This window comes from Mesorhizobium japonicum MAFF 303099 (assembly GCF_000009625.1).
In the GTDB taxonomy this organism is placed as follows: Bacteria; Pseudomonadota; Alphaproteobacteria; order Rhizobiales; family Rhizobiaceae; genus Mesorhizobium; species Mesorhizobium japonicum.
In genome coordinates, this window is sequence record NC_002678.2 from 6499957 (window position 1) to 6607190 (window position 107234).

132 protein-coding genes, 2 tRNA genes and 2 pseudogenes (2 of these 136 only partly in view) are annotated in these 107234 nt (G+C 61.9%); 89 read left to right on the forward strand and 47 right to left on the reverse strand.

Features of this window, described 5'->3' with window-relative positions; genetic code table 11:
• From mltG to gmk, 3 genes are all read left to right on the forward strand, one after another.
• Nucleotides 1-944 carry the 3' portion of an endolytic transglycosylase MltG gene (gene mltG / locus MAFF_RS31965; protein WP_032929569.1) on the forward strand. Its footprint begins 337 nt before the window's first position, so only the last 944 of its 1281 coding nucleotides appear in the window; its start codon lies beyond the left edge, outside the window; its stop codon occupies nucleotides 942-944.
• 155 nt (nucleotides 945-1099) lie between these two features.
• The gene (locus MAFF_RS31970) at nucleotides 1100-1990 is read left to right on the forward strand and encodes a YicC/YloC family endoribonuclease (protein ID WP_010915175.1); all 891 of its coding nucleotides are present in this window, start codon (nucleotides 1100-1102) and stop codon (nucleotides 1988-1990) included.
• Nucleotides 1991-2011: 21 nt separating this feature from the next.
• Entirely contained in the window at nucleotides 2012-2668 is a 657-nt protein-coding gene (gene gmk / locus MAFF_RS31975; RefSeq protein WP_027053294.1) for a guanylate kinase, read from the forward strand.
• Between the two features lie 131 nt (nucleotides 2669-2799).
• Here the strand turns inward: gmk and MAFF_RS31980 are convergent, their stop codons facing one another.
• The 7 genes from MAFF_RS31980 to lptF all read right to left on the reverse strand — a co-directional run bounded on the left by MAFF_RS31980 (nucleotide 2800) and on the right by lptF (nucleotide 10757).
• The gene (locus MAFF_RS31980; protein WP_010915177.1) at nucleotides 2800-3093 is read right to left on the reverse strand and encodes a DUF1330 domain-containing protein; all 294 of its coding nucleotides are present in this window, start codon (nucleotides 3091-3093) and stop codon (nucleotides 2800-2802) included.
• 64 nt (nucleotides 3094-3157) lie between these two features.
• Nucleotides 3158-3997: a 16S rRNA (adenine(1518)-N(6)/adenine(1519)-N(6))-dimethyltransferase RsmA gene (rsmA, locus tag MAFF_RS31985; protein WP_010915178.1), complete on the reverse strand. Its 840-nt coding sequence runs from the start codon at nucleotides 3995-3997 to the stop codon at nucleotides 3158-3160.
• Nucleotides 3994-5010 (reverse strand): 4-hydroxythreonine-4-phosphate dehydrogenase PdxA, encoded by a 1017-nt coding sequence (pdxA, locus tag MAFF_RS31990; protein ID WP_193364000.1) that lies wholly within the window; start codon nucleotides 5008-5010, stop codon nucleotides 3994-3996. The genes rsmA and pdxA overlap by 4 nt, the downstream gene beginning before the upstream one ends.
• A gap of 13 nt (nucleotides 5011-5023) precedes the next feature.
• Complete coding sequence (locus MAFF_RS31995) at nucleotides 5024-5956, reverse strand: peptidylprolyl isomerase (protein ID WP_010915180.1); 933 nt, start codon at nucleotides 5954-5956, stop codon at nucleotides 5024-5026.
• 90 nt (nucleotides 5957-6046) lie between these two features.
• On the reverse strand, nucleotides 6047-8473 hold the full coding sequence (locus tag MAFF_RS32000; protein WP_010915181.1) for an LPS-assembly protein LptD: 2427 nt from the start codon (nucleotides 8471-8473) through the stop codon (nucleotides 6047-6049).
• The gene (lptG, locus tag MAFF_RS32005; RefSeq protein ID WP_169627226.1) at nucleotides 8473-9558 is read right to left on the reverse strand and encodes an LPS export ABC transporter permease LptG; all 1086 of its coding nucleotides are present in this window, start codon (nucleotides 9556-9558) and stop codon (nucleotides 8473-8475) included. Before lptG ends, MAFF_RS32000 begins: the two co-directional genes overlap by 1 nt.
• Nucleotides 9555-10757, reverse strand: coding sequence for an LPS export ABC transporter permease LptF (gene lptF, locus MAFF_RS32010; RefSeq protein WP_010915183.1), 1203 nt, complete (start codon nucleotides 10755-10757; stop codon nucleotides 9555-9557). Before lptF ends, lptG begins: the two co-directional genes overlap by 4 nt.
• 353 nt (nucleotides 10758-11110) lie before the next feature.
• Here lptF and MAFF_RS32015 point away from each other — a divergent pair, with 353 nt between their 5' ends.
• Both MAFF_RS32015 and MAFF_RS32020 read left to right on the forward strand, forming a co-directional pair.
• Entirely contained in the window at nucleotides 11111-12622 is a 1512-nt protein-coding gene (locus MAFF_RS32015; RefSeq protein ID WP_010915184.1) for a leucyl aminopeptidase, read from the forward strand.
• Nucleotides 12623-12631: 9 nt separating this feature from the next.
• Complete coding sequence (locus tag MAFF_RS32020; RefSeq protein ID WP_010915185.1) at nucleotides 12632-13081, forward strand: DNA polymerase III subunit chi; 450 nt, start codon at nucleotides 12632-12634, stop codon at nucleotides 13079-13081.
• Between the two features lie 89 nt (nucleotides 13082-13170).
• Here MAFF_RS32020 and MAFF_RS32025 read toward each other — a convergent pair whose 3' ends face one another.
• Together MAFF_RS32025 and MAFF_RS32030 are read right to left on the reverse strand one after the other, a co-directional pair.
• Complete coding sequence (locus MAFF_RS32025; RefSeq protein WP_044549884.1) at nucleotides 13171-13689, reverse strand: DUF995 domain-containing protein; 519 nt, start codon at nucleotides 13687-13689, stop codon at nucleotides 13171-13173.
• A 67-nt stretch (nucleotides 13690-13756) separates the two neighbouring features.
• Nucleotides 13757-14680, reverse strand: coding sequence for a glycoside hydrolase family 26 protein (locus MAFF_RS32030; RefSeq protein WP_044549886.1), 924 nt, complete (start codon nucleotides 14678-14680; stop codon nucleotides 13757-13759).
• A gap of 619 nt (nucleotides 14681-15299) precedes the next feature.
• Here MAFF_RS32030 and MAFF_RS32035 point away from each other — a divergent pair.
• The 4 genes from MAFF_RS32035 (at nucleotide 15300) to MAFF_RS32050 (ending at nucleotide 19706) form a co-directional block, all read left to right on the forward strand.
• A complete protein-coding gene (locus MAFF_RS32035) occupies nucleotides 15300-17174 on the forward strand; it encodes a glycosyltransferase family 2 protein (RefSeq protein ID WP_010915188.1) in 1875 nt (624 codons plus the stop codon).
• A gap of 300 nt (nucleotides 17175-17474) precedes the next feature.
• Nucleotides 17475-17885, forward strand: coding sequence for a hypothetical protein (locus MAFF_RS32040; RefSeq protein ID WP_244420660.1), 411 nt, complete (start codon nucleotides 17475-17477; stop codon nucleotides 17883-17885).
• A gap of 515 nt (nucleotides 17886-18400) precedes the next feature.
• The gene (locus MAFF_RS32045) at nucleotides 18401-18874 is read left to right on the forward strand and encodes a DUF995 domain-containing protein (RefSeq protein ID WP_244420661.1); all 474 of its coding nucleotides are present in this window, start codon (nucleotides 18401-18403) and stop codon (nucleotides 18872-18874) included.
• 418 nt (nucleotides 18875-19292) lie between these two features.
• On the forward strand, nucleotides 19293-19706 hold the full coding sequence (locus MAFF_RS32050) for a hypothetical protein (RefSeq protein WP_044549888.1): 414 nt from the start codon (nucleotides 19293-19295) through the stop codon (nucleotides 19704-19706).
• A 1-nt stretch (nucleotide 19707) separates the two neighbouring features.
• Here MAFF_RS32050 and galE read toward each other — a convergent pair whose 3' ends face one another.
• From galE to MAFF_RS32065, 4 genes are all read right to left on the reverse strand, one after another.
• Entirely contained in the window at nucleotides 19708-20739 is a 1032-nt protein-coding gene (galE, locus tag MAFF_RS32055; RefSeq protein WP_010915192.1) for a UDP-glucose 4-epimerase GalE, read from the reverse strand.
• Nucleotides 20736-21776 (reverse strand): UDP-glucuronic acid decarboxylase family protein, encoded by a 1041-nt coding sequence (locus MAFF_RS32060; protein ID WP_010915193.1) that lies wholly within the window; start codon nucleotides 21774-21776, stop codon nucleotides 20736-20738. The genes galE and MAFF_RS32060 overlap by 4 nt, the downstream gene beginning before the upstream one ends.
• A gap of 794 nt (nucleotides 21777-22570) precedes the next feature.
• Entirely contained in the window at nucleotides 22571-22744 is a 174-nt protein-coding gene (locus MAFF_RS39515; RefSeq protein ID WP_157866109.1) for a hypothetical protein, read from the reverse strand.
• A gap of 96 nt (nucleotides 22745-22840) precedes the next feature.
• Nucleotides 22841-23311: a carboxymuconolactone decarboxylase family protein gene (locus MAFF_RS32065; RefSeq protein ID WP_032929584.1), complete on the reverse strand. Its 471-nt coding sequence runs from the start codon at nucleotides 23309-23311 to the stop codon at nucleotides 22841-22843.
• A 124-nt stretch (nucleotides 23312-23435) separates the two neighbouring features.
• On the opposite strand from MAFF_RS32065, the gene MAFF_RS32070 reads away from it, so the two are divergent.
• The 3 genes from MAFF_RS32070 (at nucleotide 23436) to MAFF_RS32080 (ending at nucleotide 25610) form a co-directional block, all read left to right on the forward strand.
• On the forward strand, nucleotides 23436-24074 hold the full coding sequence (locus tag MAFF_RS32070; RefSeq protein WP_244420662.1) for a TetR/AcrR family transcriptional regulator: 639 nt from the start codon (nucleotides 23436-23438) through the stop codon (nucleotides 24072-24074).
• Between the two features lie 19 nt (nucleotides 24075-24093).
• A complete protein-coding gene (locus MAFF_RS32075; protein WP_010915197.1) occupies nucleotides 24094-24699 on the forward strand; it encodes a hypothetical protein in 606 nt (201 codons plus the stop codon).
• Nucleotides 24700-24761: 62 nt separating this feature from the next.
• Nucleotides 24762-25610, forward strand: a complete 849-nt coding sequence (locus MAFF_RS32080) for a 23S rRNA (adenine(2030)-N(6))-methyltransferase RlmJ (protein WP_010915198.1) — start codon at nucleotides 24762-24764, stop codon at nucleotides 25608-25610.
• A 36-nt stretch (nucleotides 25611-25646) separates the two neighbouring features.
• Here MAFF_RS32080 and MAFF_RS32085 read toward each other — a convergent pair whose 3' ends face one another.
• Nucleotides 25647-26417, reverse strand: a complete 771-nt coding sequence (locus MAFF_RS32085) for an AraC family transcriptional regulator (RefSeq protein ID WP_010915199.1) — start codon at nucleotides 26415-26417, stop codon at nucleotides 25647-25649.
• Nucleotides 26418-26621: 204 nt separating this feature from the next.
• Here MAFF_RS32085 and MAFF_RS32090 point away from each other — a divergent pair, with 204 nt between their 5' ends.
• From MAFF_RS32090 to MAFF_RS32120, 6 genes are all read left to right on the forward strand, one after another.
• Nucleotides 26622-27044, forward strand: a complete 423-nt coding sequence (locus tag MAFF_RS32090) for a VOC family protein (protein ID WP_010915200.1) — start codon at nucleotides 26622-26624, stop codon at nucleotides 27042-27044.
• A gap of 30 nt (nucleotides 27045-27074) precedes the next feature.
• Nucleotides 27075-27437, forward strand: a complete 363-nt coding sequence (locus MAFF_RS32095; RefSeq protein ID WP_010915201.1) for a DoxX family protein — start codon at nucleotides 27075-27077, stop codon at nucleotides 27435-27437.
• A gap of 89 nt (nucleotides 27438-27526) precedes the next feature.
• Nucleotides 27527-27979: a hypothetical protein gene (locus MAFF_RS32100; protein ID WP_010915202.1), complete on the forward strand. Its 453-nt coding sequence runs from the start codon at nucleotides 27527-27529 to the stop codon at nucleotides 27977-27979.
• Between the two features lie 137 nt (nucleotides 27980-28116).
• Nucleotides 28117-28698, forward strand: coding sequence for a TetR/AcrR family transcriptional regulator (locus MAFF_RS32105; protein ID WP_010915203.1), 582 nt, complete (start codon nucleotides 28117-28119; stop codon nucleotides 28696-28698).
• Nucleotides 28695-29531: a DMT family transporter gene (locus MAFF_RS32110; protein WP_010915204.1), complete on the forward strand. Its 837-nt coding sequence runs from the start codon at nucleotides 28695-28697 to the stop codon at nucleotides 29529-29531. The genes MAFF_RS32105 and MAFF_RS32110 overlap by 4 nt, the downstream gene beginning before the upstream one ends.
• 296 nt (nucleotides 29532-29827) lie before the next feature.
• Entirely contained in the window at nucleotides 29828-30442 is a 615-nt protein-coding gene (locus MAFF_RS32120) for a LysE family translocator (RefSeq protein WP_010915205.1), read from the forward strand.
• Between the two features lie 106 nt (nucleotides 30443-30548).
• Here MAFF_RS32120 and MAFF_RS32125 read toward each other — a convergent pair whose 3' ends face one another.
• On the reverse strand, nucleotides 30549-30860 hold the full coding sequence (locus tag MAFF_RS32125; protein WP_010915206.1) for a transcriptional regulator: 312 nt from the start codon (nucleotides 30858-30860) through the stop codon (nucleotides 30549-30551).
• A gap of 642 nt (nucleotides 30861-31502) precedes the next feature.
• Here MAFF_RS32125 and MAFF_RS38470 point away from each other — a divergent pair.
• The 3 genes from MAFF_RS38470 to MAFF_RS32145 all read left to right on the forward strand — a co-directional run bounded on the left by MAFF_RS38470 (nucleotide 31503) and on the right by MAFF_RS32145 (nucleotide 33404).
• Complete coding sequence (locus tag MAFF_RS38470; RefSeq protein WP_176478091.1) at nucleotides 31503-31889, forward strand: hypothetical protein; 387 nt, start codon at nucleotides 31503-31505, stop codon at nucleotides 31887-31889.
• Between the two features lie 411 nt (nucleotides 31890-32300).
• Nucleotides 32301-32897: a glutathione S-transferase gene (locus MAFF_RS32140; protein ID WP_032933252.1), complete on the forward strand. Its 597-nt coding sequence runs from the start codon at nucleotides 32301-32303 to the stop codon at nucleotides 32895-32897.
• A gap of 114 nt (nucleotides 32898-33011) precedes the next feature.
• Nucleotides 33012-33404 (forward strand): TfoX/Sxy family protein, encoded by a 393-nt coding sequence (locus MAFF_RS32145; RefSeq protein ID WP_010915209.1) that lies wholly within the window; start codon nucleotides 33012-33014, stop codon nucleotides 33402-33404.
• Between the two features lie 312 nt (nucleotides 33405-33716).
• Here the strand turns inward: MAFF_RS32145 and MAFF_RS32150 are convergent, their stop codons facing one another.
• Complete coding sequence (locus tag MAFF_RS32150) at nucleotides 33717-34373, reverse strand: outer membrane protein (RefSeq protein ID WP_010915210.1); 657 nt, start codon at nucleotides 34371-34373, stop codon at nucleotides 33717-33719.
• Nucleotides 34374-34785: 412 nt separating this feature from the next.
• On the opposite strand from MAFF_RS32150, the gene MAFF_RS32155 reads away from it, so the two are divergent.
• From MAFF_RS32155 to MAFF_RS32180, 6 genes are all read left to right on the forward strand, one after another.
• Nucleotides 34786-35550 (forward strand): SDR family oxidoreductase, encoded by a 765-nt coding sequence (locus tag MAFF_RS32155; RefSeq protein ID WP_010915211.1) that lies wholly within the window; start codon nucleotides 34786-34788, stop codon nucleotides 35548-35550.
• Complete coding sequence (gene uvrC, locus MAFF_RS32160) at nucleotides 35547-37613, forward strand: excinuclease ABC subunit UvrC (RefSeq protein WP_010915212.1); 2067 nt, start codon at nucleotides 35547-35549, stop codon at nucleotides 37611-37613. Before MAFF_RS32155 ends, uvrC begins: the two co-directional genes overlap by 4 nt.
• Before the next feature lie 96 nt (nucleotides 37614-37709).
• Nucleotides 37710-38306, forward strand: coding sequence for a CDP-diacylglycerol--glycerol-3-phosphate 3-phosphatidyltransferase (gene pgsA, locus MAFF_RS32165; RefSeq protein ID WP_010915213.1), 597 nt, complete (start codon nucleotides 37710-37712; stop codon nucleotides 38304-38306).
• A 1-nt stretch (nucleotide 38307) separates the two neighbouring features.
• Complete coding sequence (gene moaD, locus MAFF_RS32170) at nucleotides 38308-38565, forward strand: molybdopterin converting factor subunit 1 (protein ID WP_010915214.1); 258 nt, start codon at nucleotides 38308-38310, stop codon at nucleotides 38563-38565.
• A gap of 5 nt (nucleotides 38566-38570) precedes the next feature.
• The gene (locus tag MAFF_RS32175) at nucleotides 38571-39050 is read left to right on the forward strand and encodes a molybdenum cofactor biosynthesis protein MoaE (protein WP_010915215.1); all 480 of its coding nucleotides are present in this window, start codon (nucleotides 38571-38573) and stop codon (nucleotides 39048-39050) included.
• Between the two features lie 126 nt (nucleotides 39051-39176).
• On the forward strand, nucleotides 39177-39941 hold the full coding sequence (locus MAFF_RS32180; protein ID WP_044549911.1) for a YbaY family lipoprotein: 765 nt from the start codon (nucleotides 39177-39179) through the stop codon (nucleotides 39939-39941).
• A gap of 62 nt (nucleotides 39942-40003) precedes the next feature.
• On the opposite strand, the gene ndk is transcribed toward MAFF_RS32180, so the two are convergent.
• On the reverse strand, nucleotides 40004-40426 hold the full coding sequence (gene ndk, locus MAFF_RS32185) for a nucleoside-diphosphate kinase (protein WP_010915217.1): 423 nt from the start codon (nucleotides 40424-40426) through the stop codon (nucleotides 40004-40006).
• 204 nt (nucleotides 40427-40630) lie between these two features.
• Here ndk and MAFF_RS32190 point away from each other — a divergent pair, with 204 nt between their 5' ends.
• Entirely contained in the window at nucleotides 40631-40900 is a 270-nt protein-coding gene (locus tag MAFF_RS32190; RefSeq protein WP_080511985.1) for a DUF2934 domain-containing protein, read from the forward strand.
• 86 nt (nucleotides 40901-40986) lie between these two features.
• Here MAFF_RS32190 and MAFF_RS32195 read toward each other — a convergent pair whose 3' ends face one another.
• Complete coding sequence (locus tag MAFF_RS32195) at nucleotides 40987-41679, reverse strand: glutathione S-transferase family protein (RefSeq protein ID WP_010915218.1); 693 nt, start codon at nucleotides 41677-41679, stop codon at nucleotides 40987-40989.
• Between the two features lie 67 nt (nucleotides 41680-41746).
• Here MAFF_RS32195 and MAFF_RS32200 point away from each other — a divergent pair, with 67 nt between their 5' ends.
• Complete coding sequence (locus MAFF_RS32200; protein ID WP_010915219.1) at nucleotides 41747-42259, forward strand: DinB family protein; 513 nt, start codon at nucleotides 41747-41749, stop codon at nucleotides 42257-42259.
• Between the two features lie 78 nt (nucleotides 42260-42337).
• On the opposite strand, the gene MAFF_RS32205 is transcribed toward MAFF_RS32200, so the two are convergent.
• Entirely contained in the window at nucleotides 42338-43297 is a 960-nt protein-coding gene (locus tag MAFF_RS32205) for a LysR substrate-binding domain-containing protein (protein WP_010915220.1), read from the reverse strand.
• Nucleotides 43298-43409: 112 nt separating this feature from the next.
• Between MAFF_RS32205 and MAFF_RS39835 the strand changes: the two genes are divergently transcribed.
• The 4 genes from MAFF_RS39835 to MAFF_RS32225 all read left to right on the forward strand — a co-directional run bounded on the left by MAFF_RS39835 (nucleotide 43410) and on the right by MAFF_RS32225 (nucleotide 46019).
• Nucleotides 43410-44246: a hypothetical protein gene (locus MAFF_RS39835; RefSeq protein ID WP_010915221.1), complete on the forward strand. Its 837-nt coding sequence runs from the start codon at nucleotides 43410-43412 to the stop codon at nucleotides 44244-44246.
• A gap of 45 nt (nucleotides 44247-44291) precedes the next feature.
• Nucleotides 44292-45218, forward strand: coding sequence for a DMT family transporter (locus tag MAFF_RS32215; RefSeq protein WP_010915222.1), 927 nt, complete (start codon nucleotides 44292-44294; stop codon nucleotides 45216-45218).
• Nucleotides 45211-45414: a hypothetical protein gene (locus MAFF_RS32220; RefSeq protein WP_010915223.1), complete on the forward strand. Its 204-nt coding sequence runs from the start codon at nucleotides 45211-45213 to the stop codon at nucleotides 45412-45414. The genes MAFF_RS32215 and MAFF_RS32220 overlap by 8 nt, the downstream gene beginning before the upstream one ends.
• A gap of 152 nt (nucleotides 45415-45566) precedes the next feature.
• Nucleotides 45567-46019: a MucR family transcriptional regulator gene (locus MAFF_RS32225; RefSeq protein WP_010915224.1), complete on the forward strand. Its 453-nt coding sequence runs from the start codon at nucleotides 45567-45569 to the stop codon at nucleotides 46017-46019.
• A 716-nt stretch (nucleotides 46020-46735) separates the two neighbouring features.
• Here the strand turns inward: MAFF_RS32225 and MAFF_RS32230 are convergent.
• On the reverse strand, nucleotides 46736-46972 hold the full coding sequence (locus tag MAFF_RS32230; RefSeq protein WP_157866110.1) for a hypothetical protein: 237 nt from the start codon (nucleotides 46970-46972) through the stop codon (nucleotides 46736-46738).
• Between MAFF_RS32230 and MAFF_RS32235 the strand changes: the two genes are divergently transcribed.
• Both MAFF_RS32235 and MAFF_RS32240 read left to right on the forward strand, forming a co-directional pair.
• A complete protein-coding gene (locus MAFF_RS32235; RefSeq protein WP_010915227.1) occupies nucleotides 46959-48836 on the forward strand; it encodes an ABC-F family ATP-binding cassette domain-containing protein in 1878 nt (625 codons plus the stop codon). The genes MAFF_RS32230 and MAFF_RS32235 overlap by 14 nt on opposite strands.
• Before the next feature lie 90 nt (nucleotides 48837-48926).
• Entirely contained in the window at nucleotides 48927-50438 is a 1512-nt protein-coding gene (locus MAFF_RS32240) for a molybdopterin-containing oxidoreductase family protein (protein ID WP_010915228.1), read from the forward strand.
• 24 nt (nucleotides 50439-50462) lie between these two features.
• Here MAFF_RS32240 and MAFF_RS32245 read toward each other — a convergent pair whose 3' ends face one another.
• Both MAFF_RS32245 and MAFF_RS32250 read right to left on the reverse strand, forming a co-directional pair.
• Nucleotides 50463-51650, reverse strand: a complete 1188-nt coding sequence (locus tag MAFF_RS32245; protein ID WP_010915229.1) for a flavin-containing monooxygenase — start codon at nucleotides 51648-51650, stop codon at nucleotides 50463-50465.
• A gap of 35 nt (nucleotides 51651-51685) precedes the next feature.
• On the reverse strand, nucleotides 51686-52165 hold the full coding sequence (locus MAFF_RS32250; RefSeq protein WP_010915230.1) for an Lrp/AsnC family transcriptional regulator: 480 nt from the start codon (nucleotides 52163-52165) through the stop codon (nucleotides 51686-51688).
• 104 nt (nucleotides 52166-52269) lie between these two features.
• On the opposite strand from MAFF_RS32250, the gene MAFF_RS32255 reads away from it, so the two are divergent.
• From MAFF_RS32255 to MAFF_RS38485, 4 genes are all read left to right on the forward strand, one after another.
• Nucleotides 52270-53478, forward strand: a complete 1209-nt coding sequence (locus MAFF_RS32255; protein WP_044549921.1) for a diaminopropionate ammonia-lyase — start codon at nucleotides 52270-52272, stop codon at nucleotides 53476-53478.
• Nucleotides 53475-54707: a Zn-dependent hydrolase gene (locus MAFF_RS32260; protein WP_010915232.1), complete on the forward strand. Its 1233-nt coding sequence runs from the start codon at nucleotides 53475-53477 to the stop codon at nucleotides 54705-54707. Before MAFF_RS32255 ends, MAFF_RS32260 begins: the two co-directional genes overlap by 4 nt.
• Nucleotides 54708-54711: 4 nt before the next feature.
• Nucleotides 54712-55872 carry a M20 aminoacylase family protein gene (locus tag MAFF_RS32265; protein WP_044551608.1) on the forward strand — a complete coding sequence of 387 codons (1161 nt, stop codon included), beginning with the start codon at nucleotides 54712-54714 and terminating at the stop codon, nucleotides 55870-55872.
• A gap of 293 nt (nucleotides 55873-56165) precedes the next feature.
• Nucleotides 56166-56333, forward strand: coding sequence for a hypothetical protein (locus MAFF_RS38485; RefSeq protein ID WP_244420664.1), 168 nt, complete (start codon nucleotides 56166-56168; stop codon nucleotides 56331-56333).
• Nucleotides 56334-56375: 42 nt separating this feature from the next.
• Here the strand turns inward: MAFF_RS38485 and MAFF_RS40165 are convergent, their stop codons facing one another.
• Entirely contained in the window at nucleotides 56376-56522 is a 147-nt protein-coding gene (locus tag MAFF_RS40165; RefSeq protein WP_164987067.1) for a hypothetical protein, read from the reverse strand.
• Nucleotides 56523-56652: 130 nt separating this feature from the next.
• On the opposite strand from MAFF_RS40165, the gene MAFF_RS40170 reads away from it, so the two are divergent.
• From MAFF_RS40170 to MAFF_RS32290, 6 genes are all read left to right on the forward strand, one after another.
• Nucleotides 56653-56826: a hypothetical protein gene (locus MAFF_RS40170; protein ID WP_080511986.1), complete on the forward strand. Its 174-nt coding sequence runs from the start codon at nucleotides 56653-56655 to the stop codon at nucleotides 56824-56826.
• A gap of 138 nt (nucleotides 56827-56964) precedes the next feature.
• Complete coding sequence (locus MAFF_RS32270; protein WP_010915237.1) at nucleotides 56965-59058, forward strand: ATP-dependent helicase; 2094 nt, start codon at nucleotides 56965-56967, stop codon at nucleotides 59056-59058.
• An 8-nt stretch (nucleotides 59059-59066) separates the two neighbouring features.
• Nucleotides 59067-59843: a 4-hydroxy-tetrahydrodipicolinate reductase gene (gene dapB, locus MAFF_RS32275; RefSeq protein ID WP_044549925.1), complete on the forward strand. Its 777-nt coding sequence runs from the start codon at nucleotides 59067-59069 to the stop codon at nucleotides 59841-59843.
• A gap of 262 nt (nucleotides 59844-60105) precedes the next feature.
• Nucleotides 60106-61062: an ABC transporter substrate-binding protein gene (locus MAFF_RS32280; protein WP_420651625.1), complete on the forward strand. Its 957-nt coding sequence runs from the start codon at nucleotides 60106-60108 to the stop codon at nucleotides 61060-61062.
• 110 nt (nucleotides 61063-61172) lie between these two features.
• Complete coding sequence (locus MAFF_RS32285) at nucleotides 61173-61982, forward strand: ABC transporter ATP-binding protein (RefSeq protein ID WP_032929611.1); 810 nt, start codon at nucleotides 61173-61175, stop codon at nucleotides 61980-61982.
• Between the two features lie 11 nt (nucleotides 61983-61993).
• A complete protein-coding gene (locus tag MAFF_RS32290; protein WP_010915241.1) occupies nucleotides 61994-62872 on the forward strand; it encodes an ABC transporter permease in 879 nt (292 codons plus the stop codon).
• Nucleotides 62873-62882: 10 nt separating this feature from the next.
• Here MAFF_RS32290 and MAFF_RS32295 read toward each other — a convergent pair whose 3' ends face one another.
• Together MAFF_RS32295 and MAFF_RS32300 are read right to left on the reverse strand one after the other, a co-directional pair.
• Nucleotides 62883-64241: a sensor histidine kinase gene (locus MAFF_RS32295; protein ID WP_010915242.1), complete on the reverse strand. Its 1359-nt coding sequence runs from the start codon at nucleotides 64239-64241 to the stop codon at nucleotides 62883-62885.
• Nucleotides 64228-64899 carry a response regulator gene (locus tag MAFF_RS32300; protein WP_010915243.1) on the reverse strand — a complete coding sequence of 224 codons (672 nt, stop codon included), beginning with the start codon at nucleotides 64897-64899 and terminating at the stop codon, nucleotides 64228-64230. The genes MAFF_RS32295 and MAFF_RS32300 overlap by 14 nt, the downstream gene beginning before the upstream one ends.
• A 477-nt stretch (nucleotides 64900-65376) precedes the next feature.
• Here MAFF_RS32300 and MAFF_RS32305 point away from each other — a divergent pair, with 477 nt between their 5' ends.
• From MAFF_RS32305 to MAFF_RS32320, 4 genes are all read left to right on the forward strand, one after another.
• On the forward strand, nucleotides 65377-65580 hold the full coding sequence (locus MAFF_RS32305; protein ID WP_010915244.1) for a DUF680 domain-containing protein: 204 nt from the start codon (nucleotides 65377-65379) through the stop codon (nucleotides 65578-65580).
• 48 nt (nucleotides 65581-65628) lie between these two features.
• On the forward strand, nucleotides 65629-65856 hold the full coding sequence (locus tag MAFF_RS32310) for a DUF680 domain-containing protein (RefSeq protein ID WP_010915245.1): 228 nt from the start codon (nucleotides 65629-65631) through the stop codon (nucleotides 65854-65856).
• Between the two features lie 386 nt (nucleotides 65857-66242).
• Nucleotides 66243-66485 (forward strand): DUF680 domain-containing protein, encoded by a 243-nt coding sequence (locus tag MAFF_RS32315; RefSeq protein ID WP_010915246.1) that lies wholly within the window; start codon nucleotides 66243-66245, stop codon nucleotides 66483-66485.
• Between the two features lie 226 nt (nucleotides 66486-66711).
• Nucleotides 66712-66951 (forward strand): DUF680 domain-containing protein, encoded by a 240-nt coding sequence (locus MAFF_RS32320; protein WP_044549929.1) that lies wholly within the window; start codon nucleotides 66712-66714, stop codon nucleotides 66949-66951.
• 46 nt (nucleotides 66952-66997) lie between these two features.
• On the opposite strand, the gene MAFF_RS32325 is transcribed toward MAFF_RS32320, so the two are convergent.
• The 3 genes from MAFF_RS32325 to purM are packed head-to-tail and all read right to left on the reverse strand — an operon-like array spanning nucleotide 66998 to nucleotide 69336.
• A complete protein-coding gene (locus tag MAFF_RS32325) occupies nucleotides 66998-67507 on the reverse strand; it encodes a SixA phosphatase family protein (RefSeq protein WP_044549931.1) in 510 nt (169 codons plus the stop codon).
• Between the two features lie 15 nt (nucleotides 67508-67522).
• On the reverse strand, nucleotides 67523-68230 hold the full coding sequence (gene purN, locus MAFF_RS32330) for a phosphoribosylglycinamide formyltransferase (RefSeq protein ID WP_010915249.1): 708 nt from the start codon (nucleotides 68228-68230) through the stop codon (nucleotides 67523-67525).
• Nucleotides 68227-69336 carry a phosphoribosylformylglycinamidine cyclo-ligase gene (gene purM / locus MAFF_RS32335; RefSeq protein WP_010915250.1) on the reverse strand — a complete coding sequence of 370 codons (1110 nt, stop codon included), beginning with the start codon at nucleotides 69334-69336 and terminating at the stop codon, nucleotides 68227-68229. The genes purN and purM overlap by 4 nt, the downstream gene beginning before the upstream one ends.
• 205 nt (nucleotides 69337-69541) lie before the next feature.
• Between purM and MAFF_RS32340 the strand changes: the two genes are divergently transcribed.
• From MAFF_RS32340 to hdaA, 3 genes are read left to right on the forward strand one after another with little or no spacing between them, the layout of a single operon-like run.
• Nucleotides 69542-70099, forward strand: coding sequence for a CDP-alcohol phosphatidyltransferase family protein (locus MAFF_RS32340; protein WP_010915251.1), 558 nt, complete (start codon nucleotides 69542-69544; stop codon nucleotides 70097-70099).
• Complete coding sequence (locus tag MAFF_RS32345) at nucleotides 70071-71279, forward strand: AI-2E family transporter (RefSeq protein ID WP_044549935.1); 1209 nt, start codon at nucleotides 70071-70073, stop codon at nucleotides 71277-71279. The genes MAFF_RS32340 and MAFF_RS32345 overlap by 29 nt, the downstream gene beginning before the upstream one ends.
• Nucleotides 71276-71980 carry a DnaA regulatory inactivator HdaA gene (gene hdaA / locus MAFF_RS32350; protein ID WP_010915253.1) on the forward strand — a complete coding sequence of 235 codons (705 nt, stop codon included), beginning with the start codon at nucleotides 71276-71278 and terminating at the stop codon, nucleotides 71978-71980. The genes MAFF_RS32345 and hdaA overlap by 4 nt, the downstream gene beginning before the upstream one ends.
• 284 nt (nucleotides 71981-72264) lie before the next feature.
• Here hdaA and MAFF_RS32355 read toward each other — a convergent pair whose 3' ends face one another.
• Nucleotides 72265-72546 (reverse strand): hypothetical protein, encoded by a 282-nt coding sequence (locus MAFF_RS32355; protein ID WP_010915254.1) that lies wholly within the window; start codon nucleotides 72544-72546, stop codon nucleotides 72265-72267.
• Between the two features lie 155 nt (nucleotides 72547-72701).
• Entirely contained in the window at nucleotides 72702-73604 is a 903-nt protein-coding gene (locus MAFF_RS32360; protein ID WP_010915255.1) for a LysR family transcriptional regulator, read from the reverse strand.
• Between the two features lie 128 nt (nucleotides 73605-73732).
• Here MAFF_RS32360 and MAFF_RS32365 point away from each other — a divergent pair, with 128 nt between their 5' ends.
• Nucleotides 73733-74599 (forward strand): NAD(P)H-binding protein, encoded by an 867-nt coding sequence (locus tag MAFF_RS32365; protein WP_044551609.1) that lies wholly within the window; start codon nucleotides 73733-73735, stop codon nucleotides 74597-74599.
• 21 nt (nucleotides 74600-74620) lie between these two features.
• On the opposite strand, the gene MAFF_RS32370 is transcribed toward MAFF_RS32365, so the two are convergent.
• A tRNA-Pro gene (locus tag MAFF_RS32370) sits at nucleotides 74621-74697 on the reverse strand.
• A 125-nt stretch (nucleotides 74698-74822) separates the two neighbouring features.
• On the opposite strand from MAFF_RS32370, the gene MAFF_RS32375 reads away from it, so the two are divergent.
• The gene (locus MAFF_RS32375; RefSeq protein ID WP_044549950.1) at nucleotides 74823-75128 is read left to right on the forward strand and encodes an ETC complex I subunit; all 306 of its coding nucleotides are present in this window, start codon (nucleotides 74823-74825) and stop codon (nucleotides 75126-75128) included.
• 46 nt (nucleotides 75129-75174) lie between these two features.
• Nucleotides 75175-75251: transfer RNA gene (locus MAFF_RS32380), tRNA-Arg, on the forward strand.
• An 87-nt stretch (nucleotides 75252-75338) separates the two neighbouring features.
• On the opposite strand, the gene MAFF_RS32385 is transcribed toward MAFF_RS32380, so the two are convergent.
• From MAFF_RS32385 to MAFF_RS32420, 7 genes are all read right to left on the reverse strand, one after another.
• Nucleotides 75339-76364, reverse strand: coding sequence for a tyrosine-type recombinase/integrase (locus MAFF_RS32385; protein WP_244420665.1), 1026 nt, complete (start codon nucleotides 76362-76364; stop codon nucleotides 75339-75341).
• Between the two features lie 216 nt (nucleotides 76365-76580).
• Nucleotides 76581-76967 (reverse strand): HNH endonuclease, encoded by a 387-nt coding sequence (locus MAFF_RS32395; protein ID WP_341872713.1) that lies wholly within the window; start codon nucleotides 76965-76967, stop codon nucleotides 76581-76583.
• A 7-nt stretch (nucleotides 76968-76974) separates the two neighbouring features.
• Entirely contained in the window at nucleotides 76975-77346 is a 372-nt protein-coding gene (locus tag MAFF_RS32400; protein WP_157866111.1) for a hypothetical protein, read from the reverse strand.
• 138 nt (nucleotides 77347-77484) lie between these two features.
• A complete protein-coding gene (gene bet / locus MAFF_RS32405) occupies nucleotides 77485-78504 on the reverse strand; it encodes a phage recombination protein Bet (protein ID WP_044549956.1) in 1020 nt (339 codons plus the stop codon).
• Nucleotides 78504-78974 (reverse strand): siphovirus Gp157 family protein, encoded by a 471-nt coding sequence (locus MAFF_RS32410; protein WP_244420666.1) that lies wholly within the window; start codon nucleotides 78972-78974, stop codon nucleotides 78504-78506. Before MAFF_RS32410 ends, bet begins: the two co-directional genes overlap by 1 nt.
• Nucleotides 78975-79024: 50 nt before the next feature.
• Nucleotides 79025-79231, reverse strand: a complete 207-nt coding sequence (locus MAFF_RS32415) for a hypothetical protein (protein WP_010915262.1) — start codon at nucleotides 79229-79231, stop codon at nucleotides 79025-79027.
• Nucleotides 79231-79449 carry a hypothetical protein gene (locus tag MAFF_RS32420; RefSeq protein ID WP_010915263.1) on the reverse strand — a complete coding sequence of 73 codons (219 nt, stop codon included), beginning with the start codon at nucleotides 79447-79449 and terminating at the stop codon, nucleotides 79231-79233. The genes MAFF_RS32415 and MAFF_RS32420 overlap by 1 nt, the downstream gene beginning before the upstream one ends.
• Nucleotides 79450-79664: 215 nt before the next feature.
• Here MAFF_RS32420 and MAFF_RS32425 point away from each other — a divergent pair, with 215 nt between their 5' ends.
• Nucleotides 79665-80414: a DUF5131 family protein gene (locus tag MAFF_RS32425; RefSeq protein ID WP_044549958.1), complete on the forward strand. Its 750-nt coding sequence runs from the start codon at nucleotides 79665-79667 to the stop codon at nucleotides 80412-80414.
• Here the strand turns inward: MAFF_RS32425 and MAFF_RS32430 are convergent.
• Entirely contained in the window at nucleotides 80411-81220 is an 810-nt protein-coding gene (locus MAFF_RS32430; protein WP_010915265.1) for a three-Cys-motif partner protein TcmP, read from the reverse strand. The two genes, MAFF_RS32425 and MAFF_RS32430, sit on opposite strands and share 4 nt — an antisense overlap.
• Nucleotides 81221-81435: 215 nt before the next feature.
• Here MAFF_RS32430 and MAFF_RS32435 point away from each other — a divergent pair, with 215 nt between their 5' ends.
• Nucleotides 81436-81684, forward strand: a complete 249-nt coding sequence (locus tag MAFF_RS32435) for a hypothetical protein (RefSeq protein ID WP_244420667.1) — start codon at nucleotides 81436-81438, stop codon at nucleotides 81682-81684.
• Nucleotides 81685-81821: 137 nt separating this feature from the next.
• On the opposite strand, the gene MAFF_RS32440 is transcribed toward MAFF_RS32435, so the two are convergent.
• The gene (locus MAFF_RS32440) at nucleotides 81822-82196 is read right to left on the reverse strand and encodes a helix-turn-helix domain-containing protein (protein ID WP_010915266.1); all 375 of its coding nucleotides are present in this window, start codon (nucleotides 82194-82196) and stop codon (nucleotides 81822-81824) included.
• A gap of 71 nt (nucleotides 82197-82267) precedes the next feature.
• On the opposite strand from MAFF_RS32440, the gene MAFF_RS41540 reads away from it, so the two are divergent.
• From MAFF_RS41540 to MAFF_RS40945, 8 genes and pseudogenes are all read left to right on the forward strand, one after another.
• Nucleotides 82268-82453: a helix-turn-helix domain-containing protein gene (locus tag MAFF_RS41540; protein ID WP_038645840.1), complete on the forward strand. Its 186-nt coding sequence runs from the start codon at nucleotides 82268-82270 to the stop codon at nucleotides 82451-82453.
• Nucleotides 82450-82695 (forward strand): annotated as a pseudogene (locus tag MAFF_RS40935) (DUF2312 domain-containing protein); the annotation flags it as partial. The gene MAFF_RS41540 and the pseudogene MAFF_RS40935, both read left to right, overlap by 4 nt.
• A gap of 539 nt (nucleotides 82696-83234) precedes the next feature.
• A complete protein-coding gene (locus MAFF_RS32455) occupies nucleotides 83235-83420 on the forward strand; it encodes a hypothetical protein (RefSeq protein ID WP_010915268.1) in 186 nt (61 codons plus the stop codon).
• 260 nt (nucleotides 83421-83680) lie between these two features.
• Complete coding sequence (locus MAFF_RS32460) at nucleotides 83681-84118, forward strand: hypothetical protein (RefSeq protein ID WP_010915269.1); 438 nt, start codon at nucleotides 83681-83683, stop codon at nucleotides 84116-84118.
• A gap of 63 nt (nucleotides 84119-84181) precedes the next feature.
• On the forward strand, nucleotides 84182-84907 hold the full coding sequence (locus tag MAFF_RS32465) for a hypothetical protein (protein WP_010915270.1): 726 nt from the start codon (nucleotides 84182-84184) through the stop codon (nucleotides 84905-84907).
• Nucleotides 84904-85125 carry a hypothetical protein gene (locus tag MAFF_RS32470; RefSeq protein ID WP_010915271.1) on the forward strand — a complete coding sequence of 74 codons (222 nt, stop codon included), beginning with the start codon at nucleotides 84904-84906 and terminating at the stop codon, nucleotides 85123-85125. Before MAFF_RS32465 ends, MAFF_RS32470 begins: the two co-directional genes overlap by 4 nt.
• A gap of 2 nt (nucleotides 85126-85127) precedes the next feature.
• Nucleotides 85128-85586, forward strand: a pseudogene (locus MAFF_RS41545) (DNA cytosine methyltransferase); the annotation flags it as partial.
• Between the two features lie 13 nt (nucleotides 85587-85599).
• Complete coding sequence (locus tag MAFF_RS40945) at nucleotides 85600-86277, forward strand: hypothetical protein (RefSeq protein ID WP_244420669.1); 678 nt, start codon at nucleotides 85600-85602, stop codon at nucleotides 86275-86277.
• On the opposite strand, the gene MAFF_RS32485 is transcribed toward MAFF_RS40945, so the two are convergent.
• Nucleotides 86266-87258, reverse strand: coding sequence for an HNH endonuclease (locus tag MAFF_RS32485; RefSeq protein WP_157866112.1), 993 nt, complete (start codon nucleotides 87256-87258; stop codon nucleotides 86266-86268). The genes MAFF_RS40945 and MAFF_RS32485 overlap by 12 nt on opposite strands.
• An 80-nt stretch (nucleotides 87259-87338) precedes the next feature.
• Here MAFF_RS32485 and MAFF_RS32490 point away from each other — a divergent pair, with 80 nt between their 5' ends.
• From MAFF_RS32490 to MAFF_RS32510, 5 genes are all read left to right on the forward strand, one after another.
• On the forward strand, nucleotides 87339-87560 hold the full coding sequence (locus tag MAFF_RS32490; RefSeq protein ID WP_044549994.1) for a hypothetical protein: 222 nt from the start codon (nucleotides 87339-87341) through the stop codon (nucleotides 87558-87560).
• 20 nt (nucleotides 87561-87580) lie between these two features.
• Nucleotides 87581-88042, forward strand: a complete 462-nt coding sequence (locus MAFF_RS36730; protein WP_048894819.1) for a YdaU family protein — start codon at nucleotides 87581-87583, stop codon at nucleotides 88040-88042.
• Nucleotides 88043-88181: 139 nt separating this feature from the next.
• The gene (locus MAFF_RS32500; protein ID WP_157866113.1) at nucleotides 88182-88670 is read left to right on the forward strand and encodes a hypothetical protein; all 489 of its coding nucleotides are present in this window, start codon (nucleotides 88182-88184) and stop codon (nucleotides 88668-88670) included.
• Entirely contained in the window at nucleotides 88667-89311 is a 645-nt protein-coding gene (nusG, locus tag MAFF_RS36735; protein WP_048894820.1) for a transcription termination/antitermination protein NusG, read from the forward strand. Before MAFF_RS32500 ends, nusG begins: the two co-directional genes overlap by 4 nt.
• 891 nt (nucleotides 89312-90202) lie before the next feature.
• Nucleotides 90203-90991: a hypothetical protein gene (locus tag MAFF_RS32510; RefSeq protein WP_044549996.1), complete on the forward strand. Its 789-nt coding sequence runs from the start codon at nucleotides 90203-90205 to the stop codon at nucleotides 90989-90991.
• Nucleotides 90992-91225: 234 nt separating this feature from the next.
• Here MAFF_RS32510 and MAFF_RS32515 read toward each other — a convergent pair whose 3' ends face one another.
• The 3 genes from MAFF_RS32515 to MAFF_RS32525 form a co-directional block, all read right to left on the reverse strand.
• Complete coding sequence (locus MAFF_RS32515) at nucleotides 91226-91897, reverse strand: DUF4145 domain-containing protein (RefSeq protein ID WP_010915278.1); 672 nt, start codon at nucleotides 91895-91897, stop codon at nucleotides 91226-91228.
• A 112-nt stretch (nucleotides 91898-92009) separates the two neighbouring features.
• On the reverse strand, nucleotides 92010-92240 hold the full coding sequence (locus tag MAFF_RS39520) for an N-(5'-phosphoribosyl)anthranilate isomerase (RefSeq protein WP_157866114.1): 231 nt from the start codon (nucleotides 92238-92240) through the stop codon (nucleotides 92010-92012).
• Between the two features lie 107 nt (nucleotides 92241-92347).
• A complete protein-coding gene (locus MAFF_RS32525) occupies nucleotides 92348-92542 on the reverse strand; it encodes a hypothetical protein (protein ID WP_044550003.1) in 195 nt (64 codons plus the stop codon).
• A gap of 39 nt (nucleotides 92543-92581) precedes the next feature.
• Between MAFF_RS32525 and MAFF_RS32530 the strand changes: the two genes are divergently transcribed.
• From MAFF_RS32530 to MAFF_RS32540, 3 genes are read left to right on the forward strand one after another with little or no spacing between them, the layout of a single operon-like run.
• Nucleotides 92582-93046 carry a DUF2280 domain-containing protein gene (locus tag MAFF_RS32530; RefSeq protein ID WP_010915279.1) on the forward strand — a complete coding sequence of 155 codons (465 nt, stop codon included), beginning with the start codon at nucleotides 92582-92584 and terminating at the stop codon, nucleotides 93044-93046.
• Entirely contained in the window at nucleotides 93033-94421 is a 1389-nt protein-coding gene (gene terL, locus MAFF_RS32535) for a phage terminase large subunit (protein WP_010915280.1), read from the forward strand. The genes MAFF_RS32530 and terL overlap by 14 nt, the downstream gene beginning before the upstream one ends.
• 8 nt (nucleotides 94422-94429) lie before the next feature.
• The gene (locus MAFF_RS32540) at nucleotides 94430-95800 is read left to right on the forward strand and encodes a DUF1073 domain-containing protein (RefSeq protein ID WP_010915281.1); all 1371 of its coding nucleotides are present in this window, start codon (nucleotides 94430-94432) and stop codon (nucleotides 95798-95800) included.
• Here MAFF_RS32540 and MAFF_RS32545 read toward each other — a convergent pair.
• Nucleotides 95797-96030 (reverse strand): hypothetical protein, encoded by a 234-nt coding sequence (locus MAFF_RS32545; protein WP_157866115.1) that lies wholly within the window; start codon nucleotides 96028-96030, stop codon nucleotides 95797-95799. The genes MAFF_RS32540 and MAFF_RS32545 overlap by 4 nt on opposite strands.
• Before the next feature lie 38 nt (nucleotides 96031-96068).
• Between MAFF_RS32545 and MAFF_RS32550 the strand changes: the two genes are divergently transcribed.
• Genes MAFF_RS32550 through MAFF_RS32575 form a run of 6 tightly spaced genes read left to right on the forward strand, consistent with a single transcriptional unit; the run spans nucleotide 96069 to nucleotide 99824 of the window.
• Nucleotides 96069-97217, forward strand: a complete 1149-nt coding sequence (locus MAFF_RS32550) for a DUF2213 domain-containing protein (protein ID WP_010915283.1) — start codon at nucleotides 96069-96071, stop codon at nucleotides 97215-97217.
• Between the two features lie 3 nt (nucleotides 97218-97220).
• Nucleotides 97221-97658 (forward strand): structural cement protein Gp24, encoded by a 438-nt coding sequence (locus MAFF_RS32555; protein ID WP_010915284.1) that lies wholly within the window; start codon nucleotides 97221-97223, stop codon nucleotides 97656-97658.
• 14 nt (nucleotides 97659-97672) lie between these two features.
• The gene (locus MAFF_RS32560) at nucleotides 97673-98626 is read left to right on the forward strand and encodes a DUF2184 domain-containing protein (RefSeq protein ID WP_032929657.1); all 954 of its coding nucleotides are present in this window, start codon (nucleotides 97673-97675) and stop codon (nucleotides 98624-98626) included.
• Nucleotides 98627-98633: 7 nt separating this feature from the next.
• Entirely contained in the window at nucleotides 98634-98969 is a 336-nt protein-coding gene (locus MAFF_RS32565; protein WP_010915286.1) for a hypothetical protein, read from the forward strand.
• A gap of 5 nt (nucleotides 98970-98974) precedes the next feature.
• Nucleotides 98975-99460, forward strand: coding sequence for a DnaT-like ssDNA-binding protein (locus MAFF_RS32570; RefSeq protein WP_010915287.1), 486 nt, complete (start codon nucleotides 98975-98977; stop codon nucleotides 99458-99460).
• Nucleotide 99461: 1 nt separating this feature from the next.
• On the forward strand, nucleotides 99462-99824 hold the full coding sequence (locus tag MAFF_RS32575; protein ID WP_157866116.1) for a hypothetical protein: 363 nt from the start codon (nucleotides 99462-99464) through the stop codon (nucleotides 99822-99824).
• A 5-nt stretch (nucleotides 99825-99829) separates the two neighbouring features.
• On the opposite strand, the gene MAFF_RS32580 is transcribed toward MAFF_RS32575, so the two are convergent.
• Entirely contained in the window at nucleotides 99830-100309 is a 480-nt protein-coding gene (locus MAFF_RS32580; protein WP_157866117.1) for a hypothetical protein, read from the reverse strand.
• A 75-nt stretch (nucleotides 100310-100384) separates the two neighbouring features.
• Between MAFF_RS32580 and MAFF_RS32585 the strand changes: the two genes are divergently transcribed.
• The 7 genes from MAFF_RS32585 to MAFF_RS32615 are packed head-to-tail and all read left to right on the forward strand — an operon-like array spanning nucleotide 100385 to nucleotide 103856.
• Complete coding sequence (locus tag MAFF_RS32585) at nucleotides 100385-101425, forward strand: hypothetical protein (RefSeq protein WP_010915289.1); 1041 nt, start codon at nucleotides 100385-100387, stop codon at nucleotides 101423-101425.
• The gene (locus MAFF_RS32590) at nucleotides 101425-101874 is read left to right on the forward strand and encodes an HK97 gp10 family phage protein (RefSeq protein WP_244420671.1); all 450 of its coding nucleotides are present in this window, start codon (nucleotides 101425-101427) and stop codon (nucleotides 101872-101874) included. The genes MAFF_RS32585 and MAFF_RS32590 overlap by 1 nt, the downstream gene beginning before the upstream one ends.
• Nucleotide 101875: 1 nt before the next feature.
• Nucleotides 101876-102289: a DUF4128 domain-containing protein gene (locus MAFF_RS32595; RefSeq protein WP_010915291.1), complete on the forward strand. Its 414-nt coding sequence runs from the start codon at nucleotides 101876-101878 to the stop codon at nucleotides 102287-102289.
• Nucleotides 102290-102340: 51 nt separating this feature from the next.
• Entirely contained in the window at nucleotides 102341-103075 is a 735-nt protein-coding gene (locus tag MAFF_RS32600) for a hypothetical protein (RefSeq protein ID WP_010915292.1), read from the forward strand.
• A gap of 12 nt (nucleotides 103076-103087) precedes the next feature.
• Complete coding sequence (locus tag MAFF_RS32605; RefSeq protein WP_010915293.1) at nucleotides 103088-103276, forward strand: hypothetical protein; 189 nt, start codon at nucleotides 103088-103090, stop codon at nucleotides 103274-103276.
• Nucleotides 103273-103620 carry a hypothetical protein gene (locus MAFF_RS32610; protein WP_010915294.1) on the forward strand — a complete coding sequence of 116 codons (348 nt, stop codon included), beginning with the start codon at nucleotides 103273-103275 and terminating at the stop codon, nucleotides 103618-103620. Before MAFF_RS32605 ends, MAFF_RS32610 begins: the two co-directional genes overlap by 4 nt.
• Before the next feature lie 38 nt (nucleotides 103621-103658).
• Nucleotides 103659-103856, forward strand: coding sequence for a hypothetical protein (locus tag MAFF_RS32615; RefSeq protein ID WP_044550014.1), 198 nt, complete (start codon nucleotides 103659-103661; stop codon nucleotides 103854-103856).
• A 47-nt stretch (nucleotides 103857-103903) separates the two neighbouring features.
• On the opposite strand, the gene MAFF_RS39525 is transcribed toward MAFF_RS32615, so the two are convergent.
• Nucleotides 103904-104149 (reverse strand): hypothetical protein, encoded by a 246-nt coding sequence (locus MAFF_RS39525; protein WP_157866118.1) that lies wholly within the window; start codon nucleotides 104147-104149, stop codon nucleotides 103904-103906.
• A 22-nt stretch (nucleotides 104150-104171) separates the two neighbouring features.
• Between MAFF_RS39525 and MAFF_RS32620 the strand changes: the two genes are divergently transcribed.
• The 3 genes in view from MAFF_RS32620 to MAFF_RS32630 are tightly spaced (at most 3 nt apart) and all read left to right on the forward strand, a layout consistent with a single transcriptional unit that may run on beyond the window.
• Nucleotides 104172-105443 (forward strand): phage tail length tape measure family protein, encoded by a 1272-nt coding sequence (locus MAFF_RS32620; protein ID WP_157866119.1) that lies wholly within the window; start codon nucleotides 104172-104174, stop codon nucleotides 105441-105443.
• On the forward strand, nucleotides 105440-106963 hold the full coding sequence (locus tag MAFF_RS32625) for a hypothetical protein (RefSeq protein WP_044550017.1): 1524 nt from the start codon (nucleotides 105440-105442) through the stop codon (nucleotides 106961-106963). The genes MAFF_RS32620 and MAFF_RS32625 overlap by 4 nt, the downstream gene beginning before the upstream one ends.
• Before the next feature lie 3 nt (nucleotides 106964-106966).
• A protein-coding gene (locus MAFF_RS32630; RefSeq protein WP_010915298.1) for a hypothetical protein crosses the window boundary here: on the forward strand, nucleotides 106967-107234 show its beginning. 488 nt of this gene lie beyond the right edge of the window; only the first 268 of its 756 coding nucleotides appear in the window; its start codon is at nucleotides 106967-106969; the stop codon falls past the right edge of the window.

Below are 107234 nucleotides of genomic sequence, written 5' to 3' on the forward strand. Positions count from 1 at the left end.
GCGACGCCCGCGTCTTCCGCCTTGGCGTGCGTGCTTTCGGCAACGATTCCGCGCTCAAGGCCGGCGAATACGAGATCAAGCCCCGGGCATCCATGCGCGACATCATGGAGCTTTTGAAAAGCGGCAAGTCGGTGATGTATTCCCTGACCATTCCGGAAGGGCTGACGGTCGAGCAGGCCCTGCAGCGTATCGCCGATGAACCCGCCTTGAGCGGCGACATGCCGGCGACAACGCCCCCGGAGGGCAGCCTTGCCACCGACACGCTGCGCTTCACGCGCGGTGCGACGCGCCAGCAGATGATCGACAAGCTGGTGGCCGATCAGAAGAAACTGGTCGACGAGGTCTGGCAGCGGCGTGCGCCGGATCTGCCGCTGGCCAATATCGAAGACTTTGTCACCCTGGCCTCGATCGTCGAGAAGGAAACCGGCAAGGGTGACGAGCGTTCGCGCGTCGCCGCCGTCTTCCTCAACCGCTTGGCCAAGGGCATGCGCCTGCAATCCGATCCGACCATCATCTATGGTCTGTTCGGCGGCAAGGGAAAGCCCGCGGACCGCCCGATCTACCAGTCGGACATCCAGAAGCAGACGCCTTACAATACCTATGTGATCAGCGGCCTGCCGCCGACGCCCATCGCCAATCCGGGCCGTGCAGCACTTGAGGCCGTGGCCAATCCATCGAAGACCGACGATCTCTATTTTGTCGCCGACGGTGCAGGCGGTCACGTCTTTGCCGCGACGCTCGACGAGCACAATGAGAACGTCGCCCGTTATCGTGCGCTGCAGAAGAAGCAGGCCGATGACGCGGCCAAGGCCGCCGCTGCCGCTGGTACAAACGGCAATGCCGACAAGCCTGCTACCGACAAACCAGCTGCCGACAAGCCTGCCGACGGCAGCACCGGGGGCGACAATGGCGACGCCGGCGGCGACGCGGGCGATGCCCAGTAGGTGAAGAAAGGCGTTGCCCGGAGGGCGACAGCCTGACATTTGAAGGAACGCCATGCGTCCGATTTCGACGCACCTACGGCGTGGTTATTTTCAAGCAGCACTTGCCCTGTCCGGAAACTGGTTTCGGGGTGATGCGCCAGGAATGTGCGGGCGACATGAATTTACAGAGCATGACCGGATTTGCGCGTGCCGTCGCCGAGCATGACGGCACCTCGATCGCCTGGGAGGTCAAGTCCGTCAACGGCAAGAGCGTCGAGGTGCGGCTGCGGCTGCCGCAAGGTTTCGAGCGTCTGGAGCCGGCGGTCAGGCAAACGCTGCAGAAGCGTTTCGCACGCGGCAATTTCCAGGCGACGCTGACCATCGGCCGCGCCGCCGGCGCGCAGGCGCAACCCGTCGTCAACGAGGCGTTTCTGAAGGACCTTGCGGGTCTCGCCAAGCGGCTGCAGGAACAGTTCGGCGTTGCTCCCGCGACGGCCGATGGGTTGCTGTCGCTGCGTGGCGTGCTCGACATTCCCGAAACCGTGGAAACCGAAGAGGCGCGCGCCGCGCTCGACATCGCCATCATGGCTGCGCTCGACGTATCGCTGAACGGGCTGGAACTGGCACGGCAAAGCGAGGGGGCGGCGCTGGCTTTGCTGCTGTCCGGCCATATCGACGCCATCGAGGCATTGACGCTGCGTGCGGAGGCGGATCCGTCCCGCGAGACGGCGGCGATCCGTGAACGCATCGCTGAGCAGGTCAGGCTGCTGATGGACGCGTCCGCCAACCTGGATGCGAGCCGGCTGCACATGGAAGCGGCATTCCTCGCCACCAAGGCTGATATTCGCGAGGAGATCGATCGGCTGAAGACGCATGTCGCATCTGGCCGGGCTTTGCTTGAGGGCGGCGGCGCCGTCGGTCGGAAGCTCGATTTTCTGGCACAGGAATTTAACCGCGAATCGAATACGCTGTGTTCGAAGTCGAACGCCGCAGCCGTCACCGCGATCGGGCTGGAGCTGAAGGCGGTGGTCGACCAGTTTCGTGAACAGGTCCAGAATCTGGAGTAGCCGATGGTCGCCAAGGAACCGATGGTTCCCAGGGATTTGGGATCCCGCATCCGCCGCCGGGGGCTGATGCTCGTCCTGTCGTCGCCATCCGGTGCCGGCAAGTCGACGATCGCGCGCAACCTCCTGGAAAGCGATTCCAGCCTCGAATTGTCGGTCTCGGTCACGACCAGACCGCGCCGCGGCAGTGAGATCGAGGGGGTTCATTACCATTTCCGTACGATGCGCGAGTTCGAGCGGTTGCGCGATTCCGACGCTCTGCTCGAGTGGGCGGAGGTGCACGGCAATTGCTATGCGACACCGCGCGAACCTGCGGAACTGGCGCTGGCGCAGGGCCGCGACATGCTGTTCGACATCGACTGGCAAGGCGCTCAGCAGTTGAAGGAGAAGATGCGCGCCGACATCGTCTCGATCTTCATCCTGCCGCCGTCGATGAAGGAATTGAAGGCCCGCCTGAAGCGCCGCGCCGAGGACCAGGAAGCGGTGATCGAGACGCGGCTGAAGAACGCCCGCAACGAGATCGAGCACTGGAAGGAATATGATTTCGTCATCGTCAATGACGATCTCGACCGTGCCTTCGCCGAGGTGCGGGGCATCGTCGTCGCCGAGCGGTTGCGCCGCGACCGCCGGCCGGGTCTCTTCGATTTCGTCTCGGGGTTGCTGGACGAGAAAACTGTCTAGAGCAATTCCAGGAAAAGTGTGAGCGGTTTTCCCTGGAAAAGCGCGTAGCGCTTTCCCTTGGGAATTGCGTCAAAACAAAGAGTTAGAGGGTTTCCGCGTTTCCAGGAAACGGTGAAACGCTCTGACAGGCGTCATGGCGCTATGCCGTCGACAAGGATCAGATGGCGGCTGAGCGCGGCGTCGCGCACATCTAGCGCTGCAGCATACTCGGCGGATGCGTACCAGCGCCGTGCCTGCTCAATGTCAGGAAATTCGACAACGATCAGCGGCGTGGGATGCCATTCGCCCTCCAGCGTATCCACCTGGCCGCCGCGTACGAGATAGCGCCCGCCATAATGGGCAATGGAAGCCGCGGCACGCGAGCGGTATGTCTGGAATGCCTCTTGGTCGCAGATGGTGACATCGGAAATGATATAGGCAGGCATTTAGGTTTCTCCGGCATGCTCGCCGAACTATCTATTCCTGCATCGTCGCAATTCCAGGCCGGCGCTAAACAGAATTGGTCAGCCTGACGAATTCCTCGACGCTGAGCGTTTCAGCGCGGCGGGTCGGGTCGATGCCCGCGCGCTCGAGCAGGGCCTCGCCGCCAAGGCTTTTCACACTCTGTCGCAGCATCTTTCGGCGTTGGCCGAAGGCGGCTTCGGTGACGCGGCCGAGTTTCTTTACATCGGCCGGCAGGGGCGTCGCGCGCGGCTCCAGATGCACCACCGAAGAGGTGACCTTTGGCGGCGGCGTGAAGGCCTGGGGAGGCACGTCGAAGGCGATCCTGGCCTTCGTGCGCCAGCCGGCCAGCACCCCAAGCCGGCCATAGGCGTCGCTGCCGGGCTCCGCGACGATGCGCTGGGCAACCTCGCGCTGGAACATCAGCGTCATCGACGCGTAGAAGGGCGGCCAGTCCACGACCGTCAGCCACCGGACGAGCAGTTCCGTGCCGATGTTGTAAGGCAGATTGGCCACGATCCGCACCTGACCGCTGGCTCCGCCGGCCGCGGAGGCGAGGGCGGCGAAGTCGGTTTTCAGCGCATCGCCGGAAACTACCTCCAGCCGGCCGGGATAGTGAGCGGAGACTTCGGCCAATGCCGCCAGACAGCGCTCGTCGCGCTCGATGGCGACAACCCGGCGGGCGCCGTTGGAAAGCAGTGCTCTTGTCAGGCCGCCAGGTCCCGGCCCAACCTCGATCACGGCGGTGTTTGTCAGGTCGCCCGCGCTGCGTGCGATCTTGCCAGTCAAATTGAGGTCGAGCAGGAAATTCTGGCCGAGCGCCTTTTTCGCCTGCAGCCCGTGGCGCTCGATGACATCGCGCAATGGCGGCAGCCCGTCGATGCTCATGCGGCCGCGGCCTTTTTGTCGGTGTCGGCGAGCGTTCTGGCGAGCTTCAAGGCGGCGATCAGGCTGTCCGGCCGTGCAATGCCCTTGCCGGCGATATCGAAGGCGGTGCCATGGTCTGGCGACGTGCGGATGAAGGGCAGGCCGAGCGTGACGTTGACCGCATCGTCGAAGGCCAGCGTCTTGGCCGGGATCAACGCCTGGTCGTGGTACATGCAAAGTGCTGCATCGTAGCCTGCCCGCGCCCGCGCATGGAACAGCGTGTCGGCCGCCAGAGGGCCGAAAGCATCGATGCCCTCGGCGCGCAGGATGTCGACCGCCGGCCGCACGATATGCTCGTCCTCCAGGCCCAGGGACCCACCTTCGCCGGCATGCGGATTGAGGCCGGCAATGGCCAGCCTCGGCCTGGCGATGCCAAAGCGGCCGGCGAGGTCGGCCGCGGTGATGCGCGCGGTCGCGACGATCAGTTCGGTGGTCAGGGCCTTCGGCACCTCGGCCAGGGCGATGTGGATGGTAACGGGAACCGTGCGCAGGTCAGGGCCTGCCAGCATCATGACCGGCATTGCCTCGACACCGCTGTGCCGGGCCGCCAGATGCGCCAGATATTCGGTGTGGCCAGGAAAGCGGAAACCGGCATCATAGAGCGGCTTCTTGGCGATCGGACAGGTGACCATGGCGGCGGCGTCGCCGGCAAGGCAGGCGGCGACGGCGCGGTCGATCGCCTCGACGGTTCCGGCCGCGTTGGCCGGATCCGGCCGGCCGGGGCTGTCGATGAACCGGGCCGCCAGTGGAACGATCGGCAAGGCGCGGGCGAAAACCTGCGCCGCCAGCGCCGGTGTCGTTTCGACGATCGGCACCGACACGCCGAGCCGGCTTGCCCGTGAGGCGATCAGCGCCGGATCGGCCAAAAGATAAAAGGCCGGCAGGCCGACTGCCTCGCGCGCCAGGAAGGCGGCGATGGCGATTTCGGGGCCGATGCCGGACGGATCGCCGACACTTAGTGCCAGCGCGGTCATTGCGCTCTTCACGTCAGCGCTTGACGATGCGGGCTTTCGCCTTCAGCTCGTCGACATATTTCTTGCTGAGATCGTCGGCGGCCTTGTCGTTGGAGCCTTCGCTCTGGAACACCATCTGGGCCGTCTTGTCGTCGGACACTTCGCGCGACGAGCAGATGCCGATGAACTCGACGCCGCGCTCGGTCTCGCGCGTGACGGTAGCGCCGCCGACCTTGGTAGCCTTGATCTGCTCGGCCCAGTCCGGCGGCAGCTGTGGCGCCAGCACCCGGCCCAGATCGCGAACGGTAACGTCGATCAGGCCTTTGGCGAACTCGCGCGTCGTGTTGCAGCCGTTGAAGCGGGCGCGCATGGCATCGGCCTCGCGCTTGCGCTTGGCCAGCGTCGCGCTGCGTTCAGATGCCGGGACGACGAAGATGACCTGCTGCAGCATGTACTCGGTGGCGCTCGGTTTGGCCCCGCCCTTGTCGAGCATGCGCCTGACCGCATCCTGCTCGGTCACGCTGCCGCCTTCACCGGAACGGTAACGCGCACTCAAAGCCTGGTTCCAGGCCATCTGGGCACGGATGAATTCCTTGAAATGGTCCTTGCCGACGCCGGATTTTTCCATCACGCCGTCGAGTTGGCCGAGCTGCATCTTGTTGTTGGTGGCAAAGCGCTGATAGGCCGCCTCGACCTGGGCGTCGCTGATGCGTATGCCAAGCCGCCTGGCTTCGGCAAGGCGCAGCGTCTGGTCGATCATTTCCTGGGCGGCATCGCCCTTCTTGCGCTGCAGCTTCAAGAAGGCGGCGCGATGCGCGATATCGCCCGTCGTGATTGGTATGTCGTTGACGACGTATTTGATCTCGCTGGCGAAAGCCGGCGGCGTCATGACGGTCATCGACACGGATGTCGCCGCCACAAGCAGCGCGAACCCTGCTGAAAAGAGGTATTTCCTCATCATTAGCATCCCAATTCTATCCCGGTTCCGCCCAATTTCGTCCTCTGCCGGGTGCGCGAATCCGTGCCAGCCCTATGCGGCGAAACGATGTCTCGCCGGCTACTGGATGGTGTCGACTGCGCTGGTCGACGAGCCGAAGTCGCCGAGGGTGCGGAACGACAGGTTGAAGCCGATGCTCTGGGTCACTTCCCTGGTGTTCAGGTCACGCGACTGCGAGTACGTCATCAGATAGGTGAAGCAGGAATCGTTGTAGGCAAAGCCGACCCCATCCTTGACCAGCAGGCTTTGCTGCAGATCATAGGTTCCCGTCCCGAACACGCGCCAGTTTTCGGCAAGATGCGTGGACGCACCGAGCGTCACCTCATGCCGATCGGTCGTGAAACCGTAGAGCGGCTGGGCCTGGATGAAAGCGTACTTGGCGCTGAGCGACACCGGCAGGCCTGAGTAGGCTGCCTTCACCTCGGCGCGGCGAACCTCGAAAGTCTGTTCGTCGAAGCGGCCGCTGACGGAAGCCGCAAACCCATTCGGGCTGTTGATGCCAAACAGGCCGACGTAGTCGGACTTGGTTGTCTGAAGGCCGGAATTGGCACCGACATTGACCAGGTCCGGCGCGGCAAACGAGTTCTCGCCGCCAATCTGATAGGACTGGCCGAAAATGGCATTGGTGCCCCAGCCGTTGATGTAGGAGCCGGAATAGCGGAAGCCGACATTGGCGCGCGAACCGCCTTCGATGCGATCATAACCGGAGAATTTGTCACGTTCGAACAGGGTGGTCGCGTCGAACACCATGCTCTGGGCGTCTTCATTCGGAATGGCGAGACCGCCGACATATTGTTCGTTCGGACGCAGGAACAGCTGCGCCATCGGCTCGACGACGTGGCTGGACCCGCTGGCCAGCGAAAACAGCAGCGGCCAACGCATCTCGAGACCGGCGGTTGCCATGTAGCGGGCGAACGACGAGCGCATATCGTCGCTGGCATTTATAAGAGGGTTGGCTGCCATCTGGTTGACGGCGGCGAGCGAACCCGATGACGCGTTGACGTAGTCGACGTCGCCCTGCAGCGCCAGCAGCGGTGTCAGCACCAGCCCGTCATCGGTCACGAAAGTCCGCTTCCATTCGGCCTCGGTGGTGAGGCGCCCAGACTCACCTGCAATGCCGCGCACGCGCTGCACAGGTGTGAGGGAATTGTATGGGGTGTCGAAAGTCTCGTCGAGCTCGTTGCGGTGCAGGACGCGCGTGTTGACGTTGAGCGACAGCTGGCCACCGGCCACCGGCGTATCGGGGATATAGGCGTAGTCAAGCGACGGCAGCACCCAGGGCTGCTGGTTGCTGCGCGCGGCGATATTGCTGTTGAGTGTATTTTCCTGCACGTCGAAGTGCATGGCGCGCACATCGAAGTAGTTGCGGCCATTGAGCCCCGTCAGGTAGACCGTCGACTGATGGACGCTGCCATTGTACTTGTCGATCTTGTAGGTGCTCGAGAAGTTCTTGTCGGTCTGCAGCAGTACGTCCCAGCCGAAATTCCAGCGTTCGTTGATAGCGAACTGCCCTTGCGTGCCCATCATGCCGCGCAATTTGTTGGCATCGCCCGCCGTGCCCGAATCAACGTTGCGCCCGGCACTGTCGATAAAGGCGTCCGGATCGCGCTGCTGAATTCCGGCGATCTTCAAACTGTATTCGCCATTGTTGAAGCGCTGGCGCCACTCGGCCTCGCCGAGGAAACCCTGCTTGGTGTAGCCGCTTCCGGACACCGTCAGGTCGTAAGTTGGCGAAAGGGCGAAATAATAGGGAACCTTGACGCTGTATCCCAGATGGCTGTTGTAGCTGACGCCCGGGATCAGGAAGCCGCTCTTGCGCTTCACCGTCGGGTCGGCGATCTCGAAAGCCGGCAGGTAGGCGAGCGGAAAGCCGAAGAATTCGAAATTCGCATTCTCGAAGCGAACCGTCTTCTTTTCGCCATTCCAGATGATCTTCCTGGCTTTCACGCGCCAGGTGGGCGCCTTGTCAGGCTTGTCCTCGCACGGTTCGCAGGCGGTGTAGACGCCATTGTGGAAGGTGGTCAGCACGCCGCCCATGCGCTCGGCGCTTTCAGCGGCGAAATAGGCCTTGTCGATGGTTTCTACGCGCAGCGCGTTGACGAAACCGTCGGCGAAATCGTCGGTGATATCGATATGCTGCGAATTGATCTTGGTGCCGTCGCTGTTGACGATTTCAACATTGCCGGTGGCGACCATCCGCTTGGTGTTACGGTCGTATATGACCTTCTGGGCGACGAGGCGATTTCCGCCATAGTCGATCTGCACACCACCGACGGCGGTCACCGTCTGATTGTCATTGTTGTAGACCAGCGTGTCAGCGGCCAGCAGCATCTGCGAACCGGACGGAACATTGGTCGCTATCTTGCCGACTTCCTGCGAGAATGCAGGCAACGGCACGGCGCAGGCAAGCAGGCACGCCAAGGCGCTCGCCGCATAAAGGCGCGCCAAATGGGCCTGCCTGTTGCTGGGCAAAAACGCCTCCCTCACTAGCCGTCTTCCTTGTATAGCAGGAAAGTCACCCCGAAGAACATAGCTACCACGACCGGCACCCAGGCGGCTATGGCAGTCGGCACGAACCCCGCCACGCCGAATGCCTTCACCAGCACCGAAACGACATAAAGCAGAAACCCGGCAACGACGCCACCCAGAATCATCGTTGCCGATTGTCCCATCCTTGCAAATCGCATTGAAACTGTTGCCGCAATCAGCGTCATGGCGACGAGGAGGAACGGCAACGCCACCAGCGAATCAAACTGCATGGCAAACGCATTTGCCTTGAGGCCGAAGGAACGGGCAACCTCGATTTTTCCAGGCAGGTCGTAGAACGGAATGGTCTCCGGGCGCGCCAGCCGTTCCTGCACGAATTCCGGCTTCAGATTGGTCGGCACACGGTCGCTTGCAGAGGGCTGAATGGTGCCGTTCCTGAAGGTCTTCACATCCTGCAATTCCCAATAGCCGTCCCGCAGGTAAGCGTGCGCGGCGTCCTTGCGCTCGACGATATTGCCTTGCTGGTCGAGGACGAAAAAGACGGCGTCGGACATCTCCAGGCCCTGGTTGAGGATGGCCCGCGCGCCGATGATGGTGTCGCCGGTGCTGGTCTTCTGGCGAATCCAGGGAGCGGCGTCGGCCGAAACCGTATTTGATTTGCCGGAGCGCAACTGGGTTTCGATCTGTTCGGACAAGGAGAAGGCATGCGCGGCGAGCGGGTTGATGAGCCCGACCGACACAAAGCCGAACAGCAACGCCCCGATGCAGCATGGCAAGAGGAATTGCCAGGCGGAAACGCCGGCCGACCGCGCGATGACCAGTTCGTAGCGGCGGTTGAGCGAAACCAGTGTCGCCATCGCCGAGAACAGGCCGACAAACGGCACGGTCTGCAGCATGATCATCGGCATGCGAAGGCCCGAAATGGCCACCGCCGTCCCATAGGTGAAGCCGGGCAGGCCGGTGGTGCGGCCGGACAGCTCGGTGAAATCGATCAGGAACACCAACGCCAGCAGGCCTAGGAAGAACCAGATCGTGATTGTCACATAGCGGAAGAAGAAATAGCGGCCCAGCGTCCAGCCCATCAGCCGATCCCCTGACCTGAAGTGCCGCGTCTGGACCAGCGCAGTTTGAGGGCGTTCCAGCCGTCACCGACGCGGCTGGCCAGATTTGTCATCCAGTCCGCCCAGGCCACTGGAAGTTCCATGGTCCGGTTGGAGACGATGAACCAGATCGCCACCGCGGAAGCGACGATGGGCACGCCATAGACCATATAGGCATATTGCGGCACTTCATCGGCCTTGCTTGCGGCAAAGAAACCCAGCCAGCGCACGAAGAGGGATATGGTGATGGCCGTGATCAAGGGATTGACGCGTGCCTCGCGATGCGAGCGCGCGTCCCCGGCGACCGCAAGTGCGATCAGCGCGAACACCATGGAATACAGCCATTCCGAAAACCGTTGGTCGATCTCGGCCCGGTATTGCTGAGGGGCCTGCTGATAAAGCTTGTCGTTGACGTTGGGATTGAGCAGGTACTGAGTGGTCTGGTCCTTCGGCAGCAGCGTCACTTCGGAGGCCGCCGCCATGAAGGCCGACATGTCGAAAGCATAGGAGGTGAAACGGATGACACTGAGGTCGCCGGTCAGCGTTTTGCGGTGGATGACGCCGTCATTCATCATCAGCACCTTTTCACCGCCGCGTTCGACGACGCTGCCGGTCTTGGCGTAATAGACGAGATTGACGCCTTCCTCGCGCGAATCGGCGACGAAGATGCCGCCCAGCCGATTGTCTGGAAGCCGCTCGCCAATCTGCAGGAACAGCCCATCCTCGATCTTGCGGAATGTGCCCTCCTGGATGATCAGCGACAACAGATCGGCGCGCGATTGCGCCACCAAAGCGCGGTTCTTCTGCCGGGCATAGGGGTCGATGCCATTGTCGACGGCAAAGGAAAAAACGCTCGCCGCAAGGGCCAGAAGCATGATTGGCCGCACGATCGTCCAGCGCGAAGCGCCGGCGGCGTTGACGACGACGAGTTCGGAATCCGAATTCATGACACTGAGTGTCTGCGCGACCGCCACCACCAGCGCGAAAGGCACGACGATCGGAATGATCGAGGGAAGAATGAGCGCGGCGACCTCGAAGAAGGTCAGCGACGACTGGCCGCTGTCGGTAACCAGATCGATCTTGGCCAGCACCTGTGTGGTCCACACGATGGCCAGCGTCCAGACCAGCGCTGCCAGAAAGACCACGAAAGCGCGGCGCATGATGTAGCGTTCAACGACCTTCATGAAGGCTTTACTCGATTTTCTCGAACGGCATCATGCCACCAGCTAAGGGTAGCTGTCCGGCGACGCCCGCACAACTGGCTCCGATGCCTCGATCAGGCAGGCGATCCGGTTCCCGTCCCACGTCGCTTGCCGCAGTGGATCGGAGTGTCGGAGGGAATGGATAAGAAAGGGCGAACATCGATGGTTAACAACAGGTTGCGGCATGAAGCGGGGCCGTGCCGCGACGAATCGCCATCGATTCCAACTGTCATATGGGTAGCCATTTTGGCAAAGTCTTGCCAAATGCCGGAAAACGACCAAATGTCGCGGATCGCTTCAAACGCTTCGCGCGCCATCCCCGAAAGCAGGACATGATGAACCCGAGACCATCGATCGCCTTTGCAAAATTCGCCGCGCCTCAGACGGCGGCGAACAGGAAGGGCACGGTCTTCGTGCTGTCGGCGGATGACGGCGGCCTGAGCGATGCGGCCAGGGCTTACGATCCCGGCAAGACATTGGAACGAGCCTTTCCGGTGGCCGAATTCACCGGCAAGTTCGCCGGCGTCGTCGAGATACTGGCGCCGGAAGGAACGTCGCTCGACAGGTTGGTCGCGATCGGCGCGGGCAAGGCGGCCGGGCTCGATGAATATGCCTGGCTGAAACTCGGTGGCACCATTGCGGCGTCGCTGCGCAAGGCAACCGATGTCGCCGTGGTCCTCGACCTGGTCGGCGCTTCGATTGACGGCAAGGACGCCGCCAACCTTGCGGCAGGCATTCTCCTGCGCAGCTATTCCTTCGACAAATACAAGACCAGCAAGGACAAGGATGACGCAAAGGCCGATCCGAAGAAGCCGGTCAAGATAACCATCCACACCGCCGACCCGGCAGGCGCCAAGAAGGCCTTCGCCGATGCCGAGGCGGTGATCGACGGCGTGCTTCTGGCGCGCGACCTTGTCAACGAACCGGCAAATATACTGGGACCGGTCGAGTTCGCGGCCCGCGCCAAGGAACTCGAGACGCTCGGCGTCAAGGTCGAGATCCTGACCGAGAAGGAAATGAAGAAGCTCGGCATGGGCTCGCTGCTCGGCGTCGCGCAAGGCTCGCCGCGCGGCGCGCGCATGGCCGTCATGCAGTGGAACGGCGGCAAACCCAAGGACGGGCCGATCGCTTTCGTCGGCAAGGGCGTCACTTTCGACACCGGCGGCAATTCGATGAAGCCGGCTTCGGGCATGGAGGATATGAAGGGCGATATGGGTGGCGCTGCCGCCGTGACCGGCCTCATGCATGCGCTGGCCGCGCGCAAGGCAAAGGCCAATGTCGTCGGCATTATCGGCCTGGTCGAAAACGCCGTCGATGGCCATGCCCAGCGTCCCGGCGACATCGTCACCTCGATGTCGGGCCAGACCATCGAGGTGCTCAACACCGACGCCGAGGGGCGTCTCGTGCTGGCCGATGCGCTGTGGTACTGCAACGACCGCTTCCAGCCGAAATTCATGGTCAATCTGGCGACGCTGACCGGCGCCATCATGGTCGCGCTCGGCCTGCACTATGCCGGCCTGTTCTCCAACAATGACGAATTGGCGGAGAGGCTTGCGGCGGCAGGGCAGGCGACGCAGGAGCGGCTGTGGCGCATGCCGCTCGGCGCCGAATACGACAAGCTGATCGATTCCAAGAACGCCGACATGAAGAACATTGGCGGCCGCTATGGCGGCGCCATCATCGCGGCACAATTCCTGCAGCGTTTCGTCAAGGACACGCCCTGGGCGCATCTCGACATTGCCGGCACGGCCATGGGCTCGCCGTCGAGCGAGATCAACCAGTCCTGGGGCTCAGGCTTCGGCGTGCGGCTGCTCGACCGGCTGGTGCGCGATCACTACGAGAGCTGACCCTGATCCATGGCCGACGTGCTGTTCTACCATCTGACCGAATCGACCCTGGAGGAGGCGCTGCCAGGCCTGCTCGAGCGCAGCGTCGATCGTGGCTGGCGCGCCGTGGTGCAGACCGGCACCGAGGAACGGCGCGACGCGCTCGACCAGCATCTGTGGACCTTCCGCGATGACTCCTTCCTGGCGCACGCGACCGATCGCGAGGCTTATCCCGACGAGCAGCCTATCCTGTTGACCACCAGCGACGGCAATCCCAATGAGGCCAAAATAAGGTTCCTGGTCGACGGCGCGGTACCGTCCGACCTTGCCGGCTACGAGCGTGCCGTGTTCCTGTTCGATGGCCATGACGCCGCCCAGGTCGAGGCGGCGAGGGGGCATTGGAAGACGATGAAGGACGCGGGCCATGCCGTGACCTACTGGCAGCAGACAGCGGACCGCCGCTGGGAGCGCAAGGCTTGATGCCATGCACGGAACAATGGCTGAAGCGCGTCGCATAAACCCATTCGATGCGACGCGCTTCAGCCGGCGATTTGCCGCGGACGATAGGGCTACTCTTGTGCCTTGATCCGTTTCTCTTTCCAGCTGACGTAGTCGCCGTGTTTCAAATTCATGAATTCGTCCCCCAGGTTGCGATGCGAACTTCGGAAGACGTACCAGTCGCCATCCGGTAATTTGCGCTGGTAGAGCACCCGGCCGGCCTGGCGATGCTCGAAGCAGGTGAGGGCGTTGGAGTCACCCCCCGCGCCATGCCATTTTGCCCGGAAGCAAAGCTTGCCGCCGCCGGGAATGAACCAGATCCCGTCACCATAACCCAGCTTGCCGTTGTCCGAAGTCCAGGCGCTGAATTGACGGCGCTGAACGGCAAAATAGCCCGCACCATTTCCACCCCAGAGCCATGAACGGTTCTGGTACATCTGGTAGATGCCCTCGTCAGGCACCGCCTCGGCCTTCATGGCCAGGTCAGCGGTTTGCGACGCCGTCTTGGATGTTGCCGGAAGCTGGAAAGCCAAGACGGCTATGGAACAGGCAAGTGCCGTTCCAATGGAATTCCCCAATACTCGTTTCACGACCCCACCCCTACAATTTACGCTACGCTCAGTTTTTACGCTTGTACTTGAACCTGACAAAGTACGCCTAGGGCAGGACGTGCTGGGTAACCCTCCAATCGGGCAGCCCATAGACGCCCAGCCATGGCCACACCTCCTTCTGGTTGAAGTAGACGACCGAGGTCAGGGCCGGAAACTCCGAATAGGACTTGCGGGAATCGGCCTCCCATTGCGAAACATAGTCCTGCTTCCCGACATAGCCGAGTTCCGCCACCACGACCGGCTTGTTGAAGCCCGCGACGCGGTCATATCCCGGCTTCAGGCTCTCCGCGAAGGTACGGTCACGGCCGGCCTCGTCATTGTCCTTTTTCTGCAGGCCGAATACCGACAGGCCGATGACGTCGACATAGTCGTCGCCGGGGTAATACTTCTCCAGACCCTCTTCGCCTTTGGGCGACCACATATATTTGGCGGCCGGAGCAGCCTTGCGGCAGAGATCGACCTCGCGCTTGTAGGCGGCGATCCAATCCTTGGGGGCCCAGTTGGCCCAGGTGAAGCGGCCGTTCTTGTCCTCCATTTCCTGCGCCCAACGAATGGTGACGGGGCTCTTCATGGCCCCCACCAGGTCGCAGATCGCCTGCATGTTGGCGTCATATTTGCCGCTCAATATACCGTCGCGCAGTTCGTTCGGGGTGATACGCCAATCCTTTGACCAGGTCCAAGGCTCGATGGTGATCAAGAGCGACCGGTTTCGCTGAAGGGCATAGGCATCGGCCAAGGGAAGGGTCGCCAGATCGACGTCTTCCCAAGGTAGGAACAACTCCTCGATGCTGGCGGTCTTGTCGGCGCTGAAGTCGCCGTAAGGGTCATAGGATCCGAACGCCGACGCGGCGCTGCTCGTCTGAACGGGATCCGTCGCGGCTGCCGAGCCGGCGCCAGCCGAAGTCGACAAAGCGGCGCTGCCGCCCAAGGCCAACGCGATCGCAAGCGCACTTACTGCGATATGTTTCATGATAATCTCCCATGGCTTCGATATCCTGCGGAAGTCGAAGCCTCGCCCACGCGTCGACAAGTGGTCGACGCTACCATCCAAAACCCGATCGGCTTTATCGGCGGAATCTGCGGGATTTCGGAGCGACGATTGGCGGGAGTGCTGCGCACGGATTCCCGCCAAAAAAATCATCTCTCAAGACGCCGGCACGAGGAGCTCAAGAGAAAAGGTTCGCCGCGATACTCACAAATTCGCGTCATATTCCGATATATTATCCCGGGCTAATTTAAGAGCCGATCGTCATAGAGAGTCAAGTACAATTAACGGTTGCTTAATCATGATTCGCTGGGCATGGTTAACGGGCCGGCCTTGCCTGAATCCCGCCGGGAGCCTTTGGCCCATCGGCTATTTTCCAACGCTGAAAAATTTCACCGAACGTCTATTCCGGAGCCGGCCATTGGCCCCCGTGCCGAAAGTTTGGGCTCCCGTTCAAGGGGTTAGGTTAACCAACGCTGAAGAAGCACGGTTAAGCAATATTTAATTTAGTTGACACTAACGGAGCGACGGCCGATTCTGCTGCGGGGATTTAAGGGGCCTTGCGGCAATCGTTGGCTGCAGCCCTAAGTGGCGGCGTAAGGGTATGGGTTTAGACGTAGGCATCATCAGCCGTACGATCAGACAGGCAAGGCGGCCCGGGTCAGTTCTGGCCGACTCGGCTGAGAAGGCTCCTTTTCTCGTGCCCGTACTCTCTCCGATCCAGCAATGGATCCTGCGGACAGGCCTGGCTTTCTGGTTCGTCACTCTCGGTTTTTTCTGGGTCTGGTGGCTAAAGCCGGAACATATCGAACACATCGGACCATTCACCTTTGCCACGCTCGTGCTGGCTTGGCTGACCCTGATGCCGATGTACTTCCTGCTCAACGTGCACGCGTCACGGAAACCTTCAAAGCTTTACAGCGTCCCGAAGAGTTCGCGAGTCGCCATGGTGGTGACCAAGGCTCCATCCGAACCCTTCGCCGTGGTCGCGCGCACGTTGGAAGCAATGCTCGCGCAGGATTATCCGCATGACACTTGGCTGGCCGACGAGGATCCTTCCGAGGAGACGGTTCGCTGGTGCGATGCCCGCGGCGTGCTGATATCGACGCGGCGCGGCAGGGAAGACTACCATCGCAAGACATGGCCGCGCCGCACGCGCTGCAAGGAAGGCAACTTGGCCTTCTTCTATGACCACTATGGTTATGAGCGTTACGATTTCGTCGCGCAGATGGACGCCGACCATGTGCCGACGCCGACCTATCTCAGGGAAATCCTTTATCCCTTCGCCGATCCCGCGGTCGGCTATGTCTCGGCGCCGAGCATCTGCGACAACAATGCCGCCGAAAGCTGGTCGGCGCGCGGCCGGCTGTTTCCGGAAGGGATGTTCCACGGCCCCTTGCAATCCGGCCATACCGGCGGCGGGGCGCCGCTCTGCATCGGCTCACACTATGCGGTGCGAACCAAGGCACTGAAGCAGGCGGGCGGTCTCGGCCCGGAACTGGCGGAGGACCATTCCACCTCGATGCTGATCAACGCGGCCGGATGGCGCGGCGTGCATGCGATGGACGCTATTGCCCATGGCGATGGCCCGCAAACCTTTGCCGATCTTGTCACCCAGGAATTCCAGTGGTCGCGCAGCCTGATGACGATCCTGCTCGAATATTCGCCCACATACTTTCCCAAACTGTCGCCGAGACTGCGGTTCCAGTTCCTGTTCTGCCAGCTCTGGTATCCGCTGTTCGCCGTCTTTGCGCTGTTGATGTACGCAATGCCGACGTATGCGCTGTTCACCGGGCGCAACTTTGCCAACGTCATGTATGCCGACTTCCTCTTCTACTACCTGCCCAACGCCGTCGCCCTGGTTGGCCTGGTCATGATGCTGAAGGCATTCGGCCTCTCGCGGCCGATGACGGCCAAGACGATAAGTTGGGAAGGCACGCTGTTCCTCTTCTTCGCCCGCTGGCCGTGGGTGCTGGTCGGCACGGTGTCGTCGGTGCGCGACTATCTGACCAAGTCGTTCGTGGATTTTCGCGTCACGCCAAAAGGCAGTGGCCCAAAGAGCCTGATTCCGTTGCGCGCCTTCGTTCCTTATGTGGTGCTGGCGGTCGGTGCGGCGCTGCCTGTCCTGCTCATCGACCACCCCTTCGACGCCACCGGCTTCTACTGGTTCGCTGCCCTCAACGCCTTCCTCTACGGGCTTCTGGTGTTGGTCATCGTTGTAAGGCATGTCATCGAGAACCGGATCCCGCTGCGTGCCAATGCCGCGAAACTCGCCTTTCAGGCATCGCTCACTATGCTGGCGCTTGCCGTGCCGGCCATGGGTTTTTACGATCGTGGCATGGAGGGCGTCTACGGGCTGCAGCAGGGAGTGGGGGGCTTCCGCATCGTGCGCATCGCCTATGTGGTTTCCGGCGCCGGCCAGGGCAACATCGGCACCCGCAATTTCTACTTCGATCCGGGTTGGGAAGCGCGGCGCTGACGCCCAGCTTCATCCGCGCAAAGAGCTCTCCTGACTGCACTCACCTTGATGGACGGCTTCGATTGCAGGCCGGCGACGTGCCGCGGCTTCAGTCACGAGCAAATAAGATCAAATTTTAATAATATCCGATCGAGCGCTGAAAGGCGGCTCTGACCATGCCGTTTGCGCGAATTTTAATAAGTATCCCCTAATATTCAGACATGATGTGAGTGGCGGTTGGCTGTTCACGCGGCGCGGAAGACACCAAAGAAAAATATCTCCGCGTCCAATCGAATTGCATTTCTCGGCAGGGGATAGGTGATGAACAAGTTGATGAGGGATTTGGCTGCCAAAGGCAGAAAAAACGCCTGGTCTATAGTCGCCATTGCACTGATGTCGATCGTTTCCGGTTGTCAGAGCATGGACGCGACCACGACCGGCTCACTCGCCGGCACGCCTGCGGTGCATGCATCCGCCAAGAAAATCCACGCCGTCGGCAAGAAGCAGGTTCGCGTGTTCCACCACAAGCGCCTCATGCAGATGACCAGCGTCACGCGCACGACCGAGACGGCCTACGCCGCCTTCGTGCGGCCGCAGCCGGCCAGGATCGTCGCGCCGGCGCCGGTGAAGGTTTCTTACAGGCCGGGCAATGCTGGCCCGCTCCTGGGCCATTCGCCCTGGATCTGCGGTCCAAGCGGATTTGGCCAGCGCGCGACATGCCGCGCCCGCTAGCAAGAGTTCAGTTGGGGGCCGGAATCCGGGCGTGAGAGGTCAGGCGGCACGGGTCGCGCCAGTCACCTCCTGCGCCCGGATTTCCATTCGCGCCCATACCAATCGACAAGCGTCTTCGGATCGTCTTCGATCGGCTCTCGTGGCCTGACGTCGAAGCCTCAGGCCGGCCTGGTTTACCGGGGCTTGTCGATCCCTCGGCCTGTGGCGCCTCTTTGCGGCGCAAAAGATTGACATCGGTCTTTGCCCGGCTGTTAATGCTCGCAAAGTCAACTGCTGACCGCGCGACCTGGGAAATCCAGCATTGTGTCGCTGGAGAGAACGCTTCGTAAGTGGGCGTCCTGCGTCATGGTCGTGTCGGCGCTATGCTGGATCGGGGTACGAAAACCGAAATGCGACCGCTGATTGCGCTGACAGTTTCGACCGGATTGCCTTGGCCTTGCACAAATCGTGAGCGGGAAGGCGGCCAGTCTGCCAGGCGTTCCTGGCTTTTGCCCCTGCTGGTCGTTTGTGGTCAGTTGGCGCTTTCCGGAGCGGCTCAAGCGGCCAACGAAAAGAACGCCAAGCCTGCTGAAGCCGACGCTACCGTGCCGACGGCTTTCGAGGTGCAGCGTCTCTACACCGACCACACATGGCTGTGGAAAGATGGAGCAGCCTACTTTGGACGGACCGGCCGCCCCTTCCGGGCCTGGACTTCGGGGCAGGATTCAGCCTCTGTCGCCGAGGGCAGGTGGCTGGTGACGAAAGACGGCAAGATGTGCATGGACGCCGCCTGGCGGTCCAAGAGCTACAAGGGCAAGCAGCAGCGGATCTGCTATAGCCACCGCGTCAGGGGCGGGACCATCGAGCAGCGCAAGGATCCGGACGGGGACTGGTACAGTTTCAAACGAACCCCCGAGGACCTTTCCGATGAATACCGGAAATTCGAAGTGGGCGACACCAAGGGCGCGCAGTTCGAAGAGACCCGCAAGCTGATCGATTCCAAGAATTAGGTCGTATCTCCAGCCAAACTGAGCCCGATGGTGCCTTGCGGCGTGGCCGGATTGAAGTTGTCGCGGCTGGGTTTCGCGATCCTGCTCCGTCCCATTGTGGCGAGTTGGCAGACAGTCAAATCGGTCTCTGGTTCGACGGCAGGCTGCCGGTGGGAGCCTGTCCGGGAACTTACGAATCACTTATCGTGAAGGCTGAGGGTGGGGTCCGACCGGAGTTGCCGGCGCACCGATCTTCGATGAATTGCATTCAATCCTAAAAAAACGGCGAGAGGTTGCGCCTAACTGCACGGTTTGTTTAATAAGCACTGTCTAATATTCGGCGTGATTGTAAGTGGCAGGCGGCTACTCATGCGGCGTGAAGGCAACGACAGCATAGAATGCCGCACCTCGCCCTTGGCTTGATAAGAGGGGATACGTGATGAGCAATTGCGCAATGGGCGCATTTCGTCCAGGCAAATACAGTCTATGCATTGTTGCGGCCGCGGCGATGATCTCGGGGTGTCAGGCCCTGGATGCGACCAAAACCGATGCGGTCGCACTCAAGCCTGTGGTCCACGCGCTCCGCAGCAAACCTGTGGTCCTGCCGGTCTACGTCATGTCCACGGTTCATTCGCTTAGAATCGAGCCTGAGCTTCTGACGACGAGCACGACAGGGTCGACCGAAATTGACCACGCTTTCGTATCACCGCAGCCGATCAAAATCGGCACGCCGGGAGCCGGGAAGATCGCCTACAATCCGGCCATTGGTGGGTCGTTTCCGGGCAGTTCGCCCTATATCTGCAGCCCCAGCGGATTTGGCCAGCGCGCCAGTTGCCACCCGCGTTATTTTTGATCTAGCCAGCAGCGAGGGATGCTGCCGCCTTGCTTGGCGGCAATTCCATCGGTTTTGTCCGCAATCCGAAGAATGGCGCCGCCGTCCTGACGATCGTGTCGATGTCGGAAAGCTGCGGCACAAAGCCAAGATGCGCGCGCGCCTTGCCCGGATCGGCATAGAGCTCTGCCGGATCTCCCGGGCGCCGGTCTCTGAAGACGGCCGGAACCGGTCTTGAGGTTATCCGGCCGACCGCCTGTATGATCTCCCTGATGGATACGCCGCGCCCTGTGCCAAGGTTGACCGCCAGGTTTTGTCCGCCGCCCTCGAGGTGCTGGAGCGCCTTCAGATGGGCGCGGGCCAGGTCGCTGACATGGATATAGTCGCGCACGCAGGTGCCGTCCGGCGTGTCATAATCCGTGCCGAAGACTTCGATTTCGTCGATGATGCCGGACGCCGCCATCAGCACCCTGGGTACCAGATGCGTTTCGGGTGAATGCCACTCGCCGAGTTCGCCGTCGGGATCGGCGCCGCAGGCGTTGAAATAGCGCAGGATCGCGAATTTCATCCCATAGGCGGACGCATAGTCGCCGATGATCTGCTCTCCCATCAGCTTGGTGCGCCCGTAAGGGCTGATTGGATTTTGCAAGGAGGTCTCGCGAACGGGCAACGCCTCCGGCACACCGTAGGTAGCGCAACTGCTGGAGAAGATGATGTTGTCGATGGCGTGCGCGCGTGCCGCGTCGAGCACGGCGATGGTCCCGGTCACGTTGGTCGAATAGTAATCGGCCGGCTCTTGAACGGATTCCCCGACATAGGCCAGCGCCGCGAAGTGGATGACGGAAATCGGCCGGTACGTCCCGATCGCCGCCCGCAGCGCATCCCGATCCCGGATATCGCCGACGACCAGCGGACCCCAGGCGACGGATTTCCGGTTGCCGCGGCACAGATTGTCGAAAGCCACGGGCAGATAGCCGGCGGCGGCCAGCAGCTTGCAGGTGTGACTGCCGATGAAGCCCGCCCCACCTGTCACCAGGATCGCCGGTTGGCTCATGAAGCCGCGGCCCCGGTGATCATCCGGCTGCCGTAGAGCAGGGTGTCGAAATAGTCGACGGTATGGGCGAGCCCCTGGGCCAGGTTGATCCTCGGCTCCCAACCGAGATTATCCCTGGCAAAGGAAATATCCGGTTTGCGCTGCCTTGGATCGTCGATCGGCAGCGGCCGATGCACGATTTTCGATCTCGAGTTGGTGTAGCCGACGACCAGCGTCGCGAGTTCCATGATGGTGAATTCACCGGGGTTGCCGAGATTGACCGGATGGGCGGGCGCATGCGGCGCATTCATCAGCCGGATGAAGCCCTCGATCAGGTCGTCGGCGTAGCAGAAGGAGCGGGTCTGCAGGCCGCTGCCATACACGGTCAGGTCTTCGCCGCGCAAGGCCTGGACGATGAAGTTCGAGACCACGCGCCCATCATCGGGCTGCATGCGGCGGCCGTAAGTGTTGAAGATGCGGGCAACGCGGATGTCGAGCCCATATGTCCTCGAATAGTCGAAGAACAGGGTTTCGGCCGAACGCTTGCCTTCATCATAGCAGGACCGTGGTCCATGCGTGTTGACGTTGCCGAAATAGCTCTCGGGCTGTGGGTGCACCAACGGGTCGCCATATACCTCCGAAGTCGAGGCCTGGAATATTTTGGCATTGCTCCGGCGCGCGAGTTCCAGAAGGTTCAGCGAACCGAGCACGCTTGTCTTGAACGTATGGATCGGATCAGCCTGGTAGTGCGCCGGAGAGGCCGGGCAGGCGAGATTGTAGATCTCGTCGACCTCAAGGCCGGCAGGCAGCGGATCGACGATGTCGTGCTCGATGCAGGTGAATCTGGGATCGCGCAGAAGGGTGTTGAGATTGTATCTCTTGCCGGTGTGGAAATTATCCAGCGCGACGACGTCATACCCGTCCCGCAACAGGCGTTCACACAGATGCGACCCCAGGAAGCCTGCGCCCCCGGCAACCAGGGCGCGACGTCGTTTTTGGTGAGGCTCCCTTTGACCGATCCCGGATCCCAGCTTCAGAACCTTGATGATCTTGCTCATGCTTTTCCCCTACGCAACCCGCACGCTATCGCCGCGCCGGGACAACAGCCCGGCGACGCCTTCAGAAAGTGACAAACCCTCCGCATCAGCGGATTCGCTGTTCATTGATGTGCGCTAATTGTTCTCTGGGTTCGCCGGGTCGGTGCCGCACGGTTTAAGTGCTGCCGCTCACCCGTCTCCAAGCCCCAAAATCGCGATCACACGTACAGTGCCATCATCGTCGATTGCTCGCCCAAATTGCACATCCCAACGCACTAAAAATATACCTGTGGAGATCATAGTCAACTAAATTAGTGGTTTCTTAACTATGGCAATTTGCGAATGGTTAACCTTCGATGGCTCGGCTTCGCAACGCCGGACTGTGAGCGTTCGGGGAGATATTCGTTGCAAGTCAATGGTTTGGGGCGGCCGCTGATGCAATGCCGGGGCAGCGGATGCCGAGGCCGCCACTCCATCGCGCGTCTCAGTCTGTGTCCGAGGAAATATACTTAGATGAAGAACAGAGCTAGGCGATCCCTGCGGGTGTCAAATTTTCAGTTCACAATGAGACTGCTGGCCAAAGCCGCTTGGGCTGCAAACATAAACGTCGGGATGCGAATACTTTGCAAGTATTTCTCTGCGAAAATCGGAGGCATCGCAGCCATTTATAGCTAAGAGAAAGCCGAGAGCCAAAAACTGAATGGAGAACCGCTGCGTCAGGGCGGATTTTGACCGCGATTTTGTTCCATCGAACTGCTCGAAGGCTATGTGCATAAGGCCTCTCACTCGCATGGCGCGGATCGTCGGTCATTTGGTCAGAAAAGGCGCAAGTGTCCATTCCATGCCGTAACATCGATGATTTCCACAATGGCATTGAGCGCATAGGTAGAGAGCGCCGTCCATTGCGCGATCGCGTATGCACGCAACGGCACCTCGGCACAACCGGTCGTAAAATGCCTGAGCCAGAGGATGGTCGCATCTGCGGCCATCCTCTGGCTCAAGCACGACAAAACGGTCGCATTGTTCTTTTGTCGGTTGGGCATGGATCGACCTGGAGGCGGCCGACCAGTTCCAGGTCGGACAGCCTACTGCCCGCCCATCTCCTTCTTGAATGTGTCGAAATCGACCTGCATGCCGTTGAAAATGGTGCTCCAATGGCGGGTCAGTGCAGCCATCGCCACGGCTTCCTGAATCTCCTCGTCGGTGGCGCCGGCGCGCTTGGCGTCCTGCGTATCCGACCAGACGCAATAGTTGCACGGAATCTGCGCCGCCACTGCAAGCGAGATCAGCGACTTGACCTTTGGCGGCAGCGCCGTCTTGTCGCTGAGCTCGATGGCCTTGACCTCGGCCCAGGCGCCGGGCAGACCGGCTTTGGGAAACTGCTTCACAAAACTCGGTACGCCGCCCATGGTCGACTGGATATCCTTGAGCGTTGCATCATAGTCGTCGGCAAAGGCAGGTGCCGCGACCAGGGCCAGCGCACAGCCGGCGGCGGCGAGCAGGCAGCCGCGGTGTATCGATGAAAGCACGGATGAAAGAATGCGATAATTAGACATGACATTCTCCTCTGGTCTTTGTTAGCCTTACGATGTAAGGTGGTGCGGAAAGTGAACCTTACAGTGTAAGTTGTCAAGCGGCGCAATGGACACGTCAATCAAAAAAAAGCGAGTGCGCGGGCGCTTGTCGCGCGAAATGATCGAGGACGCGGCCTTCGAGGTGATCGAGAAGGAGGGGCTCGCTGGCTTTTCAATGCGCAAGCTAGCGGCGGCGCTCGGCTGCGAGGCGATGAGCATCTATCACCATTTTCCTTCGGTGGCGCATTTGCACGAAGCGCTGGTCGACCGGCTGGTCGGTGCGCTGGAAATGCCCGACGCCAGCCTTCCATGGCGGCAAAGAATGCGTATCGCCATCGAGGATTTTCGCAGCATCGGCCGCGACCATCCCGCCTATGCCACTTTCTTTGTCACCTACCGGATGAACTCGCCGATCTGCCTTGCATGGCTGAACGGCATTCTGAGCCTGTTCAGGGATGGCGGCTTTGACACCGAACTCAGCGCGCGGCTGTTTCGCGCCGTCGGCTATTATCTGATGGGCGCGGTGTTGGATGAGAATGCGGGCTATGCCAAGGGTCCGTCGGCGGTGAACACGGTCAGCGACGAGCAACTGGCCCGGGATTTTCCCAATGTCATGGCCGCCGGGCGCTTTTTCGGTACCGCCGAATTCGACAAGACATTCGAGCTCGGCCTCGACATGCTGCTGGACGAAATGGAACGCCTGCGCGACGGTGCCGACGCTGGCCAGTTGTCCGGCAAGGTGTGATGACGAGGTGGCTGTCTGAATGCGCTTTCTGTTTGTCCTGATCCTGCTGGCCGGCACCGGCATCGGCCTCATATATCCCTGGGCGATGACCAATTTTTCCGGCCGCGAGATCGGCACCTGGCGGGTCTATGAGCAAGGCCGCTTCAAGCCGTTGATCGTGTCGCTCTCGGGCCGCGACGCGCCGGTCCGGGTCCTTGTCGATCTCACCGCGCGGGCCGAACGCATCGTTTCGCAGCAGCGCACGGTGCTGACGCTGACCGCCGCCAGCAATGGCCGCACGGTGCTTGCCTCGACGTTGCAGTTCAACCATGTCGACAATCCACGCCAGGCCAGTCCGCAGCTGCCCGACAAGATCTTTCGCGACGAGGCCGGCGTCATCGCCAGCGTCAATTCCGGTCCCTATGTCTTCACCGCCGGTCCGGGCGACGCAGAGGACATCCCGATGCGGGCGGTCGATCTCATCCTGCGCTCCGGTGTCGGCGAAACCGACCGGCGCGCGCGGCCGGTCGGCTTCGCTCTGATGGCGGTCGGCTTGATCGGCTTCCTGCTGTCCCTGCGTTCCGGTGGCGGCCGGCCGGACAATCCGAACTCGCAACCACCGCCGCCGCGTTGGGGCAGGGGTTGACGCATGTCGCCAAAAAGTGTGCAGCGGTTTTGGGGTAACGACATGCGTAACGGCAACAGATCATGAATTACCGCCACGCCTACCACGCCGGAAATTTCGCCGATGTCGTCAAGCATGTCGTGCTGACGCGGCTGCTCGACTATCTCAAGCAGAAGGACAAGGCTTTTCGCGTCGTCGACACCCATGCCGGCATTGGCCGCTATGATCTGTCGTCGCTCGAGGCGCAGAAGACCGGCGAATGGCAGGGCGGCATCGGCAGGCTGATCGATGCCTCGCTCGACGCCAGGGCGGGTGCGCTGCTGGCGCCCTATCTGGAAGCGGTGCGGTCGCTCAATCCCGGGGACGGCGTGAAGAAATATCCGGGCTCGCCGCTGCTCGCGCGCCATCTCCTGCGCAAGCAGGACCGGTTGTCGGCGATCGAACTGCACCCGAAAGACGCCGCCAGACTGAAGGCGGAATTCGCCGGCGACTTCCAGGTGCGGGTGATGGAACTCGATGGCTGGCTGGCGCTCGGCGCGCATCTGCCGCCGAAGGAAAAGCGCGGCCTTGTGCTCATCGATCCGCCCTTCGAGGAGGAGGGCGAGTTCGGCCGCCTCGTCGAAGGGCTCATCAGGGCGCACAGGCGCTGGCCCGGCGGCATCTATGCGCTGTGGTATCCGATCAAGGACCGCAAGGCGGTGATCGCCTTCAGGAAGGCGCTGAAGCAATCCGGCATCCCGAAAATCCTCGACATAGAATTCGAGATCAGGCCGGCATCTTCGGAGCCCAGCCTCGATGGCAGCGGCATGGTCGTGGTCAACCCGCCCTTCACGCTGGAAGGCGAATTGCGAACCGTGCTGCCGGCCCTGCACAAACTGCTCGCCGTGGAAAAGCCGGCGCACTGGTCACTGGAATGGCTGGCGGGGGAGTAGGCGGGCATGGCTTCGGCCGGGTTGGCCGGGACGCCGCTATACTCCAGCGGCAACCAGCGCCGCCGGGGTGATGCCGGATAGCCGCCTGCTTTCGCGTATCAGATGGGCCTGGTCCGCATAGCCTGCCTCGATCGCCAACACTGCGACCGAGGTATCGCTGGATGCCTGCCTCAGACGTCGGTAGCGGTGAAAGCGCAGGATGCGGTCGAGCGTCTTTGGGCCGTAGCCGAAACTCCCCTCGAAACGCCGACGCAGCGTCCGCTCGCTCATATGCAAGGTGCGTAGCAGGAATGGCACCAGCGGCTTGTCGGCCGGCAGACCCCGGTCGATGACGTCAAAGGCAAAGCCCATGACGGCATCGGGCGCATGGTGGTGGTCTTGCGTGTGTGCGCCGATTGCCTTCTGCAATTGTCCCACCATGCCGGCGAGGTCGGGCACGGCGCGGACGTTGCCTGCCAGATGGCGCGCCCGCATACCCCAGAGGTCACCGAGGTCAAGGCGCTCTCCGACGATCTGGCTAGCCGGCACGCCTAGCCAGCCGGCGGCCGCCCCTGGCCGGAATCTCAATCCGACAATCGTCGTTCCTGACGGCAGTGTCTCGATCTGTGGCTCCCGGTCCGGTCCCGCGATCCGGAACCGGCCATCGATCCACTGCAAGTCGATCGTCGCATCCGGCGTTATCACGACCGGTGGAGCATCCCGGTCCCGCATGCGGTGGACCCAGACGGACGTGAAAACGGTAGCCAGCCGCCTGTCTGCGGGGCGTTCCTGGAAAAAGCCGGTGGTCTGCGCCAGTACAGCTTCCATCTTTTAAGCTTTCGTCAGTCTGCGCGGCCCTTGGTCTTCTCGTTGGCTCGTCATTCGGGTCCGGGCCATTTTGGCCGAAATCTTCAATGCATGCCGCTCCCGCCATGGCAAACCTGCACGAAGCTTTTCGGTGTCATCGCGGCCACATCGGCGCCGAGGTCACCGATGCCGTGCAAGCCCAGAATATAAAAAGGAGAAACCAAAATGAAAGCTCGCATCAGTGTCATCACGCTTGGTGTCGACAATCTGGAAACGTCGCTCGAATTCTACCGAAACGGACTGGGATTTCCGACCGAAGGCATCATCGGCAAGGAGTTCGAGCACGGTGCCGTCGCTTTCTTCGATCTGCGGAACGGCTTGAAGTTCGCGATCTTCGAGCGCTCCAACATCGCCCGTGACGCCGGCATCGCCCAAACCCGCCGCAGCCCGACCGAATTCACCATCGGTCACAATGTCACGATCGAGGCCGAAGTCGATGCCGTGATGGCGCAGGCCATTAGCGCCGGCGCGCGCCTCGTCAAGCCGGCCCAGAAGACGTTCTGGGGTGGCTATGCCGGCTATTTCCAGGATCCGGATGACCATCTCTGGGAAGTCGTCTTCAACCCTGCCTTTCTTCCCGAGGACTGAACCCTGCAGGCATCTGGTGGGAGGGTTGGCATGCTCGCTCAAGCGGTTCAGGCGCTGGGCGCGCTTCTGATCGGCGGCGTGTTTGTATGGGCCGGCGTCGAACATTTCGTGAAGTTCAAGCCAATGACCGAGTATCTGGCTGCCCGGCAATTTCCGGCTCCGGCCTTCCTGCTCGCCGCGGGCTCAGCATTGGAGATCGTCGCCGGGTTGCTGGTTGCCGTGGGCATTGCGGTGCCTTTCGCCGCCGGCGCGCTGGTCGTGTTTACGCTGGCGGTGAACATGCTCCTGCTGCGGTTCTGGGCCTGTGAGGGCCTGGAACGGCAGACGTTGCGATCAGCCTTTCTGGTCAACTTCGCCGTTATTGGCGGATTGCTGCTTGCGGCAACCGTCTAGTCTCGTTCTGGAAACCATTGTTTCGGCAACCGCTTGACCGCCGCCAAGCGAATCCGCACAGTGCGCGCAATCGACCTTGAGAGGCTGCCATGACTCGCTTCGCCAAATCCGCACTTGCCGCCCTGATTTCGCTCTGCACCCCGCTTGCCGCGCCTCTCGGTATCACCCACGCGGCGCAAGCGGCCGACCTTGCCGTCTATTCCGATGACGATGGCGGCGTCTGCGGCCAGCCCTGGGTGCTGAGCAAGATCACCAGCCGCTTCTCCCATCAGGTGCATCACGTGCCGCATCTGCCGGACGTGCAGATCACCGATTTCCGGCGCATTCACCAGCACCGCTACCTGCCGGCCAACGACACCTGGCCGATCGGCCGCCGCTATTGCGGCGCCACTGTCAGTCTCTCCGACGGACGCGACCGGACCATCTGGTACCTGATCGAGGAAGGCCAGGGCTTTGCCTCGATCGGCGACAATGTCGAATTCTGTGTCTCGGGCTTCGACCGCTGGATGGTCTATAACGGCCGCTGCCGCGTCCTGCGCTAGACGCAGCCTTCCATTCTCGATTTTGATGTGGCGCCTGCGGCTGGATCAGCCGCAGGCGTTTTCTGTGCCGTGTTGACAGAAGGTGAGATTGGTCACATGAATATGGGACAGACCTGTCTCATCACATGGTGCGCATCATGACGCCGTCACCTGTCTCCGACAAACGCCAGCATGTCGTCGAAACCGCCTATGCGCTATTCAAGCGCGCCGGCTTCCATGCCACCGGCGTCGATCGGATCATCGCCGAGGCCGACGTGGCCAAGATGACGATGTACCGGCATTTCCCCAGCAAGGACGAGTTGATCGTCGCGGTGCTCGACTACCGCGCCAGGCGTTTTGACGATCAACTCGACAAGCTTGCCCAAAAGAGCATCACGCCGGAGCAGAAGATCGCAGAGATTTTCGACTGGCATGGGCGCTGGTTCCGCAGTCCGGATTTCCACGGCTGTCTGTTCGCGCATGCGCTGGCCGAATTCGGCGATCCCGGGCATCCGGTGTTCCAGGCTGTCGCCAGGCAGAAGAATGGCTTGAGGCAGCGCATGCGGTCGATCCTGTCGGAGGTGATGCCGCGCGGGCGGGCCGAGAACGTGGCGGCGACGCTGCTGATGCTGATCGAAGGCGCCACCCTGATGGCGCAGATGGGGCAGGCTGACACCGCCCTTCGTGAAGCCCGCAAGACCGCCCTCGACATCATCGCCGCCTCGCGCAGGCCGCAATGAGCCCGCTGGTCATCGGGCTCGCGCTTTTCGCGGCGATCCTGCACGCAAGCTGGAACGCTTTTCTGCGAACCGGCGCCGACAGGTTGTGGACAGTCACCGTCATGAGCTTCTCCGACACGGCGCTGGCCATTCCTCTCGCCATCTTCAACGGCTTTCCAGCCACGTCGGCCTGGCCCTATGTCGGGCTCTCGGCCTGCCTGCAGGTCGGCTACAGCGTGTTTCTGGTGGCTGCCTACAGATATGGCGAGTTGGGACAGGTCTACCCGATTGTTCGCGGCAGCGTGCCTCTGCTCGTCACCCTTGGCGGCTTCCTGCTCGCCGGCCAACAGCTTACCGTTCCGGAGACCGTCGGTGTTGTCCTGGTCGGTGGCGGCATCATGGGTCTGTCGCTTGGACGCGGAAGAGCCGCCACGACATCGATCCTCTATGCCCTGGCAACGGGAGCAATCATCGCCGTCTATGCGACGGTCGATGCGATCGGCGTCCGTGCGGCGGGCAATGTCGGCGCCTACACCGCCTGGGTGCTGCTCGCCTATGGAGCCCTGCTGCCGGCGACCTTCGTCGCTTGCCGCGGCCGGCTTCCTGTCGACCCGCGAGCGCCGGAAACCTGGAAGGCATTGGGCGGCGGCCTGTTCGCGCTTCTGGCCTACGGCGTCGTGGTCGCGGCTTTCGCGCTCGGGCCGGCCGGTCCGATCACCGCGATCCGCGAGACCAGTGTCGTCTTCGCGGCCTTCATCGGCCGGCTGTTTCTTGGCGAGACGCTGACGCCTCGGCGGGTTGGCGCCTGCGCCGTCGTCGCGCTCGGCGCCATCTGCCTCGGTTATCAATCGTGACGACAATGCATGCGCAGGCCGCCAACCAGGCGCGCATCCATGCTCTCGATCCAACCGCGCGCAGCCGCCTGAACGCCATCTTCATGGCGACGATGATTCTCGGCGGCGCCTGCGGCTGGGATCTCGCGGGACTTGCCTATTCGGCGTGGGCTGGAGCGGCACCTGCCTGTTCGGCGCGGCATCCGCCGCGGCCGCGCTGCTGGTGTCACGGAGGCCCTGAATTTTCAGGCTATCGCCGGCAGGCAAATCGGCTAACCTGGACACCCGAGAGCAACACATGACTTTCGGGAGCCTTCATGGACCTTGCCACCATCCTTGCTTTCGCGGCCGCCTTCTTCGTCTTTGCCGCCAGCCCAGGCCCCGACAACATGACCATCGTTGCCCGCACGATCTCCAGCGGCGCCGCGTCGGGCATCGCCTATGGCGCCGGCACGGTGGTAGGCATTCTTATCTTCCTGATGCTCGCAGCCTTCGGCCTGTCGATCGTCGCCGCCAAGATGGCGATCGTCATGACGTTGCTTCGCTATGGGGGAGCGGCCTATCTGATCTGGATGGGCGTCAAGCTCTGGACGGCCGTGCCCGTCGTGCCGGAGCTCCAGCCCGTCTCCGGCCGGCGCGGGCTGCTGACGATCTTCGCCACCGGTGTCGCGCTCAATCTCGGCAATCCGAAAATGCCGCTGTTCTATGTGGCGCTGCTGCCCAACGTCGTCGGTGCCTCGCTCACACCAGCGCATCTCGGCATCCTCGTCGCGGTGATCCTGGCTGTCGAGATTGTGGTGATCGGCGGGCATGTCCTCCTTGCCGGCCGCGCCCGCAGCCTGTTGCGCACGCCCAGGATCGTGCGCCGGGTCAACCGCGCGGCGGGGGGCGTCATGATCGGCGCCGGCGTTGCCGTGGTCGCCACGCGCTAAAGCAATTCCAGGAACAATGTGAAACGGCTTTCCCGGGAAAAGCGCATAGCGCTTCGCCTTGGAAGGCGCGCCAACGCAAAGGGTTGGAGAGTGCTCAATCGCAGCGCTATTTCCTGCGTTGCGCCGCCTCGGTCTGATCGATGATCTTGCGAAGAAAAGCGATGTGGCCGCGAAAGGCCCGCCGCCCGATCGTCGTTGCCTTGACCCGGGTCTGCGGCCGTCGCCCGACGAAAAGCTTTTCAACATCGACATAGCCCGCTCTGGCCAGCGTATCGATGTGCGCTCCGAGATTTCCATCGGTCGTTTCGATCATGGCCTTCAACTGGGTGAACTCCAGCGCCTCTCGCCTTTCCAACGTGTTCAGGATGGCCATGATCCTGAGCCGTGTGCTCTGATGGATGATGTCGTCGGCGCTCACCGATAGGCTCCACTGCGGCAAAGCCCTGGACTGTCGCTATATGGCCCGGCGATTGCGGGTCGCGGCTCCGTCAGTTGCCTCCGTGTGATCGAAATCAAATCGCCAGCTCCAGCTTCAGGCAGAATACTCTGCCTTGCAGAGTTGTCTGTCAATCTGCCGCGGGTGATGGAAGTACGCTTGACAAGGTGATCTTCAGATCGGTCGTCGCGTCGCGCTCGTTATCCGCATGGATCGTTCGCTCGTAGAAGATGATTGCTTCGATGAGGTGGCGGGTCGTGATATTCGCGGATGAAGATCGTGCGTGAAGCTGCTCGCTAATCTTCGTGGCTTCATGGCGGGTTCGCATCGAGAATGCCGGTGTGAAATCGCTGGCGATATAAGAAGATCAGCAGCCGATTTTTGCGATGATGAGTGCGATCGTGTATCGATCTCAACCAAAATTTAAGCTGAGAAAATCATACCATTGCTTCGCTGGCTAGCGAGCCGCGAGTCAGATATGCATTGCGCGCCGGGGTCATTCACGGCCAACGGCACAACGTGAAGGGGCATGACATGGCTAAGCAGTCATCTAAAGCGCCGGCATCCAAGGTACCGGCAAAGAAAGCACCCGCAAAGGCAGTCGCGGCGAAGGCCGCAACAGCAGTGAAGAAAGCAGCGCCTGCGAAGGCGGCGGCAAAGCCCGCGGCCAAGGCAGCACCGGCCAAGAAGCCGGCGGCGGCCAAGGCTGCGGCAAAGCCCGCAGTGAAGAAAGCAGCGCCCGCCAAGGCCGCGGCAAAGCCGGCGGCTAAGGCAGCACCTGCGAAGAAGCCTGCGGCCAAGGCAGCGGCAAAACCCGCGGCCAAGAAAGCAGCGCCCGCCAAGGCCGCGGCAAAGCCCGCCGCGAAGGCAGCGGCAAAGCCGGCAGCGAAAGCAGCGGCAAAGCCGGCCGCGAAGGCAGCAGCGGCCGCGACGAAGCCCGCGGTGAAGAAAGCCGCCGCGCCGAAGGCCAAGGCAGCGCCTGCGAAGGCGAAGGCTCCGGCCAAGAAGTAGACCGGTCGTTGGGGCGTCGCGTATCCGCAAGGACGCTCTGACGCTCTGGATCGAAGCTGTCCGGCAGCGGGTTCAGCCCTGAGGGCTGAACATCGGGGATGGGACCTAGGGGGCAAGCAAAGCGAGGCGCCGGTTGGCTGCCTCGCTCGCCCTTTGGATTGTCTGCTTTGCCGCGGCCGGCGAAGGCCCGGGTGCGATGCCTGGGTTCGTGAGATGCGAATGCAGGTTTGAATCCCGTCAACCTGCCGTCGTCGCTCGCTCGTGGTTCCAGCGTACCAGTCTGCAGGCTTGTCCGTGATGTCTGGAGCGGAAACCGCAAGCGGTTTCTGGCTGCTGTTTTTTCGCGCTCTGGCGGTTGATCGCAAGCGCCTGTCCAGTCGACACTGGGCGCCTGCAAACAGGAAGCCGATCATGCCGAAGCTGCTCTATGCGTCCACCTCTCCCTACAGCTCCAAGGTAAGGATGGCCGCGGCCTATGCCGGGGTCGCGATCGATCTGGTGCCGGTTAAGACCGAGGACAAGCCGGCCGAACTGATCGGCGCCAATCCGCTCGGCAAGATCCCGGTGCTGGTGCTCGACGATGGCCGATCTATTCACGACAGCCGCGCCATCACCCAGCACCTCAACCGGATTTCGAAGAACGCGTTGTTCCCGCGCAATCCCGACAAGCGGCTGGAAGCGGAAGTGCTGGAGGCGCTGGCCGACGGTATCTGCGATTGCGCGCTGTCGATGGTTTATGAGCGCCGCACCCGGCCCGACGAGATGGTCTATCAGCCCTGGCTCGACCGGCAATGGGCGAAGATCACCGCCGCGCTCGATCTGCTCAACGCCAACCCGCCGAAACTGCCGAAGAAGATCACCGCCGGTCAGATGGCGCTGCGCGCCTGCCTTGGCTATCTCGCACTGCGCTTTGCCGGAAAATGGGAGAAGGGCCGTGGCCGGCTGACCCGCTGGGCGGCGCGTTTCGACGAAAAATTCCCAGAGCTGAAGCCGGCGGTGCCGGCGTAACGTAACGCGTTCAACGTTGGCGATTGGCGAAGGCCAGCGTGACAGCGCGCACCTCACTCTCCACCTTGAACCGCTGCCTGCTTCCGTGCTTGCCTGTAGCCACACAATTGCGGAGTGTCGAGCATCGCGAAGTCCGTCACCAAAACCAGCGTGGCCTCCGATCCCATGGTCGAGCGCCTGCGCGCCGCCCTTGGTCAGCGCGCCTTCACCGAACAGAAGATGTTCGGCGGCACCTGCTTCATGCTCAACGGCAACATGCTGATCGGAACCTCGAAGCGCGGGCTGTTGGTCCGCGTCGGCAAGGCCGCGCATGCAGAGGCGGCCTTGCGTCCCCATGCGCGACCGATGGAGATGGGCGGGCGTTCGATGGAGGGCTACGTCCATGTCGCGCCGGAAGGCACAATGACTGAAACGGATCTCGCAGGTTGGCTCGATCGCGCGCTGACCTTCGTCGAGACGCTGCCGCCGAAATCGAAGCCAGCCAAGGTCGCAAAGCGGCGTGCGTGAGCCGGTCGCCCAGCCGATTTTCTCGCGGGGCGAAGTCGCTCGACCCGTTGCCGTCGATCCCGACCCCGTGACAGTTTCCAGGAAAGGCCATCGGTCCAACCGAGTGCTGAAACGCTCTGAGGTCCGGGCGAGGCGCCGAGACGGCAGCGAAGCCCGCGCTTGCAGGTTCGCCATGCAGTTTTCAAGCCTAGAAGCGTGCAACGGCTATTTTGCGGCTTCTCCTGCCCCACAAGGGGAGAAGGGTCGGGGGAGTACAGGCAATAAAAAAGCCGGGCGCGAGGCCCGGCTTTTTCGTGTCGTGGCTTGAACGACTTAGAACTTCATACCGACGCCGAAGGTGACGCGGTTGTCGGTGGCCTTGACCTTGCCGATACCGTCGAAGCTCTTGCTGCCGAAGTCGGTATAGCGATACTCGACACGGCCGAAGACGTTGTCGGTCAGCTTGATGTCGGTGCCGACGCCGGCGGTCCAGCCGAGCATCGTGGCGCGGTCGCTGACGCCGAGGACGGTGTCTTCCACCTTCAGGCTTCTGCCGGCGAGACCGCCGGTGCCATAGAGCAGGATTTCCGGGGTCACGGCGTAGCCGAGACGGGCACGCAGCGAGCCTTCGAAGCCGGCCTTGGAATTGATGCCGTTATCGTCGCCCTTGACGCCGTTGTAGCCGAGTTCGGCTTCACCGCCGTACACGAAGTTCTCCTGCTGCCACTGATAGCCGCCGAAGACGCTGCCGACGAAACCCTTGGTGTCGGTCGAAACGTCGAAATCCTTCTCCTTGGTACGGCCGCTGAAGCCGTAGCCAACGTTAAGACCAGCATAGGGGCCGGCCCAGGATGCGACAGGCAGTTCGGCAACCGGTGCGGGTGCCGGGGGCTCTTCCTGGACGACGTCTGCGGCATAGGCAGTACCACCGAGGGCGAAGAGCCCGAGCGCAACGGCCAGCGGCCGTGCGAATTTGAGATTGGCTTGCATTGTTCTTTACTCCTTAAGCCACAGGACACAGGCTTGTTTCTCACGATCGCCATCAACCCGTCCGGGGGGTGAAACGGATCTGGCGTTCGTCGGTTCCAAATGTCGTGTCAAAATGCGGCTGAAGCGAACCTGAACTTGGGTCATTACCCGGCGCGAATGAGGCGGAACCTTGACGTTGCATCTTCGCAACAGCGAAATGTCAGCAGCCATTTCATGCTGCGCTGCACACCGCTTGGTGCAAGGAGTCCAGCGTCCTATATTGCTTCCGGCGGTTCCGACTCCGAGACGAGTCGGCATGCCGAACCGGGCGTTTCGCCACAATGCTGCCCCAAGTGCGAATGCCGTTTAACGCATGCCGGGCCATATTTCGTCGGCGTCGTGTTTTCGGGCCGAAATTGAGGATTGACAGCAGATGAGCAAAGCCACTGCCGCGGCCCTGGTGACGGGCGGGGCGAAACGGATCGGCAAGGCAATTGTCGAAGACCTCGCCGGCCATGGTTTTGCCGTCGCCATCCACGCCAATCGCTCGCAGGGCGAGGCGGATGCCTTGGCGGCGGGGATCAACCAGTCTGGCGGCCGCGCCACCGTGGTTGGGGCGGACTTGACCGACACGAATGCTGTCGCCGGCCTCGTTGGTCAGGCGGAGGCCGCGTTGGGGCCGATCTCGCTGCTGGTCAACAATGCTTCGCTTTTCGTCGATGATTCGATCGAGGATTTCGATTGGCAGGCCTGGGACCGCCACTTTGCCATCCACGTGAAAACGCCGGCGCTGTTGGCGCGGAATTTCGCCCGCGCCTTGCCCGAAGGGCGCGAGGGGCTGATCGTCAACATCATCGATCAGCGCGTCTGGCGCCCGACGCCACGCTACTTCTCCTACGCGCTGTCGAAGTCGGCTTTGTGGACCCAGACGCAGATGCTGGCGCAGGCGCTCGGCCCGCGCATTCGTGTCAACGCGATCGGTCCTGGCCCGACACTGAAGAATGTGCGCCAGGACGATTCCGATTTTGACGCACAGCTCGCTGGCCTGATCCTGAAGCGCGGCCCGGAATTGCCGGAATTCGGCGCCACCATCCGCTATCTCTGGGATGCGCGCTCGGTCACCGGTCAGATGATCGCGCTCGATGGCGGCCAGCATCTTGCATGGCAGACGCCCGATGTGACAGGCATGACGGAATGAGTCCTTTAGACCAAAAGAACAAGCCGCGTGGCGGGGCCGATGACCTGCCTCCCGAAATCGACCTTGAGGATGAGGCGCTGGAGGAGATCGTCGAACCGACAGGTCCGGATGTCGCCTTCACGGCCATCGACTGGACGCCGCATGCCGGGGATGCCGAAGGCATGGTCGGCGCCGAGGTGATCCAGACCTTGGTCAAGCGGCTGCCCAACGCGCCCGGCGTCTACCGCATGATGAACGCCGCAGGCGACGTGCTCTATGTCGGCAAGGCGCGCAGCCTGAAGAAGCGCGTCACTAACTACGCGCAAGGCCGGTTCCACACCAACCGTATCGGCCGCATGGTGCGCGAGACGTCGACGATGGAATTCGTCGTCACCCGCACCGAGATCGAGGCGCTGCTGCTCGAAGCCAATCTTATCAAGCGCCTGCGGCCGCGATTCAACGTGCTGATGCGCGACGACAAGTCGTTCCCCTATATCCTTTTGACTGGCGACCATGTCTCGCCCGGCATCTACAAGCATCGTGGCGCGCGGTCGCGAAAGGGCGATTATTTCGGCCCCTTTGCCTCGGCCGGCGCCGTCGGCCGCACCATCAATTCGCTGCAGCGCGCCTTCCTGCTGCGCAGCTGCACCAACTCGTTCTACGAAAACCGCACCCGGCCATGCCTGCTCTATCAGATCAAGCGCTGCGCCGGCCCCTGCACCGGCGAAATCTCGCATGAGGGCTATGCCGAACTGGTCGCCGAGGCGAAGGATTTTTTGTCCGGCCGCAGCCAGAAGGTGAAGACCGAGATTTCGGCCGCCATGCAGCAGGCCTCCGAGGACCTCGATTTCGAACGTGCCGCCATCTATCGCGACCGGCTGGCCGCCCTGTCGCATGTGCAGAGCCATCAGGGCATCAATCCCGCGACCGTCGACGAGGCCGATGTCTTCGCCATCCATCAGGAAGGCGGCCAGGTCTGCATCCAGGTGTTCTTCTTCCGCACTGGCCAGAACTGGGGCAACCGCGCCTATTTCCCGAAAGCCGATCCGGCCCTGGAAGCGGCCGAGGTATTGGGCTCGTTCCTGGCGCAGTTCTACGACGACAAGCCGACGCCGCGGAACATTCTGCTGTCGCGCGGCGTCGAGGACCAGGAATTGCTGGGCGAGGCGCTGTCCACCCGCGCTGGCCGCAAGGTTACGATCTCTGTGCCGCAGCGCGGCGAGAAGAAGGACCTGACCGACAATGCCTTGCAGAACGCCCGTGAGGCGTTGGGCCGCAGGCTGGCCGAAACCTCGACGCAAGGACGGTTGCTTGCCGGTTTCGCCGAGACCTTCGGCCTGGCCAAGCCACCGGTGCGCATCGAGGTCTACGACAACTCGCACATCATGGGTACCAATGCCGTCGGCGCCATGGTTGTCGCGGGGCCGGAAGGGTTTGTGAAAAACCAGTACCGGAAATTCAACATCCGCTCGACCGAGATCACGCCGGGCGACGATTTCGGCATGATGCGCGAGGTGATGGAGCGGCGCTTTTCGCGACTGCTCAAGGAGCATGGCGATGTCGCGCCCAACGACGCGGCCTCGGCGGAAGCGGGTGATGATATCGAAGACGACATCTCCGGCAGCTTCCCAGCCTGGCCCGACGTCATCTTGATCGATGGCGGCCAGGGCCAGATGACGGCGGTGCGCAAGATTCTCGCCGATCTCGGCATTGAGGACCGCGTCGTGGCGATCGGCATCGCCAAGGGCCAGGACCGCGATGCCGGCCGCGAGCGCTTTTTCGTCAAGGGCAGGGATTCTTTTTCGCTGCCGGTGCGCGACCCTGTTCTCTATTTCGTCCAGCGGCTGCGCGACGAGGTCCATCGCTTCGCCATCGGCTCGCACCGGGCGCGGCGCAAGAAGGAGATGGTCAAGAGCCCGCTCGACGAGATCGCCGGCATCGGCCCCGGCCGCAAGCGGGCGCTGCTGCTGGCATTCGGCACCGCCAAGGCCGTCAGCCGTGCCGCGATCGAGGATCTGAGGAAAGTCGACGGTATTTCCGAACAGGTCGCCAAACTGGTCTACAATCATTTCCACGAAAGTTGAAAATTCGGCACTTTCCGCTGGTCAGTCGAATCTGGCCTGTTGACCCCCTACATTGGCTTCTGATTTGAGTACGCAGGCAGAAAGAGTCCACCAGACATGGCCCAGCGCGCGTTCAACCTGCCCAACATGCTGACCTACGCCCGCATCATCGCGGTGCCGCTGGTGGTGCTGTGCTTTTTTCTCGAAGGTCATCTGAAATCGAGCGACTTCGCCCGCTGGTCGGCGCTGGTCATTTTCCTGCTGGCGTCCGTCACCGATTATTTCGACGGCTATTTTGCGCGCGCCTGGCAGCAAACCTCCAACATCGGCAAGATGCTCGACCCGATCGCCGACAAGCTACTGGTCGCGACCTGCCTTTTGCTGCTGGCGGCCGACACCGATCGCCATGCCGGCATTGCCGGCTGGTCGCTGTGGGCGGCCATCATCATCCTGTGCCGCGAGATCCTGGTTTCTGGCCTGCGCGAATATCTGGCGGCGCTCAAGGTCTCGGTGCCGGTGACGCAGCTTGCCAAGTGGAAGACCACTATCCAGATGGTCGCCATCGCCTTCCTGCTGGCGGGACCGGCCGGCGACAAGATCTTCCCGCTGACGACGCAGACCGGCCTCGTTTTGCTGTGGATAGCCGCACTCGTCACGCTCTACACCGGCTACGACTATTTCCGCGCCGGCCTCAAGCACATCATGGACGAGTGAAATGACGACCCGCCTCATCTATTTTGCCTGGGTGCGCGAACGGATCGGCACGTCAGAGGAAGACGTCGAATTGCCCGCCGACATCGAGACCGTCGCCGACCTCTTGCGCTGGCTGCAATCGCGCGGCGAGGGCTACGAACATGCGCTGCAATATCCCGACGTGATCCGCGTTGCCATCAACCAAGAACATGTCGACCACCGCGAAAAGATAGCGGGCGCGCGCGAGATCGCGCTGTTCCCGCCGATGACCGGAGGCTGACACCCATGTCGGCCGTCCTGGCGCCGACCGTGCGCATCCAGCGCCAGGATTTCGACGTCGCCGCCGAGATCGCTGCGCTGACCCAAGGCCGCGCGGACGTTGGCGCGGTGGTTTCTTTCTCCGGCCTCTGCCGCGATGAGCAGGGCGCGCTCTCGGCACTGGAGCTCGAACATTATCCCGGCATGGCGGAGGCCGAGATCGGCCGTATCGCCGCCGAGGCGGTTGAGCGCTGGCCGCTGCAAGGCCTCACCGTCATCCACCGCCATGGCAAGATTCGTCCGGGCGAAAACATCGTGCTGGTGGTGGCCGCCTCGGCCCATCGCCAAGCCGCGTTCGAGGCGGCGAACTTTCTCATGGATTACCTCAAATCGCGCGCGCCCTTCTGGAAGAAGGAGCATCGCACCGATGGTTCCGAAGGTGGCTGGGTCGAGGCCAAGGAAACCGACACCCAGGCGGCAAAGCGCTGGAAGTCATCGTCCGAATAAATCCCGTCGCAGCCATGTATTGACCGCAATCCTTTGGCCAATTGCGTGAGGTTGATCAGCCCAGGGCATCGGCGGCCAGGGCACTGGCAGCCCGGGCACTGGCAGCCTGGGGCAAGGGAGGTGGTCATGCTGAGCAGGCTCGCGGAGTTCTTCGTCTTCGGTTTCGTGCCTCTGGTCGTCAGCGTCCTGGCGGTGCCGGAACTGTCCGTGGCCGCTGAAAAGGCGGTGAGGGGCGAGGTGATCTATCGCGAGCGCATCGCCCTGCCGCCCAGCGCCGTGCTTTCGGTCCAGCTTGCCGATGTCTCGCTGGCCGATGCACCGGCCAAGATCATCGGCGAGCAGACTATCAAGCCGGCTGGCCAGGTGCCGATCAGCTTCGAGATCAAATTCGATCCGTCGGTGATCCGGTCGCAGATGACCTATGCGCTGCAGGCGCGGATCACCGTTGACGGCAAGTTGATGTTCATTTCCGATGTGCGCCATCAGCTCGACCCGCTGACCGACACGCCGCAGACCATCATGCTGAAGATGGTGGCGTCAGGTACCGAGCCGACGGCCTCCGTCTTTGGTCAGCTCTGGGTGGTCGATTATGTCGATGGCATCGGCGCCATCACCGCGCCGCAGGCGACGTTCAGGGTCAGCGAGGCCGGCAAGGCCGGCGGCAGCGGCCCCTGCAACACTTATTTCGCCACCGCGAAAATCGATGGCCAGGCGATTGCGATCAGCGACATCGGCTCGACCTACAAGGCCTGCGCGCCTGAGGCGATGGCCGAGGAAAAGGCCTTGTTCGATGCTTTGGCCAAGGCGGCGTCCTACAAGGTCGATGCCGGCAAGCTCACCATATCGGACAAGAACGGCCGCGAAATCCTGCGCTTCAGCGCCGCGAGCTGATCGCCAAATGAAAAGGCCGGCGAAGCGCCGGCCTTTTCCACATCAGACTTGATGATATCGGCTCAGCCGACGATCTCGGTGTCCGAGAACCAGTACTTGATCTCCTGCGCCGCGGTTTCCGGCGCGTCGGAGCCGTGCACCGAATTCTCGCCGATCGACAGCGCGTGCACTTTGCGGATGGTGCCTTCGGCGGCGTTGGCCGGGTTGGTGGCGCCCATCACTTCGCGGTTCCTGGCAATGGCGTTCTCGCCTTCCAGCACCTGGACGATCGTCGGAGCCGACGACATGAACTCGACCAGTTCGCCGAAGAAAGGGCGGTCCTTGTGGACGGCGTAGAAACCTTCCGCCTCACGGCGGCTCATCCAGACGCGGCGCGAAGCGATGACGCGCAGGCCGGCGTCTTCCAGCATCTTGGTGATGGCGCCGGTGAGGTTGCGCCGGGTAGCGTCCGGCTTGATCATGGAAAAGGTGCGTTCGAGCGCCATGGGTCGTCCTTGTCTGAGAATGGAATTGAGAGTGGCGGGCTCTATACAAGCCGCCCGGCCCATTGCCAAGGGGTGAGGAGCGGTCCGCGAAGCGAACGCCCGGAGCGCGAGCAGGGAGACGACATCAGATGGCTGCACAGCAACATTTTGCTTGCTATAGTCACGTGTCGGCGCCGCGCTGAAGTCGGCCCGAATGGAGACAACATGACCATGGCAGACGATCGTCAGGAGCGCATTCGCAACCGCGCACATCAGATCTGGCAGGAAGAGGGGCAGCCGGCCGGTCACCACGAACGCCATTGGCACCAGGCGGCAGCCGACATCGCTCGGGAGGATGCGGGCAAGCCGGCGGCCAAGAAGCCGGCCAAGAAGGCAGCCGGCGTCAGTAAGGCCAAAGCCGCTCCCAAGGAAGAAAAAGCTGCCGCGAAAGCCAGCAAACCGAAGACCAGCAAGCCAAAGAAGGCGGCCAAGTAGGTAGGCCCGCTATCCCGCCGCTGATTTTCGCCACGGATTGACGGCGCGCCAACCTGCCATGCGGGCAGGGCAGGCGCTTGCGGCCGTCAGGCCGCCGCGGCAACCTTTCGTCCCAGCCCGCCATGCAGATCGAGGCAGCGGGCGAACCATTGCGCCACGACGTCGCTGTCTTCAAGCAGCTGGTAGGGCGTTGCGATGCGTGCCCATTGCAGCGCGCCGAAGACGATATAGTCCGCAAACAGCGGCGCAGCGCCGCCGATGAAAGGCTGATAACCCAGCGTCGAACGCAGCGGCTCGAGCGAAGCCCGAAACGCCGCCAGGCCGGCATCGCGCGCCGCGACGACATCTTCCAACTGCCTACCGAAGCGCTGCTCCCGGCTCTGTCGGAAATACACGGCGTTCTCGTCGTCCTGCATGCCATGGAGGTCGATGAGTGCTGCGGTGGTGACGTAGGGGTGGATGGTCAATTGCGACCAGCGCTCGATGAAGCGCGCCATCGTCTTGCCGCCTTCGCCGCCAAACAGCGTCGGCCGGTCCGGATAGGCGTCCTCGAGATAGAGCGCGATGGCGAAGGAATCGATGACGACCTTGTCGCCGTCGCGGATCACCGGAACGGTTTTCGAAGCGCCGCCCTCGATGGTGGGCACCTCGAGAAAACGCGTCGGCGCGGTCGAGATATCAAGCCCCTTGTGGGCCAGCGCCATCGTCGCCTTCCAGCAATGCGGACTGAACGGACGGCTCGCGTCACGCCCGACGAGCTCATAAAGCAGAATGGTCATTGGCGCGGGTCTCTTTGCGGTCTAGGTATCGCTCGCGACACCCCGAAACGGGGGGGCGGGAGAAAAGATGAAACAGCACTTCATGATGTTTGCGGCGTATAATCAATGGGCCAATGGCCGCATCTATGATGCCGCCGCGGACCTCGATGACGAGGAATTCAATCGCGATGTCGGCGCCTTCTTCGGCTCGCTGATGGGCACCCTCAACCATCTGCTTGCCGCCGATCGCATCTGGATGAAGCGCTTCACCGGCGAGGGCGACGCGCCGACGGCACTGGACGCCATACTGCATCGGGCCTTTCCCAAGCTGAGGACGGCGCGCGAGGCGGAGGACCGGCGGATCATCGACTGGCTTTCCGGCTTGAGCGACAAGGCGCTGTCGGGCCGCTTCACCTATATGACGCTGTCGGATATGCGCACCGTCTCGCAGCGCCTTGCGCCTGCGCTGGCGCATGTCTTCAACGACCAGACCCATCATCGCGGCCAGGCGCATATGATCCTGACGGTTCTGGGCCGTCCTTCCGTGCTGCTCGATCTGGCGCATTTCCAGCGTACCGAAGAGGGCAGGGCTTTCGCCTGATCCAGGTAAGCGGCCCGCGCCGACTATCGCCGCATCTTCTGCAGAAGCATGGCCTTCACGTCAGGCCATTCGGCAATTTCAGACAGCTTCGGTAGCCAGGTCGCGGATTTCACTGTCCAATTGGCGTTGCGTCAAAGCCGCTTCCGCCATGACCCATTGTTTGAACAGCAGAACCTTGCGTGCGGCAAGGCACTTGTGGGGAGACACGAAATACCAGCCGGCGCTATTGGGATGGTGGACGGCAAAGGGAGCGACCAGCTTTTCGGCGCGAATGTCGCTGGCCATATAGGCACGGTTGGCCACGGCAAAGCCCATTCCTGCATTGGCCGCCTCGTAGGACATCATGCACGAGTCGAAATAGATGCTTTTGGTTTCGCTGAGCACGAAGCTGGCGCCGGCGAAACCAAGCCAGGATTGCCAGTTCTGGGTGCAGGTGTCGGAATGCAGAAGCGTGAAGTGCCTGAGATCGTCCGGCTCCACCTTGGACACCGGCTTGTCGCCGAGAACCTCATGGAACAATTTGCGGCTGCACACCGGTGTCAGGTCTTCCCGAAACAGCAGATCGGATGGCAGCCCGTTGAAATGGCCGTCGCCATAGCGGATTTCGAGGTCGAAATCGGAGGTCGAGAACTCATGCGTCGCGTAGGAGGTCGAAACCCGCATCACGATATCGGGATATCGCCGCTGGAACTCCGGCAGGCGCGGAAACAGCCAGCGCGCGGCGAAGGTCGGCAGCACGGATATCTTCAGCACATGTTCCTGCGATTGTCCGGTCGCTTCCATGCTAGCGGCGACGATCCGCTCCAGCGCCTCGCGAACGCGCGAGACATAGGTCTCGCCTTCCGGCGTCAGCGACACCGCATTGCCGCCGCGCTGGAAAATCTTGAAGCGCAGCTGGTCTTCCAGGCTCTTGACGCGCTGGCTGACCGCTGAAGCGGTGATGAACTGTTCCTCGCCGGCTCGCGTGAAATTCCCGTGGCGCGCAGCACTCTCCACGATTTTCAGCGAATTGAGGTTGACCTGACTGAGCAAACGCACGGGCTTCGACCTTAAGCTGGGCTTACACTAGCACCAGCATTCCTAATTTTACAGGGGGGGCTAATTCAATCGACTGTTAACTAAGTGTTTGCCCCCCACTTGGAGAAGTACAATGAACGCACATACCATACCCGAACTGCGCTATGCGATGAGCCGTGAGGCCATTATCGGCCACGAAACCGCCTGGAAAGTGTCGAGTTTCGGCGTTGCACAGTATCTGCATGGCTATGACCCGGCACTGCTCGCCGCAATCGAGGAGGCCGCGCTGAAGCTCAAGGACAGTCATGCCGTGCACAAGCACCTCGACCTGACCTTCATCACCGGCGCCGACCGTTTCATCCCCGAAATCAAGGAGTTGCTGCACGACAAGCTGCGCCTGGAGCGGCTGTCCGACATGATGGGCACGAAGCTGGAGCCCTATCCGCTGTCGATCGTCGGTTCGACCGTCACCTTCATGAATCCCAGGGACGGCGCCGTCGAATGGCATTGCGACGGCGTTCCGGTCACCGAGCTTATTCCTTTGTCGATCAGCAATCCGCTGGTCGGGGGCCATCTCGAAATCTATTGCGACGATTCCGAGACCGGCCGCGCCATCCTCGAATCCGGCCGCGAGATCCCGCGCAACCGCATCATGCGCATCGATCACAAGATGAACTACGCGACACTCGGACAGTTTCTTGGCGTGCTGCATCGCACCGCCCCGATCCAGTACGGCGAGCGCGTCACCCTGGTGCTCAACCAGCGTTCGGTGGCCAAGCCCTATGTCGACGACAACCGCATGTTCTATCTCGCCGCCGACAATGATCACGACCGCGAGTGGGTCAACGAATTGGCCGAAGATGTCTGGACCAACCAGTTGCCGGCCTATCGCCGGTTCGAGGCGGAGCATCCGACGCCCGCTCCGGCCTCCGAAACACAGGTTTCGGGCGGAGCCAGGGGATCATGGTAGTCAACCATGATCCCGAGAAGTGGGAGCCGGTCTTCGGACGAGATCATGGTCCAACACAGGGATAGAGCCCCAGGCCGATTGTTTCGGCATGGATCAAGTTCGATATCCGCGCTTGTCTTTGCTGCCGGCGCGGTGGCTTTGTGGTCGACCAATGCCTTGGTCGGCAAATCCCTGCTGGCAACCCATCCGGTATCGCAAGTGCAGTTCCTGCAATTTGCGGGAGCTGCACTGGTCTTCGCCTTGATCCGGTTCATGAGCCGTGAGGCGGCTCCATCGGTCGCGCCCCGGGCCGCGGTCGCAGCGCTTGCCGTCGGCATCATCGGTCTGGTCGGCACCATGGTGCTGCAATACATCGCCTTCGCCTCGATGCCGGTGATCGAAGCCAATCTCGTGGCCTACACCTGGCCCTTGATGGTCGCCGCGGCGGTGATCGCCTTCGACAATCCCCGGCGTCCGGCCTTGCTGGGTCTTGCCGCGGTCCTTGGGTTTGTCGGCGTCGCGCTGGTGATTTCGGGAGGGCGTGAGAACAACTGGTTCCAAGGCGATCTCGTCGGCTATTTCGCCGCATTCGGGTCTGCGCTGTGCATGGCGTTCTATTCGGTGATGGTGGGACGGCTCGCCACTTCGCCCGATCGCCTGCTGCTACCTTCATCGCTGGTCGGCGTCGCCTTGGCGCTTCTATGGTCCGCTGGCGAAGGCGTCGCCTGGCCCGCCGGCATGGATCTGGCCCTCGGGCTCTATCTCGGCGCCGGCCCGATGGGGCTGGGTTATTACTTCTGGTCGCGCGCCTTGAAGCTTGAAGGCAGCGGCAAGGTCGCGGTCGTCGCCTATCTCACGCCGATTGCGTCGACATTGCTGCTGACGCTGTCCGGGGAACAGTTGACGACGACCGCCATTGCCGGCGCTGTCCTCGTCATCGGCAGTTGTATCGCGGTCGGTCTGGAGCGCTCGGAGGCGCAAGACTATGTTTGACGACAATGAACGTCTCGCTAGGCAGGAAGCGCATTGGCTGATCAAGGAATTTGGCGCCGAGGCACCGCTTTACGCGGCGATGAAGGCTGAAAAGGCGATTGAGCAGAAGGATTTCGGGCGCTGTGCCCGTTGGCGGCGTATTCTTGAGATATTGGCGGATGCCCGGACGACCAAGTCTGCCGCTTCCAAGTATTAGATTTTCTAATTTGCGCGGCGTCGATTTCCCATAAAAATAGTTGACGCCAAGTCTTGATTCGTTTTGGCGCTTGGCGACCCGCTGGGGGACGCGGTTAAAGAGATACATCGACGAAAGTCTTCGCTGGGGTGGATGACTTTCTCGCAAATAGGATGAAAGAATTGTCAAATATCGAGGATAAGACCGTTATAGAGCTAACGGCCGATATTGTCTCGGCTTATGTCGGCAACAATCCACTCCCGGCTTCTGGCCTGCCTGACCTGATTGCCAGCGTCAGTGCATCGGTTCGGAAGCTGGCTGGCGCGGTCGTCGTGGAAAGCCCGAGCCTGGTTCCGGCCGTCAACCCGAAAAAGTCGGTGTTTCCCGACTACATCATCTGCCTGGAGGACGGAAAGAAGTTCAAGTCGCTCAAGCGACACCTCAGGACAGACTATGGTTTGAGCCCGGACGACTATCGGGCCAAATGGGGCCTGCCACCGGATTACCCGATGGTTGCCCCGAATTACTCGGCGACCCGGTCGGCGCTGGCAAAGTCGACAGGGCTTGGCCGCAAACCGGCAGCAGCGCCGGCCGCCGTGGCAAAGAAAGGCAAGGCAAAGGCCTGAGCGGGCGGCCTCCTGAAAGGCCCGGTCGCTTTGTTCTGCGCAAGTCGCAGCACGATTGCCTGGTGCAATCGTGCTGCCGTGTCGATGTGAGCGGCGCAATTTGGGTGCCGCGTTCTAAAGAAAAAAATCTGGAGCAGTTCACCGTTTAAGTGAAACATGAACTGCTGCAATGCTTATTTTGAAGCAAAGGGAAAGCGCAGTGCGCTTGTTCTGGACAAGATGTTCACGCTTTTCCTGGAATTGCTCGGTGGATCGAAACCTTTAGATCGCAATCAACATTGCCGCGCGTCCCTACGACCACGATGATGTAGTCGCCGTCCTTGGGAAGGGCGCCGCTCCATTTGGTGACGCCCGCACCGGTGCCGGCTATTGTTGGGCCTTGTACATCGATGCCGCTGTCGCCTTTCTGGTGGTGGCGCCGGGTAGGTAGATGGAGAAAACGCCGTTGTTCTCCACCGAACTGAGTATGATCTCGGCTTTTTTGCCCGGCCCTTGCGCCAAATGAGTAGGTGGCACTCGCCCCTCGCTCTACACCGTCGCTGATGGTGGCGCTGGACTTGCCTGCGGGAAAATGGATCGGCGTCGCGGATAATCGTCTGCATTCTGCCCATGTGTCGCGCTCGCGCCGACGACGATGGTAACTGAAAGCAAAGTTGAGACAACGCTGTTCTTGGTCAACACTCGATCTCTCCCGTTTAGTCGGTACTAAAATTATATCAACACGAATAGAAATAGTATAAATTCCTCAGGCCGGTATCTTCAATATCCGTTCCGGCGGTCTTGCGATCGGCGACTTGGCAATCAAAGTCCGAGCGACGCCATTTGATGCCCCCGGGTTGATGCCGGAGGGCGCTGCCGCTGCCGCCCGTTTTCACGCGATCGGGCCAACTGGCCCGCAAGGCCTTGCGAAGCGTCGATGTCCGGTGCAAAAGCGCGGCCATGCTGATCATCAACGACCTTTCGCTCCGCATGGCCGGGCGCCTGCTTCTCGACCACGCCTCGCTGACCTTGCCGGCCGGCACCAAGGCCGGCCTTGTCGGTCGCAACGGCACCGGCAAGACGACGCTGTTCAAGGCCATCACGGGAGATTTTCCCTCCGAGACCGGTTCGATCAGCCTGCCGAAGAACACGCGTATCGGCCAGGTGGCGCAGGAAGCGCCCGGAACCGAGGAGCCGCTGATCGAGATCGTGCTCAAGGCCGACGTCGAACGCACGGCGCTGCTCGAAGAGGAAAAGACGGCCACCGATCCGCACCGCATCGCCGACATCCACATGCGGCTGGCCGACATCGACGCGCATTCGGCCGAGTCCCGCGCGGCCACCATCCTGGCCGGCCTCGGCTTCGATGACGCGGCGCAAGGCCGGCCGGCCTCGTCCTTCTCCGGCGGCTGGCGGATGCGCGTGGCATTGGCGGCCGTGCTGTTTTCAGAGCCGGACCTTCTGCTGCTCGACGAGCCGACCAACTATCTCGATCTCGAAGGCACGTTGTGGCTGGAAAACTACGTGTCGAAATACCCGCACACCGTGCTTCTGATCTCGCACGATCGCGACCTGCTCAACCGGGCCGTCAACTCGATCGTTCACCTCGACCAGAAGAAGCTGACCTTCTGGCGCGGCGGCTACGATCAGTTCGAGCGCCAGTACACCGAGCAGAAGGAATTGCAGGAAAAGGGCCGCGTCAAACAGGAAGCCGCCCGCAAGCACATGGAGTCCTTCGTCGAGCGTTTTCGCGCCAAGGCGTCCAAGGCCAGACAGGCACAGTCACGCATCAAGGCCCTGGAAAAGATGAAGCCGATCGCGGCCATCGTGAACGATTCGGTGCGGCCGTTTTCATTTCCGGAACCGGTGAAGACCGTGGCCTCGCCGATCGTAGCGCTGAACAACGTCAATGTCGGCTACACCGAAGGCCAGCCGATCCTCAAGAAGATGACGCTGCGCATCGACGCCGACGACCGCATCGCGCTGCTCGGCGCCAACGGCAACGGCAAGTCGACTTTCGCCAAATTGCTATCCGGCCGGCTGAAGCAGGAGAGCGGCACAATGACGGTGGCGCCGGGGCTGAAGGTGGCGATCTTCGCCCAGCATCAGCTCGACGATCTGCGCCCGGAGGAAAACGCCTATGAGCATGTCCGCCGGCTGATGCCGGAGGCGCCGGAATCCAAGGTGCGCGGCCGCGTCGCCCAGTTCGGTCTGACGACCGAGAAGATGAATACGCCCGCCAAGGACCTGTCCGGTGGCGAGAAGGCGCGGCTGTTGATGGGTCTGTCGGCCTTCGAGGGGCCGAACCTGTTCATCCTAGACGAACCGACCAACCATCTAGATATCGACAGCCGTGAATCGCTGATCCATGCGCTCAACGAATTTCCCGGCGCCGTCATTCTGATCTCGCACGACCGGCATCTCTTGGAGGCGACCGCCGATCGGCTGTGGCTGGTCAAGGACGGCGCGGTCAACCCGTATGACGGCGATCTTGAGGACTACAAGACGCTGGTCACTGGCGTGTCCGGCGATCGCCGTGGTAAGCGCGAGGCGGACAAGGCGTCCAAGGCCGACCGCCGCCGCGATGCGGCCGCGCGCCGTGCCGCCTTCGAACCGCTGGCCAAGGAAATCCGCGCCACCGAGGCTCTGATGGACCGCATCCGCAAGCGCATTGACGGCATCGAGGACGAACTGGCCAATCCGGCGATTTACGAAAAGGATCCCTCGACCGCGACCAGGCTAGCCAAGGAGCGCTCGCAGCTAGCCCAGACGCTGGCCGGCCATGAGGAAAAATGGCTGACCATGTCGGCCGAATACGAGGAAGGCACGGCGGAGTAGGAGAGCGTTCTTTCCTTCTTTCCCTTGGGGGAGAAGGGAAGGCGCTATCTGGCCCTACACGCCACGCCCGAAACTCGCTAGACATGCTTCATGAACCAGCACGCCAAGCTTCGCATCGGCCATTCAGCCTGTCCGCATGATTGCCCGTCGACCTGCGCCCTCGAGGTCGAACTGCTCGACGGCAACCGCATCGGCCGCGTCCATGGCGCCAAGGCCAACACCTACACATCGGGCGTCGTCTGCGCCAAGGTCGCCCGCTATGCCGACCGTGTCCATCATCCCGACCGCTTGCTGAAGCCGCTGATCCGCGCCGGCGCCAAGGGCGATGGCGTCTGGCAGGAAGCGAGTTGGGAGGCGGCGCTCGACCTCGTCGCCGAAAAGTTCATCGCAGCCGAAGAGAAATACGGGTCGGAGACGGTTTGGCCCTATTTCTATGCCGCCTCCTGCATCGCTGCGGTAACCGGCAGTTGGCAGTATGAGGGTGGCGGCGCCTTCCATTCGAATTCCGGCATCTTCAAGCTCAACCAGGAGGTGCTGGAAGGCACCAGGATGCGCGATCCCTCGATCCGCTATCTCGACCATTCGCGCATCGGCCCGGTGCTGACCGGCGCCAGCGACGCGCTCTATGGCGGGCCGCCGGTCACGGCGATGCTGATCCAGAACACCAATCCGGTGAATGTCGCTCCCGAGCAGCGGCTGGTGAAGCAGGGCTTTCTGCGCGACGACCTGTTCGCTTGCGTGCACGAGCAGTTCATGACCGACACGGCCAGGCTTGCCGATGTGGTGCTGCCGGCGACGATGTTTCTGGAACATGACGACGTCTACAAGGGCGGCGGCAACCAGCACATCACGCTGGGGCCGAAGCTGATCGAGCCGCCGGAAGGGCCGCGCACCAACCATTTCGTCATCGAGCAGCTGGCTGAGCGCCTGGGGGTCGCTGACCGCCCGGGTTTCGGCCTCACCGAACAGCAGCATATCGACATCATTCTCGGCAAGCGCGGGCTGGGCAGCTTCGACAGCTTGAAAGAGCAGAAATGGGTGGATCTGCAGCCGGATTTCGAGACCGCGCATTTCATCAAGGGGTTTGGCCATTCGGATGGGAAATTCCGCTTCCGCGCCGACTGGACGGGCCAGGCGGCTCCCAACCGGCCGCCGAAGAGCATGGGCCTGTTCGGACCGGTGGAGCGCCTGCCTGAGTTTCCCGACCATGTCGACCTGATCGAAGTGGCGGACGATGCGCATCCATTCAGGTTGACGACCTCGCCGGCGCGCAACTTCCTCAACTCGACCTTTGCCGAGACGCCGGTGTCGAAGGAAAAGGAAGGCAGGCCGGCGTTGCTCCTGCATCCCGACGATGCAGCGGACCTTGGGCTTGCCGATGGTGACCGCGTCGAGGTCGGCAACCAGCGCGGCGACCTGGTGCTGCATGCGAAATTCTTCGACGGCATCAAGCGCGGCGTGGTGATCGCCGAAGGCATCTGGCCGAACAGCGCGCATGAGCGCGGCGAGGGCATCAACGTGCTGACCGGCGCCGATGCGCCCGCGCCCTATGGCGGCGCTGCCTTCCACGACAACAAGGTCTGGCTGCGCAAGGCTGGTTGATCAGAGCGAAGCGCTGGAGGCCGACTATACCGGCAGAATCTCAGCCGCCTTCTTCCTGTTCAGCCGGTGCCGGATGTCGTCGGCGATCGCCTGGGCCTCGATCCCGATCTCGCGCAGCAATCCGGTGACTGCATTGTGGAAACCGATCAGGTAGAGGCCGAGATCCGAAGCTTTGGGGGTAACGCCGCTGCGGTCTGGCTGGATGCCGGGCTCGAGGAATCTGGCATAGCCCGGCCGGTAACCGGTGGCGAAGATGATCGCGTCGAATTCGCCGTGTTTGCCGTCGGCGAAACGGGCGCCGCGTTGCGAAATCTCGGTAATATCGGGCGCCACCTTGATCGCGCCTTCGCGGATCTTGCCGATGGTGCCCACGTCGATCACCGGAATGCGCGATGCGACCGCTATCTGTTCCAGCAGTCCCTGTCCTGGCCGTTTGAGCCCGTATTTGTCCAGCCTGCCCAGAACCAGGTCGAGAATGACTGGGAAAAGAGCGTCGTTCAAGCGTTGCGGCCCCAGGCGCGCCGCCATGCCGACCATCTGGATAGGCACGCCGAACAGTTCGCGCGGCACGATATGAACGCCGCCGCGCACGGAAATCGTCGGCTGTGCGCCGTTTTCCGCCAGATCGAGCGCAATCTCCGCACCGGTGTTGCCCATGCCGATGACCAGCACCGACTGACCGGCAAAAGGCTTGGCATTGCGATAGTCGGCGCTGTGCAATGTCTTGCCTGTGAAGGTGTCGATACCGGCAAATGCGGGCCGCAAGGGCTCGGCATTGTAGCCTGACGCGATCACCACATCTTTGGCGCGCAACGGCCCGGATGCCGCGTCCACACGCCAGCCGCGACCGTCCTGGGTGACCGCTTTGACCGTTTCTCCAAACTGGGGCCTGAGGTCGAAGCGCTGCGCATACGCGTCGAGATAGTCGACGAAGAGAGCGCGCGGCACATAACGCGGATAGTGTTTGGGAAAGGGCACGAAGGGCAGCGACGAATAGCGCTTGGTCGTATGCAGGTGGACCCGCTCGTAATGGCGCCGCCAGGCAGGCGCGGCCTGCTGCTCTTTTTCGATGATGATGAAGTCGACACCGGCCTGCCGCAGGCATGCGGCAACGGCCAGGCCCGCTGGCCCGGCCCCGATGATCGCTACTGTCGTGGTATCGTCCAAGCGCGCCTCCCGGCTCAATTCGCGTCCTGAGAATGTCAAAAACATGGCGGGACGGGCTGAAGCCTGCCCTCCGGCGAGGTTCAATCCGGCAACGGTACCGTCAGCCCGACCTTGACGCGGTCCATGGCCACGAAGGTGCGGAATTTCCGGACATTGTTGCTGCCGAAGAACAGCTTTCGCGTCAGCGCCTCATAGGCGCCCATGTCGGCCACGGTAATGACGAGGATGAAGTCGGCCTCGCCGGTGACATAGTAGCATTGCTGCACTTCGGGCGTTTGCGAGAATTGCCGCTTGGCTGCGTCGATCAATTCGGTGCGTTCGCTCTCCAGCTCCACCTCGACGAAGATGGTGATGGGCTTGCCGACCGCCGCGGGTTCGATGATTGCGACATTGCTGGCGATGACGCCGGCCTGCTCCATGCGCTTGATGCGGCGCTGCACCGCCGGCGCCGACAGGTTCACCGCCTCGCCGATCAGCCGCTGCGGCGTCGTGTTGTCGCGCTGCAGGACGGCAAGGATGGCGAGATCGAAACTGTCGAGCGGGGGCGATGATGGAGGCAATGGCGGTATCCCGGTGAAACAAACTTGCATTTCGGAGGTCCAATTACAGCGCTCTTTGCGTCTGTCCTGCAATATGGTCTCGCTGACTGCCAAGGAGACCGCCAGTGTTCCTGCCCAATCGCAATGCCTTGCACGGCAAGCCGCTTGATGCCGCCGATGCCGAAACCCTCGGGATCGCGGGCGCCGACACGGTCGAGCGCTTTCTGGCCCATCGTGACAATCACGCAATGACGCCGCTGTGCGCGCTGCCGGCGCTGGCGAGGGAATTCGGAGTTGGCACCATCCACGTCAAGGATGAGGGCTTTCGTCTCGGCCTCGGCAGCTTCAAGGCGTTGGGTGGCGCCTATGCTGTCTTCCGTCTTGTGCTGGAAGAGGCAGGCAAGCGCCTTGGCCGCCCTGTCGATGTCGAGGATCTCGATCGTGCCGATGTTCGCTCGGTCGCCGCAAAGATGACCTTTGCCTGCGCCACCGACGGCAATCACGGCCGCTCTGTCGCGCAAGGCGCCGAGCTTGCCGGCGCCAGGGCCGTGATCTTTGTCCATGCCGGCGTCAGCGACGAGCGCATCTCGGCAATCGCCCGCTACGGCGCCGAGATGGTTCGCGTCAACGGTAATTATGACGATTCGGTCAGGCAAGCGGCGCAGGTCGCGGCCGAGAAGGGCTGGAGCGTGGTGTCGGATACGTCGTGGCCGGGTTATGAGCGCATCCCCGGCCTGGTGATGCAGGGCTATACGGCGATCGTGCGCGAAGCACTGCGCCAGCTCAGCGAACCGCCAACCCACGTCTTCGTCCAGGCCGGCGTCGGCGGCATCGCCGCCGCGGTGGCCGGCCACCTCGCCATCGTGCTTGGCGACGCCAGGCCAACCTTCATCGTCGTCGAGCCGGCGCGCGCGGCCTGCATTGTCGCGGCTGCCCGGGCAGGGCATGTGGTCAAGGTGGCGCACGATCAGCCGACGGTCATGGCCATGCTTGAATGCTATGAAGCCTCGCAGGTCGCCTGGCGCGTGCTGGCGCGCGTCGCCGACGCCTTCATGACCGTGGACGAGCACGACGCCGTCGCGGTGATGCGGCGGTTGGCACGACCGGCCGGCAGCGATCCGGTGATCGTTGCCGGCGAGAGTGGCGGCGTCGGCCTTGCCGGACTGATCCGGGCGATGGCCGAGAACAGGACCGATCTCGGCCTCGACGGCAAATCCCGCGTGCTGGTGATCAACACCGAAGGTGCCACCGACCCGCATCGCTATGCCGAACTGGTCGGCTTGAGCCCGGCCGATGTGCTGGCCGGCAAGCTCGCCGCCGAGGCAACATCGTGATCGCGGTCGACGCGCAGCGCCTGCTTGGCCGAATCCGCGAACTCGGCGCCGTTGGCCGCGACGGGGAGGGCAGGCTGACCCGGCTGGCGGCCTCCGACACCGACGGGTGGGGCCGCGACCTCTTCGTCGGCTGGCTGCGCCAGGCCGGTCTCGATGTCGCCATCGACCGCATCGGCAACATTTTCGGCATCTGGCAAAATGCCGGCAATGCGGGCGAGGCGCCGCTGCTTATCGGCTCGCATATCGACACCGTCATCGACGCCGGCATCTATGATGGCTGCTACGGCGTGCTTGCCGGGCTGGAGGTGATCGAGACGCTGAAGGCGTCCGGCCTCTCGCCGTCGCGCCCGCTTGCCGTCGCGGCCTTCACCAATGAGGAGGGCGTGCGCTTCTCTCCCGACATGATGGGTTCGCTGGTCCATGCCGGCGGCGTCGATGTCGAGGCCGCGCTCGCCGCTGTCGGCACCGACGGCAGCACGCTCGGGCAGGAACTCGCTCGCATCGGCTATGCCGGCGAGCGCGAACCCGGCTTCCTCAAGCCGCACCTCTATCTCGAACTGCATATCGAGCAGGGACCGGTCCTGGAACGCGAAGGCATTCCGATCGGCGCGGTGGAAACCCTGCAAGGCATCTCCTGGCAGCGCATCACCCTCGATGGCGTCGCCAACCATGCCGGCACCACGCCGATGTCGATGCGCTGCGACGCCGGATACGCCGCGGCACGCGTGGTCACCTTCCTGCATGACCTTGCAGCGGCCTCCAACGCGCCGACCGTTGCCACCGTCGGCACGATGCGCTTCGAGCCGAATGCCATCAATGTCATCCCATCGCGCGCCGTCTTCACGGTCGACCTGCGCGATCCTGACGAGCAGCGCCTGCAGGCGCAGGAGGCGGCGCTGGCCGCCTTTCTGGAGCGACTTGCCGCCGAGGGCATCACCGTGTCGGTCGAGCGGCTGGCCCGCTTCGAGCCGGTTGTCTTCGACGGGCGGGTCGTCGAACTGATCGAGGCCGCAGCCAGGAAGCGCGGGCTTGCCTCGCGGCGCATGACCTCGGGCGCCGGCCATGACGCGCAGATGATCGCGCGCATCGCGCCGGCGGCGATGATCTTCGTGCCGAGCGCCGGAGGCATCAGCCACAGCCCGCGCGAACACACCGAGGATGCCGAGCTTGTTGCCGGCGCCAACATCCTGCTTGATGTGGTCGCTGAACTCGCCGAGCTCGAAGGCTGAAGAAATGGCTGAACTCGATCCAGAAATGCTGAAGCGCGAGATGACCGATTGGCGGCGCGACCTGCACGCGCACCCCGAATTCGGCTTCGAGGAGAAACGCACCGCGGCCTTCGTCGCCGCCAAGCTGCGCGAATTCGGTCTGGACGATGTCGCAGAGGGTGTCGGCGGCACCGGCGTCGTCGGCACATTGAAGCGCGGCAGCGGCAATCGCGCCATTGCGCTGCGGGCCGATATGGATGCCCTGCGCATATCGGAGCAATCGAGCGCACCCTACCGCTCCGGCAATCCGGGCGTGATGCACGCCTGCGGCCATGATGGCCACACCGCCATGCTGCTTGGCGCGGCAAAGCTGCTGGCGAGCGAGGGTGGTTTCGACGGCACCGTGCGCTTCATCTTCCAGCCGGCCGAGGAGTGGGGCAGGGGTGCGCTGGCCATGATCGACGATGGCCTGATGCAGCGCTTCCCCTTCGACGAGATATTTGGCCTGCACAACATGCCCGGCCTTCCCGTCGGACACCTCGAGACCCGCGCCGGTCCCATAATGTCGGCCGAGGATAATTTCGAGATCATGCTCAGGGGGCTCGGCGGCCACGCGGCGCGGCCGCATTCGGGCAATGAAACGCTGATCGCCGCCTGCGCGCTGGTCACGAACCTGCAGACCATCGTCTCGCGCCGCCTGAGCCCGGCCGACATAGCGGTGGTTTCGGTGACCGAACTGATCACCGACGGCACCCGCAATGCACTGCCCGGTCTTGCCCGCATCCTCGGCGACGCGCGCAGTTTCCGCCCCGAGGTCAGCGCGGAGATCGAACGCCAGATGCGCACCATCGCCGAGGGCACCGCGGCCGCCTACAATGTGACCGCCGAGGTCAATTACACCAGGGAATTCGTGCCCTTGCACAATGATGCCGAACTGGTCGAGGCCACCTTCGCCGCCGCCAAAAAAGTCTTCGATCCTCGCAATATCGCGGTTGCCCGCGAGCCGATGACGGCGTCGGAGGATTTTGCCCGCTTCCTCGATCACGTGCCGGGCTGCTTCGTCTTCCTCGGCAATGGTGAGGCCTCGGCGCCGCTGCACAATTCCAGCTATGACTTCAATGATGATGGGCTGGTGTTCGGCGCCGGTTTCCATGCCGCCATCGCCAGGCAACGGCTCGGAATTTGACCGGCGACGAACCCTCTTCGGCACGCTTTTGCCGGTGGAAAACGCTCGGAAAGGGCCGAAATCCGCGATCCCGCATGACGCAGAGGCAAGACTCAGGTACCCTGCATGGTGCGGCGGACCTGATTTATCCGCTTGGCCGGCGCCTTCTCCTCCCAAGCGGCGCCGGCCTTCTTCGTTGCGCCGACCCTCTTCTAAATTAGCATTCATTAAATTTAGAATATTCGCACTTGCGGGAAGTTAGCGTCTTTCTGGCATGGAAAGCTGCGGGTTTTCGGGTGTTTGCGGGAAGACGGATGCGCGGGCAGAACTGGATAAAGGCGTTGCGTCAGGACGAGGCGCGGCAGGTGCGCGCGCATCGCCGAACTCGAAAGAAACCTCACATGGCGTCTCCATCGCGAGGCCGTCAGCAGCGCCAGGAAGCCGGCCACGAACTGCGCAATGCCAAGTTCCGCCTGGCTTGAAGGATGCATCGCGGCAATGCAGTGAGGTTTTCTGGGATGATCTTAGTTGCCGACAGTCTCCGTGCTCATGACGGGATTGCTGGCATAGGAGCTTTGTTCTGCACCAGGAGCCTTGGTCGGTGGCAATTTGTTGTCGCAGGCCGAGACAGCCAAAACCAGCAGGACAAGGGCTAATCCTAGTTTTTTCATCGCTATCGCCTCCAATCTCACAATGAGCAGCCAATCTCAAAAACGAGGCAATTTCGCATTGGTTGCGACCTTCGCGTGATGGAACAAAAAGCCATGCCTTCGGTTGGTGTCCTTTAGAGGAGACCGCAGCATGATCCGTTTGTTTCTGACAGGCGCCTTTGCCTTTCTCGCGTATCGCCTTGCGCGCAAGATGATCGACGACGTGCCCGGCGACGTCGATCCCCTGTTGCTGCCTGCACCGAGAAGTGACCGCGATGCTCTGCGCCGCCAATCGGCGGCCATGGGCGTCGATCCCCGGCGGTAGGGCTATTGCAGGAAAAGTGTGATGCGATGTTCCCCGGGAAAGGCCTGTAGCGTTCGCCCTTGGGAATTGCGTCAAAGCTAAGGGTCCGTCGGGGCGCTTCGGTGTTGCGAACAAAGCGGAAACGATGCTTGATGGGCGATGAACCTCGCCGCCCATGATTCGACCTTTTTGGAATCGGCCGTCGCGCCCGCCTATCTCGCGCGGCTGAACGACGCCCAGCGCCAGGCCGTCGAGCATGGCGACGGCAAGATCGCAGGGCCGTTGCTGGTCATTGCCGGCGCCGGCTCGGGCAAGACCAACACGCTGGCGCATCGCGTCGCCCATCTGATCGTCAAGGGGGCCGACCCGCGCCGCATCCTGCTGATGACCTTTTCGCGGCGCGCCGCATCCGAAATGGCGAAACGTGTCGAGCGCATCGCCGGCGAGGTGCTCGGCCGCGACGCCGCGGTCATCACCGATGCGCTGACCTGGGCCGGCACTTTTCACGGCATCGGCGCCCGGCTGTTGCGCGACTATGCGCTGGAGATCGGCCTCGACCCGGCCTTCACCATTCACGACCGCGAAGATTCCGCCGATCTGATGAACCTGGCGCGCCACGAGCTGGGTTTCTCGAAGACCGAAGCGCGCTTTCCGACCAAGGGCACTTGCCTTGCCATCTATTCGCGCGCCGTCAACGCGCAGGCGCCGCTCAATGAAGTGCTTGGTTCCGCCTTTCCCTGGTGTGCCGGCTGGGCCGAGCAGTTGAAGCAATTGTTCGCCGGATATGTCGAAGCCAAGCAGGCGCAGAACGTGCTCGATTACGACGACCTGCTGCTCTACTGGGCGCAGATGACGGCCGAGCCGGAGATCGCGGAGCATCTGGGTTCGCGTTTCGACCATGTGCTGGTCGACGAGTATCAGGACACCAATCGCCTGCAGGCCTCGATCCTGATGGCGCTGAAACCCGATGGCGCCGGGCTGACGGTGGTCGGCGACGATGCGCAGTCGATCTATTCCTTCCGCGCCGCCGAGGTGCGCAACATTCTCGATTTTCCCCGGCAGTTCGCGCAGGCAGCCGATGTGGTGATGCTGGAGCGCAATTACCGCTCGACGGAAACCATTCTGGCCGCTGCCAATGCAGTGATCGGCGAGGCCTCGGAGCGCTTCACCAAGAACCTTTGGTCGGAGCGCAAATCCACCGACAAGCCAAGGCTGGTGAGCGTCCGCGACGAGGTCGAGCAGGCAAACTTTGTCTGCGATACCATCCTCGCCGAGCGCGAGGCCGGTACGGCACTGAAATCGCAGGCAGTGCTGTTTCGCGCCTCGCACCACAGCGGGCCGCTGGAGATCGAACTGACGCGGCGCAACATTCCCTTCGTCAAATTCGGCGGCCTGAAATTCCTCGATGCCGCCCATGTCAAGGATGTGCTGGCGGTGCTGCGTTTCGCCGAAAACCCGCGCGACCGCGTCGCCGGCTTTCGCGTCCTGCAACTGATGCCGGGCATTGGCCCTTCCGCCGCCGCGCAGATCGTCGAGACGATGACGACGGCGCTTGACGAGGCGATGGGGCTGGCCGGCTGGCGGCCGCCGCAACGCGCGGCGGACGACTGGCCGGGCTTCGTCTCGCTCTATTCGGGCCTGCGGGCCGGCGCCAAATGGCCGGCCGATCTCGAACAGGTCAGGCTCTGGTACGAGCCGCATCTGGAACGCATCCATGAGGATGCCATCACACGCCGCGCCGACTTGTTGCAGCTGGAGCAGATCGGCTCGGGCTACGCCTCGCGCGAACGCTTCCTGACCGAACTCACGCTCGATCCGCCGGATGCGACCAGCGACCAGGCTGGACCGCCGCATCGCGATGAGGACTATCTGATTCTCTCGACCATCCACTCGGCCAAGGGCCAGGAGTGGAAGAACGTCTTCGTGCTCAACACCGTCGATGGCTGCATTCCGGCCGATCTCGGCGTCGGCACCAAGGAGGACATCGAGGAGGAGCGCCGGCTGCTCTATGTGGCAATGACGCGGGCCAAGGACAGCCTCAACCTGGTCATGCCGCAGCGCTTCTTTCCGCATGGCCAGGCCGCGCGCGGCGACCGTCACCTCTACGCCTCGCGCACCCGCTTCATCCCCGCCTCGATCCTCTCCGCGTTCCAGCAGATGTCGTGGCCGGGCGCACAGGCGGCACAGGGCAGGGCGCCTCGGCCGGACGTGCGCGTCGACATCGGCGCGCGCATGCGCGGCATGTGGAAATAGCTGAAATCATGGCGCAACCGCCGATCAGGATCGCCATCGCCGGGGCGCTGGGCCGCATGGGCCGCCAGATGGTGGAGGCTGTGCAGGCAGATCCGCGGCTGGCACTTGCCGCCCGCTTTCACCGCCCAGATAGTGTCGGCGACGGGCTGGTGAGCCGCGACGAGGCGCTTGCCATGGCCGATGTGGTGATCGATTTCACCACGCCGGCGGCCTCGGCCGATCTGGCGAGGGTTAGCGCAAACCGGGGCGGTCCCGCTTTGGTGATCGGCTCTACCGGTTTCGATGCCGCCGAACTGGCTGATATAGCGGATGCCGCGAAAACAGTTCCCATCGTCCGCTCCGGCAGTTTTTCGCTCGGGCTCAACATGCTGGTCGGACTGGTCGAGCAGGCGGCGAGAGCGTTCGCGCCCGAAGATTGGGACGCTGAGATTTTCGAGGCGCATCATCGCCACAAGATCGACGCGCCGTCGGGCACCGCATTGATGCTGGGACAGGCCGTCGCCGGTGGACGCGGCGCCGAACTGGACGCGGTCGCAAGGCGCGTCCGCGACGGCGTCACCGGCGCGCGGCCGCCCGGCGAGATCGGCTTTGCGGTGGTTCGCGGGGGCAGCATCGTCGGCGAACACAGCGTCAGCTTCTGTGCCGAAGGCGAGCTTGTTACCTTGTCGCACGCTGCCGGCGATCGCATCATGTTCGCCCGTGGCGCCATCGCCGCGGCACTCTGGGTGTCGGGACGCCCGCCCGGCGAATACGATATGCGCGACGTGCTTGGGTTTGACCGCTGAACCTGGCGCGGCGTACATTTTTCACGGCGCCGCGACTGCCCGCCGGCCGCGGCTTACTGATCCGTAAGCCTTGCCGTCATTTTCGGCTTCACCTTGAAAGCTGGATGAAAGGTTGGTGCCATAACTCTTGTCCGGCGCCCCCATATTGTCGCTCAAAAGCGATGGGAGAGAGAGGGGCGCGGGAAACGAACAAAGGGAAGAGGCCATGTCGCTCGCGCGAATTCTGCTTGATTCAGCCGCCACAACCGCACTCGTCGCCACCATGGCCTTGTCAGCGCCGTCCGTACACGCCGCCGACAAAGTTTCCATCATGGTCGGCGGCTACGAGAAGCAGATTTACCTGCCAGCCAAACTGACCGAAGCACTCGGTTACTTCAAGGACGAGGGTCTCGACGTCGAGTTGCTGAATGAGCCGGCCGGGGTCGACGCCGAAAACGAGATGCTTGCCGGTGCCGTGCAAGGAGTTGTCGGCTTTTATGATCACTGCATCGATCTGCAGGCCAAGGGCAAATTCGTCGAATCCGTCGTCCAGTTCAGCCAGGCGCCGGGAGAGGTCGAGCTGGTTTCGACCAAACATCCCGAGATCAAATCACCCGCCGACTTCAAGGGCATGAGCCTCGGCGTGACCGGCCTAGGCTCATCGACGAATTTTCTTACGGAATATCTTGCCGTCAAGAACGGTTTGAAGCTCGGCGAATTCACCTCGGTTCCAGTCGGCGCCGGCAACACCTTCATTGCCGCCATGCAGCAGGACAAGATCCAGGCGGGCATGACGACCGAGCCGACGATCACGCGGCTGCTGAAGACTGGTGAGGCCAAAGTCCTTATCGACATGCGCACGATGGAAGGTACCAAGGCCGCTCTCGGCGGCACCTACCCGGCCGCCTCCCTCTATATGCAGACAGATTGGGTCGAAGCGCACAAGGACATCGTGCAGAAGCTGGCCAATGCTTTCGTCAAGACACAGAAGTTCATCAACACGCACAGTGGCGCCGAGATCGCCGACAAGATGCCGAAGGACTATTATGTCGGCGACAAGGAAGGCTACGTGAAGGCCCTCGATGCCGGCAAGGCGATGTTCACTCCCGACGGGATCATGCCCGAGGGTGGACCTGAGACAGTGCTGACGGTTCTTTCAGCCTTCAAGAAGGAACTGCAGGGCAAGCAGATTGACCTTGCGAAGACCTACACCTCGGAATTCGTCAAGAACGCCAAGTAGCAGACCGTGCCGGCGCGATGAACGACATCGCGCCGGTACCCGTCAGTTTTTTCACCTCCGGCGGCCTTGGGGCCGACGGCGGGCGTCTGCTCTTATCCAGGAGTTCCACCATGGCTATTGAAAAAAATGCACCGGCGATCGAACTGATCAACGTCAGCCGTCGCTTTCTCTCGCCAACCGGCAAATCGCTGACGGCGCTGCGCGACTTCACCATGACCGTGCAGCGCGGCGAATTCGTCGCCGTTGTCGGCCCGACCGGCTGCGGAAAATCCACCACCCTCAACCTCGTGACGGGGCTGGCAAGCCCAAGTGCCGGCGAGGTTCGTGTCATGGGCGCGCCGGTCAAGGGGATAGACCCGCGCATCGGCTTTGTTTTCCAGACCGACGCCCTGTTCCCCTGGCGGACCGTGATCGACAACGTGATGGCTGGTCCGCTCTTTCGCGGCAAGGCGAAGTCCGAAGCCATGGCTTCGGCGCGAGACTGGCTGGCGCGCGTCGGCCTGTCGCGATTCGAGCAGCACTATCCGCACCAGCTTTCAGGCGGTATGCGCAAGCGTGTGGCGCTGGCGCAGACTTTCATAAACGGTCCGGACATCCTGCTCATGGACGAGCCGTTTTCAGCGCTTGACGTGCAGACCCGCGTGCTGATGCACGAGGAGCTGCTGCGCCTTTGGTCCGAAGCAAAGGCTTCCGTGGTCTTCGTAACCCATGACCTGGAAGAGGCGATTGCCTTGGCCGACAAGGTATATGTCCTGACCGCCGGGCCGGCCACCGTGAAGTCGGTCTACCCTATCGACCTGCCGCGCCCGCGCGTCGTCGCCGACATCCGTTACGAACAAAGCTTCATCGATTACTCGCGCACCATCTGGGCCGACCTCAAGGAAGAGGTCGAGACCAGCTATGCACGCGCGGCAGCCTGAGGAGGAACGCCATGACAGATGCCGCCATCGACATCAGGGCAGGGGCGTTCAAGCCCGGCACGTCAGACGCGGAAATCGAAGCGGCTGCGGCAAGGGCATCGCAGCGCCGCCGCCGCACAGTTATATTCTGGCGGGTCGCCATCCTGGTCGCCTTTCTCGGCCTGTGGGAGATTGCCGCGCGCCTGGCGTGGATCGATCCGTTCTTCTACGCAATGCCGAGCGCGATCTCGCAGCGGCTCTATGAATGGACGACGGAAGGAACGTCCGAGGGGCCGCTCTGGTATCATCTCTATGTTACCATGGAGGAGGCGGTCATTGGCTTCGTGACCGGCTCGGTAGCCGGCATCATCATCGGCGTCGCGCTCGGTCGCAACCGGATGGCCGCCGACATTTTCTCCATCTACATCAAGGTGGTCAATTCCATCCCTCGCGTGGTTCTGGCGCCGATCTTCATCATGATCCTCGGCCTTGGCCTCGCTTCGAAAGTGGCGCTTGCCTTTGTCATGGTTTTCTTCGTCGTCTTCCACAATGCATTCCAGGGCGTGCGGGAGGCCGACAGGGCAATGATTGCCAATGCCCGTATCCTCGGGGCCTCCAACTGGCAGTTGACGCGCTCGGTGATCGTCCCTTCGGCGATGAGCTGGATCTTCGCCAGCCTGCATGTCAGCTTCGGCTTCGCCATCATCGGTGCGATCGTCGGCGAATTCGTCGGCTCGCGCTATGGCATCGGCCTGCTGATCAATATCGCCAAGGGATCGTTTGACGCCGCGGGCATGTATGCCGCGATCGTCATCGTCATGGTGGTGGCGCTTGGCGCCGAATATCTGATGACCATGGTCGAGGACCGCTTGGCGAAATGGCGTCCCCAGCCGTTGAACGAGACGCAGTGAGCGACATGGGCTAGCTGCTTGCCAGTGGCAACCTCACGTCAACCACCAAACCGCCGGCCGCGCCATCCCGCAGGGTGACGCGGCCGCCGGCGTTTTCGACGACCTCGCGCACGATGGCGAGCCCCAGCCCGCTGCCTTCCTCGGTCGAGCCGGCGATGCGGTAGAAGCGTTCGAACACGTGATCCCGCTCATCCACCGGAATGCCAGGCCCGTCGTCGGTGACCGTCAGCACGGCTTCGCCGTCGACGGCCGCCAGCCTCACCGTGACGCTGCCGCCTGACGAGGAGTAGCGCAGCGCATTGTCGACGAGGTTGACGATCATTTCGCGCAGCATGGTGCCGTCGCCGATGACCGGCACGGGGCCGGCCTCCTCGAGGCCGAGATCGACGTTGCGGCTGACGGCGATCGGCGCATGGGTTTCCAGAACCTGGCGGGCCGCTTCGGTTAGGTCGACACGGTCGGCGCGCGGCCGTCGGCTGCCCGGCTCGGCCCTCGACAGGGTCAGCAGTTGTTCGGCAAGCCGCGCCAGGCGGCCGGAGCTTGCCTGCAAGGCCACCAGCGCCTCGTGGCGGGCATCGGGGACGGTTTCTCGCAGCGCGTAGCTCGCCTGCGTCGACAGCAATGCCAGCGGCGTGCGCAACTGGTGCGCGGCGTTGGCGACGAAGCGGCGTTGCGACGCCATCTGGGCCCGCACGCGTGCCATATAGGCGTTGAGCGCATCGATCAGCGGGCGGATTTCGCTTTGGGCGCCGGGCACTTCGACCGGGTCGAGGTCGCTGCGGTTCGGCGAACGCACCGCGTCGCGCAGCCTGATGAGCGGCGCCAGGCCCCGATGCAGGCCAAGGAGCACGAAGAGGCCTGCGATCGCCACCAGCGCCAACTGCTGGGCAAAGGCGCCAAACCAGAGACGCCGTACCATCGCGTCATGTCCGGCAAGGGTGACGCCGACGGTAACTGATATCGGCGAATCCTCGCCGGCGCCGACCACACCCTGGCTGAAGGTAAGCAGCCGCAACCGGTGGTCGCGATAGGTTGCCTCGGTGCTGGACGGCGTCAATGCCTCCGGCAGATTGGGATAGCCGGTCAGAAGCCGCCCTCTGGCAGTCTTGACATGGTAGTAGACGCTGTCGCGGTCGCCCGTATCGAACATCTCGATCGCAGCCGGCGGTATCGTGGCATCGAGCACGCCGTCGTTCATGGCGACCTGCTCGGCGATGGTCCGCGCCGAGCCGAGCAGCATTCGGTCGGTGACCAGGTTGGCGGTGGCCAGCGCGCTGCCATGGCTGGTCCACAGGTTGATGGTGGCGAGTCCGGCCAGCGGCAGCACCACCCATGCCAACAATTGCAGGCGGAGGCTATTGATCTTCATGTCGCAAGAGGTAGCCGAGGCCACGCAAGGTGGCGATCTGGACCCGCGACCCTTCGAGCTTCTTGCGCACGCGATGCACATAGATCTCGATGGCGCTGGGGTCGGCATCGGTCTCGAAGTCATAGATCGCCGCCGAAAGTGCTGCCTTGCTCACCGTGCGCCCGGCCTTCACCATCAATTGCTCCAGCACCGCATGTTCGCGAGGTGTGAGCGCCAGTGGTTCGCCGGCCAGCGAAAACAGCCTTGTGTTGGTGTCGAAGACGAGATCGCCGCAGGCAACGACGGGCGCGGTGCGGTCATTGGCGCGGCGCAACTGTGCCCGGATACGGGCCTCGAGCTCCTCGATCTGGAATGGTTTGGCCAGATAGTCGTCGGCGCCTTCATTGAGGCCCTTGACCCTGCCGTCGAGGCTGGCATTGGCGGTCAGCACGATCACCGGCACCCGGTTGCCGCGCGCCCGCAGCGTGCGCAGAACCTCCAGGCCGCTCATTCTCGGCAGCGCCAGGTCGAGGATGACAAGCGCATGGTCGCCCGCCGCCAGCGCATGCTCGACATCCTCGCCGTCATGGACGATGTCGACCACATAATTCGCCTGGCGCAAGGTCTTGCCCAACCAGTCGGCCAGTTCGCGATTGTCCTCAACAAGCAGCAGTCGCATATCTATGACAGTCCGGATCCCATCTCCCCATCGGAACACCCAAGCTTGATGGCCGCGGCACTCCTGATCTCTCCTGAATGAGCGACAGTATCGATCTCAACGCAAGACAAATACGGTCTTGGCGGGGCGCGAAAGCGTATCCTCGCAGCTTCAAATCGATCAGTTTCCGCCACAAATCGAACCGAACGGTTCGGTTCTGATTGACAGATTGTACCGCAAACAGTGAACAATGGCCCCCAAAAGCGCTTCGATTTTGTTGGAGGCGCGGGACCTAATATACTGAAATTATTGTATAAATCGAGTTGAAATTGCTGCAATGCAATATGCATTGTCTATAATATAAGGAAATTCTGCAAAGCCGATGCGACTGGCAATCCCAAAAGGCATTCCTTACTTCGGGGTGGTCCGAGCGACGCGAAATTCCTCTCAAGGGCACGCCACTGGACGGACAGGACAGATAAATACTGGAGTAAGAAAATGACCAAGATCGCCCTTACCGCCGCTGCCATCCTCGTTGCCACGGGCACCGCTTTCGCCGGCAGCGACAACTATGGCTCCAGCAACGTCAACCAGCCCGCCGCCGCTGTCGACCATTCGGTCACCGCTTCGACGTCGAAGTCGACGGCAACCGTCCAGGCCCAGGCTCCGCAGGGCGCTGACCGCAACCTCTTCGGCCGCTAAATCGCGACTGCCGACGTCAATCCAATTTTGAATTCAGGAGTACTTAAAATGACCAAGATCGCTCTCACCGCCGCCGCCATCCTCGTTGCCACGAGCACCGCTTTCGCCGGCAGCGACAACTATGGCTCCAACAACGTCGATCAGCCGGTTGCCAGCCAGTCAACCTCCAACATCGACACCACGCATACTGGTTCGATCGCGAAGTCCGTAAAGACACAGGGCGACGCCAATGCCAACGTGCCGGCTCAGTCGGGTCAGGGCATCTGGGGCCGTTAATTCCTTCAATCCCCGGAAGACGACAAAGAGCGGTGGGCCTGGCCCGCCGCTCTTGTTTTTTATGCATGCGATCGTACCAATCCGAAATCGAACCGATTGGTTCAAATAATGTTGACGAACCGTGAGCGGACGGTCGACGCCGGCTCCGCAAATCGCCATTAACGTGCAATGGTGATTTCCAATAACCATATGATATTTATCAATAAAATTTTTGTCGCTTGATCCATTTGCCAAAATTCAAGGTCTGGATCCGGCGCGTGATGGAACATCTTCGTGATTGGAAGTCGGCAAACGAAAACCCACTTCCAGCCTGTCCGAGCGACGCGAAATTCCTCCCAAGGGCACGCCACTTGACGGACAGGACTTAGGAATACTGGAGTAAGAAAATGACCAAGATCGCACTTACCGCTGCTGCCATCCTCATTGCCACGGGCAGCGCCTTCGCCGGCAGCGACAATTACGGTTCGGACAATGTCAATCAGCCGGCCGTCACCACGCGCGCGGGCAATCCGGACAATATCGACCGCAGCCACACGGCTTCGATCCGCAAGCCGGTCGAGCATCATGGCTTCAAGCTGACGCCCGATTCAGTCCAGCCGGAATCCGGCCAGGGGATCTGGGGCAACTGAGCCGACGCTCGAGCAGGCCTCGATGACAAAGAGGTGGGTTTGACCCGCCGCTCTTGTTTTTTGCGTGGCAGGGCAGGCACGGGTTGGCATCGGTTCGACCCGCCGGGTCTTCGCAGCCAGCGGAAAAGCTTCCACCTCCAGGAATAAAACCGGATGGCCTCGGGTCTCATTTCCAGCGGAACCGTCCTCCCAAGACGCCGCCCAACGGATGAGACAGGAGATTGAAATGAACAAGATCGCTCTCGTTATATCAGCCATCCTCCTTGCGACCGGCGGCGCCTTTGCCGGCAGTGACCATTACGGCTCCGACAACGCCAACCAGCCGGTTGCCTCGATTGCCGGCGTGGATCATGCCGCCACCGGCGCGGTCATGAACACCGATATGGCCGGGCACAAGGCAGCCGATACCGGGACGAAGACCACCACCGACTGGCCGGAACCCGGCCAGGGTATCTGGGGCAACTGAGGTTTCGTTCGCGGCGGGCTTGCCCGCCGCATGCCCGGCAGGACGGCTAGCTCAGATCCTTCGGGCACAGGCAATGCGTCAGTCGTGCGACCGACAGGCCAGACCAGTCGCCGTCGAACACAAAGCGAGCGATGGCTGCCGTGGGGAACTTTTCCTCGAGCCTCTTGTAGGCCTTGGCCTCCGAGCCTGATCCGGCAAGCTGTTTCGCCAGATCCTCCAGGCTCGGATTGTGGCCAACCACCACCAGGCAGCCGCTTGATGGGTCGACTTTGCGGATCTGGCTCAGAATGTCCGCGGCCGATGCCTCGTAGAGCGCTTCGGCAAACACGACCCGGGGATGCGCCGGCAATTCCGCGGCGACCAGCCGCCAGGTGTCGCGCGTGCGCAGCGCCGACGACACCAGCACCTGATCCGGCAGCCAGTCGCGCGCCGCAAGCTCCCGCCCCATCAATTTGGCCGCCTTCAATCCGCGTTGCGCCAGCGGCCGGTCGAAATCATCGAGTGCAGGGTCGTCCCAACTCGACTTGGCGTGGCGCAGGAGAAGAAGCTGTTTCATCGCCACGCTCTCGGCTCAGGGCGTAATCCGCGCCAGATGTTCCAGATCGGCTTCCTCGCGCAGCGGATCGGGCGCCATCACCACCGAGGTGGCGTTGTCGGCATCGTCGGCAAAGTGGGCGAGCACCGTGCGCCCGGCCACCATGCGCGCCTTGCCTTCGGCGACCAGCCCGAGCGCCAGCGGATAGAGCCGATGCTCGGCCTTCAGCACCCGGGCCGCCAGCGTATCGGCATTGTCGCCGACCATCACCGGCACGGCCGCCTGGGCGATGATCGGTCCGTCGTCCATCTCCGACGTGACGAAATGCACGGTGCAGCCATGGATGCGCAGGCCGGCGGCCAGCGCGCGCACATGGGTGTCGAGGCCCTTGAAGGCCGGCAGCAGGGCAGGGTGGATGTTGATCATCCGGCCCTGCCATTTCTGGACGAAGCCGGAGGAGAGGATGCGCATGTAGCCGGCCAGTGCCACGATCTCGGCATTGAAGGCGGTGAGTGCCGCGTCGATCGCCGCGTCATGCGCCTGCTTGCTGCCATGGTCGGCGCGGGCAATGACCTGCGTGGCGATGCCGCGCGCCTTGGCGATGCCGAGGCCGGCGGCATCGGCCTTGTCGGAAATGACGCCGACGATCTCGGCAGGGAAGGCCGGGTCGCTGGCCGCGGCGATCAGCGCGGTCATATTGGAACCGCGTCCCGAGATCAGGACGACTGTGCGTTTCCTGCTCATAGGCCGATCGAGCCCCGATAGATGACGCCGGCGTCGCGGCGGGGCACGATGCGGCCGATCGGCGTTACCGTCTCACCAGCTTCCTGCAGCACGGCGGCGACCTGCGCCGCCTGGCCGGAAGCGACCGCCAGGATCATGCCGACGCCGCAATTGAAGGTGCGCATCATTTCTTCCGGCGCCACGCCGCCGGTCTTGGCCAGCCACGAGAACACCGGCGGCACGTCGATGGCTTCGAGATCGAGCTCGGCCGAGAAATCCTTGGGCAGCACGCGCGGAATGTTTTCCGGGAAGCCGCCGCCGGTGATGTGAGCCAGCGCCTTGATGCCATGCGTGTTGCGGATCGCCTTCAGGATGGACTTGACGTAGATGCGGGTCGGTTCGAGCAGCGCCTCGGCCAGCGTCGCCTCGTCGTTGAACGGCGCCGGATCGCTCCACGCCAGGCCGCTGGCGGCGACGATGCGGCGCACCAGCGAAAACCCGTTCGAATGCAGGCCCGAGGAAGCAAGACCCAAAAGCACGTCGCCCTCGACGATGTCGTCGGTGGGTAAAAGCTGGCCGCGTTCGGCCGCCCCCACGGCAAAGCCGGCGAGGTCATAGTCATTCCCATGATACATGCCGGGCATTTCCGCCGTCTCGCCGCCGATCAGCGCGCAGCCGGCTTGCCGGCAGCCTTCGGCGATGCCGCCGACGATCGCCGCACCCTGGTCGGGATCGAGCTTGCCGGTAGCGAAATAGTCGAGGAAGAACAGCGGTTCGGCGCCCTGCACGACAATATCGTTGACGCACATGGCGACGAGGTCGATGCCGATCGTGTCGTGCTTGCCGGCATCGATGGCAATCTTGAGCTTGGTGCCGACGCCGTCATTGGCCGCGACGAGCACCGGATCGGTGAAGCCGGCCGCCTTGAGGTCGAACAACCCGCCGAAACCGCCGATCTCGCCATCCGCGCCCGGCCGGCGCGTGGCGCGCACCAGCGGCTTGATCTTTTCAACCATGAGATTGCCGGCATCGATATCGACGCCGGCCTCGGCATAGGTGAGCCCGTTCCTGCGCTTGCTCGTCTTGGGCTGGCCCGTTTTGGGCTGGCTTGTGTCGCGCTTGCTCATCGCAATTTTCCTGCTCGTTTGCGGGCTCTTCGCATGAACGGTTTCGGTCCGCAAGGATATCGGCGGAGCCGAGCGCCATTTGACCTGACAAAAGCGTGGATAGAATGGCGTCGGGTTTGGCGCTCGCGCCTGGAACGGACTGTCCCTTGTGGCGGCTCTCCATCTCCTTCATCTATCTCGAAACAGCGCATGGCGGGACAATGCATTGACCATCCCCAACCTGATCACCATCCTGCGCCTTCTCCTGGTGCCTGCCGTGGTGCTGGCCATGCTGCAGGCGCGCTGGGACTGGGCCTTTGCCGGCTTCGTCATTGCCGGCGTGTCGGATGGCGTCGACGGTTTCATCGCCCGCCGTTTCAACCAGCAGTCCGAACTCGGTGCCTATCTCGATCCGATGGCCGACAAGCTACTGTTGGTTTCGGTGTTCGTCGTCATGGGCTTCATCGGGCAATTGCCGCTGTGGCTGGTCGTCACCATGGTGTCGCGCGATGCGCTGATCGTCTGCGCGGTTCTGTTGTCCACGGTTATGGCGCATCCGGTCGAGATAAAGCCCTTCCTGGTGTCGAAGGCCAATACAGCCATCCAGATCGTGCTGGCGGCGGTTGTGCTGGGCGAGCTTGCCTTTGCCCTGCACCTCGACCCGCTGCGGCCAGCCCTCATATTGCTGTCCGGGGTCTTGACCGTGGCTTCGGCCGCAGCCTATCTCGTGGCTTGGCTGAGGCATATGAGCGGCTATGGCGAAGGCTCCAATCCGGAAATCTGAGGAAGAAGCGGCGGTGATCGAGGCCGCGGCTGCCGATCTTGCCGCGGCCTCCGCGTTCCGCCGGCAGATCTCCTTCTGGGTGGCCGGCGTCGCAGGACTTGCGCTGTTCCTCTATATGTTCAGCAACATCCTGCTGCCCTTCGTCGCCGGCATGGTGCTTGCCTATTTCCTCGATCCGGTCGCCGATCGGCTGCAGCGTCTCGGCCTGTCCCGCTTCATGGCGACGGTGGTCATCCTCATCACCTTCCTCATTGTGCTGGTGCTGGCCTTTGTCATCCTCATTCCGGTGCTGGCGACGCAGATGGCCGATTTCGCCGGCAAACTGCCGGAGTACCTGACCCGGCTGCAAAGCCTGATCACCTCCTTTGATCCGAAATGGCTGGAGCAGAAATTCGGCGTCAACGCCAATGGCTTGCGTGATGGGCTGAACTCGCTGCTGACCTCGGGTTTCGGCCTGCTCACCACGGTCTTCACCTCGATCTGGAGTTCGGGCGTGGCGCTGGTCTCGGTGGTCAGCCTGTTCGTGGTGACGCCGGTCGTCGCCTTCTACATGCTGCTCGACTGGGACCGCATGGTGGCGGTCATCGACAGCTGGGTGCCGCGCGACAATGTCGCGACCGTGCGCGCCATTGCGCGCGACATCAACACCGCGACCGCCGGCTTCGTGCGCGGCCAGGGCACGCTCTGCCTGGTGCTGGGCGCCATGTATGCCACCGGCCTGACGCTGACCGGGCTGAACTTCGCCATCCTCATCGGCCTGTTCGCCGGGCTGATCTCCTTCATTCCCTATGTCGGCTCGCTGACCGGGCTGGTGCTGGCGGTCGGCGTCGCTTTCGTCCAGTTCTGGCCGGACTGGACGATGATCGTCGCCGTCGCCGTGGTCTTCTTCATCGGCCAGTTCATCGAAGGCAACATATTGCAGCCCAGGTTGGTCGGCAAAAGCGTTGGCCTGCATCCCGTGTGGCTGATGTTCGCCCTGTTCGCCTTTGGCGCGCTGTTCGGTTTTGTCGGCTTGCTGATTGCCGTGCCGGCTTCCGCCGCAGTCGCAGTTCTGGTGCGCTTCGCCATCGCCCGCTATCTCGAATCGCCGCTCTACAAGGGCCACGCGACAGAGCCCGCGCCGCCGCTGCCGGCCGATCGCGGCGGCGGCCACCGCACCCAACCGCGTCGCTCGAAGTGACCGCCCAGCGAACCGATCCGCCGCGCCAGCTGCCGCTCGATCTCGGCCACGGCACCGGCTATTCGCGCGACGAACTCGTCGTCTCCGGCACCAACAACCAGGCGGCGGCGCTGGTCGACCGCTGGCCGGACTGGCCCTCGCCGGTGGTGGTGCTGGCAGGTCCCGCCGGTTCCGGCAAGACGCATCTGGCCGCCATCTGGCGTGCGCGCGCCAACGCGGTTGCCGTCGACGCACGGCGCATCGGCGACAGCATCGCCGGTCTCGGCGCCCGGCCGGCGCTGATCGACGATGTCGATGCCGGCGCGGTCGACGAACAAGGCCTGTTCCATCTGATCAATGCGGTGCGCGGCGCAGGCTCGACGTTGCTGTTGACCGCACGGCGTTTTCCCTCGGCCTGGGGCGTATCGCTGCCCGATCTGGCCTCGCGGCTGAAGGCGGCGGCGACGGTCGAGATCCACGAGCCCGACGACCTGCTGCTCGCCGGTGTCATCACCAAGCTGTTCGCCGACCGCCAGGTCGAGGTCGAACCGCATGTCGTGCAATATCTGGTGCGGCGCATCGAGCGCTCGCTGGCGACAGCCATGCGCGTGGTGGAGCGGCTGGACCGCACCGCGCTCGAGCGCAAGATGCCGATCACCCGGGCGCTCGCCGCCGAAACGGTCAGCGCCATGGATGAGGGGCAGCGCGAGTTCGAGATTTAGAAAGCCTCGGGCGACCGGCAACAGGGCGTGTCCCATTTTGGGAAAGAACAACTGGCACCCATCTTGCTGCACCAGCTTGCCGGCTAACCCCGGTCCTGATTACGTTCCAAATCAGGTTGTAGGCTCGCCGGGAATGAGTTTGGGGTTCTCGCCCGGCGAGCTTACCTTCAGGTGCATCGAGCGGCCGCCCGCGCCGCGCTGGTGACCACCCAACCAACGACACCGCCATCAGAACTCTTGAGATGGACCATTCAATGGTCCCTGCGAAGCAAGCTTGGCCGATCTCAGAGCCACATTCTGACGAAATGCCGGACCAGCAGATAAACGGCCGAATGAGCGGTGACGTAGCAGGCTGCGACCACCACAAAAATCCCGATGCTCACAGGCCAGGAGCGGGAGGCGATGGTGCCTGGGGCCATACTGGCCAGTCTGCGGCTCTCGCGATTGTTCCATGCCGCCAGCGCCGCACAAGCAATCGCCCACGCCACCATGAATGGAACCGCCACGCCCGCATAGGCAAAGTAGGCTGGCCCGAACAGCGACACCCACGCATCGATCCCAAGCATCGACCATCCCCCCGTCGGCGGGAGTGTAAGCCGGTCATGGCGACGGATGCGAGCTTGAAATGGTGAAACGTGGACGAAGCATCACGCTGTGCAAACGCAAGCTGTGAGCAGAGGGCGGGGCGGCGCGCCGACGAACAAATGTTCCGCGATCCTATTCAACCGAGATGTGACTGCACGAAGTCGATGAAGGCGCGCACCTTGGCCGGCGGCAAATGCCGCGACGGGTAGAGCGCGTAAAGCGGAAAGCTCTCGCCGCGCCAATCCGGCAGCACCTCGACCAGCGCGCCTTGTTGGATGAGGTGCTGCACGCCAATCGCCTTGATCCTGGCGATGCCGACGCCGTCGAGGCAGGCGCCGAGCATGGTGCCGAACTCGGTGACCATCAGGCGGCCCGTCGTCCTGACATCGACGACCTCGGCGCCACGCCGAAACCGCCATTCCTCGATCGGCTGGCCGGTCAGCGAATCGCGGACCTGGATGCAGGCGTGTTCGACAAGATCGGCGGGGATGGTGGGAGTGCCATGTGCGGTGAGATAGGCGGGTGCGGCAACCGTCACCGTGCGGGTCTCGACGAGCTTCTTCACCACCAGCGACGACACCGGCGGCGTTCCAAAGCGGATGGCGATGTCGAACCCTTCGGCCACCAGATCCCCCAACTGGTCCCTGGCGACAAGCTCGAGCGACAGATCCGGATAGAGCGACAGGAACTCGCTGATATGCGGCGTGAACAGCTGACGCGAAAAGAAGGCGTCGACGTTGACGCGCAGCCGGCCGCGCACCGCAACCGATGTGCCCGAGGTGACGGTCACTGCGTCTTCTATGCCTGTCAGCAACGGCGCCACCTCGGCGTAAAGCCGGCGGCCCTCGTCGGTCAGTGACACGGCGCGCGTCGTCCGGTCGAGCAGACGCACGCCGACGCGGGCCTCCAGACGCGAGACCGCGCGGCTGACGCCCGAGCGTGACAGGCCGAGCGCGTCGGCGGCCCGGGCAAAGCTGCCGCCTTCGGCGATCGCGGCCAGCACGCCGACATTGGAGATGACACGCCCGTCGAACGCCATTGGCTCGTCCGTTGATTTGAGATCAACAATGATATGATTTAATGGCACTCACGGCAACAGTCGATGTCGAGTTAAAGATCCGCCATTCCGTGCCGCAGAGGCGCGAACCCACAAAATGGAGACGGATCATGTATGCAATCACCGGCATTACCGGCAAAGTCGGCGGCGCGATGGCACGCGCGCTGCTCGCCGCGGGCCAGCCCGTTCGCGCCATTGTGCGCGACGCCACGAAAGGCCGGCAGTGGGCGGCACTCGGCTGCGACGTCGCGATCGCCACCATGGAGGATGCGGAGGCGCTGACGCAGGCTTTCAAGGGCGCAACGGCAGTGTTCATCCTGCCGCCGCCGGTGTTTGATCCCGAGCCCTTCTATCCCGAAGCGCAAGCGGTCATCGACAGCGTCGCGACGGCGCTGAGGGCCGCCAAGCCGGCCAGGGTCGTCTGCCTGTCGACCGTCGGCGCCGATGCGGTCCAGGACAATCTGCTGTCACAGCACACCAAGATGGAGACCGCGCTGAGCGCGCTCCCGCTGGCCCTTACCTTGCTGCGGCCCGCCTGGTTCCTCGACAATGTCGCCTGGGACGTTTCATCGGCACGCGGGGCCGGTCTCATCCACAGCTTCCTTGCGCCGACGGGCAGGGCGCTGCCGATGGTGGCCGCGGAGGATGTCGGGCGGGTGGCGGCAACACTCATCCAGCAGGACTGGAGCGGCACACGCATCGTCGAACTGGAAGGCCCGGAGCGTGTATCGCCCGATGACCTTGCCGCTGCCTTCACGACCGTGCTCGGCAAACCGGTGCGCGCCGTGCCGGTACCCCGCGAGACCTGGGAGGCGCTTTTCCGTTCGCAAGGCATGCGAAATCCACAACCCCGCATGCGCATGCTGGACGGGTTCAACGAGGGCTGGATCGCATTCGCCGACGAAGCGAGGACGATCAAGGGCACGATATCTGCCACGACCGTGGTTCAGGCTCTCGTGGCGGGCGAGGGCGCCTAGATCACATTGCTATGAAGAAGATGGTCGGAGTGGAGAGATTCGAACTCCCGACCCTCTGGTCCCAAACCAGATGCGCTACCAGCCTGCGCTACACTCCGAACGGTCTGTTGCCTATTCATTTCGGTGTTACATGGCAAGTGCAAAAACCTTGCCGCCATGCGCATTGCGCAGTAATGACGGGCGAAGGGGCGGCGATGCTGCCTTCCACAACCATGAGGTGGCCATGTCCGCGCGCATTTTCAGCCCAGCCAAAACCGCGATGCAGTCCGGCAAGGCCAAGACCGGCCAGTGGGTGCTGGAATTCGACCCCGAGATGCGCAAGAAGATCGATCCCTTGATGGGCTATACGACGTCGGGAGACATGAGAAGCCAGATCAGGCTGACCTTCGAGACGCGCGAAGAGGCCGTGGCTTACGCCGAAAAGGAAGGCCTTGCCTTCCGTGTCGAGGAGCCCAAAGAGACCAAGCGCCGCCAGATTTCCTATGCGGAGAATTTCCGCTATGACCGCAGGACGCCCTGGACGCATTGAACGGCGCCAGCGCCAGATATCCAGCCGGCCCCTTTGGCCGGCCAGTGGTCCCGTAGCTCAGCTGGATAGAGCACCGGCCTTCTAAGCCGATGGTCACAGGTTCGAATCCTGTCGGGATCGCCAACGTTTTCAAATGGTTAGATGCCATATTGCGGCCGGAAGACCAACCGGAACTGGCCGTTTTACAGACCGTTTTACAGTTTTCGTTCCTCATGGGTTCCGTTCCATGCGCAGAATCACCGCATCGCTGGCGTCCTGATCGTCGGCCAGGTAGTGCTTTTCCAGAACGGATTTGATCTCTGAAATCGAGTGGCCGGATATCTTCGCAATGTCCTCGACGCTCGATCCTTCCCGCGCCCGCTCAGTGATGAACGTTCCACGCAGATCGTGGAAGGTGACGCCTTCGATTTGGAGGCGGGTACACTCCTTCCCCCACGACGTTTTGAAGCCGTCCTTGGTCCATGGCCGCTTTCGAGAGTTGAGCAGGATGCGCATCTTGTCCTTGTCCAGGACATCCAGCATCGCCTTCAGCTTCGAATGGACGCGGACCTTCAGCTTCTTGCCACCCTTCGACTGGCGGAACTGAAGATAGATCCCGTCATAGTCCTTCCAGGATCGGGAAAGCAGATCGCCCTGTCGCTGGCCGGTGTGCAGCGCCATTTCGAAGGCAAGCAGGAGGTGAGCAGGCGCGCCGGCACGGAAAGCCTTGATCTGCTCCTGTGACCACACCGATTCGCGCCGTGAGCCGTTGTACAGCCGTTCGATGCCGGTGCAGGGGTTCTTGTCGATCAGTTCGTCGGCGACGGCGTAGGAAAACACCTTGGACAGCGAGAACAGCAGCTTGTCGGCTTTGCGCGGGTTGGCAGCAAAGCTCCGGTGCCATTTCCTGATTTCGGCTTTCATGCCCTTTTGCTGGGTCAGCCTGACCGGCAGCTTAGGCCATTTCTCCTTGATGAGCCGGAAGGCGTAGAGGTGATCCGTCTGCGTAGTGTCGGCTAGCGCCAGGAAATCAGGATTGCGCTTGTCCTCCGGGCCGGTGAACCGATCAATCAGCGTCTCAAGGGTCTCGACAATCTTGGGTGTCGCGAGCGCCTTGAGCTTAGCGTATTCTAGGGCGAAGGCCTCAGTGTGCGGCTTTGCCTCAATCTTCGGGCCGCCGCGCCATGCGTAGTAGTAGACGCGCGTCGATCCGTCGGCCAGCTTGCGCTTGACCTTGTGGATGCCCTTAAGCGCCACCAGCACCGCTCCTGTCTCTCCACGCTAGATATTCGTCCAGCGTATCAAAGGCTTCGGGCGAATCATCGTCGTCAACTGGCTTCGGTGCCTGTGCGAGACTAGCGGGGATAAGGCGGAAAACCGCCGACCCTATCTTGACTTCGACAATCCCGCGCTCCGCCTCGGCCGCTCGCAGCAATGTTTGGGCCTGGCGTTGCGAAAGAGCGAGCGCTCGCGTCATCCTTTTCTCCGCTCAACGCCGTCTCGGGTCGGCGCGAAGCCGCGCGACCGGATCGGAGCTTTCGATTTCGGATAGACGCCGAGGTGCTTGGCGCGGACGCGATCGGCCTTTTCCCGCAAAGCGTTTTCGTCAGCAGATTTCGCCTTGTGTGGTTCAACCAGGGCGGGCCACAGATTGCTTTCGCGGTTCTCGCCACCCAACGACAGCGGCTTGACGTGCTCAAGCTGCCATTTCTCGCCGGCGCCGATCGGCCGCTGGCTGATATGGCAGATGCCGTCGGCGCGAAGGAAGATGCGGGCGCGGACGGTCGGCGGCGGCACGGAATCCGGCGTCTTGCCGATCCATTCCTTGACGCTGCGGCCGCCGTTTGGATCATCGATCATGGGCATGTCATGCCGCCGTCCGCTCGCGGCCGCGCGCCAAATAGACCGGCAGCGGGTCGTAGTTGCACATTTCGGTGAGGCGGCCTTGGGCAGCTGTGAAATAGCGATTGAACTTGTCCTGGGGCATCTCCTGAAACGACTTGGATTCAGGGAAGGCGCGAACCTCGCCCCCGAACATACCGACGTACCGGACATAGCCGAGGTCTATCTGCAGCGCGTCGGATAGGTGGTCAGCCTCGGGCCATTTTCTGCCGATCCATTCCGGGCCGTTTTCGATCACCCATGCCAGCAAACCCCAATAGGTGTTGTTCTGCCGGAGCGACCTGGCGCGCGAAACCGTCACGTTGAGGTCGCAGCCCTCGGGGAACGTTTCCAGCATATCGCCTTCCCATTGAGCGACGGCATGCAGCACGTGGCCACGCCGGCGCATGATAATCGTAGATTTGTTGCTCATGGTCGTTCCTTGAAGAGTTCCCCGGCGCGGTACGCGGACACAGCCGCGCCGGATCGCTGGAGGTCAGCCAGCGGAAACGGGGTGTTGTGCGATCTCGCGGCGCGCGGCGTCGGCGATGTGGTCGATCTCGACCGGCGCGCGGCTGGCCTTTTCGATGGCCTTCTTCAGTTCGAGCGCATCGCCGGGATGCTTCGCCCAAAAGAGCTGGAGGCCGGCGCGGTTGGCGCTGTTCCACTTGACGACGGTCTGATGGTCGCTTTCGCGGATGAAGGCCAAGCAGCGGTCCATGAACTCGCCGGCTGGCACATTCTCCAAAGCCCAGCCGTCGCCCCATGACATCGTGATGGCGTCGTTGCCGGCAACAAGCCGCAGGCGGTTTTCTTCCTGCTCATGTGCGACGATTTCAGACGCTGCCATTTCCAAGACTTTGGCGCGATCCATCTCGGCCTCATCGTAGAGGCCGGTGAACTGCTCGGGCCAGCCGGCGCGCAGCGCCTGCATCTCTGCGCACTTGGCAATCATGAGGCGCGGCATCCGACACCAGTTGCCAGAATCGTCCAACTGCGGTGTCGCGCCATCGCGCAAAACGCGCTTCTTTTTCGGCTTGCCGCTGTCCTCCCAGGTTTCTCCGGTATCAACCATCTTGTAGGCGTCGTAGGGATACGAGATCGGTGCGAACTCGTCCCAATAGGACTGCCCGGCGACCTCGAACCACGCCGCAGTCTTCGCATCCTGCTTCCACAGATAGACCGTGGCCGACACGATGCCTTGCGGGTTCGTCTCGCTCTTCAACTCGGCGTCGAATTCATATGACGGCGGTTTACTGGCCGGACGATAGTCACCGCAGCGTTGCGCTATGACGCGCTGGCCGTCGCGCGAAATGATGATCGTCATTTTGCGCTTGTTGGAGTCGCCCTTCGAAAAGATCATCGGGATGATCTGACCGAGGAAGGGGTCTAGGCCTTTCGCGCGGGCAACCTCGACGAACAGGTTGAATTCGTCGGTGTTGCAGTCCTTGGCGACCGTCTTCTGGATTAGAGCCAACTGGCGCGGCGAATGCGTGTATGTCGTGATCGCGTTCATCATTTCCTCCTGATGGATAGTGAGACTGTGCCGTTGTCGAGCGCAGCGCCTGGCACCTTGCGACCGCCTGCCAGGGCGGCCGCGAGCGCGCGCTTGTCGAGCTTCGGAGCCGGCCGCTCCTGCTCCACGAAGAATTCAGACGGAATGTCCGCCTCATTCTCGACGAACAGTGCCGGCTTGCGCTTCGATATGAACACTGTCGCCGAAGGCAGAGGGATACTGACCTGCTCCGCGGCGATCATCGCCTGCTCGATCGCCGCGCGAAGGTTTTCAGCGCGTGCCTCGATAGACTTCCGGCGATCCGCGAAAGCCTCTTCTTTGGCCTTCAGGCCGATGACCATGACATCGAGGTTGTCGATCTGGTCGATCGCGGCAGCGACAGTTTCGTGCAGTGAGGTTTCCCCCTCGATGATGTCAGCGGCCAGGTCGGTATCGCCGCCGTGACCCGCATCCTGCAGCTGTGCGAGCAACCGCTTGGCGGCTTCAGCCTCAATCCTAAGCCCCCGAGAGACATCGATAGTCACGACGCCCTCCCACGATAGATTTCGCTGGCAATCCGGATGAACCGGCGGCGGACGATGTTGATGTCATCCTCGGGCGGGCCATAGCCGGCCTGCTTGTCGCGCTCGGCCTGTTCGACGTACTCGCGAAGCAGGTCCAGTTGATCCAAGGGCTGCTTGCCCTCGATGGCGCGCAGGGCGCGGTCGGAGAAGAACGGCGAGAGCATCAGTCGCGCTCCCCGTCTGTGGCCAGATCGACTTCGAGCAGGTCGAGGTCTTCGGCAGGAATGCCGCGCTTCAACTGGTCAAGGGTCAGCTGACCTACGCGGTAATAACGGCCGCCGGCAGCGACTGTGTACTCGGGGCCGAGAAGGCCGCCGAAAATCTTGGTGACGATGCGGAAGTCCGCGCTTTCGGCGATGGCTTGGCGAAGGTGGGCGTTCATTGCCGTTCCTCATCTGGTGTTAATGAGGAGATTATGGAAAACTCATAACCGCGTCAAGAAGAATTATGGGAAAGTCATAAACATTTTGACGCGGTCGTTTGGTCGTGCGAATCACTGAAATGGCTGACCGGGTGTCTAGAACCGGCATTGGGAAGTTGGCGGGAGCCTCACACCAGCTTCACACTTTAAACACCAACGAAAGGGATAATTCTGCGATGGCCGAGACTTCAATCGAGTGGACCGATGCTACGTGGAACCCGGTGGCGGGCTGCACGATCCTGACCGCAGGCTGCACGAACTGCTATGCGATGCGCATGGCCGCACGTCTCGAAGCAATGGGCACGGAGAAATACCAGGGCCTAACACGCAAAACCGGCGGCCGCGCAAAATGGACCGGCAAGGTTGTGACGGATCCAAAGTCTCTGGCCATCCCAGCCACCTGGTCGAAGCCGCGTCGGGTCTTCGTCAATTCCATGTCGGACCTATTTCACGTTGATGTACCGGCCGACTTCATCCGCCAGGTATGGACCGTGATGGAGGAGACGCCGCGGCACACCTACCAGATACTGACCAAGCGACCTGAGGTCATGGCGAGCGTCCTGACGCGCGGCGAATTTCCTGTTTTGTCAAATGTCTGGCTTGGGACCAGCGTGGAGGATAGCCGCGTGCTCAGTCGCCTCGACGATTTGCGCCGCGTGCCTGCATCAATACGCTTCGTTTCGCTCGAGCCGCTGATCGGTTCTGTCGCCGGTGCCAACCTAACGGACATCAATTGGGCGATCGTCGGCGGTGAATCGGGGCCGGGCGCCCGCGATATGGATCCGCGCTGGGTAGACGAGATCGAAGCCATGTGCCGGCGAAGCGGTACGGCGTTCTTCTTCAAGCAGTGGGGCGGCCGCAACAAGAAAGCGACAGGCCGGACATTGAATGGCCGTACCTATGACGAGATGCCAGCGGCGATCTAGAACAACTGGCCTTGGCCGTTGTCGGTAGCGGCTTTCCAGAAGGCAAGCGCTAGTTCGTGCCGAGCGGCGAGCGTCAACCAATAGAGGTGCTGGCCGCGACTCCCCGTAATCAACTTCATATCGGTCGATGCTGCCATGCCGAGCCTGACCACCTTTGTTTTCCAGAGATCAAAAACGGCTCTTCGAACGTTCGTAAACGGCTGGTTGACATCGACCTCCGACCGCCAACCAGGGACGAACTTGTCGAAAGCAGATTTTTGCGCTCGAACATTCAGTCCGGTGTTTCGCTGCAGATCCATCTTGCTGATGTGGACCATCATGTCGATGCGCTTCCGTTTCGAGAGGGTCTCGACCACTGAGAAGTCAAACGCAGCGAGGTTATAGGGATCGACGAAGGCGAAGTGCAGGCCATAGGGGTCGAGCTTTGCCCGTATCGTCTTGGCAGTATCTTCCGCCTCCCCATGGAAAGCCATTACTGGCGCCTTGAGTCGCGTCAGCCTCTCGGTGGCCAGATCAAGCCGAGAGGCGTCAGAATCGGCGATGAAAACGGAACTGAAAGGCGCGTTTGATCGAAGGCTTTCATTCCAAGCTGCGACGCAACCTCCTTCGATGAACTCACCCGTGCGGCGAATCTTAGAGCGGCCAGGCCCACAAAACAGGTCGATGTAGGTAGCGCCTGCTTTCCCAGGGCCGATCCACTTTGCCCTTACGCCGCGCGAGATCGAGACATATTTGCAGAGGAGAGCAATCTTATCCTTCGACCATGCCCCAACGTCTTCAACCTGCATACCATCGTCGCCGTCCACCAATTTCCCCAAATCGCCCCTCCCAAGCCCTGCGCCGCAACGATCTACGCCGTTTTGTCCGTCAAGTCACAAGCAATCGAATTTGGCAAATCGCGGACCACTCCTGAAGGTACTTGTCAGGAGCCTCGCCAAGCAGACACCACGACCGGCGATTGACTCTGCCTCATAGGAAGTCTTTCCTATCTCCGTTAACAACGAGCGCCAGGGAAGCGACCATGAGTGCAATGTACGTCGTTCAGTCTTTCATCGCAGGTAAGCGTGACCTTCTGCAGGCCGATAGCCCAATCCAAGCCAACAGCACCAGCCACGCCAGAAGCCTAGCGAAGCGCTTAGCTGTCCGGAAGGCGCTGGTGGTCGCGTTCCAGCGGGAAGGGGATCCGAACACCGGCCAGTGGGAGGACGCCAAGCTTATTGAGGCGTTCGGCGCAGTTCCGGATGAAGTTCGCGAGATGGAACGAGCTTAACCGGCGTCGAACAGGTGGGGCGATGATCAAGGTAGAGGCGAGGCGCAAAGCCACGAATGAAGAAACGCTCACCCGGTTGCGCGGGTTGGCAGACACCATATCGCTCTGGGAGATGCGTCAGATCGTAGATCGAGACGCTACTTTGAAGCTGATTTTGCTTTTGCCGGAGGCTGTACTTGATCAGGCTCTGGCTGTTGGAAAGGCTTTGCAAGATTGCGCAGAATCTCGGCGTAGTTCGCTTGCAGATCGGGAGGGAGGCTATCGAAAGTCGTGAGCAGCTCGCGATACTTCGAAGCCAGGTCGACCATAGGTCCAGTGCCGCGCATTAGCCACTCGAACCGGACTTTGTATTTCTTGGCGTAGATCTCGCCCTTGTCGGCCCTGAATCCGGAACTGCCGTTTTCGTGGCCAGAATAGGTCCCGTACGGCACTCCGACGGCTTCGGCGCCCTCGACGGCAGTCTCATACCCGGCCTGCTTCCTCGCGGCCACTAATCGCTCGTGCAATTCCATGTTCTGAGTTTGCCAGAAATAGTTATGAGAAACTCATTGACATTGCTCTATGAGTTTTCCATAATCTGAGTATGGAAAAGTCAATCGACGTGCGAGCAATCCGCGCCAAGCTCGGTCTTACGCAAGCGCAACTCGGCGACGCTGTAGGCGTCGACCAAAGCACTGTCTCCAATTGGGAGAACGGCATGCCGCCGCGTGGGCCGGCGCGGAAGCTTCTCCAGTCGCTAGCTGCAAATGCTTCGGAGCGCGCAGCATGATCGACATCACGGAAACCAGCCAGACAATTGCCGCCGGCCAGCTCCGCGCCTTCGTCGAACGTATTGAGCGCGTCGAGGAAGAAATCAAAACGCTGAACGCCGACAAGTCCGAAATCTACAAGGAACTGCGCGGCGTCGGTTTTGACGTCAAGGCGGTTCGGCAGTGCGTCGCAGCTCGCAAGCTGGACAGCGCCGAGCGCGAAGAGCGCAACGCGATTTTCGACTTGTACTGGGAGGCTCTTACAGGCGCCTCTCGCGTGCACGTGCACGAGGAGCCCAAGGCGACGGTCACAAAAACCCGCGCGGACAAGGCTTCCAGCGCGAAGACGGCCAAGCTGGCCACCGACGTTCCGCACGACGCCGAAACCGGCGAGATTTTCGAAGAGAATTCGTCCGCTCCGACCTCCTCCCCGGAGCAGACGGACCAGCCCGGCACGGAACCTCCTCCCTCCGTGTCGGGCGCCAATTCCGAGATACCTGACCACGCCACTTCGGGGGCTGCTGACGGCCAGCCCAGCAAACCAAGCTCGGAAGCTGCTCGCGCAAAAAATGACGGTCCGCAGAAGGCCGTCATTGGTCAGGAAGGGCCTGTACGGGGCCATTCCGAGCAAGCCGTCACCATTTCCGATGCCGACGTTCCGGCATTCCTCAAGAAGGCACCGTCGCCTGCGCCAAATCCCGATTGCCAGAAACCGCAATCGTGCCGCTGGTCGCATAGCCAAGCCTCCTGCGCAAAGTGCGCCAACGACGCCGCCATCGCACGGCAGCGGGGGAGGGTAGCATGACCTGCCTTGCCATCTATCTCTACGCTGCAGGTTCATTGCTGGCGGTCCAGTACAGCCACGAGATCGGCGGCGGACGGCTGTCGATTGGCACCGTCGCGCTCGCCTTGTTCTGGCCTGTCACGATCCCCTTTGTTTGGTGCTGGGGCATCGTTCAGACGGTTATCGACGCGGTGCGGTCATGAGCGCGTCATTCGTCATCACTTGCACCTGTGACGGCACCTGGACCGCTCGCGATCCTGAAACCGGGGCGTTTGCCACCGGAGCCACTCGTTCCAAGGCTGAGGCGGAGTTGCGCCGCCTCATCGCCACCGCGAGGGAGGCGGCATGATTATCGTTCGCCCCCCTCGTTGCTACCCGCGCGTCCAGTTCTTCCAGGAGCCTACGCGCGGCCTGACCAATCGTCTCGAACTCACTGTTTGTATCGTGTCTGTGGGGCCTTTCCATGTTGTTCGATCCTCTTTGGAGCCGCCACCAGGCGGGCTCTCTGCTCTTCCGCGAAGTCGACCCGATGTCGACGCCCCGGCTGGCTGGACTTCAATCCAGCATGGGGCACCACAGAATGTCTTCGACCTTCGACCACAAAACTTTGCGGCTCGACATGGACGGCTTTTGCCGGTTCGCGCGGCGAGCGTTTCCGACGTCGACAGCGGCACATCTCGCCAGCGTCGTCGGCGCCACAATGTCGACGGCAGAGAAATGGCTCAGCGGCCACACACGACCATCGGGCGAGCATCTTGCGGCGATGATTTCCGCCTTCGGCCCGGCCTTCCTTGCCGAAGCAGTTCCATCAACCCGCCAGTGGGCCGCGCCGATCATCGAGCGCGCCAGGCTGGCTGAAATCTCACGGCAGCTTTCCGAGATCCTGGAGGCTGCGGAATGATCCGAAGGAGTTTGCAATGCCAGCGTTCCAGCATTGCTCCCGGTACTTTGCCGCGAGGCCGAAGTGAGCGGCTATACCCAATCTGAAATCGACAGCATTGCCGGCTGGCTAAGGGCAGGGGATTCCGCGTCGAAAGCCGCCGCCAAGCTGTCAACCATGCGGGGCCGTGCGGTCTCACGCAATGCCATCATCGGCATCGTTCACCGCAACGCCAAGCTCGCTGCAATCGGTTTCGGCCGCGCCAAATCATCGCCTGCATCCGAAGGGAGCAGCACTTACACGCCCGAGGAAATCAAGCTGGTCGCCGACTGCCTGAAGGCGAAGAGAAACTACGTCCAGATTGCCCAGCGGCTTGCCCTTAAGAGCGGGCGGATCATCTCTCGTTTTGGGGTGAAAAGCCTGATCCGGCGCACCCCCGAACTCAACGAGATCGGCTTTAGAGGCAAGAAGGGCAGGCCGAGCGACAAGAAGAAGGCGGCGCCTGGCCAACTGCCCGGCAGGCTGTTTATCGCGGCAACGGCAGACATCGATCGTGATCCGAGCGCATTCGATTATCTCACGCGGCCGGCTGTGCGTGCTTTGGCGTCGCAGCCGCACTTCGCGGCGATGCGGTTCGTTGACTGCCTTCCGGCCCGCTGCCGGGCTCCGCTCAGCTATGACCTCGAGGAGCGGCCCGGTCCCGACATGCTGTGTTGCGGCCATCTCGCTATGCCGTCGCGCTCATACTGCGCCTACCACGAAATCAGGCTGACCGCTCGCAAGGCCGAGTTCATTGCGGAGGCGGCATGATCTCCGCCGGCCAGCCCATCACCTACGACGTCAAGCTTTCGACGGTGCGCGCACTCATCGCCGGAAAGCAGGATTGGCTTTCTCGGTTCGCATTTGGGAAGGCCAAGCGGCCTGATCACGAGATCGACCAGAAGCGAACCGAACTCCTCGTGCTCGGCACCATCGCCGAGGACTACGAGCGCGCCGTTGAGGTCACCAAGACGAGGGTGGCCGGGTGAATGTGGCTCTATGTCCCGAACACATCGACATCCTCAGCCTCTGCACAGGAGGGGCGGGCCTCGATCTCGGCGTCGAGCTGGCAATTCCGAGCGCTCGAACAGTCTGCATGGTGGAGAGGGAAGCCTTCGCCGTCGCGCACCTGGTTTCAGCGATGGAACAGGGTCTACTTCATCCAGCGCCTATTTGGAGCGATGCCAGAACCTTCGACGGCCGCGCATGGCGTGGCTGCGTTGACGGCCTCGTTGGCGGCATCCCGTGCCAGCCGCATTCCCTTGCCGGCAAGCGGCTCGGCGAGGGCGATGAGCGCGACCTGTGGTCGACGGCACGGCGCATCATCGTCCAGTCCGGCTGCTGGTTCGTCCTCATCGAAAACGTCGGCGGCATGCTCTCCAGCGGCGGCGCGGAGCGCGTATGGCGAGACCTTCGCAGACTGGGCTTTGAGGTTGAGGGTGGACTGTTCACGGCGAAGGAAGTTGGCGCGAGCCATGAGCGCGAACGCTTCTTCCTGCTCGGCGTGGCCGACGCCGGACGCCTTTGTCTCGAACGATGGCGAACTGCCGGCGACCTGGTTGTCGCGGCAAGCGCTCGAAAAATCCAAGGGCAAAAACGGCAACGGCATGGGCCTGCCGCTGGCAATGGCGGCGAAGTTGTGGCCGACGCCGGCCGCGCTCGACGGCCAGAAGGCACCGAAGACGTTCGCCGGCGGCAATATCAGCTTGCCGGAGGCGGCCAAGACCTGGAGCACTCCAAGGGCCTCAGATGGCGAGAAGGGTGGGCCGAAACAGGCGTTCGGGGCGGGCGGAATGCCATTGGCGGCGCAGACACTGCAATGGCGCACGCCGCGATCGAGCGAGTCGGGCCAGTATCAATACGATCGCGGCGACAAGTCAAAGCCGACACCCACGCTGACAGGCCAGGCCTTTTCCCACCTGGGCCAACCGACATCGAAGCCTGGCGAAACGTGCTTGGTAGAGCGCCGCAGCTTGAACCCGCTGTTCGTCGAATGGCTGATGGGGTGGCCGCCCGGGTGGACCGCCTCAGAATGCTCGGCAACGGCGTTGTCAGTCTGGAAGCGGCATATGCGCTGCGCACTCTCGCAACTCGCCTCGCCGGCCAAGGCTCCGCCGGCGCAGCTGTCCTTATTCGCGTGATGGAGAGTTCAATTGCTGCCTAAGCCAGGAAATTTCGCGAAGACCACCACGATGCAACATCTTGTGGCAATTGCTGCAAACACAAGCGAGTTGGGCAAGGGTAGTTCGTCTTCCTTCCTCAGACAGAGCTATCGGGTCGATATGGTGGACCTCAATGAAGCCCTTCCCGTGATCGCCATAGTGCTTCTGAAAAGTCATGTCGCACACTTCGCAAGCCAGCTCACCAAGTGCGGCCAACACTGCTGCTTTCTTTTTGCTTGCGAGCGTAGCGTCCCGCTCTCGGGTCTTGTGTGCTCGGAGAACAACAGAGCCCTCGGCCGAACCTTCGTCGTCGGTGTCCAGATTGGCAGAGAAGGTATCGCCACGGCTGCCGGACTGAATGACGCGAACGGCAGTTTCGAGGGCGCTCCTATCGTCGAAGTAACGCCTCCACACTTCGACCTCGCCACGGCTACCTCGTGTCAACCCAACACGACCTGCGGCCTGGGCATCCGGATCAAGCCGCCTGAAATTCATCAGCTTCATGTAGACGCCGTTGACGTTTCGAAACTTTGCAGTCGCTGCCACGCCGGTTGCATTTCCACGAGCCTGAAGGATCCCCGACAATGCGACGATCCTGGGATCATTCTTAGCGAATGCGCTCCCTTTCAAACGGAAGTAGAGGTCGAGAGCGAGCACATGCTCGTCCCAAGTCCAGTCGGGATTCTCGCCCGGAGTGGTGACTTGAAAGCCAAGGCTGACCAACTTCTTGGCGGCATCATTCTTGCCACCGGTCAACTCGTCGTGCGTGAGTGGGCGGCCTGTAGTCAGGAATTTGTGCGCCACCGCGACGATCGCTTTGCTATCGTAGTTAATCCCGCCGACCATCAAGAAATAGTCGCGGGCTCCCTTGAAGCCATATTCTTCCAGGAAGGCTTTTCGGCCCTTCGCGTCGTACTCGTGAATTGCCGCCTCGACCGCAGATCTCGTCAATTCTTCCACTGCCACCCCCTTACCAGCCCCGATGTCTCATTCTTCATGGACAGGTGGCCCGGTCAAGGAAAGTTGCAGGTCACGGCCAGATGAAGACCTGTTGTCCACACTGCCATGGCGTCTTTGACGACGGTCACGCCGGCGATGCCTACCTCCGCGACGAACAGGCGCTTGCTACCATCATCCTGTGGAGCTCGGGCCAGTTCGACACCACTGACATCGCCAACGCGCTGCAATGTCGCGAGGATGCCGTTTACCGCACCCTGCAGATGGCCAAGGACGGCGCCCGTGCTGACCGGAGGCGGGCGTGAGTAACAGGCGCCTCCCATACATGCCGCTCTGGGTCGACGACTACCAGCGCGACACTCGCCACCTCACCACGGAGGAGCATGGCGCCTATCTGCTCCTGCTCATGGCCGCCTGGGCATCGCCGACCAATTCCTTGCCCGACGACGATGACATGCTGGCGCGCATCGCCGGAGTGTCGCTCGCCCGCTGGCGGAAGATGAAAGCCATTGTCATGGCCTTCTGGAGCCTTGATGGTCGGAGCAAAAGATGGGCGCAAAAACGCCTCAAGAAAGAGAGGCGATTGGCGGTCGATAGAAAGGCGAAAGCGAGCAATGCCGCCGCAAGCCGTTGGAAAGACAAGAAAAAGGATGATGCTCAAGCGATGCTCGGGCAATGCCATCCTTCCATAACCATCAAAGAAAAACCTATCGGTTTTTCAGAGCGCGCAGGCGCGCCGAAAAAATCCCGCAAACAGAAAATCGAGGAGGCTTTCGCCGATGCATGACCTCGTGGCCAAAGATGATTTCGACAAGCTGCCGGAAAAGTACCGCGACCGTGCCAGGGCGATCAGAGCCCGCGTTGCCGAGATTGACGGGCTGATGGTTCCGTGCCAGCCGCAGGACGTTCGCGCCTCGGTGGTCCGCATGGCCGGACAGTTCCGCGACCAGCCCGATATCGACCACGCCGACATGGCAGGGGAATTCCTCGCCGCATGCCGCGACCTGCCGGCATGGGCAATCTGCGAAGCAGCCAGCGACTTTCTTGCTGGCCGCGTCGACAATCACACCGGGCAGTTCATGCCGACATGCGCCGAGTTCGCCAAGCGGGCGAGGGCAATCATGATGCCGTTCCTGTCCGAGCGTGCCGCGCTGCGCACTGAAGCCTCGAAACTGATCGAGCGCGCGACCGACGATCACAAGCGCCACCTGGTCGAGATGGAACGGCAGGATCCTGGAGTGCGCAGCCGGGTAGCCGCGTTGGCCGAAGCGGTCACCGCCGGCGCGTTGAAACGTCAGGCCTTGCCACACCTCGGGCTGAACGTAGCCGAGCAAAAGCGCATCGACGCGCTCAAGCGGCCTCGTCAGGAAATCTCAAAGCTTGAGCAAACCAAAATCGTGAAAGGTCGGTCATGAGCAATTCGGCAAAATGGTTCATCGCCAGGATCGGCATGGGTGGCGCGAAGGCGGCCAAGGATCGCATTGGAACGCCGGAGGAGAGGAAGGGTGAGATCGTTGCCGAACGGTCGATCCGCGACGCTGGCTTTGAGTGCTACTACCCGCGCATGCGCAAAGAGATCATCCACCACCGGACGAACGTGCGCATCGTGCGGCGCTTTCCGCTGTTCACCGGGTATATCTTCGTTGCATTGCCGTCGGCCAACGGCGAATACCTCAAGGACTGCGACGGGCTCGGCCGGCTGCTCAGCTATGACGGCGAGTTCGGCAAGCCTTGGCAGGTTCCGACAGGCGCGGTCGAGAGCTACATGCGCGCCGAAGCCGATCTCGAGTTCGACGACACCAAGGAATCGAGGATCAAGCGTAAGCTCGAAGGCAAGACCAGGCGCGAGACGATCGCTATGACGTTCCCCGAGGGCCAAGCCATCCGCGTCAAACAGGACTGGCAACACAAGCACATGCTCGCCGGCTTCCACGGCGAGGTGGTCAGCGTCACAGGTCGCGGCACCGTCAAGAGCATGATTGAACTGTTCGGGCGCCTGGTAGCGGCTGAATTCGATGCCGACGATATCGAGCCCTATCCGTCCCGTGCGGCCTGAGCTTCTGCGGCAGGGGTGGCTGGCGCGTACCGCGTTAATACCTGGTCGACCCTTCGTGGGCTCTCCAAGGTGAAAGCGCATTTGACGGCTCACGACGTCGGATTCAATATACCCCGGAACGGCGGCCACGACGCCTTTGCCGCGTGTATCGATCTGGACGACGGCAACTACGCGCCACATGTACAGAGCCCTGCGCCAGAGGGAGGCAATCAGGCGAAGAGCCGAACCCCGTCGGGGGAGCAGTCAGCATCGGAAAATATTGCGCCAAAGGCCCGAGAGATCGGCAGCGTTCTCGGTTTGATTCTGATACGTTCCTTAAGCAAAACAGTTTTTTAACAGCCTGCTACTTAGATTAGGTCGCAGTGCGGACTGAGACAGACTCTTGTCAGGTCCATATTACCCTAATCCGGTGCAAGGGAGTATCCTTGAATGAAGAGCCGATTGCTTTGGGGTCTTGTGTGCGGCGCAGCAGTGGCAACGCTACACATCGTAAGCTTACCCGCGATCAGTACTGCGGCGGAAATGGTCGTAGTTCCGCTCGACGTGGACGTGTACGACCATCCGGGCGGCGAAGGGAAGCCTCGCAAGAAGAACTTGCGGGCCAACAGCACCGTCACCCTCCTGGTCAAGCGGAAGGACCATTGGTGCCATGTCGAAGGGGACGCAGTGCCCGGGGGAAAGGGCTGGGTATGGTGCGGCATAGGCGGCGACCAAAAAAATTATGCGCTAATGCCGGCTCGAACGGGAACAATCCCGATTAGCCAAATCCCGGGAGCTACCGGAGAGGTGCTCCCAGCTGGCACAACTGGCGGGGGAGGACCAGGAACTCCATAGGGATCCCCTTGCACTTCTACCCAAGCAGAAAGATTTTCGCGAGCGGAGCAGGAAGCAATGGAGCAGATCAGACAGTACCTCTTAGTCGTGGCAGTTTGCGGGTTCGGCGTGACCACTCACCAAGCGCTCGCTGCCCCGGCTGAGGAGCACCATACGCTCACGCTTACCCCAAACTCGGCGTGGGATTCGTGGCAGGACCGACTTTTTCATGATACGCCAGTCATCGGCACTTTTACGGGCCATGGGGTTACCTGCGTTAAGTATAACGCGTTCCCAGGACCCATTCAGGGGAAAGTGGGATTCGGTCAAGGGGAATGGGGCAGCGACCCTTGCATGTCGTTCATCGTCGAGCACACGGTGGGATTCGATACAGGGCCATACAGGCAAATCCCCAGCAAACGACTTGATCGGGTCGTCCTGACATATGACGAGGCTCCGTTCGCGGCCTGCACAGTGTTTGTTGGCTCGCCCTACAGTAATTGTTGGCAGGGCGGGAGCGGTGCGGCGGTCGACAAGCCTACAGGGTGTGTCACGGTCCGTGTCCCCAATATCGATTGGCAGAACCGGGGAGGGCCCAAAGGTTTGATGCCGTTCAACACCAAGCCGGGAACGACCCAGATTCGCCGCGGCGAGTGGGACGTGACAGAAGCCTTCCGATGGCAAGCCGATACGGGTATGCCAATTGGTGGGAATCCTGGTTTCGGTTTCACCCTCGGGTCACCCTTTACATCCACCAAGCAGTTGACCGCAGAAGACAACACCGTGTGTGTGTCGGATGTGAAAAACGTTCGACTGATCGTGGACTACACGACCTTTCCGGACGACGTTTTTGTTCAACCGAAGTAGGCTGCTACTGACCGTGGCGATCACAAGTCCGTAACGCCGCCTATCGCGGGGATTTCGATTTTCCGTAGGATAGGCTTTGGAACGCATCAAGAACATCGCTTGCATTCTGGCGCACAGGTGATTTATCATTTGTGCTCAGGTGATTTGGCTGTTCTGTAGCGGACCTCCGTCGGAGGGAATACTCGCCGGGCCATAGGGGAGAGTTTCACCACTCCCCGCATAGATTGAATGCGCCTATTGTTTCGGTTTTTTCAAGGCAGTCAGTCTGGCGACCAGCGAAGTGTATTGGTAAACGGCCTTCAGAAGCTCTTTCGCCAGTTCGATGGCGATTTCAGACTCTTCTTTGCCAATCGAGTCGTAGTCTTTTGCTTCAATATGGGCAGCGTCATTGCCAAGGATTCGAAGCTCGTCGGCTGCGGAAAGAAGTTCGCTCGGGATAACAGCAACTGTCCCTAGAGCGGCAAGGCGGGTCTTGAGATCCTTCCCGGTTGCGCTCTTGTTGTCACAAAGTTCTTCCAGCGTTCTGCGGACCATCAGGGCGGACGCTCTGTAGCAATTGGCGGCGTGACAGCGAATCGCCTCCTCTAAGCTGGATAATATATCTGACGGAAGATTGCTTGCGTCGAAATCGATGACCTCTGGCGGGAAGCTTTCGATCTCGCCGTATTTGTCTTCCATTACGAAGACGAGCTTTCTACATGTCGTGTTGGGGCATCTTCGCATGCCGGCTATATCGAAAGTATTGGTTGTAGCACCGCTCGGGTGCCGTTTCGCTTGGACATTGTAGCGTAGGTCGCTGCAGCCGTCGAAGCCGGAGAACGATGCCGCGTGATGGCAATGAGGGCAGCGCAGATTGATGATTTTAAACGCGACATGCGCTGTGTCCTTCACTTCAAAAGTAGTCATGTTGCCCCTCAAGAATGTGTTGACCAAACCGCCAACGGATGACAGCGCGGGAAGCCACTTGAGACTTAAATGGATTGCCTCAACATGGCTGCCATCATTTCGCGGCAGGACTTCAGCAGATAAATTGAAAATGCCCCTGGTGGCAGAAGATCAGATACTGATCTGCGGTGACCACCATATGAAATCCGCGCCGGCGAACCTCAGCTTCCAACAGTGCATGCGATGCAAAATGATTGACGCTGTCAATCTTGCGGCGGACCACACCGCCAGACGTGGCTTGGCGAGATTGAAAGACCTGCTGAATCCAAGGCGCGCCACGGAGCCCTCTCGGTGCTCGTCCCATTAATCGTCTCCCCAATTCCCTGTATTCACCAAGGTAAAATAGATGGCTCCGACCGACAAGGAGCGTCCCTTTGAACAGGCTTGCCGCACATGAAGGCTAGAGCCGGCCTAGGCTCCCTGTTCCAATAGCATGACGACCTGCTGCACTGATTCATTGACGGTGTACCCGTGGGCGCCGTCTTTGCCGCCAGCATCGGTCACGATCCGTGTCCCATCGTCAGTCTTCAGCACCGCAACAACATGTGCAGGGTTGATGAAAACGGTGGTGCCGTCGAATTCTCGGACAAATTTACAGAATGCCATTGTCGATTCCCCCCTATTTGACTGGACTTTGACACAGCAATGGCCAAAGCGAAACTGTCCGATGAGGTTAAGACCTACATCGTTCAAGCCCTGGCGTGTTTCGACAGTCCGTCGACTGTCGCGGCCTCGGTCAAAAGGGAATTGGGCATAGAGGTCAGTCGCCAGCTGGTGGAAAGCCACGACCCGAGCAAAAAGGCGGCCGGCGGCCTGGCGCCAAGGTGGCGCACCCTGTTCGAGGAAACTCGCAAGGCCTTCCTCGAGGACACGGCTTCGATAGGCATCAGTCACCGCGCCGTCCGTCTTCGCGCCCTTCAGCGCATGGCCGACAAGGCCGAGAACATGGGCAACATGAGCTTGGCCGCACAGCTGCATAAGCAGGCCGCTGAGGAAGTGGGCAACGCCTACACGAACCGCCGAGAGTTGACGGGAAAGGACGGGAAGGACCTGCCGGTGCCAGTTTCTCCGGTCACAATCTTCCAGTTGCCCGACAATGGCAGGAGTTGAACACGGGCAGGGCGGTCCAACCATAGTTCGTCCACAGGCGGGGCCGCAAACGACCTTTTTGGCCTCGCCGGCCGATATCGCGATCTACGGCGGCGCGGCCGGTGGCGGCAAGACGTGGGCATTGCTCATGGAGCCGCTTCGGCATGTCGCCAATCCGGGCTTCGGAGCGGTGTTCTTCCGTCGCAACCTTACGCAGGTGAGGAATGAAGGCGGCCTGTGGGATGAAAGCGAAAAGCTCTATCCGGGCCTGAACGCGCAGCCACGATCGGCGCCCGATCTAAGTTGGACGTTCCCGGCCGGTGCCACCGTCTCGTTCGCGCACCTCGAGCACGAAAAGACGATCTACAACTGGCAGGGCGCGCAGATCCCGCTCATCTGCTTCGACGAGCTGACGCATTTCTCGGCCAAGCAGTTCTGGTACATGCTCAGCCGCAATCGCTCCATGTGCGGCGTGCGGCCCTACGTTCGAGCGACCTGCAACCCTGATGCTGATAGCTGGGTTGCCGAATTCATCTCTTGGTGGATCGACCAGGAAACTGGATTTGCTATTCCCGAGCGCGCCGGCGTCATCCGCTGGTTCATTCGCATCGGCGACACGATCATCTGGGCGAGCAGCCGAGAGGAGCTTGCTCATCACGTAAATCCGATCGACGGCGAGCCGATTCCGCCAAAGTCGGTGACGTTCATCCCGGCGAAGCTGAGCGACAATGCTTTGCTGATGGCCGCTGACCCCGGCTACCTCGCCAACCTGATGGCGCAGCCGACAGTAGAGCGGGAGCGCCTTCTCGGCGGGAACTGGAAAATCCGGCCGGCTGCTGGCCTGCTCTTCCAGCGTGGCTGGTGCGAAGTGGTGGACGCAGTGCCCGCCGGCGTCACATGGATGCGTGGTTGGGACTTGGCCTCAACGCCGAAGGTCGAAGGCAACGATCCTGACGGCACGGCAGGGACGAAGATCGGAAAGCTACCCGACGGGCGTTACATCGTCGGACACCACGTCAAGGACTTTCTTTCTCCTGCCGGCGTCGAGCGCCTGATCAAGAACACGGCCGAGGCCGACGGCAGGAATGCGAAAATCTCGCTTCCTCAAGACCCCGGGCAGGCGGGTAAGTCGCAGGTGGCGAACTTGGTGAAACTGCTCATCGGGTTCGATGCCAGGGCAACGCCAGAATCCGGCGACAAGGTTACGCGGTTCAGCCCGTTCTCTGCGCAGGCTGAAGCCGGCAATGTGATGGTTCTCCGCGCGCCTTGGAACGAAGCATGGTTCTCCGCGCTCGAAGGCTTCCCTGAAGCAGCGCACGACGATGACGCCGACAGCACAAGCCGGGCATTCAATGCCCTGATCGATGCCAGCACCTATACCTTGGCCAATATCTAGGAGCCGGCATGGGCAACATCATTTCGCTCGCCAGGGACAGCCTGACCAATCTCGTATCCCGCATGGGGACGGGCAGGGACAAGGCGGCGTCGAGCTATTACGCTTTCACGCCTCTGTCGGATGCCGAACTGATGGCGGCCTATCGTACCGCATGGTTGCCGAGGAAGATCGTCGACATCCCGGCATTCGATTCTGTCCGCGCTTGGCGCGACTGGCAGGCCAAGGGAGACAAGATCGAGCCTATCGAGGCCGAGGAAAAGCGGCTCAACGTTCGGGGCAAGATATTTGAAGCCAAGGTCAAGGCGCGACTCTGGGGCGGTGCCGCAATCCACATCGGAACCGGAGAGGCAAACCTTGCCGAGCCCTTGAACATCGAGCGGATCGGCAAAGGTGGCTTGAAATACGCCACGGTGCTAACCCGGCGCGTCCTTCGTGCTGGCGAAATAGAGCGCAATGTCGACAGCGAATACTATGGCTTGCCGAAAACGTTCAGCCTGACTTCTGCCGGCAATGCTCAGGTCGAAATTCACCCATCGCGACTGGTCATCTTTCAGGGCAACGCCCAACCAGATGACGACTTGACGCTGAGCGCTGAGACCTTTTGGGGCGATAGTGTGCTCCAGTCTGTCATCAACGCGGTCAAACAGGCCGACGGCACCGCGGCGAATATCGCGTCCCTCGTCTTCGAAGCGAAGATCGACATCATCAAGGTGCCGAACTTCATGGCGAGCCTGGCCAGCGAGGACTACAAGGCCAAGATCCTGGAGAGGTACACCTTGGCCAACACCGCCAAGGGCATCAACGGCACGTTGCTCCTCGACAAGGAAGAGGAATACGAGCAGAAGTCGGCGTCATTCGCCACGCTGCCTGATGTGCTCGATCGCTTTCTGCAGATCGTCTCGGGCGCTGCCGATATCCCGGCAACACGGCTTCTTGGCCAAGCCCCTGCCGGAATGAACTCGACGGGCGAATCCGATCTTCGCAACTATTACGACCGCCTCAGCGCCATGCAGGAAGTCGAGATGACGCCGGCCATGCACCGCTTGGATGAGGCGTTGATCCGCTCTGCTCTCGGCTCTCGACCTTCCGACGTCTATTATGAATGGGCGCCGCTCTGGGGCATGTCGGAGAAGGAAAAGGCCGACGTCTTCAAAACCAAGGCCGACGCTGGCCGAACTCTTGCCGGCGGCAACGGTCAATCGCCGCTGATCCCGATCGATGCTCTCTCCGAGGCCCTGGTCAACGCCTTCGTCGAAGATGGCTCCCTGCCTGGATTGGAGGCTGCTATCGATGCGTTCGGCACGCTAGCTGAGCAGGAGCCGAGCCAGGAAGAAATTGCGGCTGCAGCGGCCGCCGCCAGTCAGAACGCAGGGCTTTAATAGACGCGATGATCCCATAGGTCATACGTTTCAATCCCGCGTTGCCGGCACCACGCTGACGCAAAGGCTTGGGCCTCGTCCATGGCAGCGTCAGTTCGATCAAGGTCCTTGGCGACGATCCAACCGGACTCGGTCGTTTCTCCGCTGTCTGGGTCGAATACAGTCACTTTGAAGATCAGTTGTCTGCCTGCTCTTGATACATCGAGCGTGACAGTCCGGTCGGCGGGCATAAGCCACTCCACGGCGGCAATATAGAGCGATCATCATAATGCAATTTACCGACGCTGTAACTGTCGCGGGAACGCGCCGGACCGCCGACGGCTACCTGGTAGCGACGGCAAGGGCTGTCCGCACCGGTATCCAGCTTTACGCCGGCCATGAGGTCGGCAAGCCGGATCAGGAAGTCGTTCGGGTCTATCGGGCCGCCGATCAGGTGTTTTCGACCGAGAGCCTGCAATCCTTCTCCCATGCCCCGATCACGGTCGACCATCCCGACGAAGAGGTGTCCGCCGAGAACTGGAAAGCTCTCTCGGTTGGTGAAGTCAGCACCGCCGCCAAGCAGGACGGCCAGTGGGTGATGCTTCCGCTGATCCTGAAGGACGCGGCCGCGATCAAGTCGGTGATGGATGGCAAGCGGGAACTGTCCGCCGGCTACACCTGCGATCTGGATTTCACGCCCGGCGTTACGGCCGACGGCGAGCCCTACGACGCGCAGCAGCGCGGCATCAGAATCAACCACCTGGCGCTCGTCGATCGAGCTCGGGCCGGTTCAAAAGCTCGCATCGGTGACGATGGGGGACCGTGGGGCGCCGCCCCGATTTCAACCACTGACAAGGAGACCATCACCATGAGTGATGCACTTCGCACTGTGGTCGTGGACGGACTGTCGGTGACCACCACCGATCAGGGCGCCCAGGCCATTTCCAAGCTGCTCAAGGATCTCGAATCCTCGGCGGCAAAGCTGGTCGATGCTCAGACGAGGTATCAGGCCGCACTCGCCGCCAAGGATGCCGATCTGGCGAAGGCCCACGCCGAACGCGACGCGGCCAATGCCAAGGTGCTTTCGGATGCCGACCTCGACAAGCGTGTCGCGGCCCGCGCCGACCTGATCACCAAGGCCAAGGCGATCGCCAAGGACGTCAAGACCGATGGTCTGTCCGACAGCGCAATCCGCAAGGCCGCAGTCACCGCCGCGCTCGGCGATGCTGCCGTCAGGGACAAGGCCGACGCCTATATCGATGCCCGCTTCGACATCCTGGTCGAGGACGCGGCGAAGAAGTCCGGCGGTGCCGATCCTTTTCGTCAGGTCGTCCAGAACGGACTGCAGACGGCGGACAACACCAACGGGGCCGCTGCAGCCCACAACGCCATGGTCCGCGACATGTCGTCGGCCTGGATGATGAAGAAGGAGGCCTAATCCATGCCGGCCATTCAGACCAACTACAGCGCCCAGCATGCGCGCTGGATCGAGGGCATGGTCCTCAACATGGAGCCGTCCGACATCGTGTCCCGCCTTTGCGAGGACGCGGAAGGGATTGGCTTCGGCAAGGTCGCGGTCCAAGGCACGGCTGACAACCAGGTCGTGGACAGCGAAGCCACCGTCAAGTTCTGCGGCATCGCAGTGCTCGACAGCACCCAGCCGACCGGCAAGTACGAGCAGTACGCCACGGCGGCAATCATGAAAAAGGGCGTCATCGTCGTCCAGGCTTCGGTCGCGGTCGCCGTCGGCGATCCCGTCTACTACGTCCCGGCAACCGGCGTTCTCACGAACTCCGCGTCCGGCAACACCCTCATCGCCAACGCTCAGTGGGATACCAGCACCGCCGGTGCCGGCCTCGCTGCGCTGCGCCTCGGCTAACAGGAGCGGCCACAATGAACGCACACATCATGCAGGACGCTCAGCAAGTCGCGATGAGCTTCCTTATCCGTCAGGCCTCGTTGATCGAGCCGACGGTCTACGCGATGCGGTATCAGGACATCCAGTATGCCAACCTGATCCCGGTCGACACTTCGGCGCCGGAGTGGATCCAGTCCGTCACCTACTTCTCGATGGATTCGGTCGGTCAGGCACAGTGGTTCAACGGCAACGCGCACGACGTGCCCAAGGTCGAACTGACCCGCGAGAAGTTCGAGACCACCGTTTCTATGGCGGCGATCGGCTACGGCTACAATCTCGAGGAACTCGGCACCGCTCAGTTGCTTGGCATGAACCTGAATCCCGACAAGGCCACGACTGCGCGGCGCGCCGCCGAGGAAAGGATCGACAGTACTGCCTTTATCGGCGATGCCGCCAAAGGCTTCTCGGGTCTGGTCAATTCCTCGACCCCGACCGCAACTCAGGCGCCGGCGGACGGTACGGGTTCGGCCCGCACCTTCGCATCGAAGACGGCGGACCAGGTGCTGCGTGACGTCAATACACAGATCACCGGCATCGCCACGGACACGCTCGGCAACGAGCTCGCCGACACGATCCTACTGCCGTACTCGATCATGCTGGACCTTTCCCAGCGCCGCATCGACACGGTGAACCAGACCACGATACTCGAATGGGTGATGCAGAAGAACGTCTACACCTTGACGACCGGTGCGCCGCTCACGGTTCGAGGCCTGTTCGGCTACCTCGAAACGGCAGGCACCGGTTCTTCCAAGCGTATGGTTGCGTATCGGCGTTCGCCGGAGGTGCTGAAAATGCACGTCCCGATGCCGTTCCGCTTCCTGCCAGCCTGGCAGACCGGGCCGATCAAGTTCGATGTGCCTGGCATCTTCCGCGTCGGCGGCGTCGACATTCGCCGGCCGAAGGCCGTGCGCTATCTCGACGGGATCTAAGGAGGCGATGATGAAGATCACAAACGCCTCTCAAGGTCCGCGCGGGATTCACACCGTGGAAGGTCTGCGGATTATCCCTGTCGGCGGATTTATCGAGGCAGAGGTTTCGGCGGTCGAGCTGAAGGGCGCGAAGGAGACCGGATGGTTCAGCATCGAAGGATCGAAGGCCGACAAGCCCCATGAGCCTGGCGATGCAAAGACGGCGGCCGAAGTCCTCGCTCTGGCCGACGGCAACTTCATGGCGTTCAAGTCGGCGGCTTCCAAGCTGCTCGGCGACAAGACACCTGAGAAGAAGGCCGAGATCGTCGCGGCTCTCGAAGATCTGGCAACGAAGCCGGAGTAACGACCATGGCCGGCTACGGATCGGATAACGCCCTCAAGGCGTATTGGGACGCGGCCGGGTATACCTATGCGGCGGATGCCCCGTTTGCAGCGCTCAGGCAGCGGGGCAGCGCCTATATCGACGGGACTTATGGGCTGCGGTTTACGGGCCAGCCGACCGGTGGAATTGATCAAGAGCGAGCTTGGCCCAGGACAGGCGCAACCGCCTATGGTGCCGCGCTTGCATCTGACCTGATCCCCACGAGGGTTGAGCAGGCCAGCTACGAGGCCGCCTACGTCGAATTGAAAAAGCCGGGCTCGCTGTCGATCTCATTCGACCCGGCGCAACGTGTGAAGCGCCAGAAGGTCGACGTCATCGAGCGCGAATTTTTCGAGCCCGGGGACAATGGCAACATTTTCGCGCCGAATGCTCCTGTCTCGACCATTATCGAAGGCTTACTCGCCCCGTTGATCGGGCCTGTCTATGGCCTGCCGGCCATTATGGTGGTGTGACGTGGGTTTTTACGACGAGATGGCCGGTGTCGCCACCGACCTGCTGACCGAGTTCAACCAGGGCGTCGTCAAGTTGAAGCGCGAGACGCCTGGCGTGGTCGATCCCGAACAGCCGTGGATGCCAGTCGAGCCGACTGTGCAGATTTGGCCGCTCAATGCCGTCGTGAAGCGCATACACCAGCGCTATGAGGACGGCATCCTGATCGTCGAGACCGGCGACATGGTGACGTTCGCCGTGCCGGCCGTCGTTCCGCAGCTGAGCGATTTCCTTGCCATCGACGGCACCGACCGCGCCATCACAAACCTGACGTCTATTCCGCCGGCAGGTGTCGTCGTGGCCTACAAGGCATGGTGCGCCGCCTAATTCACCTACTTCACCTGCGCGGGTACGATGACTTTGTAAATGTTGCCGCAGCCAGGCGGTGTCGGCACCTTCACGCAGCGTTCGATAAGGGATCGATCCCCTTTGGATAGGTCGGCAGTAGCGATGTTCTTCAGTTTGATTGTGATTATGTTGCCGCGATTGCTCTCGTTTGCCGACTCCGCGCTTGCGCTCGGAGCGATGGTTCCGCCAGCCAAGGGTATATTTGCAGTTGTAATTCCGATCTTGCCATCACTGGTGGCCTTGGCGCTTACATTGAACTGAACAGATACTTCGTCGACCAGAAGTCCGTACTTGTCTTGGCCGGCAAGCTTTCGATTTAGTGTAGTTAGACCATCGCCAACTTGACCCATAGCGCTGGCTACTGAGATTGTGGGCGGGTCGGCGACTTCCGCAGTCGTGTAGGTTCCGCAAGCGGACAGAAAAATAGATGCAAAGACAGATGCGCATACAATTCGAATGCTCATGATCCCCTCCTATTCTCAATTCCTTGAGCAGAGAGACTTTAAGCTGGTGCTACATTAGAGTCGAGAGAAAGTATAATGCTCGTCCGCCTCACGCCTCGTCAGCGCTTCGAGATTCTTGTCTCTCAGTTCGAACCAGCCGTTCGCGCCGGCTTCATCGAGGCGATCGACGATATAACCTCGAACATAGTCCTGCGCCGAATTGTCGAGCGCCTGGAGCGCGGCGACATCAACGGCGCGGTCAATGCCATGAACCTCGACCCGGCAGCCTTCCGGCCACTGGATGAAGCGATCAGGGCGGCATTCAACGGCGGCGGCGTCGCCACTGTCGACGCCATGCCAACCCTGCGTGACCCATCCGGCCATCGCATCGTGGTTCGCTGGGATGCGCGCAATCTAGCAGCAGAGCAATGGATACAGACGCATTCTAGCCAGCTGATCACCGGCATCGTCCAGGACCAACAGACCGCGATCAGGGCTGCCTTGGAGACAGGGCTGGCACGCGGGGAGAATCCGACGAAGACCGCGACGGCTGTTATCGGCAAGGTCAGCGCCGTCACTGGTAAGCGCGAAGGCGGGTTGATCGGGCTCACCACAGCGCAAAGCGAATACATTGCCCGAGCCCGCCAAGAGCTGCTTACTGGCGAGCCCGACCAGTTGAAGGCCTATCTGAACCGGCAGCGTCGCGACAAACGTTTCGATCGCACGATCACAGCGGCGATCCGAGATGGTAAACCAATCCCTACCGCATTGGTCGACAGGATCACCGGGCGGTATGCGGACAGCCTTTTGAAACTGAGGGTCGACACCATCGGTCTGCATGAGACCTTCGCCGCCTTGGGCGCCTCGAAAGACATCGCGTTCCGCCAGCAGATCGAGAAGGGCACCCTTCAGGCCCAGCACATCACCAAGGGCTGGAAGCATACGCCGCAGGAGCACGGCAGGATGCAGCATATCGCCATGCAGGGGCAGGTAGTGCCGTTCGATCAGTCGTTTACCGCGCCTGACGGGACGGCCATTCCTTACCCGCATGCGCCTGGCGTTCCGACCAGGCACACGCTCGGATGCAAGTGCTTCGCCGAATACAAGATCGATTTCGTAGCTCAGTTGGTGCGGTAGTGGCCTCCTTTGCCGCGACGGTCGGCGCTTGGTGCCTGACGGTGCCGATCGCCGTCGAGATTGTGTTTAAGGAATCGGCACAAGAGCTTGTTTCCCAACTCGACCAGCTGCTGGCCGACGAAGTTTACGCCAAGCCGCAGGCGTCCTGCTACAAGCGAACCGGCTTCCTCCGCGCCTCTTTGATGGCGTCAACCTCGGCAATGCCAACGCTGTCGCGGGACAACCCAGGCGTAGCAGTGCCGCCTGACCTTGGCGACGTCATCCTGGTGATAAATGGCGCCGATCTCGGCGATACGCTCTACCTCGGCTACACGGCCAACTATGCGGCATTCGTGCATTACGGGGCCAACGGCACGACGCCGCGGCCTTGGGTGACGATGGTGGCGCAGCGCTGGGTCATGATCGTCGAGGCCAAGGCGGCCGAAGTGAAGACGCGACTGGGGCTCTGAAATGCCATCCATTGAGACCCAGATCTGGCTAGCCTTGAAGGCGAGGGTCGCCGCGTTGACCCTAACACCGGCCTTGCCCGTCGCATGGCCGAATGAGGATTTCATCAAGCCGATCACCGGCTATCTCCGTGTCACTCACGTCCCCAACGTCAATCGCCGGCTCTTCATCGGCTCAACCGAACCTCACCAGCGCATCGGGCTTCTGCAGGTCGACGTATTCAGCAAGAAAAACCAGGACGCGTCCGTCGCGGCTGAGATTGCCGGGCAGGTCGCGGCGTGGTTCCCGACCGATCTCCGGATGACCTACGGCACCGTCTCGGTTCGCGTCACCAAGGCGCCTGACGTCGCCCAAGCCATCGCTGATGACACGCACTGGCTGGCGCCGACGAGCGTCGAATACGAGTGCTTCGCATAGCCGCTTCGCCCTTCGGCAAGGCCAGTCCCCAAAACCTGAAAGGAGGCAGCAATGCCTATCAAAGTGTCCCCTGTGGCGGGCAGCCGCTTCTATATCGGCTCGGCTCCCGTCGACGTCCCCGATACCGACGTGACCGAAGCCGATTTCTCGGCAGTGACGTGGATCGAGGTCGGCCAGTACGAGACCATGGGCAATTCCGGTGATTCCGCCCAAGGCAACACGGTCAATCTGCTGAACCGTCGCCGCACCTACAATTGGAAAGGCTCGCGGCAGGCTCCGCAGCGCTCCGACAACTTTGCCCTGAACACGAGCGACCCCGGCCAGCTTGCCATGATCGCGGCCGAAGCTACGGACTTCAACTATCCATTCAAGGTCGAGCTCAACGGCGCTCCAATCCCGAAGTCCGCCACCGCGATCATCACCATCGCGTCGCCGGGCGTCGTGACGTGGACCGGCCACAACCTTGCGGCCAACACCGCAGTCAAGTTCTCCACCACTGGCGCGCTGCCTACCGGTCTGACCGCCGGCACGAGCTACTACGTGAAGACGGTTCTCGACGCCGACACGTTCACCCTTTCCGCCACGAAGGGCGGCCCCGTGATCGCCACGACTGGAACCCAATCTGGAACCCACACCGCCACTACCATTCCGTCAGGTCCGCAGCGCCTGTTCATGGGCCAAGTGTTGGCGGCAGAGGAAGGCATGGGCGGTGCAAACAATGCACAGATGCTGAACTGCACGGTGCTGCCCAACACGAACTACGTCCGCGTCGCGGCGCTGGGCTGATAGGAGGCTGAGATGAAAGTGTTCAATCGCGGGGCCGAGGCCCACAAGTTGTCGCACAAGGGCGAGGAATATCTTCTCGCCCCTGGCAATCACGTCGAACTGGAACTGACCCACGCGGAAGCGAAGGCCATGCCGTCGCCTTTCGAAGCCACGGGTACGCCGATCAAGGCACCTAAGGCCGAGCCGGAGAAAAAGGCATGAGCAAGCCAGCATTGGGCGCCGGGAACGTCGAGATTGAGCTCGACGGCGAGACTGTTGTACTTCGCCCGTCACTGATGGCTGCACAAGCCATTTCCCGGCAGAGCGGCGGCATATCCAGTGCGGTCCGAGCCGTCGGCAACTACGATTTCGACGTGATCGTTTCTGTTGTCACGCTCGGCCTTGGGGCGACCGGTCAGGAAGCGAAGGCAATCCCTGAAAAGGTGTGGCGCACCGGTCTGACCGATCTCATTGTGCCTGTTTCGACCTACCTCACGATCATTGCCAATGGCGGCCGACCGATGTCGGGAGGAGAGGGAGAGCAGGACCCTCTGAAGAAAGAATAAGCCTCGCAGAGTTCTATGACGACCTCGCCGAGAAAGCTTTGGGCTGGCTCGGCTGGACTGAAGAGCAGACGCTTAGGGCCGACGTGAACGCAATCCTGGCCGGCCTGAATGGGCGAGGGGACATGATCGATTCGATCATATGCGCCGTATTTGGCGAACCCGAAAAACCGGCGATCGAGATCACCGCTCAGCCCATCAGCGAGGCCTATTTCGATGCGATGTTTGCGGTGGAATGAGGTGGCGAAGTGACTGTTGCTTCTCTCGGCATCGCCGTAGATTCGTCTCAGGCCGTCGCGGCAAAGACGAACCTCGACAACATGTCGGCAGCTTCGGCCAAGGCCGAGGCTGCGCAGAAGCGGCTGTCGTCGGCCTCGTCGGCCTCCAATGCGGCGCTCTCCAAGATCGCCGCGGGCATCGACCAGGCGAACGCCACGCTCGTCAAGCTGGCCAGCATCGCCGAGGGCAGCAATGCCTCGCTGGCCAAGCTGGTCTTCACTGCGGAAAAGACCAACACGACGCTGGCAAGCATCGGCACCGGCTCGACGCAGGTTGTGTCCGGCATCGGTAAAGTGGCCCCGGCGGCGGACAAGTCGACCAAAGCCCTCAATGACAACGCCAATGCAGCGCGGCTGACTTCGAACCAGATGCTCAATCTGTCGCGCCAAGGCAACGACGTCATCACCATGTTCGCCTTGGGTGCGTCCCCGGTGCAGATCTTTGCCTCCCAGATTGGCCAAGTCTACGACGCGTTGGAAAGCGGTCCGCGCGGCCTTCGCGGATCGCTGTCGGCCATCGGCGCTACGGCTAAATCGGCTGGGCAGGCGCTCCTCGCATTCATGGTGACGCCGGCTGGTCTTGCCGCTGGTGCTGGCGTAGCGGCTGTTGCTGGCCTTGCCACCTACATCATCTCGACGCGCAAGGAAGTGAAGAGCCTCGACGATCTGTTGAAGGATCATGCTTCCGTCTTGCGCGGTATTGGCGATATCTATGGATCGATCGCCGACAAGGCAAAGAGCGCCTTCTCCGTCTCGAACCTGAACGGTCTGCAATTGCTGTCGTCAGCGACGCAGGCCGGGCTGAAAATTCAGATTGCCAATCAGACACGCGGGTCGTTCGGCGACATCCTGATTGACCGGGGCGGCGGCGGATCGGGCAATCAGTTCGGTCCGCAAAATGTGGTTTCGTCGGAGTTCAAGCCATTCACGGATGCTATTGATTATCTGCGGAAAACAGCCCGCGAGGGAACGCCCGACATCATCGGCTTCCGCAAGATGGTCGAGGACAAGTGGGCGCTTGATCCGAACAATGCCGCGTTGACGGAATCGGCCGGCAAGCTGATCGATCTGACCAAGGACGCGGATGACGCCGCACGCGCGTTGAAGCAGTTGGAGATCGCCCAAGAGGCGCTTGCCAGGAGCGTGGGCCCCGGCGGCTTGCCCTTGCGTCGTGGCTCTCTCAGCACTGAAGACATGGGTGCCTATGAGCGATACCGGGCGGCCGGCTCTGTGTCGGCTGATCGCGCACAACAGTCATTCGATGCTCAGCGTCAGGGCCTCTATGCCCGTTCGCCAGCCGAACTGGCGGCCGCTGCTCGAGCTCAGGCCAGCGCCCAGTACAACGACAACGAGAACCCGGCGGAGCGTGCCCGGCGTATCGACATGGCCGGCCAGCAAGCCGCGCTTGCCGCGCAGCACGCCTTGGATGAAGCGCAGAAGGATCGGAAACGTTCGCTCGACCAGACGCTCGCCTCGCAGCAACTCGACCTTGACCTGATCGGCAAAACGACCGGTGCCGCTGAAGCGATGCGGATGCAGTCCAGTTGACGCAGCAGCTTCGTGAGGAAGCCGCGCGGAACAATGTCCCCGTCGATCAACAGGAACTCGAGCTGATCAAACAGAAGGCCGATGCCTATGGCAAGATGGCCGACCAGTTCGCGCGTGCTCAATTGGGAAATGATCTGGCGTTCGAGCGCTCCCAGCAATTCCTGTCTGCCGGCGAGCAGCAGATCGCCTCCCGCCTTCGCAACACCGGCATCGGCATGGACTCGCCGGAAGCGCAGCAAATGCGCGACATGGCCAAATTCGCTGACGCGAAGGGGCTGGCAGTCGGCTTCCTGACCGACTTCAAGTCGGAACTGCTGCGCAATGGTGGAGACGTCGGCAAGGCGCTCGGCGCGTCGATCCTGAACGCACTGACCAAGTCGGTGGACGATCAGTTGGGCAAGATCTTCGACACCATGGCGACCTGGTTGGCATCAGCGATCACCGGACAGCGGCCGGGTGTGGGCGGCGCGGCCGCGCTTGGGACCGCCGGCGGCTTCGCTGACATGATCTTCGGTGGCGCTTCGAACGATAACTATGCGCCGGGCGCGGTGACGCGCGCACCGCTTGCGGCAGTCGGCCGCAATATGGCGGCTTACGCGGCCGCCATCCGCTCGATCGAGAGCTCCGGCAGTGGCGGCTATTCGGCACTCGGACCGGTTCTGAAGAACGGCAACCAGGCTCTTGGTGCCTACCAAGTGATGAAGAGCAACCTGCCGTCATGGTCCCAGGATGCGCTAGGCGAGACTTTGTCGCCAAGTCAGTTCCTGGCCGACCCGTCCGCCCAGGATGCGATTTTCGAAAGGCAGTTCGGGAAGTATCTGACCAAATACGGCAACCCCCAGGATGCGGCGTCCGCCTGGTCCACCGGCGGCCCGCTATCGACCGGCGCCAAGGCCAAGGACGTGCTTGGCACTTCCGGCTCGGTCTATGTCGATAAGTTCAACACTGCTGTCGAAAAGGCATCCGGCAGTCTCGGGGGGCTGGATGACACCGTAACCAATACGGTGAAGAGCCTCGCGAGCGACATTGGAGGGCAGGGCGGTCTTGCCTCGATCCTGGATGGACTGAAGCCGGGAAATTTTCAGGCGAACACCACGCTCTCGGACATCCTTGGGTATTCCGGGGGCGGTGCATCCGCCGGCGGTTCGTCAGGCGGCGGCTTCCTGAGCTCGATCTTCAGCTTCATCCCGAAGCTGTTCGGGTTCGCCGACGGTACGGAAAGCGCCCCCTCTGGCTGGGCTTGGGTCGGCGAGCGCGGCCCGGAACTGCGCAAACTGCGCGCCGGCGACGTCATCCGCAACAATCCGCGGTCGATCCAAATGGCCCAGAACAACAACGGTGCGCCGCCTGCGACGCCGAAAATCGACCTCCACGTCACCGTCGTCGGAGGCTCCGGCGACGATCACATCCGCACGCTGTCGAGGCAGGGCGCGCAAGAGGCGATCAGCGAGTATCACCGGGGCCAGATCAACGGCGGCTTTGGCGAGACGCAGCGGCGCTACATTTCGCAGAAGGGTTGAGGGATGGGGCGCTACACCGATCTCCCCACGCTAGACGTCGACTTTCTGAAGCCTACGAAAATGTCATTCGATACCAAGGGTGGCGGTTTGGAAGGCGGCCGCAATGGTCTCGGGGAATCTGTCACGATCGAGACCAGCGGCGGCGGGGTTCTGGTCGGCTCCTATGAGGGCTGCGTGGTCAAAGATCGAGAGCAGCACGAATACATCAACTGGGTCGCCGCGCGCATGAATAGCTCCGTCAGGTTCATGAACGTGCCGATCCTGTCCGATT

Bases quoted from the DNA above. Each gene is read 5' to 3' on its own strand.
- MAFF_RS32050 (WP_044549888.1), top strand. From the start codon at position 19,293: ATGAGCAATTGCGCAATGGGCGCATTTCGTCCAGGCAAATACAGTCTA.
- MAFF_RS32035 (WP_010915188.1), top strand. From the start codon at position 15,300: ATGGGTTTAGACGTAGGCATCATCAGCCGTACGATCAGACAGGCAAGG.
- purM (WP_010915250.1), bottom strand. From the start codon at position 69,336: ATGAGCAAGCGCGACACAAGCCAGCCCAAAACGGGCCAGCCCAAGACG.
- MAFF_RS32155 (WP_010915211.1), top strand. From the start codon at position 34,786: ATGAGCAAAGCCACTGCCGCGGCCCTGGTGACGGGCGGGGCGAAACGG.
- MAFF_RS32610 (WP_010915294.1), top strand. From the start codon at position 103,273: ATGAGCAAGCCAGCATTGGGCGCCGGGAACGTCGAGATTGAGCTCGAC.
- MAFF_RS32600 (WP_010915292.1), top strand. From the start codon at position 102,341: ATGCCTATCAAAGTGTCCCCTGTGGCGGGCAGCCGCTTCTATATCGGC.
- MAFF_RS32365 (WP_044551609.1), top strand. From the start codon at position 73,733: ATGTATGCAATCACCGGCATTACCGGCAAAGTCGGCGGCGCGATGGCA.
- MAFF_RS32300 (WP_010915243.1), bottom strand. From the start codon at position 64,899: ATGCGACTGCTGCTTGTTGAGGACAATCGCGAACTGGCCGACTGGTTG.
- MAFF_RS32420 (WP_010915263.1), bottom strand. From the start codon at position 79,449: ATGAACGCCCACCTTCGCCAAGCCATCGCCGAAAGCGCGGACTTCCGC.
- terL (WP_010915280.1), top strand. From the start codon at position 93,033: ATGGCAGGAGTTGAACACGGGCAGGGCGGTCCAACCATAGTTCGTCCA.
- MAFF_RS32245 (WP_010915229.1), bottom strand. From the start codon at position 51,650: ATGTTTTTGACATTCTCAGGACGCGAATTGAGCCGGGAGGCGCGCTTG.
- MAFF_RS32530 (WP_010915279.1), top strand. From the start codon at position 92,582: ATGGCCAAAGCGAAACTGTCCGATGAGGTTAAGACCTACATCGTTCAA.
- lptF (WP_010915183.1), bottom strand. From the start codon at position 10,757: ATGAAGGTCGTTGAACGCTACATCATGCGCCGCGCTTTCGTGGTCTTT.
- MAFF_RS32375 (WP_044549950.1), top strand. From the start codon at position 74,823: ATGTCCGCGCGCATTTTCAGCCCAGCCAAAACCGCGATGCAGTCCGGC.
- MAFF_RS31980 (WP_010915177.1), bottom strand. From the start codon at position 3,093: ATGCCTGCCTATATCATTTCCGATGTCACCATCTGCGACCAAGAGGCA.
- rsmA (WP_010915178.1), bottom strand. From the start codon at position 3,997: ATGAGCATCGACGGGCTGCCGCCATTGCGCGATGTCATCGAGCGCCAC.
- MAFF_RS32295 (WP_010915242.1), bottom strand. From the start codon at position 64,241: ATGAAGATCAATAGCCTCCGCCTGCAATTGTTGGCATGGGTGGTGCTG.
- MAFF_RS32040 (WP_244420660.1), top strand. From the start codon at position 17,475: ATGAACAAGTTGATGAGGGATTTGGCTGCCAAAGGCAGAAAAAACGCC.
- pgsA (WP_010915213.1), top strand. From the start codon at position 37,710: ATGGCCCAGCGCGCGTTCAACCTGCCCAACATGCTGACCTACGCCCGC.
- MAFF_RS32460 (WP_010915269.1), top strand. From the start codon at position 83,681: ATGTTGTTCGATCCTCTTTGGAGCCGCCACCAGGCGGGCTCTCTGCTC.
- MAFF_RS32280 (WP_420651625.1), top strand. From the start codon at position 60,106: ATGGCCTTGTCAGCGCCGTCCGTACACGCCGCCGACAAAGTTTCCATC.
- MAFF_RS32030 (WP_044549886.1), bottom strand. From the start codon at position 14,680: ATGAAACATATCGCAGTAAGTGCGCTTGCGATCGCGTTGGCCTTGGGC.
- MAFF_RS32305 (WP_010915244.1), top strand. From the start codon at position 65,377: ATGACCAAGATCGCCCTTACCGCCGCTGCCATCCTCGTTGCCACGGGC.
- MAFF_RS32120 (WP_010915205.1), top strand. From the start codon at position 29,828: ATGGACCTTGCCACCATCCTTGCTTTCGCGGCCGCCTTCTTCGTCTTT.
- MAFF_RS32510 (WP_044549996.1), top strand. From the start codon at position 90,203: ATGGAGCAGATCAGACAGTACCTCTTAGTCGTGGCAGTTTGCGGGTTC.
- MAFF_RS39515 (WP_157866109.1), bottom strand. From the start codon at position 22,744: ATGGCCGCAGATGCGACCATCCTCTGGCTCAGGCATTTTACGACCGGT.
- MAFF_RS32320 (WP_044549929.1), top strand. From the start codon at position 66,712: ATGAACAAGATCGCTCTCGTTATATCAGCCATCCTCCTTGCGACCGGC.
- MAFF_RS32565 (WP_010915286.1), top strand. From the start codon at position 98,634: ATGATGAAGATCACAAACGCCTCTCAAGGTCCGCGCGGGATTCACACC.
- MAFF_RS31995 (WP_010915180.1), bottom strand. From the start codon at position 5,956: ATGCTAATGATGAGGAAATACCTCTTTTCAGCAGGGTTCGCGCTGCTT.
- gmk (WP_027053294.1), top strand. From the start codon at position 2,012: ATGGTTCCCAGGGATTTGGGATCCCGCATCCGCCGCCGGGGGCTGATG.
- purN (WP_010915249.1), bottom strand. From the start codon at position 68,230: ATGAGCAGGAAACGCACAGTCGTCCTGATCTCGGGACGCGGTTCCAAT.
- MAFF_RS32425 (WP_044549958.1), top strand. From the start codon at position 79,665: ATGGCCGAGACTTCAATCGAGTGGACCGATGCTACGTGGAACCCGGTG.
- MAFF_RS32595 (WP_010915291.1), top strand. From the start codon at position 101,876: ATGCCATCCATTGAGACCCAGATCTGGCTAGCCTTGAAGGCGAGGGTC.
- MAFF_RS32355 (WP_010915254.1), bottom strand. From the start codon at position 72,546: ATGCTTGGGATCGATGCGTGGGTGTCGCTGTTCGGGCCAGCCTACTTT.
- MAFF_RS32240 (WP_010915228.1), top strand. From the start codon at position 48,927: ATGAACCAGCACGCCAAGCTTCGCATCGGCCATTCAGCCTGTCCGCAT.
- MAFF_RS32515 (WP_010915278.1), bottom strand. From the start codon at position 91,897: ATGACTACTTTTGAAGTGAAGGACACAGCGCATGTCGCGTTTAAAATC.
- MAFF_RS40165 (WP_164987067.1), bottom strand. From the start codon at position 56,522: ATGAAAAAACTAGGATTAGCCCTTGTCCTGCTGGTTTTGGCTGTCTCG.
- MAFF_RS32395 (WP_341872713.1), bottom strand. From the start codon at position 76,967: ATGATCGATGATCCAAACGGCGGCCGCAGCGTCAAGGAATGGATCGGC.
- MAFF_RS32490 (WP_044549994.1), top strand. From the start codon at position 87,339: ATGAAGACCTGTTGTCCACACTGCCATGGCGTCTTTGACGACGGTCAC.
- MAFF_RS32195 (WP_010915218.1), bottom strand. From the start codon at position 41,679: ATGACCATTCTGCTTTATGAGCTCGTCGGGCGTGACGCGAGCCGTCCG.
- MAFF_RS39520 (WP_157866114.1), bottom strand. From the start codon at position 92,240: ATGGGACGAGCACCGAGAGGGCTCCGTGGCGCGCCTTGGATTCAGCAG.
- MAFF_RS39835 (WP_010915221.1), top strand. From the start codon at position 43,410: ATGAACGCACATACCATACCCGAACTGCGCTATGCGATGAGCCGTGAG.
- MAFF_RS32265 (WP_044551608.1), top strand. From the start codon at position 54,712: ATGGCTGAACTCGATCCAGAAATGCTGAAGCGCGAGATGACCGATTGG.
- MAFF_RS32220 (WP_010915223.1), top strand. From the start codon at position 45,211: ATGTTTGACGACAATGAACGTCTCGCTAGGCAGGAAGCGCATTGGCTG.
- galE (WP_010915192.1), bottom strand. From the start codon at position 20,739: ATGAGCCAACCGGCGATCCTGGTGACAGGTGGGGCGGGCTTCATCGGC.
- MAFF_RS39525 (WP_157866118.1), bottom strand. From the start codon at position 104,149: ATGCTTGCCAGCGTCGTGTTGGTCTTTTCCGCAGTGAAGACCAGCTTG.
- MAFF_RS32560 (WP_032929657.1), top strand. From the start codon at position 97,673: ATGAACGCACACATCATGCAGGACGCTCAGCAAGTCGCGATGAGCTTC.
- MAFF_RS32440 (WP_010915266.1), bottom strand. From the start codon at position 82,196: ATGGAATTGCACGAGCGATTAGTGGCCGCGAGGAAGCAGGCCGGGTAT.
- MAFF_RS32065 (WP_032929584.1), bottom strand. From the start codon at position 23,311: ATGTCTAATTATCGCATTCTTTCATCCGTGCTTTCATCGATACACCGC.
- MAFF_RS32540 (WP_010915281.1), top strand. From the start codon at position 94,430: ATGGGCAACATCATTTCGCTCGCCAGGGACAGCCTGACCAATCTCGTA.
- MAFF_RS32325 (WP_044549931.1), bottom strand. From the start codon at position 67,507: ATGAAACAGCTTCTTCTCCTGCGCCACGCCAAGTCGAGTTGGGACGAC.
- MAFF_RS40170 (WP_080511986.1), top strand. From the start codon at position 56,653: ATGATCCGTTTGTTTCTGACAGGCGCCTTTGCCTTTCTCGCGTATCGC.
- MAFF_RS32415 (WP_010915262.1), bottom strand. From the start codon at position 79,231: ATGCTCTCGCCGTTCTTCTCCGACCGCGCCCTGCGCGCCATCGAGGGC.
- MAFF_RS32550 (WP_010915283.1), top strand. From the start codon at position 96,069: ATGCAATTTACCGACGCTGTAACTGTCGCGGGAACGCGCCGGACCGCC.
- MAFF_RS32580 (WP_157866117.1), bottom strand. From the start codon at position 100,309: ATGAGCATTCGAATTGTATGCGCATCTGTCTTTGCATCTATTTTTCTG.
- MAFF_RS32080 (WP_010915198.1), top strand. From the start codon at position 24,762: ATGAATTACCGCCACGCCTACCACGCCGGAAATTTCGCCGATGTCGTC.
- MAFF_RS32400 (WP_157866111.1), bottom strand. From the start codon at position 77,346: ATGCTGGAAACGTTCCCCGAGGGCTGCGACCTCAACGTGACGGTTTCG.
- MAFF_RS32180 (WP_044549911.1), top strand. From the start codon at position 39,177: ATGCTGAGCAGGCTCGCGGAGTTCTTCGTCTTCGGTTTCGTGCCTCTG.
- MAFF_RS32140 (WP_032933252.1), top strand. From the start codon at position 32,301: ATGCCGAAGCTGCTCTATGCGTCCACCTCTCCCTACAGCTCCAAGGTA.
- MAFF_RS32225 (WP_010915224.1), top strand. From the start codon at position 45,567: ATGAAAGAATTGTCAAATATCGAGGATAAGACCGTTATAGAGCTAACG.
- MAFF_RS32235 (WP_010915227.1), top strand. From the start codon at position 46,959: ATGCTGATCATCAACGACCTTTCGCTCCGCATGGCCGGGCGCCTGCTT.
- MAFF_RS32285 (WP_032929611.1), top strand. From the start codon at position 61,173: ATGGCTATTGAAAAAAATGCACCGGCGATCGAACTGATCAACGTCAGC.
- MAFF_RS32095 (WP_010915201.1), top strand. From the start codon at position 27,075: ATGCTCGCTCAAGCGGTTCAGGCGCTGGGCGCGCTTCTGATCGGCGGC.
- MAFF_RS32570 (WP_010915287.1), top strand. From the start codon at position 98,975: ATGGCCGGCTACGGATCGGATAACGCCCTCAAGGCGTATTGGGACGCG.
- MAFF_RS32090 (WP_010915200.1), top strand. From the start codon at position 26,622: ATGAAAGCTCGCATCAGTGTCATCACGCTTGGTGTCGACAATCTGGAA.
- MAFF_RS32215 (WP_010915222.1), top strand. From the start codon at position 44,292: ATGGTCCAACACAGGGATAGAGCCCCAGGCCGATTGTTTCGGCATGGA.
- MAFF_RS32110 (WP_010915204.1), top strand. From the start codon at position 28,695: ATGAGCCCGCTGGTCATCGGGCTCGCGCTTTTCGCGGCGATCCTGCAC.
- MAFF_RS36730 (WP_048894819.1), top strand. From the start codon at position 87,581: ATGCCGCTCTGGGTCGACGACTACCAGCGCGACACTCGCCACCTCACC.
- MAFF_RS32470 (WP_010915271.1), top strand. From the start codon at position 84,904: ATGATCTCCGCCGGCCAGCCCATCACCTACGACGTCAAGCTTTCGACG.
- MAFF_RS32290 (WP_010915241.1), top strand. From the start codon at position 61,994: ATGACAGATGCCGCCATCGACATCAGGGCAGGGGCGTTCAAGCCCGGC.
- MAFF_RS32190 (WP_080511985.1), top strand. From the start codon at position 40,631: ATGACCATGGCAGACGATCGTCAGGAGCGCATTCGCAACCGCGCACAT.
- MAFF_RS32100 (WP_010915202.1), top strand. From the start codon at position 27,527: ATGACTCGCTTCGCCAAATCCGCACTTGCCGCCCTGATTTCGCTCTGC.
- MAFF_RS32015 (WP_010915184.1), top strand. From the start codon at position 11,111: ATGAACCCGAGACCATCGATCGCCTTTGCAAAATTCGCCGCGCCTCAG.
- MAFF_RS32545 (WP_157866115.1), bottom strand. From the start codon at position 96,030: ATGCCCGCCGACCGGACTGTCACGCTCGATGTATCAAGAGCAGGCAGA.
- nusG (WP_048894820.1), top strand. From the start codon at position 88,667: ATGAGCAATTCGGCAAAATGGTTCATCGCCAGGATCGGCATGGGTGGC.
- MAFF_RS32360 (WP_010915255.1), bottom strand. From the start codon at position 73,604: ATGGCGTTCGACGGGCGTGTCATCTCCAATGTCGGCGTGCTGGCCGCG.
- MAFF_RS32585 (WP_010915289.1), top strand. From the start codon at position 100,385: ATGCTCGTCCGCCTCACGCCTCGTCAGCGCTTCGAGATTCTTGTCTCT.
- moaD (WP_010915214.1), top strand. From the start codon at position 38,308: ATGACGACCCGCCTCATCTATTTTGCCTGGGTGCGCGAACGGATCGGC.
- MAFF_RS38485 (WP_244420664.1), top strand. From the start codon at position 56,166: ATGCGCGGGCAGAACTGGATAAAGGCGTTGCGTCAGGACGAGGCGCGG.
- MAFF_RS32345 (WP_044549935.1), top strand. From the start codon at position 70,071: ATGGCGAAGGCTCCAATCCGGAAATCTGAGGAAGAAGCGGCGGTGATC.
- MAFF_RS32270 (WP_010915237.1), top strand. From the start codon at position 56,965: ATGAACCTCGCCGCCCATGATTCGACCTTTTTGGAATCGGCCGTCGCG.
- MAFF_RS32150 (WP_010915210.1), bottom strand. From the start codon at position 34,373: ATGCAAGCCAATCTCAAATTCGCACGGCCGCTGGCCGTTGCGCTCGGG.
- uvrC (WP_010915212.1), top strand. From the start codon at position 35,547: ATGAGTCCTTTAGACCAAAAGAACAAGCCGCGTGGCGGGGCCGATGAC.
- MAFF_RS32555 (WP_010915284.1), top strand. From the start codon at position 97,221: ATGCCGGCCATTCAGACCAACTACAGCGCCCAGCATGCGCGCTGGATC.
- MAFF_RS32435 (WP_244420667.1), top strand. From the start codon at position 81,436: ATGAGTGCAATGTACGTCGTTCAGTCTTTCATCGCAGGTAAGCGTGAC.
- dapB (WP_044549925.1), top strand. From the start codon at position 59,067: ATGGCGCAACCGCCGATCAGGATCGCCATCGCCGGGGCGCTGGGCCGC.
- MAFF_RS32060 (WP_010915193.1), bottom strand. From the start codon at position 21,776: ATGAGCAAGATCATCAAGGTTCTGAAGCTGGGATCCGGGATCGGTCAA.
- MAFF_RS32500 (WP_157866113.1), top strand. From the start codon at position 88,182: ATGGCCGGACAGTTCCGCGACCAGCCCGATATCGACCACGCCGACATG.
- MAFF_RS32200 (WP_010915219.1), top strand. From the start codon at position 41,747: ATGAAACAGCACTTCATGATGTTTGCGGCGTATAATCAATGGGCCAAT.
- MAFF_RS32455 (WP_010915268.1), top strand. From the start codon at position 83,235: ATGACCTGCCTTGCCATCTATCTCTACGCTGCAGGTTCATTGCTGGCG.
- MAFF_RS32525 (WP_044550003.1), bottom strand. From the start codon at position 92,542: ATGGCATTCTGTAAATTTGTCCGAGAATTCGACGGCACCACCGTTTTC.
- MAFF_RS32315 (WP_010915246.1), top strand. From the start codon at position 66,243: ATGACCAAGATCGCACTTACCGCTGCTGCCATCCTCATTGCCACGGGC.
- MAFF_RS32075 (WP_010915197.1), top strand. From the start codon at position 24,094: ATGCGCTTTCTGTTTGTCCTGATCCTGCTGGCCGGCACCGGCATCGGC.
- MAFF_RS32105 (WP_010915203.1), top strand. From the start codon at position 28,117: ATGACGCCGTCACCTGTCTCCGACAAACGCCAGCATGTCGTCGAAACC.
- MAFF_RS32085 (WP_010915199.1), bottom strand. From the start codon at position 26,417: ATGGAAGCTGTACTGGCGCAGACCACCGGCTTTTTCCAGGAACGCCCC.
- MAFF_RS32175 (WP_010915215.1), top strand. From the start codon at position 38,571: ATGTCGGCCGTCCTGGCGCCGACCGTGCGCATCCAGCGCCAGGATTTC.
- MAFF_RS31970 (WP_010915175.1), top strand. From the start codon at position 1,100: ATGAATTTACAGAGCATGACCGGATTTGCGCGTGCCGTCGCCGAGCAT.
- MAFF_RS41540 (WP_038645840.1), top strand. From the start codon at position 82,268: ATGGAAAAGTCAATCGACGTGCGAGCAATCCGCGCCAAGCTCGGTCTT.
- MAFF_RS32605 (WP_010915293.1), top strand. From the start codon at position 103,088: ATGAAAGTGTTCAATCGCGGGGCCGAGGCCCACAAGTTGTCGCACAAG.
- MAFF_RS32310 (WP_010915245.1), top strand. From the start codon at position 65,629: ATGACCAAGATCGCTCTCACCGCCGCCGCCATCCTCGTTGCCACGAGC.
- pdxA (WP_193364000.1), bottom strand. From the start codon at position 5,010: ATGACCGCGCTGGCACTAAGTGTCGGCGATCCGTCCGGCATCGGCCCC.
- MAFF_RS32020 (WP_010915185.1), top strand. From the start codon at position 12,632: ATGGCCGACGTGCTGTTCTACCATCTGACCGAATCGACCCTGGAGGAG.
- bet (WP_044549956.1), bottom strand. From the start codon at position 78,504: ATGAACGCGATCACGACATACACGCATTCGCCGCGCCAGTTGGCTCTA.
- ndk (WP_010915217.1), bottom strand. From the start codon at position 40,426: ATGGCGCTCGAACGCACCTTTTCCATGATCAAGCCGGACGCTACCCGG.